The organism is Pseudomonas sp. ok266 (assembly GCF_900110195.1).
GTDB classification, from domain to species: Bacteria; Pseudomonadota; Gammaproteobacteria; order Pseudomonadales; family Pseudomonadaceae; genus Aquipseudomonas; species Aquipseudomonas neuropathica.
On the sequence record NZ_FOCU01000002.1, the window covers coordinates 112,612 to 227,954 of the forward strand.

The following is a 115,343-nucleotide window of genomic DNA, read 5'->3' on the forward strand; positions in this document are numbered from 1 at the left end:
TCAGCGTGACTTCTTCAGGGTTGGCATGAGTGGCGTGGACCAGGCACCAGCGCTGATCGACTTCGGCATTTTCATACAGCCATTGCAGCGGACGCCGACCGCTCCAGCTCAGGCAGTCGTCGACTTCCTTCTGCTGTTCGGCGATGTGGATGTGCACCGGGCATTGCTTGTCGCTGGCGGCCAGTACTTCGCTGATCTGCTGCGGCGTTACCGCACGCAACGAGTGGAAGCACAGCCCCAGCGACTGCGCTTTTTGCTGCGCGAGTAACGGCTGTAAGCGCGATTGCAGGTTCAGGTAATTTTCAGTGCTGTTGATGAAGCGGCGTTGGCCGTCATTCGGCGTCTGACCGCCAAAACCAGAGTGGCTGTAGAGCACCGGCAACAGGGTCAGACCGATGCCGCTTTCACTCGCAGCCTGGCTGATGCGCAAGGCCAGTTCAGCCGGCTCGGCGTAAGGCTGACCATTGCTGTCGTGGTGCACGTAGTGAAATTCAGCGACGGAGGTATAACCGGCCTTGAGCATTTCGATGTACAGCTGACGGGCAATCACGCCGAGTTGATCCGGGCTGATTTTTCCGACGAGGCGATACATCAGATCGCGCCACGTCCAGAAACTGTCGTTCGGATTGCCGGCCACTTCAGCCAGACCCGCCATCGCCCGCTGGAAGGCGTGGGAGTGCAGATTCGGCATGCCCGGCAGCAGCGGGCCGCTCAGCCGTTCGGCGCCGTCTGCGGTGGAATCGGCCTGAATCTGGGTCAGCAGGCCATCGGCGCTGACCTCAAGACGTACATTGTTGGCCCATCCGTTAGGCAGCAGCGCGCGTTCGGCAAAGAAGGCGGACATGGTTCGGCACCCCATCGTGTGTTATTTGTATATACATATACAGACGTTTGCCTGCCCGGTAAACTCCGGCAAGCTAGCCACTTTCACCAATGAACAGGGATCAACCGTGCCGACTCCGCCTCCAGTCTCCCCGTTGGCCGCGAACATGGGCGACAGTCCGGCGCCCTTGTACGCCCGCGTCAAACAGATGATCACCCAGCAGATCGACAGCGGAAACTGGCCGCCGCACTACCGCGTGCCGTCCGAAAGCGAGCTGGTCAATCAACTCGGTTTCAGCCGCATGACCATCAACCGCGCCCTGCGCGAGATGACTGCCGATGGTCTGTTGGTGCGCATGCAAGGCGTCGGCACCTTTGTCGCCGAACCGAAGAGCCAGTCTGCGCTGTTCGAAGTGCACAACATCGCCGACGAAATCGCCTCCCGTGGCCATCGCCACACCTGCCAGGTCATCACTCTTGAAGAAGAGGCTGCTGGTTCCGAGCGCGCGCTGGCGCTGGACATGCGTGAAGGGCAGAAGGTGTTCCACTCGCTGATCGTGCATTACGAAAATGATATTCCGGTGCAAATCGAAGACCGTTTCGTCAACGCACTGGTCGCGCCGGAATACCTCAAGCAGGATTTCACTCTGCAGACGCCTTACGCGTATCTCAATCAGGTGGCACCGCTGACTGAGGGCGAGCACGTGGTTGAAGCGATTCTGGCCGAGCCCTCCGAGTGCAAGTTGCTGCAGATTGAAAAAGGCGAGCCGTGTTTGCTGATTCGTCGCCGCACGTGGTCGGGGCGCCAGCCGGTTACCGCTGCTCGACTGATTCACCCAGGTTCCCGTCATCGTCTGGAAGGACGCTTTCATAAATGACTCAAGTGAAGGTTTTACGCGCCGAAGGCTACCCGCGCATGCCGTGGAAAAACGGTGGCGGCAGCACTGAAGAAATCACCCGTGACGCGGGTGCCGGCCTGGACGGTTTTGGCTGGCGCCTGTCGATTGCCGACATTGCTGAGTCGGGCGGTTTTTCGACGTTCGCCGGTTACCAGCGGGTGATTACCGTGTTGCAGGGTGACGGCATGACCTTGTGCGTTGACGGCGACGATACGCGGCCGCTGTTACCGCTCGACCCGTTTGCTTTCAGTGGTGAGAGCCAGGTGTCGTGCACGCTGTTAGGCGGTGCGATTCGCGATTTCAACCTGATCTATGCACCGCAGCGTTACAGCGCGCGGTTGCAGTGGCTGGATGGCGAGCAGCGATTCTTCAGCTCGGCGGGGACGGTATTGGTGTTCAGTGTCAGTGAGCTGTTGCAAGTGCACGTCGGTGACAGTGTTTCGCAGCTCGGTCGCCATGATTGCCTGCAACTGGACGGTAACAATGGTTTGGTTGAAGTGTCCGTTGATGCGGGTTGCTGTGTCATTGAGCTGACTGCGCGCTGATTGAAAAATATTAAAAGATCGCAGCCTTCGGCAGCTCCCACAATGGGATTGATGTACGCCCTGTAGGAGCTGCCGAAGGCTGCGATCTTTTGCTTTTGGGGTGTTCCCAACCCACGCACCAACTTGTTACCGAACGCCCCAGCGTGGCGCAAAACCACGCTCACGTAACAAAGTCCCGTCGCCCTGAATCATCCCCACGAAAAATTTCATCCACGCCCGAACCCTTGATTCAGGCGCCCTCCAGCCGTGCCCAGGATTTTTCTTGAACACCCCTCCAACAAGTTGGCCGCTTGATTGCATATGCTTGTATGTACAAGTAAAGACGTATGCGTATGAGTCGCTCGAGACTCTCCGCAGCGTCCACTGATTCGCTTGTCGCGCAGCGAAGCGCACAGGCTGCTTGCCCACTGCCAGGGTTGGTTTGAATTGATCGCTGAGGAGTCTTTTTCGTGACTGACAATAAGCCTACAAAGTTTCGTAACGTCGAGATCCGCGCTGCCCGCGGTAATAAGCTGACCGCCAAGAGCTGGCTGACTGAAGCGCCGCTGCGCATGCTGATGAACAACCTTGACCCGGAAGTCGCCGAGAACCCGAAAGAGCTGGTGGTTTACGGTGGTATCGGTCGCGCCGCGCGTAACTGGGAGTGCTACGACAAAATCGTCGAGAGCCTGACCAACCTGAATGACGACGAGACCCTGCTGGTGCAATCCGGCAAGCCGGTCGGCGTGTTCAAGACCCACAGCAACGCCCCGCGTGTACTCATCGCCAACTCCAACCTCGTCCCGCACTGGGCGAGCTGGGAACACTTCAATGAGCTCGACGCCAAAGGCCTGGCCATGTACGGCCAGATGACCGCGGGCAGCTGGATCTACATCGGCAGCCAGGGCATCGTTCAAGGCACCTACGAAACCTTCGTCGAAGCGGGTCGCCAGCACTACAACGACAACCTCACCGGCAAGTGGGTGTTGACCGCTGGCCTCGGTGGCATGGGCGGCGCGCAGCCGCTGGCGGCAACCCTGGCCGGCGCTTGCTCGCTGAACATCGAATGCCAACAAGTCAGCATCGATTTCCGCCTGAAAAGCCGTTACGTCGACGAGCAAGCCAAAGACCTCGACGACGCCCTGGCACGCATCGACAAGTACACCAAAGAAGGCAAAGCGATCTCCATCGCGCTGCTGGGTAACGCCGCCGAAATCCTCCCGGAACTGGTCAAGCGCGGCGTACGCCCGGACATGGTCACCGACCAGACCAGCGCCCACGACCCGCTCAACGGTTACCTGCCGGCGGGCTGGACCTGGGACGAATACCGCGCCCGCGCCAAGACCGAACCGGCCGCTGTGATCAAAGCCGCCAAGCAGTCGATGGCGGTGCACGTCAAAGCGATGCTGGAATTCCAGAAACAAGGCATCCCGACCTTCGACTACGGCAACAACATCCGTCAGATGGCGCAGGAAGAAGGCGTCGAAAACGCCTTCGACTTTCCGGGTTTCGTACCGGCCTACATCCGTCCGCTGTTCTGCCGTGGCATCGGCCCGTTCCGTTGGGCGGCGCTGTCGGGCGATCCACAAGACATCTACAAAACCGACGCCAAGGTCAAAGAGCTGATCCCCGACGACGCGCACCTGCACAACTGGCTGGACATGGCCCGCGAGCGCATCAGCTTCCAGGGTCTGCCGGCCCGTATCTGCTGGGTCGGCCTGGGCCTGCGCGCCAAGCTCGGTCTGGCCTTCAACGAGATGGTCCGCAGCGGCGAATTGTCGGCACCGATCGTGATCGGTCGCGATCACCTCGACTCTGGCTCGGTCGCCAGCCCGAACCGTGAAACCGAATCGATGCAGGATGGTTCCGACGCCGTGTCCGACTGGCCACTGCTCAACGCTCTGCTGAATACCGCGAGCGGCGCGACCTGGGTTTCCCTGCACCACGGCGGCGGCGTCGGCATGGGCTTCTCGCAGCACTCGGGCATGGTGATTGTTTGCGATGGTACGGACGAAGCGGCCGAGCGTATTGCGCGCGTACTGCACAACGACCCGGCCACCGGTGTCATGCGTCACGCCGATGCCGGTTACCAGATCGCCATCGACTGCGCCAAGGAACAGGGGCTGAACCTGCCGATGATTACTGGCGGCAAGTAACACGTTTTGGCTTTATGTGGGAGCGAGCTTGCTCGCGAAAGCAATCTGTCAGCCAGCACAGATGTTGACTGTGCTGGCCTATTCGCGAGCAAGCTCGCTCCCACAGAAAAGCAGCACTACCGAAGCTCAGTGAACTATTAAAACAATCCACAGAGGTTGAATCATGGCTGTTAACACCGATCGTGCAGGCAACAAACCGTTGATCGAGAGGCGTTCGATCGACTACATCCCGGAAGCGGAAAGACACGGTCGTCTGTTTAGCCAGTTCACCCTGTGGATGGGGGCGAATCTGCAAATCACCGCGATTGTCACCGGGGCCTTGGCCGTGGTGCTGGGCGGTGATGTGTTCTGGTCGTTGATCGGTCTGTTGATCGGCCAACTGCTCGGCGGCGGGGTGATGGCGTTGCACGCTGCGCAAGGGCCGAAACTGGGTCTGCCACAGATGATTTCCAGCCGCGTGCAGTTTGGCGTTTACGGCGCGGCAATCCCGATCGTGCTGGTGTGCCTGATGTACCTGGGTTTCACCGCGACGGGCACCGTGCTTTCCGGTCAAGCGTTGGGCCAGTTGTTTAACGTCAGTGACAGCGTCGGCATCCTGATTTTTGCCAGCGTCATCGTGCTGGTGACGGTGCTCGGTTATCGGGTGATCCACTGGATCGGCCGTGTTGCCAGCGTGATTGGCGTGATCGCTTTCGTCTTCCTGTTCTGGCGCCTGATGAGCCAGACCGACGTCGGCGCACTTCTGCAAATTCGTCATTTCAGCTGGAGCAGCTTCCTCCTCGCGGTGTCGCTCGCGGCCTCCTGGCAGATCGCTTTCGGCCCCTACGTGGCTGACTATTCCCGTTACCTGCCGAGCAACACCTCGGCGGTAAAAACCTTCTTCGCCGCCGGTGCTGGTTCAGTGGTCGGCGCGCAAGTGGCGATGATCCTCGGCGTGTTCGCTGCGGCTTCGGCCAACGGCCAGTTCGCCGGTCATGAAGTTGCTTACATCGTCGGTCTGGGCGGCACCGGTGCCACCGCCGCGCTGCTGTACTTCAGCATCGCGTTCGGCAAGGTGACCATCTCGACGCTGAACTCCTACGGCAGCTTCATGTGCATCGCGACCATCATCAGTGGTTTCAAAGGCCACCTGACCGTTACGCGCATGCAGCGTCTGGTGTTTGTGCTGGTGATTGTCGGCGCAGCGACCCTGATTGCGCTGCTTGGTCAGCACTCGTTCCTCGGTGCGTTCAAGTCTTTCATCCTGTTCCTGCTCGCGTTCTTCACACCGTGGAGCGCGATCAACCTGGTGGATTACTACTGCATCACCCGCGAGCGCTATGACGTGCCGGCGCTGGCCAATCCGAACGGTCGCTACGGGCGCTGGAACCTGCTCGGCATCAGCGTCTATGTGTTCGGCGTGCTGGTGCAGTTGCCGTTCATCTCTACCAAGTTCTACACCGGCCCGCTGGTGGCGGCCCTCGGTGATGTGGACATTTCCTGGATCATCGGTCTGGTGCTGCCGGCTGCCGTCTACTACGTGTGTGCAAAAAAATGGCACAGCGCGGTACCTGATCAACTGATTCTGCCGGTCGAGCAGAACAGCGTTGTACCACCTGAAAAAAGTGGGGCCGGGCGCGCTGCGGCGCAGGCCTGATTGGACGTGGACAGGGCTGGATGCCTCTTGACTGCCGTAAGCCAATTCATGATTAGGAGCGTCGAAACAATGAAATCGAACAAGACCCTGCTCACCACACTGCTGTCCATGGGCCTGCTGGCCAGTGCCGGTGCGACCCAAGCCGCTGGCTGGTGCGAATCGGGCAAACCGGTGAAGTTCGCCGGCCTGAACTGGGAAAGCGGCATGCTGCTGACCGACGTGCTGCAAGTGGTGCTGGAAAAAGGTTACGACTGCAAGACCGACAGCCTGCCGGGCAACTCCATCACCATGGAGAACGCCTTGAGCAGCAACGATATTCAAGTGTTCGCCGAAGAGTGGGTCGGCCGCAGCGAGGTCTGGAACAAGGCCGAGAAGGCCGGCAAGGTCGTCGGTGTCGGTGCGCCGATCGTCGGCGCCGTGGAAGGTTGGTATGTGCCGCGATACGTGATCGAAGGCGACGCCAAACGCAAGCTGGAAGCCAAAGCCCCAGACCTGAAAAACATCGCCGATCTGGGCAAATACGCCGCCGTGTTCAAGGACGCCGAAGAGCCATCCAAGGGCCGTTTCTATAACTGCCCGGCCGGTTGGACCTGCGAGCTGGACAACAGCGAAATGCTCAAAAGCTACGGTCTGGAAAGCAGCTACACCAACTTCCGTCCGGGCACCGGCCCGGCGCTCGATGCGGCGGTGCTGTCGAGCTACAAGCGCGGCGAGCCGATCCTGTTCTACTACTGGTCGCCAACCCCGCTGATGGGCCAGATCGACGCGGTGAAACTGGAAGAAAAACCCGGCGTCGACAAGACCGTAAGCATCAAGGTCGGTCTGTCGAAAACCTTCCACGACGAGGCCCCGGAACTGGTCGCCGTGCTGGAAAAGGTCAACCTGCCGATCGACCTGCTGAACCAGAACCTGGGCCGCATGGCCAAGGAACGTATCGAGTCGCCAAAACTGGCGAAAATCTTCCTCAAGGAACATCCTGAGGTCTGGCATGCGTGGGTCAGTGCAGACGCAGCCAAGAAAATCGACGCGGCGCTGTAGGTCGATACCTCCCGGTCAACCGTGAGGCTGGCCGGGAGATATGCCGTAATCGCTTGATTGAGATTTCTGATTGAGAGCCGCTTATGTTTCCCGAAAGCTTTACCTTTTCCATCGCCGACTGGGTCAACGGTTGGGTCGATTCGCTGGTCACCAACTACGGTGATGTGTTCCGCCACATTTCCGACACCCTGCTCTGGGCCATCGTCAACCTCGAAGGCCTGCTGCGTGCCGCGCCGTGGTGGTTGATGCTGGCCATCGTCGGTGTGGTTGCCTGGCACGCCACGCGCAAAGTCGTGACCACGGCAGTCATCGTCGGTCTGCTGTTCCTCGTCGGCGCCGTTGGCCTGTGGGACAAGCTTATGCAGACGCTGGCGCTGATGATGGTCGCGACGATCATTTCGGTGCTGATCGGCATCCCGCTGGGGATTCTCTCGGCGCGCAGCAATCGCCTGCGTTCGGTGCTGATGCCGCTGCTCGACATCATGCAGACCATGCCCAGCTTCGTGTATCTGATCCCGGTGCTGATGCTGTTCGGTCTGGGCAAGGTCCCGGCGATTTTCGCCACGGTAATCTACGCCGCGCCGCCGCTGATTCGCCTGACTGATCTGGGTATTCGCCAGGTCGACGGCGAAGTGATGGAAGCGATCAACGCCTTCGGCGCCAACCGCTGGCAGCAACTGTTCGGCGTGCAATTGCCGCTGGCCCTGCCAAGCATCATGGCCGGGATCAACCAGACCACCATGATGGCCCTGTCGATGGTGGTGATCGCCTCGATGATCGGTGCCCGGGGGCTTGGTGAAGATGTGCTGGTGGGAATTCAGACCCTCAATGTCGGGCGTGGCCTCGAAGCCGGTCTGGCGATCGTGATTCTCGCAGTGGTCATCGACCGCATTACTCAGGCGTACGGTCGGCCACGGCATGAGGTGAGCAAATGAGCAACGCAACCGTGAGCAAGATCGAAGTCAAAAACGTCTTCAAGATTTTCGGCAACCGCGCCAAGGACGCACTGGCGATGGTCGGCCAGGGCAAGACCAAGGATCAGGTGCTGAGCGAGACCGGTTGCGTGGTCGGCGTGAACGATCTGTCGCTGAGCATCGGCACCGGCGAGATCTTCGTGATCATGGGCCTGTCCGGCTCGGGCAAGTCGACGCTGGTGCGCCACTTCAACCGGCTGATCGACCCGACCAGCGGCGCGATCCTCGTCGACGGCGTGGACATCCTGCAATACGACATGGACGCCCTGCGCGAATTTCGCCGGCACAAGATCAGCATGGTGTTCCAGAGCTTCGGCCTGCTGCCGCACAAGAGCGTGCTCGACAACGTCGCCTACGGCCTGAAAGTGCGTGGCGAGAGCAAGCAAATGTGCTCGGAACGCGCGCTGCACTGGATCAACACCGTGGGCCTCAAAGGCTACGAAAACAAATATCCGCACCAGCTCTCTGGCGGCATGCGCCAGCGTGTCGGCCTGGCTCGAGCCTTGGCGGCGGACACCGACATCATCCTCATGGATGAGGCGTTCAGTGCGCTGGATCCACTGATCCGCGCGGAGATGCAGGACCAGTTGCTGGAACTGCAAAAGACCCTGCACAAGACCATCGTCTTCATCACTCACGACCTCGACGAAGCGGTGCGTATTGGTAACCGCATTGCGATTCTCAAGGATGGGAAGTTGATTCAGGTTGGTACGCCGAGAGAGATCCTGCATTCGCCGGCTGATGAGTACGTTGACCGGTTTGTGCAGCGGCGGGCGGCGGTGGTTTAACAGACTTGCGGTGAGGCTGCCGGCCCCTTCGCGAGCAAGCTCGCTCCCACAGGAGACTGCATTCCAATGTGGGAGCGAGCTTGCTCGCGAAAGGGCCGGCAGAGCTGCATCAATATTACGGTTGAGGTTTTAGATGTCCCAGGCTGAAAAAATCGTTATCACAGGCAGCCCCTTGCGTTGGCAGGACGTGGTCGCCGTCGCTCGTCACGGCGCTCAACTTGAGCTGTCCAGCGACACCTGGGCGCGCATCGAAAACGCCCAAGGCATCGTCCAGCGCATCGTCGCCAGCGGCGAGCGCGCCTATGGCGTCAACACCGGCCTGGGCGGTTTGTCCAACGTCTCGCTTAAAGACGAACAACTCAGTCAACTCTCGCGCAACACCCTGCTCAGTCACGCTTGCGGCGTCGGCCCGGTGCTCGCCGATGAGCAGACACGCGCGATCATCTGCGCGGCGATCCACAACTACAGCCACGGCAAATCCGGCATTCATCGCCGCGTCGTCGAAGCGCTGCTGGCGCTGCTCAATCACGGCATCACTCCGCAAGTACCGTCGCAAGGTTCGGTGGGTTATCTGACGCACATGGCGCACATCGGCATCGCGTTGCTCGGCGTCGGTCACGTCAGCTATCGCGGCCAGATCACCTCGGCGCAACAGGCATTGGCAGAAGAAGGCTTGAAACCGGTGCAACTGGGTGCAAAGGACGGTTTGTGCCTGGTCAACGGCACGCCGTGCATGACCGGCCTCAGTTGCCTGGCGATTGCCGATGCGACGCGGCTGCTGCAGTGGGCCGACGTCATCGGCGCCATGAGTTTCGAAGCCCAGCGCGGCCAGATCGATGCGTTCGATGCTGAGATCATCGCGCTGAAACCGCATCCGGGCATGCAGCAAGTGGGTATCAATCTGCGTGCGTTGCTTGATGGCAGCGAAGTGATCGCCTCGAGCAAAGGCATTCGCACTCAGGATGCGCTGAGCATTCGTTCGATTCCGCAGGTGCATGGCGCCGCGCGCGATCAATTGGAACATGCGATCAGACAGGTCGAAGCCGAGCTCAACGGCTGCACCGACAACCCGCTGTTGCTCGGCACACCGGACAATTTCCGGGTGATGTCGCAAGCCAACCCGCACGGTCAGTCGGTGGCAATGGCAGCCGATCTGCTGGCGATTGCCATGGCCGAAATCGGCTCGATTGCCGAGCGTCGCCTCGACCGTTTGGTGAACCCGCACGTCAGCGGTCTGCCGGCGTTTCTGGTGGCCAATCCGGGGGTGAACTCGGGGATGATGATCGTGCAATACGTCGCCGCATCGCTGTGTGCGGAAAACCGCCAATTGGCGCAACCGGCGGTACTCGATAACTACATCACTTCGGGCCTGCAGGAAGATCACTTGAGCATGGGCACCAACGCCGCGCTCAAGCTGCATCGCGCGCTGGAAAACTGCACGCAGATTCTCGCCATTGAGTACCTGCTGGCGGCGCAGGCGTTTGAATTCCTCAAGGAACAGCGCTTTGGCGTGGGCACCGATATCGCTTGGCGACTGCTACGCGAAAAAGTCCCGGCCTACGATCAGGATCGTTGGTTGGCGCCGGACATCGCTGCCGCTGCGAGCGTGTTGAAAACCCCGAATCTGCCGCACAACGTTTTACCGAATTTGCACTGACCAATACCCACGCCAGCGTGCCAAGGCGCGACTCCCCAAAAGGCGAGACGCGACGGACAACGGACATCTCCGGAGCGTCTGGCGAGTTAATAACAAACTCTCAAAAGGAGCACAAAATGACTGCGCTGAACCTGATTCCCGGCCAACTGAGCCTGGCCCAATTGCGTGACGTCTACCAGAACCCGGTCAAGCTGACTCTCGATAACAGCGCATCGCAGCAGATCGAAGCCAGCGTTGCCTGCGTCGAGCAGATCCTCGCCGAGAATCGCACCGCCTACGGCATCAACACCGGTTTCGGCCTGCTGGCCTCGACCCGCATTGCCAGCGAAGACCTCGAGAATCTGCAGCGCTCGCTGGTGTTGTCCCACGCTGCGGGTGTCGGTCAGCCGATCAGCGATGAGCTGGTGCGGCTGATCATGGTGCTCAAGGTCAACAGTCTCAGCCGTGGTTTCTCCGGCATTCGCCGAGTGGTGATCGATGCGCTGATCGCGCTGATCAACGCCGAGGTTTATCCGCACATTCCGTTGAAAGGTTCGGTAGGTGCTTCGGGCGATCTGGCGCCGTTGGCGCACATGTCGCTGGTGCTGCTCGGTGAGGGCAAGGCGCGCTATAAGGGCGAGTGGATGGAAGCCACCGAAGCGCTGAAAGTTGCTGGCCTGACCCCGCTGACACTGGCCGCGAAAGAAGGCCTGGCGCTGCTCAACGGCACTCAGGTCTCCACCGCGTTTGCGTTGCGTGGTCTGTTTGAAGGTGAAGATTTGTTCGCTGGTGCACTGGCGCTGGGCGGTCTGACGGTTGAAGCGGTATTGGGTTCGCGTTCGCCGTTCGATGCACGCATTCACGCGGCTCGTGGCCAGAAAGGTCAGATCGACGCTGCTGCCGCTTACCGCGATCTGCTCGGTGAACGCAGTGAAGTCTCCGACTCGCACCAGAACTGCGAAAAGGTTCAGGATCCGTATTCGTTGCGCTGCCAGCCGCAAGTCATGGGCGCTTGCCTGACGCAGTTCCGTCAGGCCGCAGAGGTTTTGGCTGTTGAAGCCAACGCCGTTTCCGACAACCCGTTGGTGTTTGCCGCTGAAGGCGACGTGATTTCCGGGGGCAACTTCCACGCCGAACCGGTGGCCATGGCCGCTGACAACATGGCGCTGGCTATCGCCGAAATCGGCTCGCTGAGCGAGCGTCGTATTTCGCTGATGATGGATAAACACATGTCGCAACTGCCGCCATTCCTCGTCGCCAATGGCGGGGTGAACTCCGGCTTCATGATTGCGCAGGTGACTGCAGCCGCACTGGCCAGTGAGAACAAGGCGCTGTCGCATCCACACTCGGTGGACAGTTTGCCGACCTCGGCTAACCAGGAAGACCATGTATCGATGGCCCCGGCGGCCGGCAAGCGTCTGTGGGAAATGGCTGAAAACACCCGTGGGATTCTCGCGGTGGAATGGCTGGCGGCGGTGCAGGGTCTGGATCTGCGTAACGGTCTGAAGACTTCGGCGAAGCTGGAACAAGCGCGGGCGATTTTGCGCAAGGAAGTGCCGTTTTATGAGAAGGATCGGTTCTTTGCGCCGGACATCAATGCGGCGACTGAACTGCTGGCTTCGCGGTGTTTGACTGGATTGGTTTCGGCGAAGCTTTTGCCTAGTTTGTAAACTTTCAGGGGGAGCTTTGTTGTTAGTGAAATCGATCCCCCTCACCCCAGCCCTCTCCCCCAAGGGGGAGAGGGGGAAGGGAGCCGATCTTCGTGGTTTGCAAAGCCTGAGTTCGGCTCAAGATTTTCAGGTCGATGTACCTCGACAGAACAACACGGTCAGTCCTGCTTCTTCCAGGCGAGAGCAGGGAGCCGATCTTCAAGTTTTTCAGTGCCTGAGTTCGGCACAGGATTTTCAGGTCGATGTAACTCGACAGAACAACCCGGTCAGTCCCCTCTCCCTCCGGGAGAGGGCTAGGGTGAGGGGCTTTTCAGGGCCACCCACCAAACCAGCCCCAACGGAGGCCAACAGTGAAAACCCTCTGGCAACACTGCCACGTCGCAACCATGGCGCAGGGCGTCTACTCGATCATCGAAGATGCGGCCATCGTGACGTCCGGTGCGCACATCGAGTGGATCGGCCCGCGCAATCAATTGCCGTCCGGCGAATACCCGGCGGTCAATGACCTGCAGGGCGCCTGGGTCACCCCCGGTCTGATCGACTGCCACACCCACACGGTGTTCGGTGGCAACCGCAGCGGTGAATTCGAAAAACGTCTGCAAGGGGTCAGCTACGCCGAGATCGCAGCGGCGGGCGGCGGCATCGCCAGCACCGTGCGCGCGACGCGCGAAGCCACTGAGGACGAGCTGTTCGCCAGCGCCGCGAAACGCCTGAACAGCCTGATGCGCGATGGCGTGACCACGGTCGAAATGAAATCCGGCTACGGCCTCGACCTGGCCAACGAGCGCAAGATCCTTCGCGTCATCCGCCGTTTACAGAAAGAGCTGCCGATCAGCGTGCGCAGCACCTGCCTCGCGGCCCACGCGTTGCCGCCGGAATACAAAGATCGCGCCGACGATTACATCGAGCTGATCTGCACAGAAATGCTGCCCGCGCTGGCTGCCGAAGGTCTGGTCGATGCCGTGGATGCTTTCTGTGAATACCTGGCGTTCTCGCCAGAACAGGTTGAGCGCGTCTTCATCGCCGCGCAAAACCTCGGTCTGCCAGTGAAATTGCACGCCGAACAACTGTCGTCGCTGCATGGCTCCAGCCTCGCCGCGCGCTATAAGGCGCTGTCCGCCGATCACCTGGAATTCATGGACGAAGCCGACGCCATCGCCATGGCCGAAGCCGACACCGTCGCGGTGCTGCTGCCGGGCGCATTCTACTTCCTGCGTGAAACCCAATTGCCGCCGATGGACGCCCTGCGCAAGCACAAGGTGAAGATCGCCATTGCCAGCGATCTCAACCCCGGCACCTCGCCGGCGCTGTCGCTGCGCCTGATGCTGAACATGGCCTGCACTTGTTTGCGCATGACCCCGGAAGAAGCCCTGGCCGGCGCGACCATTCACGCCGCACAAGCGCTGGGCATGGCCGACACCCACGGTTCGCTGGAAGTCGGCAAGGTCGCGGATTTCGTTGCCTGGCACATTGATCGTCCGGCGGATCTGGCTTATTGGCTGGGTGGCGATCTGGACAAACGCGTCGTCCGTCACGGCGTCGAATCAAGTCTGTAGGAGAGCGGTTGTGGATAAGGTTCTGAATTTCAAACAAGGTCGCGTGCCGCTGCTGATCAGCATGCCGCATGCCGGCGTGCGCCTGACCCCGGCGGTGGCGGCCGGGCTGATCCCGGACGCGAAAAGCCTGCCGGACACTGACTGGCATATCCCCCAGCTTTACGACTTTGCTGAAGAACTGGGCGCCAGCACCTTGGCCGCCGAGTATTCGCGTTTTGTGATTGACCTGAATCGTCCGTCCGACGACAAACCGCTGTACGCCGGTGCCACCACCGGTCTGTACCCTGCGACGCTGTTCGATGGCATCCCGTTGTTCCGCGAAGGGCACGAGCCGTCGAAAGAAGAGCGCGCAACTTACCTGGAACAGATCTGGACGCCGTACCACCGCACGCTTCAGGAAGAACTGGCGCGATTGAAAGCCGAATTCGGCTACGCGCTGCTGTTCGACGCGCACTCGATCCGCTCGATCATCCCGCACCTGTTCGACGGCAAACTACCGGACTTCAACCTCGGCACCTTCAACGGCGCCAGTTGTGATCCGCAATTGGCCACGCAACTTGAAGCGATCTGCGCGCGTCACGACCAATACAGCCACGTGCTCAACGGACGCTTCAAGGGTGGCCACATCACCCGTCATTACGGCAACCCGGCCGAGAACATCCACGCCGTGCAACTGGAGTTGTGCCAGAGCACCTACATGGAAGAGTTCGAACCGTTCCGCTATCGCGCCGATCTGGCCGAGCCGACGCAGGTGGTGCTCAAGGAGTTGCTGCAGGGCTATCTGGCGTGGGCAAAATCTCACTACGCCGCGTAACCCCTGTGGGAGCGAGCCTGCTCGCGAAGGCGTCCGTTCAGCCAACATCTACGTTGAATGACACACCGCATTCGCGAGCAGGCTCGCTCCCACAGGATGGCCGACAGCCTGCGAAGTTTACGGCTGACAAACGGTGACTGCTCTGGAGCATGCTCATTGACGTAAATCGGGTTTATGATGCCCAACGGCAGAATAATAGAAGTCCCCCCAGGGATGACCTCGACCCCTTACGGAGCGCGCAATGCAGACTTTGTTTCCGCAGATCAAACCTCACGCCCGGCACGATCTGGCTGTCGATGACACCCATACGCTGTACGTCGACGAAAGCGGTTCACCGGAGGGTTTGCCGGTTGTGTTCATCCATGGCGGCCCCGGCGCCGGTTGCGACGCGCAGAGCCGTCGCTATTTCGATCCGAACCTGTATCGCATTGTCACCTTCGACCAGCGCGGTTGCGGACGCTCCACGCCGCACGCCAGCCTGGAAAACAACACCACTTGGGATCTGGTCGCCGACCTTGAGCGCATCCGCAAACACCTGGGCATCGATAAATGGGTGCTGTTTGGCGGTTCGTGGGGTTCGACCCTGGCGCTGGCTTACGCACAAACCCACCCGGAACGTGTGCACGGTCTGATCCTGCGCGGGATCTTTCTCTGCCGCCCACAGGAAATCGAATGGTTCTATCAGGCGGGGGCCAGCCGTCTGTTCCCTGATTACTGGCAGGACTACATCGCGCCAATTCCGCTGGACGAGCGCGATGACCTGCTCAGTGCATTCCACAAGCGCCTGACCGGCAACGACCAGATCGCCCAGATGCACGCGGCCAAAGCCTGGTCGACCTGGGAAGGTCGTACTGCAACCCTGCGGCCGAACCCGTTGGTGGTCGATCGCTTCTCCGAACCGCAGCGTGCGCTGTCGATTGCGCGGATCGAGTGCCATTACTTCACCAACAATGCCTTCCTTGAGCCGAACCAGCTGATCCGCGACATGGGCAAGATCGCCCATTTGCCGGGTGTGATCATTCACGGCCGTTACGACGTGATTTGCCCGCTCGACAACGCCTGGGAATTGCACCAGGCCTGGCCGAACAGCGAACTGCAGGTGATCCGTGATGCCGGCCACGCGGCCTCTGAACCGGGCATCACCGATGCACTGGTACGCGCCGCGGGCAACATGGCTCGACGCCTGCTCGACCTGCCGCCTGAAGAAGCATGAAGGGGCTGTTACAGCGCGTACGCGGTGCGCGGGTTGAAGTCGCCGGTGAGGTGGTTGGCGCGGTAGATCACGGTTTGCTGGTGCTGGTGGCGGTCGAACCCGACGACACGCGTACCAGTGCCGACAAACTTCTGCATAAACTGCTTAACTATCGGGTATTCAGTGACGCGGAGGGCAAGATGAACTTGTCCCTCGCCGATGTCGGCGGTGGGTTGCTGCTGGTCTCGCAGTTCACCCTCGCGGCCGACACCAAAAGCGGGTTGCGCCCGAGCTTTTCGACGGCCGCGCCTCCGGCTTTGGGCGAGGAATTGTTCGACTATCTATTGAGCAGTGCGAAACAGGTGCATGGCACTGTGGCATCAGGTAGATTCGGCGCCGATATGCAGGTGCATTTGGTCAACGATGGCCCGGTTACCTTTTTGTTACAGACCTGAAAGCGCTTGAAACACCTTTTTAGGAAATTTCGACTGTTTTTAGGGTGTTTTCGCGATAAATACTTTGTTACCCCTGATGCGTTGTCATGCGGGCTACTAGATAATCGCGCGCACTGGGATCAGCGTTCGCTGATTCATTTTTGACTTAGGTAGAGACTTGTCTGGATCCGATTGGGGAATCATTTTGCCCCAGCGGAGTCGGAACAATGCTCGCCAACTTGGCAAGGGTGCTCTGGAAGGTCGGCTTTTCACTGCCGAAAGCCTCACAGGCACTTCATCTGGCCGTTGGTTTTTTGATCTGTTTTCGGCGAGGGTTGCTCGTGATTGTTAGTCCCTGTAATGCAGCAAAAATGTCTGCCAAACGCATGCGAAGTGCCCTGGTAGCGGGTTCGGCGCTCCTGTGCCTGCTCAGCGCCGGTCAGCTTTGGGCGTTCAATCTTGACGATGTATCGGCCAAGGCCAAAGAGCTGGCCGGGCAGAAGTTCGAAGCCCCGCGCAGCAACCTGCCGAACGAATTCCGCGACATGAAGTTCGCGGACTATCAGAAAATCCGCTTCCTCACCGAAAAGGCTGAGTGGGCTGATCAGAAGACCCCGTTCAAACTGTCCTTCTATCACCAGGGTATGCACTTCGATACACCGGTGAAAATCAACGAAATCACAGCGAACACCGTCGAAGAGATCAAATACGATCCGACCCGCTTTGATTTCGGCGACCTGAAATTCGATCCGAAAGCCACTGAACAACTGGGTTATGCCGGTTTCCGTGTGCTGTACCCGATCAACAAGGCCGACAAGCAAGACGAAATCATGACCATGCTCGGCGCGAGTTACTTCCGCGTTGTCGGCAAGGGCCACACCTACGGCCTCTCGGCCCGTGGCCTGGCGATTGATACCGCGCTGCCGTCGGGTGAAGAGTTCCCGCGCTTTCGCGAGTTCTGGATTCAACAGCCGAAGCCGGGCGATAAGCACCTGGTGATCTTCGCCCTGCTGGATTCGCCGCGCGCTACCGGTGCCTACCGTCTGATCCTGCGTCCGGGCAGCGACACCATTGTCGACGTCAAGGCGCAGATGTTCCTGCGTGACAAGGTCGGCAAACTGGGTATCGCACCGCTGACCAGCATGTTCCTTTTCGGTGCCAACCAGCCGTCGAAAGTCCTCAACTACCGTCGTGAACTGCACGACTCCAGCGGTCTGTCGATCCATGCCGGCAACGGCGAGTGGATCTGGCGTCCGTTGAACAACCCTAAACACCTGGCCGTGAGCAACTTCAGCGTCGAGAACCCGCGTGGTTTCGGTCTGCTGCAGCGTGGCCGCGACTTCAGTCACTACGAAGACCTCGACGATCGCTACGACAAGCGCCCAAGCGCCTGGATCGAGCCGAAGGGCGAGTGGGGCAAAGGCACCGTTGATCTGGTAGAAATTCCGACCGCCGACGAAACCAACGACAACATCGTTGCGTTCTGGAGCCCGGAAAAAATGCCGGAGCCGGGTCAGCCGCTGGACTTCGCCTACCGCATGCACTGGACCATGGACGAAGCGGCGATTCATGCGCCGGACAGCGCCTGGGTTTCGCAGACTCTGCGTTCGACCGGTGACGTCAAGCAATCGAACCTGATCCGTCAGCCGGATGGCAGCGTTGCCTACCTGGTCGACTTCGAAGGTCCGTCGCTGGCTGCACTGACTCCGGATGCTGACGTACGCAGTCAGGTCAGCGTCGGCGACAACGCCGAGCTGGTCGAGAACAGCGTGCGCTACAACCCGGAAACCAAGGGCTGGCGTTTGACCTTGCGCATGAAGATCAAGGACGCGAGCAAGTCGACCGAGATGCGTGCCGCCCTGGTTCAGCCAGTCGTGACTGCTGATCTGGCGAAATCGGTGCCGGCGTCCAACTCGTCCGTCGCCAAGGCCGACAAGGTTGCCGCCAAGCAACAAGAGAAACTCGACAAGGAAGCCAAGGCCGCCGAGGCCAAACAGGCCGACGCCAAGCCAGCTGCAGATGCCAAGGACAAGGCTAATAAAGACGCCAAGCAGCCAGCCGCTGCGGACGCGGCCCCAGCCACACCGGAATCGGCACCGACTGAAGAAGTCCTGACCGAGACCTGGAGCTATCAGTTGCCTGCCGATGAGTAACTCTCAAGTACAGCCAGAGACTCTGTCCGAGTATCTGGCGCATCTGCCGATGACCGACGAGCAGCGCGCGGAACTCGCGGGCTGCCAGTCGTTCAGCGAGCTGCATGAACGCCTGTCGTCTTCAACGTTCGACGCACCTGCCGAGGCCGCCCAGGCTTCGGTGGGCAAGCGCCTGATCCTCAGCACCGCCGAAGAGCTTGAAGACGCGGAGATGCTGGTGCTCGACGCCAGCGGTCGCGTCAGCATGAAGGCAACGCCGCCGATCCGTCGGACCAAGGTCGTGCCGGAGCCGTGGCGCACCAATATTCTGGTGCGTGGCTGGCGCCGTATGACCGGTCGCACCAATCCGCCGCAGCCGCCAAAGGACGAAAACGTCCTGCCGGCCGCGCGCTGGCGCACCGTCGGTTCGATCCGTCGCTACATTCTGTTGCTGCTGATGCTTGGCCAGACCATCGTCGCCGGCTGGTACATGAAAGGCATCATGCCGTACCAGGGCTGGTCGTTCGTCGACCTCGAAGAAGTCCTGCACCAGCCGCTGCTGCAAACCGCTACGCAAGTGCTGCCGTATGCGCTGCAAACCAGCATCCTGATTCTGTTCGGGATTCTGTTCTGCTGGGTATCGGCGGGTTTCTGGACCGCGTTGATGGGCTTCCTCGAGTTGCTCACCGGTCACGATAAATATCGTATCTCCGGCAAAAGCGCCGGTAACGAGCCGATTGCCAAAGACGCGCGTACCGCGCTGGTCATGCCGATCTGTAACGAAGACGTGCCGCGTGTGTTCGCCGGTTTGCGGGCGACGTTCGAGTCGGTCGCTGCCACCGGTGATCTGGACCGCTTCGACTTCTTCGTTCTCAGCGACAGTAACGACACCGACATCTGTGTCGCCGAGCAACAGGCCTGGCTGGATGTCTGCCGCGAAGCCAAAGGCTTCGGCAAGATCTTCTATCGCCGTCGTCGCCGTCGTGTGAAACGCAAGAGCGGCAACCTTGACGACTTCTGCCGTCGCTGGGGCGGTGACTATAAGTACATGGTCGTGCTCGACGCTGACTCGGTGATGAGCGGCGAGTGCCTGACCAGTCTGGTGCGCTTGATGGAAGCCACGCCGGACGCCGGGATCATCCAGACCGCGCCGCGTGCGTCGGGCATGGACACCCTGTATGCGCGCATGCAGCAGTTCGCCACCCGCGTTTACGGCCCGCTGTTTACCGCCGGTCTGCACTTCTGGCAGTTGGGTGAATCCCATTACTGGGGTCACAACGCGATCATCCGCATGAAGCCGTTTATCGACCACTGCGCCCTGGCGCCGTTGCCGGGTAAAGGTGCGTTCTCCGGTGCGATCCTGTCTCACGACTTTGTTGAGGCCGCGCTGATGCGCCGTGCCGGTTGGGGCGTGTGGATTGCCTACGACCTGCCGGGCAGCTACGAAGAACTGCCGCCAAACCTGCTCGACGAACTCAAGCGTGACCGTCGCTGGTGCCACGGTAACCTGATGAACTTCCGGCTGTTCCTGGTTAAAGGCATGCACCCGGTGCACCGTGCGGTGTTCCTGACGGGCGTAATGTCGTACCTGTCGGCGCCGTTGTGGTTCTTCTTTCTGGTGTTGTCGACCGCGCTGTTGGCGGTGAACACGCTGATGGAGCCGCAGTACTTCCTCGAACCGCGACAGCTCTATCCGCTGTGGCCACAATGGCACCCGGACAAGGCGATCGCGCTGTTCTCGACGACCATCGTTCTGCTGTTCCTGCCGAAACTGTTGAGCATCATTCTGATCTGGGCCAAGGGCGCGAAAGAGTTCGGCGGCAAGTTCAAGGTGACCTTGTCGATGCTGCTGGAGATGCTGTTCTCCATGCTGCTGGCGCCGGTGCGGATGATTTTCCACACCCGTTTCGTCCTCGCCGCGTTCCTCGGCTGGGCCGCGACCTGGAATTCGCCGCAACGTGACGACGACTCGACGCCTTGGAGCGAAGCGGTCAAACGCCACGGTCCGCAGACCCTGCTGGGTTTCTGCTGGGCGCTGCTGGTGATCTGGCTGAACCCGAGCTTTCTCTGGTGGCTGGTGCCGATCGTCGGTTCGCTGATGCTGTCGATCCCGGTGTCGGTGATCTCCAGCCGTGTCGGTCTGGGCCTGAAGTCTCGTGACGAGAGCCTGTTCCTCATCCCTGAGGAATACAATCCGCCGCAGGCGCTGCTGGCAACCGACCAGTACACCCACGAAAACCGTTACCACGCCCTCAACGACGGCTTCGTCCGCGCGGTGGTCGATCCTCAGCAGAACGCTTTGGCGTGCTCGCTGGCGACTTCCCGTCATGGTCAGGCCGAGCCGATCGAGTGGTTGCGTCAGGAGCGTGTGCGCCACGCGATCAAGGTTGGCCCAGCCGGGCTGAACAACCATGATCGTCTGCAACTGCTGAGCGATCCGGTTGCTTTGGCGCGTTTGCATGAGCAGGTCTGGGCCGAAGGTCATGCCGAGTGGCTGGATGCGTGGCGCGCTTCGGTGAAGGCCGATCCGCATGCGCCGTTGCTGCCGTTGCAACCGGTTAGCCTGCAGGCTCAGCCGGCCTGATGAAAAAACCCCGCTGATTCAGCGGGGTTTTTTTATGGCGCCGAAAAGCCCCTCACCCTAGCCCTCTCCCAGAGGGAGAGGGGGCCGACCGAGGTGTCTGGCGCTATCCGTCGACCTGAAGCATCGAGTCGATTATGGATTCGGCAAATCCGATTCAGGTCGGCGTACCTCTGAAGCATCCCCCGATCGGCCCCCTCTCCCTCGGGGAGAGGGCTGGGGTGAGGGGGGAGCTCTTGATTGTTAAACAAATCGTCCATTAAACCTTGTGCAAAAAAACGAGTGCGTTAGCATCCGTCCCCGAATTGGCGCACCCGGGCTTTTTTGCCCGTCACTGTTGGTTTTCGCGCCGCAAACGCAATGGTTTTGGGGACTTGAAGATGAAGAAGTATCTGTCGATGCTGCTGGTCGGCGTCACGGCACTGGTTGCAGTCAATGCGGCGCAGGCTGGCGCAATCGATGACGCGGTCAAGCGCGGCACGTTGAAAGTCGGCATGGATCCGACCTACATGCCGTTCGAAATGACCAACAAGCGCGGCGAAATCATCGGTTTCGAAGTCGACATCCTCAAAGCCATGTCCAAGGCCATGGGCGTCAAGCTGGAACTGGTTTCCACCGGTTACGACGGCATCATCCCGGCGCTGATGACCGACAAGTTCGACATGATCGGCAGCGGCATGACCCTGACTCAGGAACGCAACCTGCGCCTGAACTTTAGCGAACCGTTCATCGTTGTAGGCCAGACCCTGCTGATCCGCAAGGAGCTGGAAGGCACCATCAAGTCGTACAAAGACCTGAACAGCGCCGACTACCGCATCACCTCCAAGCTCGGCACCACCGGCGAAATGGTCGCCAAGAAGCTCATCTCCAAAGCCAAGTACCACGGCTACGACAACGAGCAGGAAGCCGTGCTCGACGTGGTCAACGGCAAGGCTGACGCCTTCATCTACGACGCGCCGTACAACGTCGTTGCGGTGACCAAGGTCGGCGCCGGCAAACTGGTGTTCCTCGACAAGCCATTCACCTACGAGCCTTTGGCCTTCGGTCTGAAGAAGGGCGATTACGACAGCCTCAACTTCATCAACAACTTCCTGCACCAGATCCACGAAGACGGCACCTACGATCGTATCCATGACAAGTGGTTCAAGAGCACCGAGTGGCTCAAGGACATGGAATAACGCCGGTCTGCCAGACCGCGTCGCCCCATTCGCGAGCAAGCTCGCTCCCACAGAGGAATGCATTCCAATGTGGGAGCGAGCTTGCTCGCGAAGGGGCCCTCCAGAGCAACACAAAATCCGGAACCTGCAATGAAACAGAAAAAAGCCCAATGGCCCTGGCACGTCCTCACCGTGCTGGTGCTGGTCGGCCTGGCCGGCGCGTTGTATTACGCGACGTCGCTGATGTCCTACGAATGGCGCTGGAACCGTGTGCCGCAGTACTTCGCCTATCAGGCCGAGGAAACCCAGCGTGCCACCGACATTTCCACCGTCACCGAACTGGTGCGCAAGGGCAGCAGCGCGCAAGTCACCCTGCGCAACGACGTCGGTGATGAGCAGCACCTGACCGTCGACGAGAACAGCCTGCAATTCGCTCAGGGCGACGATGTCGCCGAAGGCGACGTCGTGGGCGTGACTCGGCATTGGGCGGCAGGCCCGCTGTTGTGGGGGCTGTGGACGACGCTTTGGCTGTCAGTGGTTTCCGGTGTCCTGGGTTTGCTGATCGGTCTGGTCACCGGCCTCTGCCGGCTGTCGAACAACCCGACCCTGCGCGACCTCTCGACGATCTACGTCGAACTGGTGCGCGGTACGCCGTTGCTGGTGCAGATCTTCATTTTCTACTTCTTCATCGGCACGGTGATGAACCTGTCCCGCGAGTTCGCCGGGATCGCCGCGCTGTCGCTGTTCACTGGCGCCTACGTGGCGGAGATCATCCGCTCCGGCGTGCAATCGATTGCCCGTGGCCAGAACGAAGCAGCGCGTTCGCTCGGTCTGAGTGCCGGTCAATCGATGCGTCACGTGGTGTTGCCGCAAGCGCTGAAACGCGTGCTGCCGCCGCTGGCCGGGCAGTTCATCAGTCTGGTCAAGGACACCTCGCTGGTGTCGGTGATTGCCATCACCGAGCTGCTGAAAAGCGGCCGTGAAGTCATCACCACCTCGTTCTCGCCGTTTGAAATCCTGTTCTGCGTCGCCGGTCTGTACCTGTTGATCAACCTGCCGCTGTCGAAAATCGCCAGCCGACTTGAGCGGAGGCTCGCGCAAAGTGATTGAAGTCCGCGATCTGGTAAAAGTCTTCGACACCCGTGGGCAAGTGGTGCGCGCGGTGGATAACGTCAGCACCACGGTCGCCAAAGGCGAAGTGCTGGTGGTGATCGGCCCGTCGGGTTCCGGCAAGTCGACCTTCCTGCGCTGCCTCAATGGCCTGGAAGAATTCGATTCCGGCTCGGTGAGCATCGACGGCCTGCAACTGGCCGACCCGAAAACCGACGTCAACGCCTACCGCCGTGAAGTCGGCATGGTGTTCCAGCATTTCAACCTGTTCCCGCACATGACGGTGCTGGAAAACCTCTGTCTGGCGCAGAAAGTCGTGCGCAAGCGCGGCAAGCAAGAGCGCGAAGCCAAGGCGATGGAGTTGCTGCAAAAGGTCGGGATTGCGCAGAAGGCCAACGAATTTCCGTCACGCCTGTCCGGTGGTCAGCAACAGCGCGTGGCGATTGCCCGGGCGCTGGCGATGGAGCCGAAGGTCATGCTGTTCGATGAGCCGACCTCGGCGCTCGACCCGGAAATGGTCGGCGAGGTGCTGGACGTGATGAAGAACCTGGCCGTGGAAGGCATGACCATGGTCTGCGTGACCCACGAAATGGGCTTTGCCCGGGAAGTGGCGGATCGGGTGTTGTTTTTCGATCACGGCAAGTTGCTGGAAGATGCCGCGCCGGCGGAGTTCTTCGATGCACCGAAGGATCCGCGCGCGCAGGCCTTCTTGCGTCAGGTTCTGTAATTTCAGCGCCTGTCAGTAAGCCTTCGCGAGCAAGCTTGCTCCCACAGTGAATGGGTCGAATACAACCTTTGTGATCGACACAAATCCTGTGGGAGCGAGCTTGCTCGCGAAGGCATCACCTCGATTCTGAATGAATCGAGGTTTTCGGATCACCTCAAACCTTGAACCGCCCCACCAGCATCTGCAGATGCGTCCCCAACCGCGCCAGCTCAACGCTGGACGCCGCCGTCTCTTCACTCGCCGCCGATGTCTGATCCGACACGTCCCGCACATTCAGCACGCTACGGTTGATCTCTTCCGCCACCGCGCTCTGCTGCTCGGCCGCTGCCGCAATCTGCTGGTTCATCGCCTGAATCGCCGACACGGTACGGGTGATGCTTTCCAGCGAACCACCGGCACGGCGGGTCAGCTCAACGCTGCTGTCGGTCAGGGTGCGGCTGTTGTCCATGATCGTTGCCACTTGCTGGGTGCCGTTTTGCAGGCCGACGATAAGTTCTTCGATTTCTTCGGTGGATTTTTGCGTGCGCTGGGCGAGGCTGCGCACCTCGTCGGCAACTACCGCGAAACCACGTCCGGCTTCACCGGCACGCGCGGCTTCGATGGCGGCGTTGAGGGCCAGCAGGTTGGTTTGTTGCGCTACCGACTTGATCACGTCGAGGACGCTGCCGATCTTGTCGCTTTCGCGCTTCAGTTCACCCATGGCTTCGGTCGAGTGACCGACTTCAGCGGCCAGCCGCTCGATCTGCGCGATCGCTTCGCCCACCACTTTGTCGCCTTCGCGAGCCTGTTGGTCGGCTGCCACGGCGGCCTCGGAAGCTTCTTCGGCGTTACGCGCGACTTCCTGCACGGTGGCGGCCATTTCGTTCATGGCCGTGGCGACCTGGTCGGTCTCGATTTTCTGATTGTTGACCCCGGCGCTGGTCTGCTCGGTCACCGCCGAGAGTTCTTCAGCGGCGCTGGCGATCTGGGTGACGCCATCGCTGATCCCGCCGACCAGTTCACGCAGGCCTTGGGTCATGCTCTGCATCGAGCGCTGCAATTGGCCGAGTTCGTCGCGACGCTGGGAAACCAGGTTGTGGGTCAGGTCGCCGGCAGCCACGCGCTCGGCGACTTTCAGGGTCTGGTTCAGCGGGATGATGATCTGCCGGGTGATTGCCCAGGCGGCAAGCAAGCCGAAAGCCACGGCGAGCAAGGTGGCGATGATCAGCATGTTTTTGGCGTGGGCGGCATCGGTGTCACGAACGATGGTCTGCGATTCAGTGAGTTTCTTGCTGACGTCGATAAGGATGTCGCCCTGCGTCGACATGCGCGCGGCGGCCTTGGCATTGTTGACCTGCGAGTCGCGGAACTGCGCAACTGCTGCGCGATAGGCTTTGATCGAGGCGGTAGCCTGTTGCAGGTTGGCGATGTGCTGCTCCGGCAATTTCGCCGGCAGGCTGTCGAGGTTTTTCAGGGCGTTGTCGATGGCGTCGAGCGCTGGTTGCTCGGCTTCGGCCTTGCCGCTGTAGGTGTAGCCGCGCACTTGGTAGCGGGCTTGCTGCAGCAGTTTGCTCAGCTCGATCACGCTGTTGAATTGCGCGACGCTGTCACCCGCCAGCATGGATTTTTCCACTTCGGCGACTTTCGCCACGGCATTGTCGGCACTGGCGCCGAGCTTGCTGCGGGCGTCTTCGCGCTGCACGGTGGCTTGGGTCATGTCGGCAAAAGCGCGTTTGTATTCGGCAACGGCGGCCAGTTGTTGATCGACCATCGCCGCGTCGGACGGCTGTTCAATCAGGCTGCGCGCGGTTTGCAGGCCGCTGTCGAGTTTGCCGAGCAGGTCGTTGACCACGCCCGGACCTTGTTCGCCACGGCGCGCTTCGTAGTCCAGACGCGCGAGGCGCAGGTCCTTGGTCAGTTCGTTGAGACTGGAGATAAAACCGAGCTTGTCACCGCGGCTGATAATACCGCTCATGCCAGTCCAGCCGGTAAAGGTGATCAACAGTGTCAGCAACAGCACCAGGCCGAAACCGATTCCCAGCTTGCGTTTGACGCTGACGTTTCCAAGACTCTCGGCTAACCAACGGTACATGCGACGACTCCCCGACCACTAATTGGACTTATGGAGAGGTTATCGGCCGGGTGATGGCAATCTGTAACACCATTTATCCGATGCGCAGAATCAGAAGAGCCGGGCGAGCAGGGCGGTGACGGCGGTTTCGACGCGCAGGATGCGCTCGCCCAGTTGCACCGGTTGCAGACCGGACTTGGCCAGCAGGTCGATTTCGTAAGGAATCCAGCCACCTTCGGGGCCGATGGCCAACGTCACCGGTTCGCTCAAGGCGCGTGGGCACGGCGGATAGTTGCCGGGGTGGCCGACCAGACCGAGGGTACCGTCGGTGATCGCCGGCAACCGGTCTTCCACGAAAGGCTTGAAGCGCTTTTCGATGATGATTTCCGGCAGCACGGTGTCGCGGGCCTGTTCGAGGCCGAGGATCAGTTGCTCTCGAATCGCTTCAGGTTCCAGAAACGGCGTCTGCCAAAAACTCTTCTCGACCCGATAGCTGTTGACCAGGATCACCTTCGGCACGCCCATGGTCGCCACGGTCTGAAACACCCGACGGAGCATCTTCGGGCGTGGCAGAGCGAGTACCAAGGTCAGCGGCAGCTTGGCTGGTGGTGGCTGATCGAGGCTGACGCGCAGCTCGGCTTCACCTGCTTCGAGGCGCAGCAGCTCAGCCGAACCCATCAGCCCGTTGATACGGCCAACGCGCAGGCTGTCACCGACTTCCGAGCGGTGGACTTCCTGCATGTGGGTCAAGCGGCGATCACGCAGCACCACGCGGTCGGCCGCAATGAAATCGGCCTCTTCGAGCAACAGCAGGTTCATGCCTGGGTCGCTGGCGGCTGGTCGTTGTGGTCGTCGGCCGGGTTCTCTTCCGGACGTTCGCGCTTGCTGATCAAACCACCGAACAGAATGCCGATTTCAAACAACATCCACATCGGCACGGCCAGCAGAGTCTGCGAGAAGATATCCGGCGGCGTCAGGATCATGCCGACCACGAAGCAGCCGATGATCACGTAAGGGCGGATTTTCTTCAGGTATTTGACGTCGACCACGCCGATCCACACCAGCAGCACCACAGCCACCGGGATCTCGAACGCCACGCCGAAGGCGAAGAACAGCGTCATGACGAAATCGAGGTAACTGGCGATGTCGGTCATCATTTCCACGCCGGCCGGGGTGGCGGCAGCGAAGAACTTGAAGATCAGCGGGAACACGAAGTAATAGGCGAACGCCATGCCGGTGTAGAACAGCAGAATGCTGGAGACCAGCAGCGGCACCGCAATGCGCTTCTCGTGTTTGTACAGGCCCGGCGCGATAAAGCCCCAGATCTGATGCAGGATCACCGGGATCGCGAGGAACAGCGAAACCATCATCGTCAGCTTCAGCGGCGTCAGGAACGGCGACGACACGTCGGTGGCGATCATCGTCGCGCCGACCGGCAGGTACTGGCGCAGCGGGGTCGAGACAAAGGTATAGATCTGCTGGGTGAACGCAAACAGCCCGGCGAAGATGATGAAGATCGCCGCCACACAACGCAGCAGGCGGGTGCGCAACTCGGTGAGGTGCGAAACCAGCGGCATGTGCTGGTCGTTTTCGGGGAGATCGCTCATGGGGCTCGCGGCGGCAATGTTGGGTCGTGAGGCGCTGGTGTGATCGGCGCGGCGGTTGGGGACACGTGTTCAACCGAAGTTTCTGCGGCCACCGGTTCTGTCGGCGCTACAACGGCAGTAGGTGCAGGTGCAGGTGCAGGTGTCGGTGCTGGCGCAACGGGTGCAGCTGGCGCATGAATCGTCTGCTGCCCGACATGTTCAACTTCAACCGGCGCCGGCTCTTGCTGGACCGGATTGAAAATCTTCCGCGCTTCCTGCTCCAGCGACAGAATGTGCTCGTTGTGCAGTTGCCGACGGATCTCGTCGGCACCGATTTCACGTTCAACTTCCTGTTTGATCGCGTTGAAGCTGCGCTTCAGCCGTCCGACCCACAGGCCAGCGGTGCGCGCAGCGCCCGGCAGACGCTCGGGGCCCAGCACCAGCAGGGCGACGAGGCCGACGAGCAGCAGTTCAGAGAAGCTGATACCAAACATTAGTCAGTGCTCACACGTCTTTGCGGATCGGCTCTTCGACTTTTTGCGCCTGCACGTCGATGGTGTGCGGCGGGTTGGCCTGAGCGGTGGCCTGCGGCTGCACCGGTGGCACCGGTTGCGCAGGCGTCACGGTTGGATCGGCAGCCGGTTTTTCATCGTCGTTCATGGCTTTGCGGAAGCCCTTGATCGACTCGCCAACGTCGGTGCCGAGGTTTTTCAGTTTCTTGGTGCCGAACACCAGCACCACGACAACCAGAATGACGATCCAGTGTTTCCAGTCAAAAATGCCCATGTTGCTGTTCCTCTCTAAAAATTGTTCAGGCGGACGGACGCGAGGCTTTCTCGACGTGTCCGGACAGGCCGAAGCGGCGATCCAGTTCATCCAGCACGGCCTGCGGATGCTGCCCCAGTTGGGCGAGCATGACCATGCTGTGGAACCACAGGTCAGCGGTCTCGTAGATCACGTCGCTGCAGTCGCCGCTGATGGCGGCATCCTTGGCGGCAATAATGGTTTCGACCGACTCTTCGCCGACTTTCTCCAGAATCTTGTTCAAACCCTTGTGATACAGACTAGCTACATAGGAGCTATCGGCGGCTGCGCCTTTGCGCTCTTCAAGTACCTGAGCGAGGCGGGTCAGGGTGTCACTCATGTTTGTGTCCTGCGGAATAAATGGCGTGCGGGTCTTTCAGAACCGGGTCGACGGTTTTCCAGTCGCCGTTTTCGAAGACACGGTAAAAGCAGCTTTGACGGCCGGTATGGCAAGCGATGTCGCCGATCTGTTCAACCATCAGGATGATCACGTCGGCGTCACAGTCCAGACGCATCTCATGCAAGGTCTGTACATGGCCGGACTCTTCGCCCTTGCGCCACAGCTTGCCACGGGAACGTGACCAGTAGATTGCACGGTTTTCCGCAGCGGTCAGTTCGAGCGCTTCGCGGTTCATCCAGGCCATCATCAGCACGCGTCCGGTCTTGTGATCCTGGGCAATCGCCGGCACCAGGCCATCAGCGTCCCATTTGATCTCGTCCAGCCAGTTTTTCATCTTCGACTCCGACAGCGAACCCCACACTTCAATAGTCGGGTTCAGGCATTGAAACAGTGTGCCAGCCGATCACGAAACTGGCTATCGGCGAACGACCAGATACAAGCCGACTGCCACCATGATCCCAGCCGGCCAATGCCCCAATTCGTGCAGCGGGCCACCGAGGGCGAGGATCACCCCGCCGGCCAGATGCGCGCAACCGAGCAGGCGCAGGAACCAGTCGTCCTTGCGTTTGTGCCACGGTGGCGGCGGGTCGTAGGCGTGCGGCTGCGACATGCGTTCGAGCAGATCACGGGCCATATTCGCCAGGTGCGGCAGTTGTTCGAACTGGCTCTGCACGTTGCCCAGCAAGGCTTTCGGGCTGACGCGCTCGCGCATCCAGCGTTCGAGGAACGGCTGCGCGGTGTTCCACAGATCCAGATCCGGGTACAGCTGACGGCCGAGGCCTTCAATGTTCAGCAGGGTCTTTTGCAGCAGCACCAGTTGCGGCTGCACTTCCATGTTGAAGCGCCGTGCGGTCTGGAACAGGCGCATCAGCACCTGGCCAAATGAAATATCTTTTAACGGTTTTTCGAAGATCGGTTCGCACACAGTGCGGATCGCCGCTTCGAATTCGTTGAGTTTGGTTTCCGCCGGCACCCAGCCCGAATCGATGTGCAGTTGCGCCACACGGCGGTAGTCACGCTTGAAGAAGGCGAACAGGTTGCGCGCCAGATAATCCTGGTCTTCCGGGGTCAGGCTGCCGACGATGCCGCAATCGATCGCGATGTACTGCGGACTCCAAGGATTGACGGTGCTGACGAAGATGTTGCCCGGGTGCATGTCGGCGTGAAAGAAACTGTCGCGGAAAACTTGGGTGAAGAAAATCTCCACACCGCGTTCGGCAAGCATTTTCATGTCGGTGCGCTGGTCGGCGAGGGTCGCCAGATCGGTGACCTGGATGCCGTAGATGCGCTCCATCACCAGCACTTTCGGCCGGCACCAGTCCCAATAGACTTGCGGCACGTAGAGCAGCGGCGAACCTTCGAAGTTACGCTTCAACTGGCTGGCGTTGGCCGCCTCGCGCAGCAGATCGAGTTCGTCGTAGATGGTTTTTTCGTAGTCCTGGACCACGTCGACCGGGTGCAGCAGACGCGCGTCGGCCGAGAGTTTTTCGGCAGCACGGGCGAGGATGAACAGCCACGCCAGATCCTGCGCAATGATCGGCTTCAGGCCCGGGCGGATCACTTTGACCACGACTTCTTCGCCGGTTTTCAACTGCGCGGCATGCACCTGCGCCACCGAGGCCGAGGCCAGCGGTTCGACGTCGAAACGGCTGAACACGTCGCTGATCTTCTTGCCGAGCTGTTCTTCGATCAGCTTGATCGACAGCTGCGAGTCGAACGGCGGCACGCGGTCCTGCAACAGCATCAGCTCATCGGCGATGTCTTCCGGCAGCAGGTCGCGGCGGGTCGAAAGAATCTGCCCGAACTTGATGAAAATCGGCCCGAGATCCTGCAACGCCAAGCGCAGACGCGCGCCCCGGCTCAGGTCCAGCGGCTTGCGCGGGAACCAGCGCCACGGCAGCACGTAGCGCAGCGCCAGGAGAAACCAGGGCAGCGGCAGATCGAACAGCAGGTCATCGAGGCGGTAGCGGATCACGACGCGCTGGATGCGCAACAGACGGCGGACGGCAAGCAGCTTCATGCGTTATCGCTTGGGTCGAGGGATCGGGAAAGGCGCTCGAAACGCGCCTCGAGACGTTCCAGATCAAGTTTGATCCGGTCCAGTTCGCTGAATCGCGCTTCGGCTTCGCGCTGCCCGACGAGGGTGCGCGATTCTTCGGCGAGGTATTCGGCGAGGTTCTGGTTGAGGCTGGCAAATCCTTGTTGATACCAGCGTGCGCGGCTGCGCAGATGGCCACCGACCAGTTGCGTGGCGACCGGGCCGAGCCAGCGCGAGAGTTCGTACTCCCAGTCCAGCTCCAGGTCTTGCAGCACACCGGCCAGCTCCAGCAGCACGCCACTGTCGCCATCGAGTTCGACTTCCGGGGCGTGCAGCACCGCGGTCTTGTCTTTGCTCACGGCCAGTTTGATCAGGCTCGAGGCCGGCGCACGCAGGGTGCAGTCGACGCCGGTTTCCCAGTGCGAGGCCAGCATCAAACCTTCGTCGCTCGGCAGGATGAACAGTTGCAGCGCCGGGCTGCGGCAGTCGACGGCAATCACCTTGCCGGTCAAATGCGCCAGCCGCGGCAGCGCCGTGCTGTCGAGACGCAGCACCCGGTTGAGGCCGAGTTCAACGCTGGCGAGCAGCCCGGTGAGCAACATCAGGGCTTGATGCCACGGTGCAGGGCGACGATGCCTGCGGTCATGTTGTGATAGGTCACGCGGTCGAAACCGGCGTCGACCATCATCGACTTCAGGGTTTCCTGATTCGGATGCATGCGGATCGATTCGGCCAGGTAGCGATAGCTTTCCGAGTCGTTGGTGATCAGCTTGCCCATCAGCGGCATGAAGGCGAACGAATAAGCGTCGTAGGCTTTCGACATCAGCGCGTTGGTCGGTTTGGAGAATTCCAGCACCAGCAGACGACCGCCGGGCTTGAGCACACGCAGCATCGAGCGCAGGGCGTCTTCTTTATGCGTCACGTTGCGCAGGCCGAAGGCGATGGTCACGCAGTCGAAGTGGTTGTCCGGGAACGGCAGTTTTTCCGCGTCCGCCTGAACGAATTCGACGTTGCCGGCGACACCCAGATCGAGCAGGCGGTCACGGCCGACCTTGAGCATCGATTCGTTGATGTCGGCCAATACCACCTGACCGGTCGGGCCGACCAGGTGCGAGAACTTTTTGGTCAGGTCACCGGTACCGCCGGCGATATCCAGCACGCGGTTACCGCTGCGTACGCCCGACAGTTCGATCGCGAAACGCTTCCACAGGCGGTGCATGCCGCCCGACAGAAGGTCGTTCATCAAGTCGTATTTCGCGGCTACCGAGTGGAAAACTTCAGCGACTTTTTCCGCTTTCTGGCTTTCCGGAACGTTTTTGAAGCCGAAGTGAGTGGTGGGTTCGGCATCGCTGCCTTTGCGCTGATCAGTCATATCGCTGTCACCAAAAGAGAATGCGCGACATTCTAATCCCCAAGCCATGCTTTGTCTTGGAATGGCTAAAGGTAAGATGGGCAACCTTCGGGACGATTTGCCGCAGCGGCGGTCAAGATTTACCGACACATCTTTTTAAATCAGGAGTCATGCAATGGCCAAAATCACTGTTGAGCGTGCCCACAACCTGGGTAAGGAAGCCGCCCGCGAGAAGGCCGACAAGCTGGCGCAAAAACTCTCCGATCAATATGGCCTGGAGCCGCAATGGTCCGGCGATACCCTGAACCTCAAGCGCTCGGGCGTGAAAGGCGCGGTGCATGTGGCGGACGATTCGATCAAGGTCGATGTGGAGTTGGGCATCATGATGTCGGCCATGAGCGGCATGATCAAAGCCGAGATCGAGAAGGCCCTCGATAAAGCGTTGGTCTGAAATACGGTCCCCTGTAGGAGTGAGCCTGCTCGCGATAGCGGTCTGTCAGTCACCAGAAATTTGATTGAAAGACCGCTATCGCGAGCAGGCTCACTCCTACATTTTTTTGCGCTGCACCCGAGCTTTTATGTCAGTTGTTAGGGTGCCGTTTCTAATTTATCTCCTTACTTTGTGCCTGAGCCCGACACTTTCGCGGGCAGTTCCTCAAACCTTCTGCGCGTGAGGTGCACCATGGCCAAAGTCATTTTGAAGAAAAAAATCGACGCTTCGACTTCTGCTCTGAGCGACGTCAAATCCTATGCCCGCAAGATCTGGCTGGCAGGCCTGGGTGCCTACGCCAAGGTCGGCCAAGAGGGCAGCGACTACTTTCAAGAGCTGATCAAGGCTGGTCAAACTGTTGAAAAGAAAGGCAAAAAAGCCGTCACCGAAAAACTCGAAGCGGCCAACGCCGAGATCGATGAAGCCAAGAGCGAAGTCAGCTCGTTCAAAGGTCGTGTCGAAGTTCAGCTCGACAAGGTCGAGAAGGCGTTCGACTCCCGTGTAGCAAGCGCCTTGAATCGTATCGGCATTCCGTCTAAACATGACGTTGAGACACTCTCTGCTAAGCTCGATGAGCTGACGGCATTGCTCGAACGCGTCGCGCGTAAATCTTAAGGAGAACGGGATGGCTGGTAAAAAGAACACCGATAAAGAAGGCAGCTCGTGGATCGGGAAAGTCGAAGACTACTCCCGCAAAATCTGGCTGGCTGGTTTAGGCGTGTACTCGAAGATCGACACTGACGGCAGCAAGCTCTTCGATACATTGGTCAAAGACGGCGAGAAAGCCGAGAAGCTCACCAAATCCGCAGTCGGCAAAAAAGTCGACGCTGCCAAGGATTCCGCTTCTTCGGCCAAGTCGCGCATCAGCGGCGTGAAAGATCGCGCACTGGGCAAATGGGACGAGCTGGAAGGGGCTTTCGACAAGCGCCTGAACAGCGCAATTTCGCGCTTGGGTGTACCGAGCCGCAATGAGGTCAAAGCACTGCATAGCAAGGTGGAAACCTTGACCAAGCAGATCGAAAAACTCACCGGTCTGAAAACCCAACCGGTGGCGGCGAAAACCGCTGCGGCAAAACCGGCCGCGAAAACGGCTGCGGCCAAACCAGCAGCCAAGTCGGCTGCCAAGCCACTGGCCAAAGCGGCAGCTAAACCTGCTGCTAAAGCCGCGGCCAAGCCAGCAGCGAAAACCGCCGCCGCCAAGCCCGCAGCCAAAGCCGCAGCCAAACCGGTTGCCGCCAAAGCCGCTGCCAAGCCGGCAGCTAAACCTGCGGCCAAAACTGCAGCGAAACCCGCCGCCAAGCCAGCAGCGAAAACTGCTGCCGCCAAACCGGCTGCCAAGCCTGCAGCGAAACCTGCTGCGAAACCTGCTGCGGCGAAAAAACCGGCAGTGAAAAAACCGGCCGCGCCGAAAGCCGCTGCGCCGAAACCGGCCGCACCTGCTGCAGCCAAACCTGCCGCTCCGGCAGCTCCGGTGAGTGCGTCGAATTCCGCCGCAGCACCGATTCCGGCGGCCACCCCGACTGCTGCATCGACCCCGTCGACGCCAACCAGTCAGTCCTGATTTTTCAGGGCAAAACAAAACGCCCGGCCTGTGAAGGTCGGGCGTTTTTGTTTGTGCATTTCAAGGCCGCCCCTCACCCCAGCCCTCTCCCAGAGGGAGAGGGCGCCGAACGAGGTGTCTTGCGTCGTACGTCGACCTGAACGATCGAGTCGATTATGGATTCAACAAAACCCTTTCAGGTCGGTGTAGCTCATCAGCATCCCCCAATCAGTCCCCTCTCCCTCCGGGCGGTCCGACGTTTCGGGAGGGCTAGGGTGAGGGGCTTTTGATTTCAGTCGTGATCTTCAAGGTATTGCAGAGCCATCCTTTCGGTCGCGACTTTCACCGGCGGCAGCAAATGCGGCGCCACCAGCATCATGATCTGGTACACAACCAACCTGACCTCACCCTCACGATCCAGAATCCGCTGATAATCCAGCGAAAACAGCAACGTCATGGTGATCTGCTCCACCAGTTGCCCCAACGCCTGCGTATCACTGACCAACTGTCCCGAAGCCTTCAACCGCGCGAGCAACGACGCCAGTGTGCGCTTCAGTGCATTGAGCAAATGGCGAATGCCCTTGGCCAGCTTCGGCAAGCGCCCGGCCAGGTTCGACAGGTCCTGGAACAGGAAGCGGTACTGCGCCAGCCGCTCGACGATCAAATGCAAAAACAGCCAGTAATCTTCCGGCGCCAGTTCCACATCCGAGGGCGGATCGAGCAGTGGCGCCAGTTCACTCTGGAAGCGTTCGAACAAGCCGAGAATCAGCGGTTCCTTGCCATGGAAGTGGTAGTAGAGATTGCCCGGGCTGATCCCCATTTCGTTCGCCACCTCCATGGTGGAGACGTTCGGCTCGCCCTTTTCGTTGAACAGTTGCAAAGCACATTCGAGAATCCGGTCGCGGGTTTTCATCCAGTCTTCTTAGAAAAGTTCGGTTAAGCGTCAGCGCACACGCACGTAAGTACCGGGCGCTGCCTCCATCGGTGGATAGTTCGGGTTGCCGAGGGTAAACGTGGTTTCGTGCTGGGCGCCGGAGCGCTGTTGAATCCACTCCAGCCACTGCGGCCACCAACTGCCATCGACGTGTTTACCATCGTAGTACCAGGCACGCGGGTCGCTGCTCATCTTGCCGTTCTCGATATAGGCAGCTTTCGGGTTGCTCGGCGGGTTGAGAATGCTCTGCACGTGGCCGCTGTTGGACAGCACGAAACGCCGTTCGCCACCGAGCAGCAGGGTTGAGCGATACACCGCATCCCACGGCGTGATGTGGTCGTTCATGCCGGCGACGCTGAAGCTGTCCACGGTGACTTTCTGCAGGTCGATCGGCGTGCCGCACACTTCCAGCCCGCCCGGATGGGTCAGTGGGTTGTGCTTGAAGAAGTCCAGCAAGTCGCCGTGAAACGCGGCGGGCAAGCGCGTGTTGTCGTTGTTCCAATAGAGGATGTCGAAGGCCGGCGGCTCTTTGCCCAGCAGGTAATTGTTGACGAAGTAGCTCCAGATCAAATCGTTGGGGCGCATCCAGGCGAAGACCTTGGCCATGTCGCGCCCGTCGAGCACGCCTTTCTGGTACGAGCGGCGTTTGGCGGCTTCGAGAGTTTGTTCATCAGCGAAGAGGGTGGCCGGAGTTTCGATCTGGCTGTCGAGCAGGCTGACCAGGTAGGTCGCACTGGAGACGCGGCGCAGTTGCCGCTTGGCCTGCAAATGCCCTTGCAGGGCGGCGATGGTCAGGCCGCCAGCGCAGGCGCCCATCAAGTTGACCTCGCGGGCACCGGTGATCGCCCGGCAGATGTTCATCGCCTCTTCCACCGCCTCGACATACGTCGACAGGCCCCATTCACGATGGCGTACATCCGGGTTGCGCCAACTGATCATGAAGGTTTGCAGGCCGTTTTTCAGTGCGTACTGGACGAAGCTGTTGTGTGGGCTGAGGTCGAAAATGTAGTACTTGTTGATTTGCGGCGGCACCACCAGCAGCGGCTTGGCGTACTGCTTTTCGCTCATCGGTCGATACTGGATCAGCTCAAGCAAATCGTTGCGAAACACCACCGAGCCGGTGGTGGTGGCCACGGTCTTGCCGACCTCGAAAGCCTGTTTGGTCACCTGACGTGGCAGGCCGTCGTTGTGCAGCAAGTCATCGAACAAATGACTGAGGCCGCGTACCAGACTGTGCCCACCGGAGTTGAACAGCTCCTTGACCGCCAGCGGGTTGAGCAAGGTGTTCGACGGCGCCACAGCGTCGTTGAGCAGGGTGAAGGCGAAATGCGCGCGGGCGCGATCGTCATCGCTCATGTTGCTTTCATCGATCCAGCTTTTGACCTGTTTTTGCCAGGCCAGATAGGCCTGCAGGCTGCGCCGGTAGAACGGATTGAGGCTCCACGCCGGGTCAGCGAAACGGCTGTCGTTCGGATTGGTCGGGTGCAGGGTTTCGCCGAGCAGCACGCGGCCCAATTGACCGCCGAGTTTCAACGCGTGCTTCGCACTGTGGATCGGGTTACGCAGGCCATGGGCTGCCACACTGCGCAAGGTCGAGATCAGGTCCCGGCCACGCAGGCCGGTGATCGCACTTTGTGCGTTGATGAACACGGCGGGGCTGGGCACTACGCCCGTCGCTGGTTTGTCGCGCATGACTCAACACTCCTTCGTCTTCAGGCCAAAAACAAACTCACCGAACCAGAACACCATAGACGCTGTTACGGGTTGCTGCCTGCGCGGCGTCCTGCCGCGCACTCTTTACTAAAGGCCTGCATAAAGCCTGCCGCCGGGGTTAGCCGCCGAGCGGTGTCGGATGCGGGTGCATCACCGCCCGCTGACGTTCCTCCTGGAGGAATTTCATGATGATCGGCGCCACAGCTTCGGCGCGGGTAATCAGGAACAGGTGGCCGTCGTCGATGATGTGCAGTTGCGCGTTGGGAATGCGCCAGGCGAGCATGCGCATGTTGATCAGCGGGATCAGCGGATCGTCGTCGCCGGCCAGCACCAGCGTCGGCTGATGGATCTTGTGCAGCCAGTGAATGCTGGTCCAGCCGAGGCCGGCGAACAGTTGCCAGTAATAACCGAGCTTGCCCGCCGAACGCACTTTCGCCGCGTGGCTGGCCGCCAGCGTCGGGTCGCGACGGAACGAGCCACCATAGATCAGCGGGGCGATACGGATCACGTGGGACGGCTGAATGTAGCGCCGCGGACTGGCCATCATCCACAGCACTTTTGGCTTGCCCGGCACCATTACTGCGCCGGCCGCGGTCGCCGCCAGCACCAACTTCTTGCAGCGCTCGGGGTAGTCGTAGGCGAACTGCTGCGCGAGTGCGCCGCCCCACGACACGCCGATGACGTTGACCTGCCCGTAGTCGAGATAATCGAGCATGCGCGACGTCAGCTTGGCCAGACCGGGAAAACGATATGGCCGGTTCGGCGTCGAGGAGCCGCCGACACCGGGCACGTCAAAGGCGATCACTTCCAGATCCGGGTCCAGCGCCGCGACAAACGGAAATACCAGCTCCAGGTTGGCGCCAATGCCGTTGAAAATCAGCAAGGGCGTCAAGTGAGGCTTGCCGGGGCGCACCGCCGTGCGGAGGGTTTGACCATCCAGATCGACGGTACGGAATATGAACGGTTGCGGCATGCGTCAGGCCCTGTGGATGGAGTCTGTTTCTCAAATTTATAACTGTGGGAGCGAGCTTGCTCGCGAATGCGATCAATCATTCAGCATTGATGGTGACTGACACGACGCTACCGCGAGCAAGCTCGCTCCCACAGGTTTTACCGCTCATGTACATAAGTGCCCGGCGAGGCTTCACCCGCCGGATACGCCTTGTTGCCCAGTTTCAGCGGGGCCTTTTTCAGGTTGCCCGAGCGCTCGGCCTGCCACGCCTGCCAGTACAGCCACCAGGAATCGGTGTGCTTGGTCGAGTTCTCTTGCCACTCATCGGCATTGGCGGCCATCTCCTCGCCGGTCATGTAGCGCGATTTCGGGTTGCCCGGCGGGTTCAGAATGCTCTGGATATGCCCGCTGCTCGACAACACGAACTCGACCTTGCCGCCAAACAGCTGCGCCGACTTGTAGCAGGACTTCCACGGGGTGATGTGGTCGTTGGTGCCGGCCAGCGAGAAGATATCGGCGGTGACCTGCTTGAGGTCGATCGGCGTGCCGCACACTTCCAGTGCATTCGGGCGAATCAGTGGGTTGTTTTTGAACATCTCGATCAGGTCACCGTGGAACGCGGCGGGCAACCGGGTGGTGTCGTTGTTCCAGAACAGGATGTCGAACACCGGCGGCTCGTTGCCGAGCAGGTAGTTGTTGACCCAGTAGTTCCAGATCAGATCATTGGGGCGCATCCAGGCGAAGACCTTGGCCATGTCTTTGCCTTCAAGCACGCCGGCCTGATACGAGTGGCGCTTGGCGGTCTCCAGGGTCTGCTCGTCGACGAACAGGGCGACGTCGCTGTCCAGCGTCGTGTCGAGCACGCTGACCAGCAGCGTCAGGGCATTGACCTTCTTCTCGCCGATCGCCGCGTAGTGGCCGAGCAGGGCGGTGCAGGTGATGCCGCCGGAGCAGGCGCCGAGCATGTTCACGTCTTTGCTGCCGGTGATCGCGGTGACCACATCGACCGCTTCTTTCAGCGCATCGATATATGTCGACAGGCCCCACTCACGCTGGGCCTTGGTCGGGTTGCGCCAGCTGACGATGAACGTCTGCACGTTATTGCGCAGGCAAAAGCGCGCCAGACTCTTGTCCGGGCTCAAATCGAATACGTAGAACTTGTTGATCTGCGGTGGCACCACCAGCAATGGGCGCTCGTGGACTTGCTCGGTGATCGGCTTGTACTGGATCAGTTCCAGCACGTCGTTGCGAAACACCACCGCACCTTCGGTCACGCCGAGGCTTTTGCCGACTTCGAACGCGCCCATGTTGACCTGACTCGGCATGCCGCCGTTGTGCACCAGATCCTTGGCCAGATGCGAGAGGCCGTCGAGCAGGCTTTTGCCGCCGGTTTCGAAGAAACGTTTGACTGCTGCGGGGTTGGCCGCCGTGTTGGTCGGGGCCATGGCCTCAGTCATCAGGTTGATGACGAAGTGGCCGCGGGCGATGTCTTTGGGTGAGAGGCTGCTGTCATCGATCCAGGCATGAAGTTCCTTGCGCCACGCCAGGTAAGTTTGCAGATAACGTTTGTAGAGCGGGTTCTGGCTCCACGCAGGATCAGCGAAGCGACGGTCATCGCCTGCCGGTTGCAGTTCGGATTTGCCGAACAGCACGTTCTTCAGTTCGAGGCCGAAATGGGTGACGTGCCTGACGCTATGGATCGGTTGTTTGATGGCCTGTTTCAGCACCATACGAGCAGAGGCCAGCAGATCCTTTCCGCGTAGCCCAACGACGGGATTAAGCCCCAGGGTGTTTTCCGAGGCTTGGTACTTCAGGTCATCGTTATTCTTGTTACTCATCTACGACGCTCCATTGTCCTGAGACGAGTACCCGGTTTTCTGCTGTGCAGTTCCACAGCCAATGCCAGGTACTACTGCTCGGGTGACCGTTAATTCTGCATAGCTGCTTTACAGTCGTAGAGCACTGCAGGGAACTTGCCAGCTCCATTGGTTACCCGAGTTTAATTTTTTTCGCAAGCAGGCCGATCCTCGGCCACACAGCAGAGCATTCAAACAGATGAATTTAGAAAATGCCCACTAATGAGCGCAAGGCTCGGACTAGAGCATCAGCTTGACGATCGACTCGCTCGGGTCGCGGGTTTTTCCGGCGGCTTTGAGCTCGGCCAGATAATCGGCCCAGAGTGCGTCATAACGTCGCCCCAGCTCGTAGAGATAATCCCAGGTGAACAAGCCACTGTCGTGACCGTCGTCGAAGGTCAGTTTCAGTGCGTAATGACCGGCCGGTTCCAGCTTGCTCAGACCGACGTTGATCTTGCCAAATTGCAGGATCGGTTTGCCGTGGCCCTGGACCTCGGCGGAGGGGGAGTGCACGCGCAGGAATTCGGCGGGCAGGGTGTATTCCTCGCCGGACGCGTAGGTGAGCGTCAGGGTCTTCGAGGCTTTGTGCAGTTTGATGTCGGTGGGGATTTGAGTCATGGGCTGGCGTCCGAAGTGTGGGCGACCCTTGAGCAAATGTGGGAGCGAGCTTGCTCGCGAAAGCGGTGTGTCAGACAACATTGATGTCGACTGACACGGCCTCTTCGCGAGCAAGCTCGCTCCCACAGGGTCCGCTACCGCTGTAAGTATGGCTTACAGGATATAACGGGACAGGTCTTCGTTCTGCGCCAATTCGCCGAGGTGGCTGTTGACGTATTCGGCGTCGATCAGAATCGGCTTCTCATCGTGGGTGCTGGCCAGATCGCCGGCACTGAACGAAACCTCTTCGAGCAGACGCTCAAGCAGCGTGTGCAAGCGACGGGCACCGATGTTCTCGGTTTTCTCGTTGACCTGCCAGGCGATCTCCGCCAGACGCTTGATGCCTTCCGGCTGGAATTGGATGTTCAGGCCTTCGGTTTTCAGCAGCGCGCAATATTGCTCGGTCAGCGAGGCATGCGGTTCGCTGAGGATGCGTTCGAAGTCCGACGGGCTCAGGGCCTTGAGTTCAACGCGGATCGGCAGGCGACCTTGCAACTCAGGCACCAGATCGCTCGGCTTGCTCAGGTGGAACGCACCGGAGGCGATAAACAGGATGTGGTCGGTTTTGACCATGCCCAGTTTGGTGTTGACGGTGCAGCCTTCGATCAACGGCAGCAGGTCGCGCTGTACGCCTTCACGGGACACATCAGCGCCACCGACGTTACCGCGCTTGGCGACTTTGTCGATTTCGTCGATGAACACGATGCCGTGCTGTTCAACGGCTTCCAGCGCCTTAGCCTTCAGCTCTTCTTCGTTAACCAGACGCCCGGCTTCTTCGTCGCGCACCAGCTTCAGCGCTTCTTTGACCTTGAGCTTGCGCGCTTTCTTTTTGCCCTTGCCCATGTTGGCGAACAGCGACTGCAACTGGTTGGTCATCTCTTCCATGCCAGGCGGCGTGGCGATCTCGATGCCGGCCACTTCGGCGACTTCGATTTCGATTTCCTTGTCATCCAGCTGACCTTCGCGCAGGCGCTTGCGGAACAGCTGACGGGTGTTGGAATCGGAGCTCGGCGCTTCTTCATTGCTGAAGCCCATGCGGGCCGGCGGCAGCAGTGCGTCGAGGATACGATCCTCGGCAGCGTCTTCGGCGCGGTGGCGCACGCGGGTCATTTCCTGCTCACGGAGCATCTTGATCGCGGCGTCGGCCAGATCACGGATGATCGATTCGACGTCACGACCGACGTAGCCGACTTCGGTGAACTTGGTCGCTTCGACCTTGATGAACGGTGCGTTGGCCAGTTTCGCCAGACGACGGGCGATCTCGGTTTTACCGACACCGGTCGGACCGATCATCAGGATGTTCTTCGGGGTCACTTCAACGCGCAGCTCTTCAGGCAGCTGCATGCGGCGCCAGCGGTTGCGCAGGGCAATCGCGACGGCGCGCTTGGCATCGTCCTGGCCGATGATATGGCGGTTGAGTTCGTGGACGATTTCGCGGGGAGTCATGGACATAATAATTGACGGTCCTCAAGCAGAAAAAAGCCGTGGCACAGGGCCGCGTCAGGCTTATTCAGCGAGATCCTGCTCCTCAATGGTCTGAGTGTGGTTGGTGAATACACAGATGTCGCCGGCGATACCGAGAGCGGTTTCGACGATTTCACGGGCCGACAGATCGGTCTTTTTCAGCAGGGCGCTGGCCGCGGCTTGCGCGTAGCCGCCGCCGGAACCCATGGCGATCAGGCCATCTTCGGGCTCGACCACATCACCGTTGCCGGTAATGATCAGCGAGGCGTCCTTGTTGGCGACCGCGAGCATGGCTTCGAGGCGGCTCAGGGAGCGGTCGGTGCGCCATTCTTTGGCGAGTTCGACAGCGGCGCGCACCAGGTGGCCCTGATGTTTTTCAAGTTGGCCTTCGAAACGTTCGAAGAGGGTAAAGGCGTCGGCGGTGGCACCGGCAAAACCGGCGATGACCTGGCCGTGGTACAGGCGACGAACTTTTTTCGCGTTGCCTTTCATCACGGTATTGCCGAGAGAAACCTGGCCGTCGCCGCCCATGACGACTTTGCCGTGACGGCGGACTGAAACGATGGTGGTCAAGGGAAGAGTCTCCACACAGCGGGGCGAAAGTGCCTTATGCCCATTCATATGGGGGTGCTGGAGAGGATTTCAACCGGGGAGGATGCGGAGGGACGAACGGCGGGGACTGATCAGGGATATGTGGTGTTGCAAACATTGCCTTCGCGAGCAGGCTCGCTCCCACAGGGACTGCGTTATTCCTGTGGGAGCGAGCTTGCTCGCGAAGAACGATGACGCGGTGGTTTGGCGAATCAGCGGCTCTGGCGTTGTTGTAACAACAGGTTGCTGAAGCCGGCGCCAGCCAGTTGTTTCTGTGCAGTAGTTAGTTGCTCACGGTTGCTGAACGGCCCGACCAATACGCGATACCAGGTTTCATCCTTCACCGTGCCGGACTCAACCGCCACCGCCTGACCGAGCAGAATGATCTGCGCGCGGACCTTGTCGGCATCGGTTTCCTTGCGGAACGATCCGGCCTGCAAGAAGAACTTGGTTACCGGCGCCGCTTTGCTCACTGGTGGCGCTGGCGGTGGGGTGATCCCGGCCAGCGCGGCCTGCGCGCGTGCGGTGTCGATCTTCGCTGCTTCCGCCGGAGTAACTGGCGTGGTCGGGATGGCCGGCACTTGTGGCGTCGGCAACGTCTTCTCCGGCACGGCGTCTGGCGGCACGATCACTTCCGATTCCGGCAGCAGGGTGTAGAAGTCGTACTTCGGCTTCACCGGTTGCGTCGGGCTCGGCGGGGTCTTGTTGGCCTCGGCGATCTTCGATGCTTTCTGCTGTTGTGCCTGTTCGACTTTCTCGCGCTTGACCGTGTCGCTGCCCTTGCCCGGCTCCAGCTTCATCAGAAACACGATGAACGCGCCGACCGTGAGGCCGATGGCCATCCACAGCCAACCCGGAATCGGTTGCTTCGCAGGAGCTTGGTAACGGCTGGCGCCACGCTTGGGTGCAGGTTTTTTCTTGGCAGCCAACTTACATACGCTCCAGAGTTTCCAGACCCAACAGCTCCAGGCCTTGCTTGAGGGTGCGACCGGTCAGCGCGGCCAGACGCAGACGGCTCTGCATCTGGGCCGGGGTTTCGGCGGCGAGGATCGGGCAGTTCTCGTAGAAGCTGGAGAACAGACCGGCAACGTCGTACAGATAAGTGCAGAGAATGTGCGGCGTGCCTTTGTCGGACACGTTGTTCAGCACTTCACCGAACTGCGCCAGTTTCGCCGCCAGCTCAAGTTCGTGCTCGGCTTCGAGAACGATCTGACCGTCGACTTCGCTGAAATCCTTGCCCAGCTTGCGGAACACACCGGCCACGCGGGTGTAAGCGTAAAGCAGGTACGGCGCGGTGTTGCCTTCGAAATTCAGCATCAGGTCGAAGTTGAAGCTGTAGTCGCTGGTGCGGTGCTTCGACAGGTCGGCGTATTTCACCGCGCCGATGCCGACGACTTTGGCGATGTTGCGCAGCTCGTCTTCGGCCAGTTGCGGGTTCTTCTCTTTCACCAGGTTGTAGGCGCGTTCCTGCGCTTCGGTGAGCAGGTCGATCAGCTTCACGGTGCCGCCGTCACGGGTCTTGAACGGACGGCCATCGGCGCCGTTCATGGTGCCGAAGCCCATGTGCTCCATTTCCATCGGATGGGTGACGAAACCGGCCTTGCGCGCCACAGCGAACACTTGCTGGAAGTGCAGGGCCTGACGCTGGTCGACGAAATACAGTGCGCGGTCGGCTTTCAGCTTGCCACTGCGGTAGCGCACGGCGGCGAGGTCAGTGGTGGCGTACAGGTAACCGCCGTCAGCCTTGACGATGATTACCGGCAGCGGATCGCCGTCAGCATTCTTGAATTCGTCGAGGAACACGCACTGGGCGCCGTTGCTCTCGACCAGCATGCCAGCGGCTTTCAAGTCGTTGACCACGTTGATCAGGTCGTCGTTGTAGGCGCTTTCACCCATCACGTCGGCCATGGTCAGCTTGACGTTGAGCAGTTCGTAGATCTTCTGGCAGTGCGACAGCGAGATGTCCTTGAACCGGGTCCACAGCGCCAGGCACTCGGCATCGCCGGCCTGCAACTTGACCACCAGGCCACGGGCGCGGTCGGCGAATTCTGCGGATTCGTCGAAACGCTGCTTGGCGGCGCGGTAGAAGTTTTCCAGGTCCGACAGCTCATCGCTGGTGATCGGGTTTTCCTGCAGATACGCCATCAGCATGCCGAACTGGGTGCCCCAGTCGCCGACGTGGTTCTGACGGATCACTTCGTCGCCGAGGAATTCAAGAACACGGGCTACGCCGTCACCGATGATGGTCGAGCGCAAGTGGCCGACGTGCATCTCTTTGGCCAGATTCGGTGCCGACAGGTCGACCACGGTGCGCTGCGCCGGGCCAGCCTTGCGCACGCCAATGTGAGCATCAGCCAGTGCGGCATCGAGGCGGTTGGCCAAGGCCTGGGTGTTCTGGAAGAAATTGATGAAGCCCGGGCCGGCGATTTCGGCCTTGGTGACGTTCTCGTCGGCAGGCAGTGCGGCAATGATTTTTTCCGCCAGATCGCGCGGCTTCATGCCCGCAGGCTTGGCCAGCATCATGGCGATGTTGCTGGCGAAGTCGCCGTGGGTCTTGTCACGGGCGTTCTCCACCTGGATCGCCGGCGACAGGCCTTCAGGCAACACACCTTCGTTGACGAGTTGGGTGAGGGCTTGTTGGATCAGCTGGCGAATGGTGTCTTTCATGGTCTTCTCTTTCGACCGCAAGCGCGGCGGGCGCATCGATGCGCGGGTGGAAAAACTGGGCATTATCCGTTGCGAAGACGGGCTTGCCAACCTTAGCAGGCAGCTTATAGATATGTGGTGACATTCAGATCAAAAGATCGCCGCCTGCGGCGGCTCCTACAAGGGGATAGGCGTTTTCCTGCAAGAGTTGCCGCAGGCGGCGATCTTTTGATCTTCAATACAAATCGACGGGATCGACATCCAGCGACCAGCGCACCGCGCGCCCGCTTGGCATCTGCTCCAGCACCAGCAACCAACTGGCCAGCAACCGATGCAGCGGCGCCCGTGCTGTCGCCTGCAACAGCAGCTGCGCGCGATAACGCCCGGCGCGGCGTTCCATCGGTGCTGGCACTGGCCCGAGCAATTCGATCCCGCTCAGGTTCTGCTCTGCCAGCAAACGCTCGGCTTCGCTACACGCCTCATCGAGAAAACCTTCCGCTTGCCCGGGCTTGTGCGCTTCAGCACGCAACAGCGCCAGATGCGCAAACGGCGGCAACCCGGCGGCGCGGCGCTCGCTCAAGGCCTGTTCGGCAAAGGCGAAATAGCCCTGTTCGGTGAGTTGCACCAATAAAGGATGGTCAGCGAGGTGTGTCTGGATAATCACCTTGCCCGGTTCCTCCGCTCGCCCGGCACGACCTGCGACCTGCACGATCAACTGCGCCATGCGCTCGCTGGCGCGGAAGTCGCCGGAGAACAGACCGCCGTCAGCATCCAGAATCGACACCAGCGTCACCCTTGGAAAATGGTGACCCTTGGCCAACATCTGCGTGCCGACCAGAATGCACGGCTGGCCCTTCTGAATCGTCGCGAACAGTTGATTCATCGCGTCCTTGCGCGAGGTACTGTCGCGGTCGACGCGCAGTACCGGGTAGTCAGGGAATAGAATCGCCAGCCGTTCCTCGGCGCGCTCAGTACCCGCGCCGACCGGTCGCAGATCGACCTTGTTGCACTTCGGACATTGGCGCGGCGTGCGCTCGACGTAGCCACAGTGGTGGCAGCGCAGTTCGCCGTAACGCTGGTGCACGGTCATCCGCGCATCGCAGCGCGAACACTCGGACATCCAGCCGCAGTCGTGGCAGAGCAACGTCGGTGCGAAACCGCGACGGTTGAGGAACACCAGCACCTGTTGGCCATTGGCGAGGGTCTGGCCGATGGCTTGTTGCATCGGCCCGGAAATACCGCTGTCCAGTGGACGGCTTTTCACATCCAGCCGCAGGAAGCGTGGCTGCTTGGCACCGCCAGCACGTTCATTCAGGCGTAGGAGGCCGTAACGGCCGGTGTAGGCGTTGTGCAGGCTTTCCAGTGATGGCGTCGCGGAACCGAGGACGATCGGGATGTTTTCCTGCCGTGCACGCACCAGCGCCAGATCACGGGCGTGGTAGCGCAAACCTTCCTGCTGTTTATAAGAGCCGTCGTGCTCTTCATCGATGATGATCAGCCCCGGGTTTTTCATCGGCGTGAACAGCGCCGAGCGGGTGCCGATAATAATGTCGGCCTCGCCATCACGTGCGGCGAGCCAGGCTTCGAGGCGCTCGCGATCATTGACCGCCGAGTGCAGCAGGGCGATGCGCGCATTGAAGCGCTGCTCGAAGCGCGCCAGGGTCTGCGGGCCGAGGTTGATCTCCGGGATCAGCACCAGCGCCTGTTTGCCGGCTTCGAGGGTTTCGCGGATCAGTTGCAAATAGACTTCGGTCTTGCCACTGCCGGTGACCCCGGCCAGCAGGAACGCGTGATAACTGTCGAAGCCGGCGCGGATCGCCTCGTAGGCGGCGCGCTGTTCGGCGTTCAGCGGCAATTCCGGCTGCGCCAGCCAATGCTCATGGCGCACGCCGGGTGCATGCCGGCGGATTTCCACTTGCACCAGATTTTTCGCCAGCAGCAGATCAAGGCTGTCCTTGCTCAGCATCAGTTTGCTCAGCAACTGATGGGCGACGCCGTGCGGATGCTGAGCCAGAGTGGCCAATGCCTCACGCTGGCGCGGGGCGCGGGCGATGCGCGGATCATCAAGGCTGGCGCCGGGGACGATCGACCAGAAACGTTCCTGTCGCGCCTCTGCCAGCTCGCCTTGGCGAAGCAGGACTGGCAGCGCCCAGCTCAGGGTGTCGCCGAGGCTGTGCTGATAATACTGCGACGTCCACAGGCACAGCTTGAACAGCGCCGGTGGCAGTGGCGCTGTGGCGTCGAGCAGGGCCAGCGCTGGTTTCAGTTTCTCCACCGGCACTTCGCTGGTGTCCGTGACCTCGACCAGAATCCCGATCATCTCGCGTCGACCGAACGGCACTCGCAGGCGCATGCCCGGCTGCAATTGCTCACGCAGCACGCCGGCCGGCGCTCGATAGTCGAACAGGCGGCGCAAGGGTGAAGGCAGGGCTAGGCGCAGAATGGCGTCGGGCACGCGGGGGGATCTCTATAAACGCAAAATAAGGGACGAGTGCAGATCAATTGTGGGAGCGAGCTTGCTCGCGAAGGCGGTGTATCAGGCGCTTAAGGATTGACTGACACAACGCATTCGCGAGCAGGCTCGCTCCCACTGGGAATCGCGTATTGGGCCGGGAGCCTAGCAGACGGTCGGTCTCGGTGACAGCTTGCGTGTTTGAAAAGGTCTGGTAGAATCCGCGGCCTAATTACGTGCGGTATTCAACAATAGTGTTGGGTGGCGGCACGCTAGCTGAGGAAGACACCATGAAAGCTGATATCCACCCGAATTACCCAGTCATCGCTGTTACCTGCAGCTGTGGCAACAAGTTCGAAACCCGTTCGACTTTCGGCAAAGCTCTGCCAATCGACGTTTGCAACGAATGCCACCCGTTCTACACCGGTAAGCAGAAGACTCTGGACACTGGCGGCCGCGTTCAGCGCTTCGCAGACCGTTTCGGTGCTTTCGGCAAGAAACCTGCTGCTGCAGAGTAAGGTTGAAGGGCCCGGTGGGCTTTTCCTCGTTGCTGAAAAAGGCGTCCCTCGCGGGCGCCTTTTTTGTGTCTGCGATTTGGCTATCCGGCGCGCAGGCCTTCTGTCCGGCGCCTGCGGGACTGGCCAGCGTCACCGTGCAGCGCGTGGTCGATGGCGACACGCTGCGCCTGAGCGACGGTCGCAGCGTACGCATGATCGGCCTCAACACGCCTGAGCTGGGCAGGCAGGGCCGCAGCGACGAACCCTTCGCCGTGGCGGCACGCAAACGCCTGCAAGCGCTGGTCGATGCCAGCGGCGGACGTGTCGGTTTGCGCCCCGGCAAGCAAGCCAAAGACCATTACGGGCGTACGCTCGCGCATATTTACAGCACCAGCGGCGCCAATCTCGAAGCGCAAATGCTCGCCGATGGCCTCGGTTTCCAGGTCGCGGTTGCGCCGAATGTTGATCTTGTTGCCTGTCAGCAAGCCGCCGAACGTAGTGCGCGAAAGGCCGGGCTGGGCCTCTGGCGGCAATCACCTGTACTGAAAGCGGAGCAGATCCAGCGCTCGGGTTTCGCCGTGATCAGTGGGCGTGTGAGCAAGGTTCAGCGCAATCGAGGCGGAATCTGGATCGAGTTGCAGGACTCGCTTGTATTGCGCGTTGCACCCAATCTGGTCGGACAATTTGACAATGCCCGGTTGCAGGCATTGAAAGGCAAGCAGATCGAGGCTCGCGGCTGGATCGTTGATCGTTCCCGGCGCGGTGGATTGCAATCCGGCCAGTCGCGCTGGCTGCTTCCGTTGACGGATCCTTCGATGTTGCAAACGCTGCGCTGAAGAAAAATTGTAGACATTTTTTCTATCGATTGTGAACAGTCCAGCCCTTGTGCGCCGTGGCTCTTGGCCCAAAGTCGTAGGGCAGGGCGCTTGACAGGGGTGACCGCTCAGTCTTGTGGGGACTTTGCGAGGCGCGTATCCTCGCTGACCAGTCTGTCCAACAGTAAAAAGCGGAATGCCAAAATGTCTGATCTGAAAACTGCCGCTCTCGAATATCATGCCAATCCTCGTCCAGGGAAGCTGAGTGTCGAGCTCACCAAGGCCACTGCTACCGCTCGCGACTTGTCGCTGGCCTACAGCCCCGGCGTAGCTGAACCAGTGCGTGAGATCGCTCGCGATCCTGAACTGGCCTACAAATACACCGGCAAGGGCAACCTGGTTGCAGTCATTTCCGATGGCACCGCGATTCTCGGTCTGGGCAACCTCGGCCCATTGGCCTCCAAGCCAGTGATGGAAGGTAAAGGCGTACTGTTCAAGCGCTTCGCCGGCATCGACGTTTTCGACATCGAAGTCGACTCCGAAAGCCCGCAAGCCTTCATCGATACCGTAAAACGCATCTCCATCACTTTCGGCGGTATCAACCTGGAAGACATCAAGGCGCCAGAGTGCTTTGAGATCGAACGTGCTCTGATCGAGCAGTGCGACATTCCGGTCTTCCACGATGACCAGCACGGCACCGCGATCGTGACCGCTGCGGGCATGATCAACGCCCTGGAAATCGCTGGCAAAACCCTGCCAGAAGCGAAAATCGTCTGCCTGGGCGCCGGCGCTGCTGCCATCTCCTGCATGAAATTGCTGGTGAGCATGGGCGCACGTATCGAAAACATCTTCATGGTTGACCGTACCGGTGTGATCCACTCCGGCCGTGACGACCTGAACCAGTACAAAGCGGTATTCGCTCACGCCACCGAGAAGCGCAGCCTGGCTGACGCACTGGCAGGCGCTGACGTGTTCGTCGGTCTGTCCGGCCCGAACCTGCTGAGCGCAGAAGGCCTGCTGTCGATGGCGGCCAACCCGATCGTGTTCGCCTGTTCGAACCCGGATCCGGAAATCTCCCCGGAGCTGGCGCACGCTACCCGTAGCGACGTGATCATGGCCACCGGCCGTTCGGACTACCCGAACCAGGTCAACAACGTGCTGGGCTTCCCGTTCATCTTCCGTGGTGCTCTGGACGTTCGCGCCAAGCGCATCAACGAAGAAATGAAAGTGGCTGCCGCCAACGCCCTGCGTGAACTGGCCAAGCTGCCTGTCCCTCAGGACGTGTGCGATGCCTACGGTGGTGCGCCGCTGGAATTCGGCCGTGAGTACATCATTCCGAAGCCAATGGACAAGCGTCTGATCACCTTGATCTCCGACGCTGTGGCCAAGGCCGCGATCGAGACCGGTGTGGCGACCCTGCCGTATCCGAAGAACTACCCGCTGAAAAGCGTGGATGACGTGTTCAACGGCTAAGCCGTTGTAGCGCTTCAAACGAAAGCCCCGGCTCGTGAGAGTCGGGGCTTTTTATTGCCTGAAGATCAAGAACCCCCTCACCCTAGCCCTCTCCCAGGGGGAGAGGGGACTGATTGGGGGATGTTCGGGAGTTACGCCGACTTGAACGTATTGTTTTGAATCCATAATCGACACAGCTCTCTCAGGTCGATGTAGAGCGCTAGACAACTCGGTCAGTCCCCTCTCCCTTTGGGAGAGGGCTAGGGTGAGGGGCTCTAGATCTTCAGCCATAAAAAAGCCCCGCACATCTCACGAAGGCGGGGCTTTTTGCTGCTTCAGGATCAGAACAGATCGATCGGCGCCTGCTCATCCGCTGGCAGCGGGCTGCCCGGTACGGCGCCATTACCCAGTTCATTCACCGACGGCGGCGTGTCTTCAGACTTGAACAGCTCGAAATACGCGCCTGGCGTGCTCGGCGTCGCCGCTCGGCCACTGACCGGATCCACGCGCAGACTCAGCAAGCCTTCTGGCTCAGGCTGCACGTGCGGCGGCTTGTCCTTCAGCGCAGCCGACATGTAGTTCATCCAGATCGGCAGCGCCACAGTACCGCCGAACTCGCGACGACCGAGGCTTTCCGGCTGGTCGAAACCGGTCCACACGGTGGTCACGTAATCGGCGTTGTAACCAGAGAACCACGCGTCTTTCGATTCGTTGGTGGTACCGGTTTTACCGGCGATATCGCTGCGGCCCATGGCCAACGCGCGACGGCCGGTGCCGAGCTTGATCACGTCCTGCAACATGCTGTTGAGGATGTAGGTGGTGCGGCCATCGACAATTCGCTCGGCCACTGCCGGTGTTTGCGGCACGGCCGCGCTGCCCGGCACTTCGCCCGCAACCAGTGTGGCGTTGACCGTAAACGAATCGGTGTGCGGCGCCGCGATACCGTCCGTCGCCGAACCGCCCTGAGGCACGGTTGGCGGGTTGGCGACGAACAGCGTGTCGCCATTACGGCTTTCGATCTTGTCGATGATGTACGGGGTGATCTTGTAACCGCCGTTGGCGAACGTACTCCAACCGGTCGCAATTTCCATCGGCGTCAGCGTTGCAGTACCCAGCGCCAGCGACAGGTTGGGCGGCAGATCCTGCTTGTTGAAGCCGAAACGGGTGATGTAGTCGATGGTCTTGCCTACGCCCATCGCCTGCAGCAAGCGGATCGACACCAGGTTACGCGACTTGTACAGCGCCTCACGCAGGCGGATCGGGCCGAGGAAGGTGTTGGTGTCGTTCTTCGGGCGCCAGACCTTGTCCAGATATTCGTCGACAAACACGATCGGCGCATCGTTGACCAGCGTGGCAGCGGTGTAGCCGCTATCCAGCGCGGCGCTGTAGACGAACGGCTTGAAGCTCGAGCCCGGCTGACGCTTGGCCTGCATCGCGCGGTTGTAGTTGCTCTGTTCGAAGGCGAAACCGCCGACCAGCGAGCGAATCGCGCCGTTCTGCGGATCCAGCGACACCAGCGCACCTTGCGCCTGCGGGATCTGGCTGAACTTCAGTGAATTGTCTTTCTGACGCTGCACGCGAACCAGATCACCGACCGCCGCGACATCCGACGGCTGGCGCGGATTGGCACCCATGCTGTTGGTGTTGAGGAACGGTCGTGCCCATTTCATGGTGTCCCAGGCGACGTGCTCTTCGCCGGTACGGGTCAGCACTTGCAGGCCGTTCTTGTCGACCTGGGTGACGATGGCCGGCTCCAGGCTACTGATGGTGCGCTGCTTGGTCAGTTCGCTTGCCCAGGCCTCACGGGTCTTGCCCGGCAGACGCGATTCGGGGCCACGGTAGCCGTGACGCTGGTCGTAGGTCATCAAACCTTCGTGCAGCGCGGTGTTGGCCATTTCCTGCAGGTTGCTCGGCACCGTGGTGGTGACGCGGAAACCTTCGGTGTAAGCGTCGCTGCCATAACGGCCGACCATCTCGGCACGGGCCATTTCAGCGATATACGGTGCATTCACTTCCGGGGTCGGCACGTGATAGCTGGCGTTCAGCGGTTCGTTGATCGCAGCGGTGTAGTCCGCTTCGCTGATCTTGCCAAGCTTGTACATGCGCCCGAGGATCCAGTCGCGGCGTTCTTTGCTGCGCGCCGGGTTGGCCAGGGGGTTGAAACGCGACGGGGCTTTCGGCAGGCCGGCGATCATCGCCATCTGCGCCAGGCTGACATCACGGATCGACTTGCCGTAATACACCTGCGCCGCCGCTTCGATGCCATAGGCGCGGTTGCCCAGATAGATCTTGTTCACGTACAGCTCAAGGATTTCATCCTTGGTCAGCTGCCGCTCGATCTGCAGGGCCAGAAGAATTTCGGTGGTTTTGCGCGAGAAGCTGCGTTCGCTGGTCAGGAAGAAGTTCTTCGCTACCTGCATGGTGATGGTGCTGCCGCCGGACTGAATGTGTCCGCTTTTGACCAGTTGGGTCGCGGCGCGCATCAGGCTGCTCGGATCGACGCCATAGTGGTTGGCGAAATTGTCGTCTTCAGCACTTAGTAACGCATTAATGAAATTGGGGGGAATGTCGGCGAAACGGATCGGTGTGCGGCGCATTTCGCCAAATTCGGCGATCAACTTGTTGTCGCTGGAGTAGACCCGCAGCGGAATCTGCAACTGAATGCTTCGCAGAGCCTCCACAGACGGCAAACCCGGACTAAGGTAAAGAAACGCGCCGCTGAGACCTAAAAGCAGTCCGCAGAAAACGGCGACGATGGACCAACCGAAAAATTTCAGCAGACGAATCAAGGCTTTTGGACATCCAGTGCAAAGAATGAATTTGGCGACGGGGCTCCGGCTACACACAGAACCATCCGCGCTTGCAGTAAAAAGCGGAAAAAAACGCTGGGCATTATAAGCACTTTTCTGCTGGGGGCGTCATTTGCGCTTCTGTCAAGACGGGGTGAAGGAACGCAATGCGTATTACAGAGTCCGTAACTCACGGAAAGTCATAGGGAATTGGTAGTGCTGGGACTCTTCAATAAAAAGGCCAATACGTTACTGGGGATCGACATCAGTTCCACGTCAGTGAAGCTGCTGGAACTGAGCCGTCAGGGTGATCGCTACCGGGTCGAGGCGTATGCGGTAGAGCCATTGCCAGTCAACGCCGTGGTCGAAAAGAACATCGCCGAACTTGAAGGCGTCGGTCAGGCCCTGAGCCGTTTACTGGTCAAGGCGCGCACCGGGCTCAAGAGCGTGGCAGTCGCAGTGGCCGGTTCCGCCGTGATCACCAAGATCATCGAGATGGACGCCGGGCTGTCCGACGACGAGCTGGAAAACCAGCTCAAGATCGAGGCCGATCAGTATATTCCCTACCCGCTGGACGAAGTCGCCATCGATTTCGAAGTCCAGGGCGTGTCACCGCGCAACCCTGAGCGGGTCAACGTGTTGCTCGCTGCCTGTCGCAAGGAAAACGTCGAAGTCCGCGAAGCGGCGCTGGCTCTGGCCGGGCTGACCGCGCGGGTAGTCGACGTCGAAGCCTATGCGCTGGAGCGCTCGTTCGGCTTGCTGGCCACGCAACTGGCGGCGTCTCAGGAGCGTCTGACTGTCGCGGTGGTCGACATCGGCGCGACCATGACCACGCTCAGCGTCCTGCACAATGGCAAGATCATCTATACCCGCGAGCAATTGTTCGGCGGCCGGCAACTGACCGAGGAAATCCAGCGCCGCTATGGCCTGACCCTCGAACAAGCGGGGCTGGCGAAAAAACAGGGTGGCCTGCCCGATGATTACATCAGCGAGGTCTTGCAACCGTTTCGCGAGGCGCTGGTGCAGCAAGTGTCGCGCTCGCTGCAGTTCTTCTTCGCCTCCGGGCAATACAACGCGGTCGATCACATTCTGCTGGCCGGCGGCACGGCTTCAGTGCCCGGGCTGGATCGGTTGATCGAGCAGCGCCTGAGCACACCGACACAAGTAGCCAACCCGTTTGCCAACATGGCCTTGAGCAGCAAAGTCAACGCCGGGGCTTTGGCCAGCGACGCGCCGGCGCTGATGATCGCCTGCGGGCTCGCGCTCAGGAGTTTCGACTGATGGCGCGGATCAACCTCCTACCCTGGCGCGAGGAACGTCGCGAAGAGCGGCGCAAGCGCTTTCTGCTGGCCTTGATCGGCGTGTTGGCCGGCTCGATCGGTGCGGTGCTCATCGCCGATCAGATCATCAGTGCGGCGATTGAGCAGCAAGTGGCGCGCAATGATTACATCGGCAAGCAGATTGCTGTGGTCGACGAACGGATCAAACAGATCAGCGATCTCAAGGCGCGTCGTCAGCAACTGGTCGAGCGCATGCGCATCATCCAGGACTTGCAGGGCAACCGGCAGATCAGTGGGCGAATCTTCGATCAACTGGCGCGCACGCTGCCGGACGGTGTGTATTTCACCGACGTGAAGATGGTTGGCAAAACCCTGTCGATCAGCGGTGCAGCCGAATCGAACAACCGGGTCTCCGAGTTGATGCGCAATCTGGATGCTTCCGACTGGTTCGACGCGCCCAGTCTCAACGAGGTGAAGGCGACGACGGCGGGCCAGGTGGATCAGGCCAACACGTTTGAGTTGACCGTACGGCAGACCCAGCCCCGCACCGTGGAGGACGAGCAATGAAGCCGTCCGAATGGCTGGAAAGTCTGCGCGACATCGATTTCAACGACCTCGATACCAGCAACATCGGCTCATGGCCGGCAGCAGTGAAAGCCATCGCCGGGGCGCTGTTGATGGTGTTGGTCCTGGCGCTCGGTTATAACTTTTTCATCAGTGACCTGGAAAACCAACTCGAAACCAAGCGCGAGGAAGAAGCCACGCTCAAGGAGCAGTTCGCCAGCAAGGCACGTCTTTCGGCCAACCTTGAGTTGTACACCCAACAAATGAAGGCGATGGAAAACACCTTTGGCGTGCTGTTGCGCCAATTGCCCAGTGACACCGAAGTGCCGGGCCTGCTCGAAGACATCACCCGCACCGGGCTGGGCAGCGGCCTGGAGTTCGAAGAGATCAAACTTCTGCCGGAGGTCACCCAGCAGTTTTACATCGAGCTGCCGATCCAGATCACCGTCACCGGTGCCTATCACGACCTTGCGACCTTCGTCAGTGGCGTGGCCGGGCTGCCACGCATTGTCACCTTGCACGATTTCGAACTCGCGCCTGCCGATAAAGAGGGCGGGCCGAAGCTGCGCATGAGCATCCTTGCCAAGACCTACCGGTATAACGACAAGGGGCTGCAGAAATGAGCCCGACTCGTTACATCGCGTTGTCGATGACGCTGCTCGCGTTGAGCGGTTGTGGTGGCAGCAATGACTTCAGCGATCTTGATGCCTACCTGAATGAAGTACGCCTGCGCCCGGCAGGCAAGATTGAACCAACCCCGACATTCCGGTCTTACCCAACATTCACTTACAGCGCGGCCAACCTGCGCAGTCCGTTCTCGCGCCAGGTGCGGGTCGATCTGGCCGGGCAGAAACATGGCTCACGCAACGTCAAGCCCGATCCCAATCGGGTCAAGCAGTACCTCGAAGGTTTCAACATCGAGCAGTTCGAGATGGTCGGCACGATCTCCAATGTTTCCGGCTCCTTTGCGCTGTTGCGCGGGGCGGGCGGGGTGCATCGGCTGAAAGTCGGCGATTACCTGGGGCGCAATGACGGCCGCATCGTCGCTATCAGCGCCACCCAGGTCGATGTCGTCGAAATCGTCCCCGACGGCGAAGGCGCCTGGCTGGAGCGTCCGCGCACCATTCCTTTGAAAGAGCACTCATAGTGGAAGTCGAACAATGAACAGGATTTTCTCCACCCTCGGTTTTTCGCTATGGATAGCGCTGATGTCGCCGATGGTACTCGCGGTCAATCTGAAGATGCTGGACGTGGCGGCGTTGCCGGGTGATCGCGTCGAGCTGAAGTTGTCGTTCGACGGCCCGCCGCCACAACCCAAGGGCTACACCACCGAATCGCCGGCGCGGATTGCCCTGGACCTGCCCGGTGTCGCCAGTCAGTTGGCCAGCAAGAACCTCGATCTGGGCAGTGGCAATGCGCGCACCGCCACTGTGGTTGAGGCCAAGGAGCGCACGCGGCTGATTGTCAGCCTGACGCAACTGGCGCCTTACACCACGCGGGTTGAGGGCAATAACCTGTTCGTGGTGGTCGGTCAGGGCGCACCGGCCACCGCGCTGCGTCCTGCTGCCGCTGCACCTCGTGCTACCGCTAAAGCTGCTGCGCCCGCCAAGGCATTTGTGCCGAAAAGCCGGGCGATTCGCGGTGTGGACTTCCAGCGTGGTACGGCGGGGGAAGGCAATGTGGTCATCGACCTGTCCGACCCGACCATCGCCCCGGATATCCAGGAGCATGACGGCAAGATCATCCTCACCTTCGCGCGCACGCAGTTGCCGGACAAGTTGCGGGTACGCCTCGACGTCAAGGATTTCGCCACCCCGGTGCAGTTCGTCAATGCCGGAGTAACCGCTGATCGCACAGTCATTACCGTTGAACCCAGTGGCACCTACGAGTACTCCACCTTCCAGACCGACAACAAACTGACCGTCAGCATCCGCCCGATGACCGTCGATGACCTGCAAAAACGCAACGCTGACCGTCAGGCGTACGTCGGCGAAAAGCTCTCGCTGAACTTCCAGGACATTGATGTGCGCTCGGTGCTGCAACTGATCGCCGACTTCACCAACCTCAATCTGGTTGCCAGCGACACGGTGCAGGGTGGCATCACCTTGCGCCTGCAAAATGTGCCGTGGGATCAGGCCCTGGATCTGGTGTTGAAAACCAAGGGCCTGGATAAGCGCAAGATCGGCAATGTGCTGCTGGTGGCGCCGGCCGATGAAATCGCTGCCCGCGAGCGTCAGGAACTGGAGTCGCAGAAGCAGATCGCCGAACTGGCGCCGTTGCGCCGCGAGCTGCTACAGGTGAACTACGCCAAAGCCGCGGACATCGCCAAGCTGTTCCAGTCGGTGACCAGTGCCGAGGCGAAAATCGACGAGCGCGGTTCGATTACCGTCGACGAGCGCACCAACAACATCATTGCCTACCAGACTCAGGATCGCCTCGACGAACTGCGGCGGATCGTGGCGCAACTGGATATTCCGGTGCGTCAGGTGATGATCGAAGCGCGGATTGTCGAGGCCAACGTTGATTACGACAAAAGTCTGGGCGTGCGCTGGGGCGGTTCGATCCAGAACAAGGGCAACTGGAACACCTCGGGCGTGAGCAACGGCACATCGTCGACCATCGGTACGCCGGGCAGCACCAGCACCAACTCGCCGTTCGTCGACATGGGCACGGTGGGCAATACCTCAGGGATCGGCATCGCCTTCATCACCGACAACGTGCTCCTCGATCTCGAGCTGACCGCGATGGAGAAGACCGGCAACGGCGAAATCGTCTCGCAGCCGAAGGTGGTCACCTCCGACAAGGAAACCGCAAAAATCCTCAAAGGCACCGAGATTCCGTATCAGGAAGCCAGTTCCAGCGGCGCGACGTCGGTGTCGTTCAAGGAGGCCTCGCTGTCGCTGGAAGTCACCCCGCAGATCACCCCGGACAACCGCATCATCATGGAGGTCAAGGTCACCAAGGACGAACCGGATTACCTGAACAAAGTGCAGGATGTGCCGCCGATCAAGAAAAACGAGGTCAACGCCAAGGTGCTGGTCAATGACGGCGAAACCATCGTGATTGGCGGTGTTTTCTCAAATACTCAAAGCAAGGTCGTAGATAAGGTGCCATTTCTTGGCGATGTGCCGTATCTTGGCCGCCTTTTCCGGCGTGATGTGGTATCGGAGAAAAAATCCGAGCTGCTGGTATTTCTCACACCACGTATCATGAATAACCAGGCGATTGCTGTGAGTCGTTGATTCTGTGCGAAATTTGATTCTTGTAGGACCGATGGGTGCTGGCAAAAGCACCATCGGCCGGTTACTGGCCAAAGAGCTGCGCCTGCCGTTCAAAGATTCCGACAAGGAAATTGAATTGCGCACGGGCGCCAATATCCCGTGGATCTTCGACAAGGAAGGCGAACCCGGCTTTCGTGACCGTGAGCAGGCGATGATCGCCGAGCTTTGCGCGTTCGATGGCGTGGTGTTGGCGACCGGCGGTGGCGCAGTCATGCGCGATGCCAATCGCAAGGCCCTGCATGAGGGTGGGCGAGTGGTGTATCTGCACGCCTCTGTGGAGCAGCAGGTCGGCCGCACGTCGCGCGATCGCAACCGGCCGTTGCTGCGTACTGCCAATCCGGAAAAAACCCTGCGTGACCTGCTGGCGATCCGCGATCCGCTTTATCGGGAAATTGCCGATCTGGTGGTGGAAACCGACGAGCGGCCGCCACGTATGGTGGTGCTCGACATTCTCGATCGTCTGGCGCAGCTTCCTCCCCGTTAAAGCAGCGCTCGAAATGCGCTATCCTCGGCGTCCTGTCACAGTCCGCCGAGGTTGTGGCGGATGGCGTGCAAGCGGCGTCATACCCGCTATAGGCCGCAGATAACCAATAATTCAGGGCAGGACGCCTGCTTCCATCTTCACTGTGGGGACACATGCAGACACTCAAGGTCGATCTAGGCGAGCGCAGCTACCCGATTCATATTGGCGAAGGTTTGTTGGATCAGCCCGAGCTGCTGGCTCCGCATATCCATGGGCGGCAGGTGGCAATCATCTCCAACGAGACCGTTGCGCCGCTCTATCTTGAACGTCTGACCCGCAGCCTGGCGCAGTTCTCGGTGATCTCCGTGGTGTTGCCGGACGGCGAAGCCTTCAAGAACTGGGAAACCTTGCAACTGATCTTCGACGGTCTGCTGACTGCCCGTCATGACCGCCGCACCACCGTGATCGCCCTCGGCGGCGGTGTGATCGGCGACATGGCCGGTTTTGCCGCAGCCTGTTACCAGCGCGGCGTCGACTTCATCCAGATTCCGACGACATTGCTGTCCCAGGTCGATTCTTCGGTGGGCGGCAAGACCGGTATCAACCATCCACTAGGCAAGAACATGGTCGGCGCGTTCTACCAGCCGAACGTGGTGCTGATCGATACGGCGTCCCTGAAAACCCTGCCAGAGCGCGAGCTGTCTGCCGGTCTGGCCGAAGTCATCAAGTATGGGCTGATCTGCGACGAGCCATTCCTGACCTGGCTCGAAGAAAACGTCGATGCCCTGCGTGCGCTGGACCAGAAAGCCCTGACTTACGCGATCGAGCGCTCTTGCGCGGCCAAGGCTGCGGTGGTTGGCGCCGATGAGAAAGAAACCGGCGTACGTGCCACGCTCAACCTCGGCCACACTTTCGGCCACGCCATCGAGACCCACATGGGCTATGGTGTCTGGTTGCACGGGGAAGCGGTCGCGGCTGGCACCGTGATGGCGCTGGAGATGTCCGCGCGTCTGGGCTGGATCAGTGACGAGGAGCGTGATCGCGGTATTCGTCTGTTCCAGCGCGCCGGCTTGCCAGTGGTGCCGCCGACTGAAATGACCGAAGCCGATTTTCTTCAACACATGGCAATCGACAAAAAAGTGATCGACGGTCGTCTGCGCCTGGTGCTGCTGCGCCGGATGGGCGAAGCGGTAGTGACCGACGATTATCCGAAAGAGGTTCTACAGGCCACGCTGGGAGCGGATTACCGCGCCCTGGCTCAGCTTAAAGGTTGAAAAGATTCCAATGACTAGTTTGCATGCCGACGAGGCGTTCCTCGGCCATTTCCAGTTAAGTCACGACCCGTTCGCGCCACGCGTGCCGGGCTTCAAGTTCTTCCCGGCTCAGCGCAAACCGGTGCTGGGTCAACTGCATCATCTGGCGCGTTACAGCCAGTTGCTGCTGGTGGTCACCGGCCCGCAAGGCAGTGGCAAGACCTTGCTGCGTCAGGCGCTGGTCGCCAGCACCAACAAGCAGTCGGTGCAGAGTGTGGTGGTTTCCGCCCGTGGCGCCGGTGATGCTGCCGGTGTGTTGCGCCAGGTGGCGCAGGCGCTGAACGTCGCTCAGGCCGAAGTTGGCGCGATTCTCGATCAAGTGGTGCAACTCGCACTGACCGGCCAGGAAGTCTATCTGTTGGTGGACGACGCTGAGCAACTCGACGAGTCCGCTCTCGAAGCGCTGATGGCGCTGGGTGCCGGCGCACCGGAAGGTCGCCCGCATGTGTTCCTGTTCGGTGAGTCGTCGCTGATCGCTCAGCTTGAGGCGTTGCACCTTGAGGAAGAGCGTTTCCACGTCATCGAGCTGCAGCCGTACACCGAAGAAGAGACCCGCGAATATCTCGACCAACGGCTCGAAGGTGCCGGCCGGGGTGTCGAACTTTTCACCGCGGATCAGATCTCTGATATTCACGAAAGTGCCGAGGGTTGGCCGGGCAACATCAACCAGGTCGCTCGCGATGCTCTGATCGAAGTCATGATTGCCAGCCGCTCTGCGGTCAAGCGTCCAAGTATGGGGTTCAACATGCCGAAGAAACACGTATTGGCGATTTCCGCCGTCGTTGTGGTCGCGGTCGCCGCCGCCTGGTTGATGCCGGGTCGCAATAAGGCGCCAACCACCGGCGCTCCTGCCAATGAACAGGCACAGTTGCCATTGGGGCAGGGTGCCAATGGCGGCGCACCGAACGTCGAGTTCGCCGGCAATACGCAACCGATGCCGTTGCCGCTGGTCGGTAACTCGCAACCGGTCATGCGCGGCCCGTTGGCCGAGGCGGCTGGCGGTATTACCGAAGGCGACGATGGCGTGCCGCTGGAAGGTTCCAGTGCGACTCCGCCGACCGTGACCACTTCCGCGCCACCGGCGGGCGTTCCTGCCGGTCCCGCGCCGACACCGGTTCCGTTGCCGGCCGCCAAACCGACTCCTGCTCCTACTCAGGTTGCCACCGCCAAGCCTGCTCCGGCCGCGCCAGTCGCCAAACCGGCCCCAGCGCCGGCCAAGCCAGTCGCCGCTGCAAAACCGGCCGAGAAGCCGGTGACCGTTGCCAAAGCCGCCGGTGGCAGCTGGTATGCCGGTCAGCCGACCGGCAACTACGTGGTGCAGATCCTCGGCACCAGCTCTGAAGCGGCAGCGCAAAACTTCGTCAAAGAGCAGGGCGGTGAGTACCGTTATTTCAAGAAAGTCCTCAACGGCAAACCGCTTTACGTGATCACCTACGGCAACTTCGCCAATCGTGATGCAGCCGTTTCTGCCATCAAGGCCTTGCCAGCGAAGGTTCAGGCTGGTAAACCTTGGCCTCGCACTGTCGCCAGCGTCCAACAGGAACTGGCAACAACTCGCTGAAGATTCGGCGGCCTTACCCAGGCCGCCTCTCCAAGCACCTCAAAATTTCTACGAGTGCGCGCCGCCTTCTCAGGTCGCGTGCCTTGTGGTGTCTGCGTCACAGTAGTCTTTGAGTCGTTGCGGTCAAAATTAAAAAAGTTTTGACTAGCACAGCAGATCGCTTTAAACCTTTCACAAATGCGACATGAATTTGCGACATTTCGTCGTCAAATTTGTGAGCCTCTGTGTCGCTGTGTACAATGACCACCCTTTTGCCCCCGCGAAGCCGGCGTACGTTCGGCGCAGGATGCAAGTGGTTGAATTGAAAAGAAATTTGCCTCGAAAAGAGGCAGCCTGGTGAGAAAGTGTCTATGAAAGCAGGTCTGTACCAACCAGATGAATTCAAGGATAACTGCGGTTTCGGCCTGATAGCCCATATGCAGGGCGAGCCCAGTCATACCCTTTTGCAAACGGCCATCGAGGCCCTGACCTGCATGACCCACCGCGGTGGGATTAATGCCGACGGCAAGACCGGTGACGGTTGCGGTCTGCTGATTCAAAAACCTGATGCGTTCCTGCGCGCCATTGCCCAGGAAACCTTCAGCGTCGAGCTGCCCAAGCAATACGCGGTGGGCATGGTCTTCTTCAACCAGGATCCGGCCAAAGCCGAAGCCGCTCGCGAGAACATGAACCGCGAGATCCTCGCTGAAGGCCTGCAACTGATCGGCTGGCGCAAAGTGCCGATCGACACCAGCGTCCTCGGCCGCCTGGCCCTTGAGCGTCTGCCGCAAATCGAGCAGGTGTACATCGGCGGCGAAGGCCTGAGTGATCAGGACATGGCCGTGAAGCTGTTCAGTGCGCGTCGTCGTTCGTCGGTGGCCAACGCCGTCGACTCCGACCACTACATCTGCAGCTTTTCGCACAAGACCATCATCTATAAAGGCCTGATGATGCCGGCCGATCTGGCCGCGTTCTATCCAGACCTGAGCGACGAGCGCCTGCAAACCGCGATCTGCGTGTTCCACCAGCGCTTCTCCACCAACACCCTGCCGAAATGGCCGCTGGCCCAGCCATTCCGCTTCCTCGCCCACAACGGCGAGATCAACACCATCACCGGTAACCGTAACTGGGCACAGGCCCGTCGGACCAAGTTCACCAACGATCTGATGGATCTGGAAGAACTCGGCCCGCTGGTCAACCGTGTCGGTTCCGACTCCTCGAGCATGGACAACATGCTCGAGCTGATGGTCACCGGTGGCATCGACCTGTTCCGTGGTGTGCGGATGATCATTCCGCCAGCGTGGCAGAACGTTGAAACCATGGACCCGGATCTGCGTGCGTTCTACGAGTACAACTCGATGCACATGGAACCGTGGGACGGCCCGGCCGGCGTGGTCATGACCGACGGTCGCTACGCGGTGTGCCTGCTCGACCGTAACGGTCTGCGTCCGGCACGCTGGGTCACCACCACCAACGGTTTCATCACCCTCGCCTCGGAAATCGGCGTGTGGGACTACAAACCGGAAGACGTGATTGCCAAAGGCCGTGTCGGCCCAGGTCAGATCTTCGCCGTGGACACCGAAACCGGGCAGATCCTCGACACCGATGCGATCGACAACCGTCTGAAATCCCGTCATCCGTACAAGCAATGGCTGCGCAAGAATGCCCTGCGCATCCAGGCGACCATGGAAGACAACGACCACGGTTCGGCGTTTTACGACGTTGATCAGCTCAAGCAATACATGAAGATGTATCAGGTCACGTTCGAAGAGCGCGATCAGGTTCTGCGTCCGCTCGGCGAGCAAGGCTACGAAGCCGTTGGCTCGATGGGCGATGACACGCCGATGGCCGTGCTCTCGCAGCGTGTGCGCACGCCGTACGACTATTTCCGCCAGCAGTTCGCGCAGGTCACCAACCCGCCGATCGATCCGCTGCGTGAAGCGATCGTGATGTCGCTGGAAATCTGCCTCGGTGCCGAGCGCAACATTTTCCAGGAGTCGCCGGAACACGCTTCGCGCGTGATCCTCAGCTCGCCGGTGATCTCGCCGGCCAAGTGGCGCTCGCTGATGAACCTCGACCGCCCGGGTTTCGAGCGGCAGATCATCGACCTCAACTACGACGAAAGCGTTGGCCTCGAAGCGGCGATCCGCAACGTTGCCGATCAGGCTGAGGAAGCCGTGCGCGCCGGGCGGACTCAGATCGTTCTGAGCGACCGCCATATTGCCCCGGGCAAACTGCCAATCCACGCATCCTTGGCGACCGGTGCCGTACACCACCGCCTGACCGAAAAAGGCCTGCGCTGCGATTCCAACATCCTCGTTGAAACCGCAACCGCGCGCGATCCGCATCACTTTGCGGTGCTGATCGGCTTCGGCGCCTCGGCGGTCTATCCGTTCCTGGCCTATGAAGTGCTGGGCGACCTGATCCGCACCGGTGAAGTGCTGGGCGACCTCTATGAGGTGTTCAAGAACTACCGCAAAGGCATCACCAAAGGTCTGCTGAAAATTCTGTCGAAGATGGGCATTTCGACCATCGCTTCGTACCGTGGTGCGCAGCTGTTCGAAGCCATCGGTCTGTCCGAAGAAGTGTGCGACCTGAGCTTCCGTGGCGTGCCGAGCCGCATCAAGGGTGCGCGTTTCGTCGACATCGAAGCCGAACAGAAAGCGCTCGCCAGCGAAGCCTGGAGTCCGCGCAAGCCGATCCAGCAGGGCGGTCTGCTGAAGTTCGTCCACGGTGGCGAATACCACGCGTACAACCCGGACGTGGTCAACACCCTGCAAGCTGCCGTGCAGCAGGGCGACTACGCCAAGTTCAAGGAATACACCTCGCTGGTGGACAACCGTCCGGTGTCGATGATCCGCGACCTGTTCAAGGTCAAGACCCTCGACAAGCCGCTGGACATCAGTGAAATCGAACCACTGGAATCGGTGCTCAAGCGCTTCGACTCCGCCGGTATCTCGCTGGGCGCCTTGTCGCCGGAAGCTCACGAAGCCCTGGCCGAAGCCATGAACCGCCTCGGTGCGCGTTCCAACTCCGGCGAAGGTGGTGAAGATCCGGCGCGTTACGGCACCATCAAGAGCTCGAAAATCAAGCAAGTCGCGACTGGCCGTTTCGGGGTAACCCCGGAATACCTGGTCAACGCTGAAGTGCTGCAGATCAAGGTCGCGCAAGGCGCCAAGCCGGGTGAGGGCGGGCAACTGCCGGGCGGTAAAGTGAACGGGCTGATCGCCAAACTGCGTTATGCAGTGCCGGGCGTGACCTTGATTTCGCCGCCGCCGCACCACGACATCTATTCGATCGAAGACTTGTCGCAGCTGATTTTTGACCTGAAGCAGGTCAACCCAAAAGCACTGGTTTCGGTCAAATTGGTAGCCGAAGCAGGCGTCGGCACCATCGCCGCCGGTGTGGCCAAGGCCTATGCGGACTTGATCACCATCTCCGGCTACGACGGTGGCACCGGTGCTTCGCCGCTGACTTCGATCAAATACGCCGGCGCACCGTGGGAACTCGGCCTCGCTGAAACCCACCAGACCCTGCGCGGTAATGACCTGCGCGGCAAGGTCCGGGTGCAGACCGACGGCGGCCTGAAAACCGGCCTCGACGTGATCAAGGCAGCGATTCTCGGCGCCGAAAGCTTCGGCTTCGGTACTGCGCCGATGATCGCGCTGGGCTGCAAATACCTGCGTATCTGCCACCTGAACAACTGCGCCACCGGCGTCGCGACGCAGAACGAGAAGCTGCGCAAGGATCACTACATCGGTACCGTCGATATGGTGGTGAATTTCTTCACCTACGTCGCCGAAGAAACCCGTGAGTGGCTGGCCAAGCTCGGCGTGCGCTCCCTCGAAGAGCTGATCGGTCGTACCGATCTGCTGGAAGTCCTCGAAGGCCAGACCGCCAAGCAAAACCACCTGGACCTGACGCCGCTGTTGGGCAGCGATCACATCCCGGCAGACAAACCGCAGTTCTGCGGTGTTGAGCGCAACCCGCCGTTCGACCAAGGTTTGCTGGCCGAGAAAATGGTCGAGATGGCTTCGTCGGCGATCAACGACATGAGCGGCGCCGAGTTCGATCTGGACATCTGCAACTGCGACCGTTCGATCGGCGCGCGGATCTCCGGCGAAATCGCCCGCAAGCATGGCAACCAAGGGATGGCGAAAGCGCCGATCACCTTCCGCTTCAAGGGCACGGCGGGTCAGAGCTTCGGCGTGTGGAACGCTGGCGGTCTGAACATGTACCTCGAAGGCGACGCCAACGACTACGTCGGCAAAGGCATGACCGGTGGCAAGCTGACCATCGTGCCGCCGAAGGGCAGCGTTTACAAAACTCAGGAAAGCGCCATCATCGGCAACACCTGCCTGTATGGCGCCACGGGCGGCAAGCTGTTCGCCGCCGGCACCGCAGGCGAGCGTTTCGCCGTGCGTAACTCCGGTGCCCACACGGTTGTGGAAGGCACTGGCGATCACTGCTGTGAGTACATGACCGGTGGTTTCGTCTGCGTTCTGGGCAAGACCGGTTACAACTTTGGCTCTGGCATGACCGGTGGTTTCGCCTACGTGCTCGATCAGGACAACACCTTCGTTGACCGGGTCAACCACGAACTGGTGGAAATCCAGCGGATCAGCGGCGAGGCGATGGAAGCCTATCGCAGCCACCTGCAAAACGTGCTGAACGAGTACGTCGCGGAAACCGACAGCGAGTGGGGTCGTGAACTCGCTGAAAACCTCGATGACTACCTGCGCCGTTTCTGGCTGGTCAAGCCTAAGGCTGCCAACCTGAAGTCGTTGCTTTCCAGCACTCGTGCCAACCCGCAGTGATATGCGCCTGAAGAGTTTGATGAGGTTTTAACAATGGCTGAACGTCTGAATAACGACTTCCAGTTCATCGATGTCGGGCGCAAAGATCCGAAGAAGAAACTGTTGCGTCAACGCAAGAAAGAGTTCGTCGAAATCTACGAACCGTTCAAACCCCAGCAGTCGGCCGATCAGGCCCACCGCTGCCTGGGTTGCGGCAACCCGTATTGCGAATGGAAGTGCCCGGTGCACAACTTCATTCCCAACTGGCTGAAGCTGGTGGCCGAAGGCAACATTCTTCAGGCCGCCGAGCTGTCGCACCAGACCAACACCCTGCCGGAAGTCTGCGGCCGGGTGTGTCCGCAGGATCGTCTGTGCGAGGGTGCCTGCACCCTTAACGACGGTTTCGGCGCGGTGACCATCGGTTCGGTCGAGAAGTACATCACCGACACCGCGTTCGCCATGGGCTGGCGCCCGGACATGTCCAAGGTCAAACCGACCGGCAAACGTGTCGCCATCATCGGCGCGGGCCCGGCGGGTCTGGGTTGTGCCGACGTGCTGGTACGCGGCGGCGTGACCCCGGTGGTGTTCGACAAGAACCCGGAAATCGGCGGTCTGCTGACCTTCGGCATCCCCGAGTTCAAGCTGGAAAAGACCGTGCTGAGCAATCGTCGCGAAGTCTTCACCGGCATGGGCATCGAGTTCCGTCTGAATACCGAAGTCGGCAAAGACGTGACCATGGAACAACTGCTCGCCGAATACGATGCGGTGTTCATGGGCATGGGCACCTACACCTACATGAAGGGCGGTTTTGCCGGTGAGGATCTGCCGGGCGTTTATGACGCGCTGGACTTCCTGATCGCTAACGTCAATCGCAACCTGGGCTTTGAAAAGTCGCCGGAAGATTTCGTCGACATGAAAGGCAAGAAGGTTGTGGTACTCGGCGGCGGCGACACGGCGATGGACTGCAACCGCACGTCGATCCGTCAGGGTGCCAAGTCGGTGACCTGTGCCTATCGTCGTGACGAAGCGAACATGCCCGGCTCGCGCAAAGAGGTGAAGAACGCCAAGGAAGAAGGCGTGAAATTCCTCTACAACCGCCAGCCGATCGCTATCGTCGGTGAGGACAAGGTCGAAGGCGTGAAAGTGGTCGAGACCCGTCTCGGCGAACCGGACGCCCGTGGCCGTCGCAGCCCTGAGCCGATCCCGGGTTCCGAAGAGATCATCCCGGCTGACGCTGTGGTTATCGCTTTCGGCTTCCGCCCGAGCCCGGCGCCGTGGTTCGAACAGTTCGAAATCCAGACCGACAGCCAGGGCCGCGTTGTTGCGCCTGAACAAGGTCAGTACAAGCACCAGACCAGCAACCCGAAAATCTTCGCCGGTGGCGACATGGTGCGCGGCTCCGACCTGGTGGTGACGGCGATCTTCGAAGGCCGCAATGCTGCCGAAGGGATCCTCGATTACCTGGGCGTCTGATCCCGGCTCCTGAGCCAAAGCAACACCCCTGTGGGAGCGAGCTTGCTCGCGAAAGCGGTCTGTCAGCCAACTGTAATGTTGGATGTGCCGGCCCTTTCGCGAGCAGGCTCGCTCCCACAGTTGTTTCTCGGTGTTGCTGATAACGCGTTTCCAGCGCAATAAATTGACCCGATAGACAAAAGGCTGACCTGCATCCGTGCCTTTTGCGTCGCGCTCTGAGAAAATGCCCGCACTTTTTTTCCGGATGCCGACATGACTGCCCTGAAGAACGACCGTTTCCTCCGCGCCCTGCTCAAGCAACCCGTTGACGTCACCCCGGTGTGGATGATGCGTCAGGCCGGTCGCTACCTGCCTGAGTACCGCGCCAGCCGCGCCCAGGCCGGTGATTTCATGAGCCTGTGCATGAATCCGGAATTCGCCTGCGAAGTCACCATGCAACCGCTCGACCGCTATCCACAACTGGACGCGGCGATCCTGTTTTCCGACATCCTCACCATCCCTGATGCCATGGGTCAGGGCCTGTACTTCGAGACCGGTGAAGGTCCGCGCTTCAAGAAAGTCGTCAGCAGCCTGGCTGACATCGAGGCCCTGCCGATCCCTGATCCGCACAAAGACCTCGGCTATGTGATGGACGCGGTCAGCACCATTCGTCGCGAACTCAACGGTCGCGTGCCGCTGATCGGTTTCTCCGGCAGCCCGTGGACCCTGGCGACCTATATGGTCGAAGGCGGCTCGTCAAAAGACTTCCGCAAGACCAAAGCCATGCTCTACGACAATCCACAAGCCATGCACCTGCTGCTGGATAAACTGGCGCAATCGGTGACCGCGTACCTCAACGGCCAGATCATGGCTGGCGCGCAAGCGGTGCAGATTTTCGACACCTGGGGCGGCAACCTGTCGGCGGCGGCGTATCAGGAGTTCTCGCTGGCCTACATGAAGAAAATCGTCAGCGGCCTGATCCGCGAACACGACGGTCGCAAGGTGCCGGTGATCCTCTTCACCAAAAACGGCGGCCTGTGGCTGGAAAGCATCGCCGAGGCTGGTGCCGACGCACTGGGCCTGGACTGGACCTGCGACATCGGCAACGCCCGCGCCCGTGTTGGTGACAAGGTTGCACTGCAAGGCAACATGGATCCAACCGTGCTCTACGCCAAACCGGAAGCGATCCGCACTGAAGTCGGACGCATTCTGGCCAGCTATGGCAAGGGCAGTGGCCATGTGTTCAACCTCGGTCACGGCATCACGCCTGAGGTTGATCCGGAACATGCCGGTGCGTTCCTGCGGGCGGTGCATGAGCTGTCGGCGCAGTATCACGAGTGATCGCCACACCATAAAAAACGCCCGGCTAAATGCCGGGCGTTTTTGTTTCCACGATTCAACGTTGTACGCAGATCAATTGTAGGAGTGAGCCTGCTCGCGATAGCGGTGGATCAGCAAACTTTGCATCAACTGACAAAACGCCTTCGCGAGCAGGCTCGCTCTCACATGGGTTTTGTCTCAGGCCTTAACACCCTGCAACGGCGGCAACTTCGCCAGCTTCAACGCCACCAGCAGCGCAATCAGCAACAGCGCCCCAATAAACAGGCCTATGCCATTCCAGCCGCCGAGATGCCAGAACACCCCGCCCGCCGTGCCTGCAATGCTCGATCCTGCGTAATAGCTGAACAGGTACAACGACGAGGCCTGCCCCTTTGCCTTCGTCGCGCGTCGACCGATCCAGCTACTAGCCACCGAGTGCGCACCAAAGAAACCAAAGGTGAAAATCAACATGCCAACGATCACCAGCAACAGTGGCGTAAACATCGTCAAGGCAAGGCCGGCAAACATCAGCGCAATGGTCGCCCACAGCACTTTGCGTCGCCCCAGTTTGTCTGCCAGCGAGCCAATCTTCGCCGAGCTGTAGATCCCCGACAGATACACCACCGACAGCAAGCCCACGAACACCTGATCGAGGTTGTACGGTGCGGCCAGCAAGCGATAGCCGATGTAGTTGAACAGCGTGACGAACGCGCCCATCAGCACGAACGCCTCAAGAAACAGCAGCGGCAGACCGGCATCGCGAAAGTGCATGGTGAAGCCGTCGAGCAGGCTGCGCGGGTGCAGCGAGCGTGAACGGAAGTTGCGCGACTCCGGAAGGATCTTCCAGAACACCGCTGCGGCAATCATCGCCAGACCGCCGATCACCAGCATCGCCGTGTGCCAGCTGACAAAGTCGATCAGTACTCCGGTGATCAAGCGCCCGCTCATCCCGCCAATCGCGTTGCCGCCGATGTACAACCCCATCGCCAGGCCGATGTGCTGTGGATGAATCTCTTCGCTCAGATAAGTCATTGCCACCGCCGCCAGCCCGCTCAGTGATAGCCCGATCAGCGCACGCATGATCAGCACGCCTTCCCAGCTCGGCATCATCGCGCTGGCCATAGTGCACAGCGCTGCTGCGAACAGCGCAGTCACCATCACCGGTTTGCGCCCGACCCGATCGGAAATCGGCCCGGTGATCAGCAGGCCGATGGCGAGCATGCCGGTGGCCACCGAGAGGATCAGGCTGCTCTGCGCGGCGTTGATTCCGTATTCTTGGGACAACAGCGGCATCATTGGCTGCACGCAATACAGCAGGGCAAACGTCGCAAAACCGCCGCTGAACAGCGCCAGCACCGTGCGCATGAACATCGGCGTGCCTTTTTCGATGTAGATCTCTTGCAGCTCGGCGACGACATCGTCCGCAGCGGCGGGCGGGACTTCATGGGCAAGGGGCGCGACAGCAGTTTTCACTTCAGACCTCGGAGGGCACGGCCAGGCAGGCAATGAAAAAATCATATAGCTGGCTAATGTTTCTATCCAATATATTGTTCGACCTGTTTGATAGCTTTAACGACCTAATGAGGTTTCCATGGAATTGCGTCATCTGCGCTACTTCATCGCCGTTGCCGAAGAGCTGCATTTTGGCCGTGCCGCACAAGTGCTGGGGATTTCTCAGCCACCACTGAGCCAGCAGATTCAGGCGCTGGAGCAAGAGGTTGGCGCGCGGCTGTTCGAACGGACTAATCGTCGGGTCGAGCTGAGTGAGGCCGGGCGATTGTTTCTGGAGGAGGCGCGGTTGGTGCTGGCGCAGGTTGATAAAGCGGCGGATGTTGCCCGACGTGCGCAACTCGGTGAGCTGGGTGAGTTGAAGATTGGCTTCACCTCGTCGGCACCGTTCAACTCGACCATTCCCCAGGCGATTTTTTCCTTTCGCCAGCGTTTTCCGGCGGTGCACCTCAATCTGCGGGAGATGAGCAGCACGCAAGTCGCCGAGGGTTTGGTGGATGAGTCGATAGAGGTTGGCATCATGCGCCCGCTGGGGTTGCCGGATTCGCTGAGTGTGGTCGAGTTGATGCGTGAGCCGCTGGTCGCCGTGCTCGGCTCCAAGCATCCGTTGGCGCAAGGCAGTGAAGAAGGACTGTTCCTCTCGGCGCTGGCGCTGGAGCCGTTCGTGTTCTTTCCGCGCAGTTACGGCAGCGGGCTGTATGCGCAATTGCTGAGCCTGGCGCGTGATGCCGGGTTCAGCCCGCATTTCGCCCAAGAGGCGGGGGAAGCGATGACCATCATCGGTCTGGTCGCAGCGGGGTTGGGGGTTTCGGTGCTGCCGGCGTCCTATCAGCGGATGCGCATCGACGGCGTGGTCTACCGACCGTTGCTCGATCCGGAAGCGGTGTCGGCGGTGTGGCTGGTGCAGCGCAAGGATCAGAAGTCGCCAATGGCCAAGGCTTTCGTAGATTTGCTCACGCGCAAGGTCGAACCTTCAAAGGCGTGATTGCTGCGCAATCAAATCGCGAGCAGGCTCACTCCCACAGGGGAACGCATTCCAAGGTGGGAGCGAGCCTGCTCGCGAAGACGTCCGCTCAATCAACACAATGTTCATGGCAACCGCACCAAATCCCCCTTCAACGCCACCCGCGTGACAAAAATCCCCGCCCGACACTCGTACGTATTCAAATCCTTGCGCACATGCTGGTCGTAGTAACTGACGATATTGACCACTGCATTCGCCCCGACCCGCTTGGCATCGGCCTGCAGCTTGATCAGATTCGACTGCAACACCCACTCGCAGGAGTTGTGGTCGCTCTTGTTGAACCCATTGGTCTTCAAATCACTGACCACCCCCCGGCGCAGTAACTGCTGAGTGCCCTGCGGCCCGTTGCCGAGCAAATAGAACTTCACACTGCCATCCAGCCGTCCGGCGCGAATCGCGTCCGACAGCACGGTTTCGAAGGGCATGTACATCAGGTTGGTGGCTTGGCTGGCGCTGGGCAGTAGCGCGAGAAGCGCAGCGGCGATCAGGGCTTTCACTTGCATGGTCATCTCCTTGACGGTGAAAGAGAACCGCGAGTGCAGGGCTGATAGGCTCGCCGTTCCATCAGGCGCGGTGCGACGGCCTGTCCGGACGAGTGTAGAGCTGAAATGAGCAGGGCGCCGAATGGTGCCCTTGTGGCGAGAAAATTTATCTTCGCTTGATCGCGGATTTGAGGTGATTGCGATCTGGACTACACAAGGTCAGTGCATTCCCTACGAAAACTTCAGAAGTGAGTGCCTTGTGTGAATAACCTAAGGACGTTAATTTTCTTAACGCCAGAAATCATCAAGAAAAAACATGATCGAAAAATTCACGAACTGGGACTCAATCGATTATTTGAAAACTGAAGAGGACTTGGTGACCTATCTTGAGATTTGCCTGGATGAAGCAGGGGGAGATCTTCGGTTCATCGCCAAAGTGCATGGGACGATTGCCCGTGCCCGCCTCAGGATGTTGGGCAACGCCCCAAAATGTTCCCGCAAGGGGCTTGTGAGACTCTGAGGATTCTGGGTGACCAGCTATCGCAGAGCCAGACAGGTAATCGGCGATGACAAGCCAACCTGTTTGTAAAAGGGCGCCGAATGGCGCCCTTTGTCGTTTCTACAATCCCATCAATCCACGTGCGCCAAATCCCCGCGCAGCGCCACGCTCGACACCACCAGCCCGGCACGGCACTGGAATTTCTCAGTGTCCTTGTACAGATCACGCTGGTCGACGCTGGCGATGTTGATCACCGCATTGGCGTCAGCTTTTTTCGCAGCGTTCTGCAGGGTGGCCAAGGCCGATTGCAGGGCCCAGAAGCAGGCGTCTTCGTCGGACTTGTTCGAGCCGTTGGTCTTGCGGCTGCTGCTCACGGTGTCGAGTTTGCGCACTTGCTTGGGCAGGGTTTCGCCAGCCAGGTAGAACTTCACGCTGCCGTCGAGCAGGCCGGCGTCGGTGGCGCGTTTGACGCCTTCGCGGAAGCTCAGGTAAGTCGGCTCGTCGGCGCCCTGTTTGATGATGCCCAAGCTGTTGACGGCTTCGATGTCCGGGTTGATCGACAGCTCTTTGAGCACGTTGTCGCGCAGGCGATTGACCCAGCGGTTGTAGTTGCCGTGGATCTTGCCGTCCTTGGCATCGAGGCCGTAGCTGCTGCGGTAGTCGATTTCGAACGAAGTCGGGGTGAACGGAATATCGACTTCGGCGTGATGGCGACCGCGTACGGTGATCGCCGCTTTGATCATGCCCGGACGTACCGATTGCACGACCCACTGGCGATCGTTCAGCGCAGTGACTATGGCGCGGCTCATCTGTTGCTGGGTGAAGCCGAGGTTGGGCGAGAACTCTTCCTTGGCGTTGTAAACCGGTTTGCTGGTGCAACCGCCGAGCACAAAAGCCAGTGCCAACAGAGCGGCGATGCGGTGAAACTGAGTCATTCCCTTCACTCCAAACGTGGTGCGGTCAGTGCCAGCGGCGGAAAATCAACGAGGTGTTGACGCCACCAAAAGCGAAATTGTTGTTCATCACGTAGTCGTGATGCATCTGGCGGAATTCGCCGCGCAGGTAATCGAGTTTGCCGCAGTGCGGATCGACCTCGTCGAGGTTGAACGTGTGCACGTACAGGTCGCGGTTCATCATCTCGATGCTGAACCACGACTCCAGCGCGCCGCAGGCGCCGAGGGTGTGGCCGAGGAAACTCTTCTGCGAGCTGATCGGCATGCGTTCACCGAACAAACTGCTGGTTGCCAGTGTTTCGGCAATGTCGCCCTGTTCTGTAGCGGTACCGTGGCCATTTACATAACCGATGGCCTCCGGCGTCAGGCCGGCGTCTTCCAGCGCCAGTTCCATGGCACGGCGCATGGTCACTTGTTCCGGGCGTGTGGTGTGCTGGCCGTCGGCGTTGCTGCCGAAACCGACGATCTCGGCGTGGATATGCGCACCGCGCGCCAGAGCATGTTCCAGCTCTTCAAGCACCAGCATGCCGCCGCCTTCACCGATCACCAAGCCATCGCGGCCCTTGTCGTACGGGCGTGGACTGGTCTGCGGCGCATCGTTTTTCAGGCTGGTGGCGTAGAGCGCGTCGAAGACCATGGCTTCGGTCGGGCACAACTCTTCGGCGCCACCGGCGAGCATCAACGGCAGGCGGCCGAACTTGATCGCCTCGTAGGCGTAACCGATGCCCTGGCTGCCGCTGGTGCAGGCGCTGGACGTCGGGATCAGCCGCCCGGTGAGACCAAAGAAGATGCTGATGTTGGCGGCGGTGGTGTGCGGCATCATCCGCACGTAGGAGTTGGCGTTGAGGCCTTCGGCGACAGAGTTGAGCAGCATGTTGCCGAACGCTTTGATCTCGTCGGTGCTGCCGGTGGACGAACCGCAAGCCACGCCCATTCTGCCGTCCTTGATCGATTCGTCACCGAGCAAACCGGCGTCAGCCAGGGCTTTTTCTGCTGCGCCGACCGCCAGCCGCGACACCCGGCCCATGCTGCGCAGTTGCTTGCGCGTCCAGTGCGCAGGCACTGCAAAGTCATCGATCGGCCCGGCCAGGCGCGTGTTGAGTTCGCTGAAACGATCCCACTCGTCCATCCGGCGGATGCCGCTGCGATTGGCCGCAAAGTTGCCGGCGATGGTCTGCCAGTCGCTGCCCAGCGAGGTGATGCCGGCCATGCCGGTGACGACGACGCGCTTCATCAGCACAAGCCTCCGTTGACCGCCAGCACCTGGCGGGTGATGTACGAGGCTTCCGCCGACATCAGGAAATTCACCGCACTGGCCACCTCTTCCGGGGTGCCCATGCGTTGCGCGGGGATCATCTTCATCAACTCTTCCACCGGCACGTTTTCATCCAGCATCGCCGTGTCGATCAGGCCCGGTGCGACGCAGTTAACGGTGATTTTGCGCTTGCCCAGCTCGATCGCCAACGCCTTTGCCGCGCCAATCACGCCGGCCTTGGAGGCGCTGTAGTTGACCTGGCCACGGTTGCCGATCAGCCCCGACACCGAGGTGATGCAGACAATGCGACCAGCGGCACGGCGGCGGATCATAGGCATCATCACCGGGTGCAGGACGTTGTAGAAACCGTCGAGGTTGGTGCGCAGAACCACATCCCAATCGTCATCGCTCAGCGCCGGAAACGCGCCGTCGCGAGTCAGGCCAGCATTGAGCACCACACCGTAATAGGCGCCGTGGCTTTCGACGTCGGCTTCCAGAATGGTTTTGCAGGTTTCCCGGTCGGCAACGTCGAATTGCAGGATGCGCGCCTTGCGCCCCAAGGCTTCGATTTCAGCCTGAACGCTTCGCGCCTCAGTCACGCCGCTGCGGCAATGCAGGACTATATCGTGCCCGGCCTGCGCCAGACGCAGGGCAATGGCGCGGCCGATGCCACGGCTGGAGCCGGTGACCAGTACGGATTCAGTCATCGTTCGACTCCTGTGTCTGTTGCAGATATTGATTGACCTGAGGCGGACGGAACACGTTCAGGCGTGCGCTGGCGTGAATGCCCGCGCCGTTGATATGGCATTCGAAGACGCCCATGCCGTTTTCATCTTCCAGCGAACGCAGACCATGGATGGTCAGTTCGCTGCCGGCGGGAAACGCTTCGACGTTGCACTCGAACTTGCGCGTACCGAGCAGAAAGCCCAGCTCCACCGGATTGCCTTTCTGCCGCGCGTGGCAACCGGCAAATGCGGCGACGCTCTGCGCCATCAGTTCGATGCCGACCCAGGCCGGCAGGCTGCCGTCGGGCAGGTTGAACAGGCCATCAGGTTGGACCGTGAGACGGGTGTAGATCTGCTCATCGTCAAAACTTGTGATGCTGTCGATCAGAATCATGTCGCCCGCATGGGGCAGCAGTTCGGCGAGCGGCCAGGGGATCATGGGGCGTCTCCGATAATCAGGCTGACGTTGTTGCCGCCGAAGGCAAACGAGTTGCTCATCAGGTAGCGGGGTGCAATGGACGTCAGGCGCTCGCTCGCGGTCACCCACTTCAGCGGTGGCAGCGCAGGATCGGGCTGAGCGTCCCAGACGTGTGGCGGCAAGGCGTGGTCGGGGTTGTCGGTGCTCAGGCTCAACCAGCAAAACGCTGCTTCCAGCGCACCGGCCGCGCCAAGGGTGTGGCCGGTCATCGGCTTGGTCGATGAACAAGCCACGCCTGCGGGGAACAGCGCGGCAACCGCCAGGCTTTCCATTGCGTCGTTGTGTTGGGTAGCGGTGCCGTGCAGGTTCAGGTAGTTGATCTGCGCTGCTTGTAGATGAGCGCGGCTCAAGGCTTTCTGCATCGCTTGCAGGGCGCCGCGCCCGGTCGGTTCAGGGGCAGAAATATGATGGGCGTCGGAGCTGGCGCCGGCGCCGAGCAAGGCAATGGCTGGGCCTTTGCCCTGTTGTTTGCTCATGACAAACAGCACCGCCGCTTCGCCGATATTGATGCCGCTGCGGTTGGCCGAGAACGGATTGCAGCGCTCGTCGGACATCGCTTCAAGTGACGAGAAACCGTTGAGGGTCAGTTTGCACAGGCTGTCGACGCCGCCACACAGCACCGCGTCGCACAGGCCCAGATCGAGCAAACGCTGAGCGCTCATCAAGGCACGGGCGCTGGAAGTGCAAGCGGTGGAAATCACATAGGCCGGGCCGCTCAGTTGCAGCCAGTCGGCGAGGAAGTTGGCCGGGGCGCCGAGTTCCTGTTGACGATAATCGTATTCCGCCGGGAACTGCTGCTCGCGGATGTAGTGCGCCAGACCTCGGCTGGCCTCGTCGATGCCCGAAGTGCTGGTGCCGAGGACCACTCCGATGCGCTCACGGCCGAAGGTCTGGATCGCTTGATCGATGTCATCGCGAATCTGCAACGCCGCTTCCAGCAGCAGCTGATTGTTGCGGCTGCGCTGATCGGCGAGTTCTGCCGGGATCGGCGCCAGTTCGCCTTGGACGGCCGCGACGGGCAACTCACGCTCCGCCACCCAGCCGGACTCGCGGCGCATGCCCGAGCAGTCGCCGGCGAACAGGTTGCGCGCGACGACTTGTTTGTCGCGGCCCAGCGCGCAGATCACGCCGAGGGCATTCAGGTAAGCGGTCATGGCGTCGGTTCACCCAACGGAGAAACGCGGTAGTGCGGGCCTTGAGGCAGGTTCAATTCGAAGCTCAACGGTTGTGAATAACGGATATCCCAGCGCGCCGGCAGGGCGCGTTGCTGGCCCTGTTGCAGTGCGGCGGGGTAATTGCGCAGCAGCTCGCCGGACGGGGTCAGGGCGAACAACAGCGCGGCAAACAGCTCTCGGGCTTCTGGGTTCGGTGGCAGCAGCCCATCGGCCTGCCAGTGGCCGTCGATCAGTTGCTGCCGCGCTTGGGGAATGCCCAGCGGGTCCATCATCGACCAGCGGATACCCGGGCCTTCGCGCTGGATCACCAGCAGCCAGTCCTGGCGTTGTTCGGCTTGTTGGCGTTCGATGTGCAGTTGCAGAGGCAGCGGGAGTGTTGGATTGCCCGCAGGCAACGGCGCCTGGCTGGCGCAGGCGCTCAACAGAAGCATCACGCCGACCACAAAAAATCGCCACACCGCGGACACTGTGGGAGCGAGCCTGCTCGCGAAGGCGCCGGCACATTCAACAAAGAGGTTGGCTGACCCACCGCTTTCGCGAGCAGGCTCGCTCCCACAGGTTATGTGTCGCATCAACGATCACCTTCAAGCGGTTTACGCGCGACAACGTTGACCAACGTCTCTTCTCGCTCACCAAACGGCTTCGGCTTGCGCAACCCGAACCGTTCCAGCAAGCCAAAATCTTTCGACCGGCTCCACCACAAATACGGGTAGGAAACATTGCCCTCGCCAAATTCGAAACCCTGCCCGCGAATCATCTGCAGATACTGCGCCGCACTCTTTTGCACGTGCATCGGATGACGGAACAGCCAGCGGATCACCCACGTATCAATGTAAGCCTCGGTGGACTCGGCGAACAGCAGATAGCCACCCGGTTTCAGCACTCGATAAAACTCGGCGAGGGCTTTTTCCTGCTCGACCAGATGATGGAAAGTCTGATGACAGAACAGCAGATCAACACTGGCGTCCGCCACATTGAGCGTCGCGCAGTCACTGCCGATCAGTTCCACCTCCAGATCCAGACGCGCCGCTTCTGCGCCGCTCAATTCAAGGCTGTGCGGGTCGGCATCAACGCCGATCAGGCGCTGTGGCGCAAAGGTCTGGCGCAGATGAGCGAACGACTTGCCCTGTCCGCAACCAGCATCCAGCAGCACCGGGCTTTCCGGCAGAGCGTCACTAAACAAACCACGCAAATCATTGATCGCCACGCGCAAGACGTGGTGCTGCCAGGTGTGGCTGCGCAGGAACCAGAAACCGAAGCGGGTTTCCTCGACGTAGCTGTCGCTCAAGTAGTTCATGTGGCGTCCTTTGCACAGAGTTCGGAAATCATCTTCAAGCGGCGACGCGCTTCGCTGACGAACGGGTTGCGCTCATCCCAGGCGTAGCCGGCGAGGATCGAACAGATCATCCGACGGATTTCCGCCTGGCTGTCTTCATAAAAAATCACGTCCTGAAAGGTGCCGGCGTACCAGCCCTCGACGTAGCAGCGAAAGGTGTCGACGCCGCGCTTGAGTGGCTCGGCAAATTCGCCTTGCCAGTCGACCGTTTCACCTTGCAACTGACGGTGCAGCACCGCTGCGGCCATGCTCGCCGAGCGCATGGCGATGGTCACGCCGGAGGAGAACACCGGGTCGAGAAATTCTGCCGCGTTGCCGAGCAAGGCAAAGCCCGGCCCGTGCAGGGTTTTCACGTTGGCGGCGTAACCGCCGAGCGTGCGTGCAGGGGTGTCCCACACAGCATTGTTCAGAACGCCGGCGAGGCTCGGGGTTTCGGCGATGAAGCTGCGCAGACAGGCATCCAGATCGCTGTCGCGACCCTTGAAATGTTCCTCGGCGGCGACCACGCCCACCGAGCAGCGTCCGTTACTGAACGGGATCGTCCAGAACCAGACATCGCGATGCTCTGGATGGGTGGTGACGAGGATTTTCTCGCGGTCGAACGCCGGGTTGTCGATGTGATCTTCGACGTGGGTGAACACCGCTTGGCGCACCGGGAAGTTCGACGGCGCTTCCAGATCCAGCAGTCGCGACAGCACACGACCGTAGCCGCTGGCATCAAGGACGAAATCCGCTTCGACGCGATAGTCGCCGCCGTCCTCGCGACGTACATTCAGCTGCGGTTTCGTCCGCTCGAAATCGACGCTGACGATGGCGTCACCGTAGCGGATTTCCGCGCCTTGCAGCGCCGCCTGATCAGCCAGCAGTTTGTCAAAATCGGCGCGCTGCACCTGAAACGTGGTCGGTTTGCCGCCGGTAAAGGTGTCACCGAAATCGAAGGCGCTGTAACGCTCGCCCCAGGCGAATGCGGCGCCGGTCTTGCGCTGGAATCCGGCGGCATTGACGGCGTCGAGCATGCCGGCTTCTTCGACGAAATCCAGACAATGGCTGAGCAGGCTTTCACCGATCGAAAAGCGCGGAAAGTGCTGGCGCTCGATCACCAGTACATCGTGGCCCTTGCGCTTGAGCAGCGCGGCGGCGATGGCGCCGGACGGACCGGCGCCGATGATCACGACCTGACGGGATTCCATTTCAACGATTGGCACGTGAGCTCCGGGGCAAAGGATGTTGCAGATTCAATGGCGCGCGATGCAGGCCGATCAGGGCCGGTAGCAGCGTCGCGATCAGGCCCATCAGCATCAGCGCGAAGTACAGCGCCGGGGTGATGAGCTGTTGTTGCAAGAGCAGATTGAGAAAGACGATTTCGCTCAGGCCGCGAATATTCAGCAGCACACTTTCGCGCCAGCGGCTGGCGCCTTCGAACGAGGCGCCGGCCCAGCCGAGGCCGAGCCAGTTGCCGAGCAGTTTACTGGCAATCGGCAACAGCAGCAGCGCCGCCCATTGCAGCGGACCAAGGCTGGAGAGCGCACTGTGCACGTCGATCTGGACGATGCCGAACGTCAGAATCAGCGGGATCGCCAGCCACGTCTGCAAACGGCTCATCCAGCGCGCCGGCAATGGCAGTACCAGCGGCACTTTCAGCGCGGCCATGCATAGCAGGTAGCCGATGCCGAAGATCAGCGCGTTGAGTTTGTAGTGCTCGGCCATCACCAACAGCGCAAAGAAGCCGAGGCTGTAGGTCAGCGGTCGACGCGCACGCAACAGATGCAACAGCAACGGCACCAGGGCGAGAGCCAGCGGCAGCAGCAGACTGCTCAGATGCAGACTGCCCTGGGCGAGGCCGAACAGCGTCCAGCAGGTCAGATCGATGAGGATCGCGGTCTGCACCAACCGGCGAGTGGCGGTGGGCGGATAATCGATGTGGCGCAGATACAGGTACAGCACCGGGATCGCGGTGATCGCGAACACCAGACCGATGGCCAGCGAGTTGAGCCACGGTTGCGTCGGCAGCAGCCAATAGGCAGCGGCCAGGCCACAGGCAAACGGCACGAGGAAACTCGGCACGGCGATTTTCACGCTCTGGCGATCGAGTTTCAGATCGATCACATCACTGAGGATATGCCCGAGCAGTAGGGCAAAACTCAGGCTGTAGAGGTTTTTCAGCCAGTCAGGCGCAATCAGTTGCGCGCCGCTGAGCTGCCAGCCCGGCTCGATCCAGAAGTACATCAGCAGCGGCAAGCCGAAGCTCGCCAGCAGCAATTGGCTGACGATCGGGATCAGGCCGAAGTGGCGCCCGATGCGCGTGGCCACAGCGAACAACGCCAGAGCCAGCAGCCAGAAAGCGGCGACCATCATGCCGCTGGCTCCGCGACGGCTGCCGTGTGTTCGTGGCGCCCGGCCCACGGTGCGAGCATGAAACTGAACGCCAGACCGAGGCTCACCGACAGCCCGAAGTTGCTCACCGCCGGGGTGCTGGAAACCGCCAGCAAACCGAACGACAGCCATGTCGTCACAGCCGCGAGCAAGGTACCGAGCAGGCTCACCGCCGCACCGCCGACCTGTTCGCGCATGAGAATCGCGTAGTCGACGCTGATCGCTGTGACCAGCAGCAGGCCGAACAGGCTGAACAGGGTCAGCGGCTGACCGAGCCAGCCGAGACTGGCGAGGCTGCACAACGCGGCGAGCAACGGCAGGGCAACGATGCGCAACGCACCGCCGAGACCGAACGGCAGCATCAGCACCAGCACGATCAACGCGCAGGAAGCGAGTTTCAGTTCAGCGGCGCTGATCTGCGTCGCGGCGAATACCTCGTTCAACTCACCGAGGCGATCGACCAGCGTCACCCCCGGCAAATCCAGCGCCTGCACGCGCAACAGTGCCGGGTTGTTCAGGCCTTGCAGGCTGGTCATTGCCGCTACGCCGTCTTCGCTGGGGCCGAGCCAGAGCGTGCGATAAGGTTCGCCGAGCGGGCCGGCCAGAGCCGCGTCGATGTCTTCGGCGGGCACGGTCTGCAATTGCTGTAGTTCGGTTTGCAGCGCGGCGAGCGGCACGCCGAGGTCGAGCAGTGGCTGCCAGTATTGCGGCAGTTTGTTCAGCGCCTGACGTACCTGTTCTTGCTGGTTCGGCGGGCTGAGCAGTTGATCGAGGGCCAGATAGCCTTGCAGCTTGTCGAGGTTGACCAGTTGCTGCAGACGCTCGCTCAGCGCGGCCTGACGCTCGAGCAATTGCTGCTGATTGTCGGCGCGCACGAGGAAAAACTGGCTGGTCGGCTGATAGCCGGTGATGCGCGCGATGGTCTGCGCTTCGTCGGTCAGCTGTTGCGGTGCGCCGACCCATTGGCGAATGTCATTCTTGCTTTGCAGTTGTACTAGACCGCCTACGCAGAAGGCGATCAGCAGCGCCAGCAACACCGGCGTGCGCACGTGCTCGAGCAGTTTTTCACGCAGCGCAACCATGCGCTCGGCCAGCTGCAGCGGCCATTGCGCGGGGCGCAGTTCGACGTTTTTCAGCAACGCCGGCAACAGGCACACCGCCGACAAATAGGCACCGAGCAAGCCAGCGGCGGAGAACACCGCGATTTGCGTCAGCGCCGGGAACGGCGTCCACGCCAGTGCCAGATAACCGATGGCGCTGGTGATCAGGCTCAGGGTCAGCCCGGACAGCGTCAAACGCAACGCCGGCCAACTGCGCCAAGGCTTCAGGCTCCAGCTCTTCGACAAATAGTGCAGTGGGTAATCCACGGCCACGCCGATCAGGCTGGAGCCGAGCACCAGCGTCATCACGTGCATATGGCCGAACAGCGCCACACACGCCACCGCGCCGAACAACATGCCGACCAGCACCGGCACGAACGCCAGCAACACGCGCCAGCGGCGGAAAGCGAGCAACAGCAGCAAGAGAATGCCGACCGTCGCACCACCACCGACCCAGATCATTTCGCGCGTGGCTTGCTGCTGACCATTGGCCGCGTAGAGCAAGCCGCTGGCTGCCAGCAATTGCACGTCGGATTTCGCCGCCTGCTCGCGGCTGGCTTGCAGCAATGCCGCGACTTGCAGCGGCAGGTCCATGTCGAAAGCATTGCCGGTGGTGCGTGCACGCAGCAGCACCCAGCTCTTGCCGTCCGCATCGGCAATCAACGCGCCGCTGCCGATGTCCAGTTGCACCGAACCGTGCTGCGGCTGGCTGTTCTGAATGCGCCCGGTCAGGCCCAGCCAGTCATCCTGACTCGGCACCAGACTGAAACCGCTGAACGGATCGAACAGGGCCTGCACGCGTTGTTGAATGAATGCGTCGGGGTGTTCGATCAGCAGTTGCCGGTCATCCGCCGAGAGCATCGCCAGTCGTCCTTGCAGCAGTTGTGCGCGCAGCGCTGGCAGGTCTGCTTGCAGATTCCACTGCACTTTCTCGAACAGACCGCTGGCCTGCCATTGCTCGCCCAGCGTCTGCGCCATGGCCACCGCTTGCGGGCGGTCGGCGTGGCCGACCAGCACCAGCATTTCGCGGTTGAGCGGTTCCTGCATGCGCTGCTCGGCGCGCTGTTCGAGGGCGTCGGGGTGGGTGCCGGGCACCAGTTCCATCAGGTTCGCCGACAATGGCGCACCGTCACGCCACTGCCAACCGGCCAGAGCGACGACCGCCAGCAGCAGAATCAGAAACAGCCAGGGCAGCCTGCGTTCACTCGGCAAAGTCATGTTGCTCCGCGTCGTTCAACGGTTGCCCGGCGGTGCTGTCCTGCATGCGCAGCACGGTGCTGTCGCCCTGGGTTTCCAGCAGTTCGATGGTTTGCACCAGCGTGCCGCCGTCGATATTGATCTGGTTGAACACTTGCTTGAGCAGCAGCGAGCGCGGGGTCAGCGTGAGTTTCCACTGCTGTGCATCGCCGCTCAGGGCCAGTTCGAAATCGCGTTGCAGGCCACTGCTGTCGCCTTGCAGCACGGCGAGGAACAAGCGGTTCTGCTCGGCCCCGGCGCTCTTGTTCGGCAGCAGTTGCCAGCCGTTGCCGTCACGCCGGGCGATGCCCTTGGCGGTGATGCGGTAGTCCTGGTGCAGCGGGGTCTTCAGCAGCCAGAGCAGGCCGTGGTTTTTCGCCAGAACAAAACTGCCCTTGCTGATCAGCGGCTGCGGTAATGCACGCAGGTGTTTTTCCTGAATGAACTGACCGTGGATCACGTCCGGTTTTGCCAGTTGCTCGCTCAGTTGTTGCAGGTCGAAGGCGTTGGCCAGAGAGGACATCACCAGCAGCGCCAGTACACTCAAGCCTTTAACAAAAACATTCATCGCAGCATCCTTTCCACGGCATCGGTGAAGACCTTCGGTGAAGCCAGTTGCATCTCGCGGCTGCTCACTTCGACGGCAACCTGCACCGAGCAGGCGCGAGTCAGGCGTTCGCCGCTGTGCAGGTCGGTGATCAGGTAATTGATCTTCAGACGGTTTTCCCATTCGACCAGACTGGCGCGCACATTCAGGCGCTGACCGAACACCGCGCCACGCACGTAGCGCAGTTGCAGGTCGATGATCGGCCAGGCATAACCGGCCTCGACCATGTGCGTGTAGTTGTGGCCGATCTTGTCGAGCAGCGCGCAACGCGCCACTTCGAGGTATTTGACGTAATGGCCGTGCCAGACGACGTGCATGGTGTCGACGTCGAAAAACGGTACGAGGATTTCCGTGTCGGCGTGAAGCACTCCGGCGCTACGCATGCAGCCTCCAGTGTTGAGCGGCGATGCGTTGCAGGCACAGACGCAGCTCGCCTTCCAGGGCGCGGTCTTCGATCACCGGCGGGAAATCCTTGGCCAGTTCTACGTGCATCGCCGCCAGCGATGGCGGCAACGGTCGCGCGTCTTCGGCCTGAGCGCGCAGCCACACGCCTTGGTTGGCGGCGAGCAGGGTGGCGGCGGCGACTTGTTCGGTCAGCTCCAGCACACGGATCGCATCGCGGGCGGCGATGGTGCCCATGCTGACTTTGTCCTGGTTGTGGCACTCGGTGGAACGCGAGAACACGCTGGCCGGCATGGTGTTTTTCAATGCTTCGGCGGTCCAGGCGCTGGTGCCGATCTGCACGGCTTTGAAGCCATGATTGATCATGGCGCGATCCGCCGGAGCACCGGAGAGGTTGCTCGGCAGACCGTGGTTGTAACGCTCATCCACCAGCAAGGCGAGTTGCCGATCGAGCAGATCGGCGACGTTGGCCACCAGGTTTTTCAGGCTGTCCATGGCGAACGCGATGTGGCCGCCGTAGAAGTGCCCGCCGTGCAAAACGCGCTCGGCTTCGGCGTCGATGATCGGGTTGTCGTTGGCGCTGTTCAGTTCGGTTTCGATGAATGAACGCAGCCAGTTCAGGCTATCGGCCAATACGCCGAGCACGTGCGGGGCGCAGCGCAGCGAGTAGCGATCCTGCAGGCGATGCAGCGGCGCGGTCGGCGCGTCGATCGCCAGATCCTTGCGCAGCCACGCGGCGACCTGCATTTGCCCTGGATGTGGTTTGGCGGCGAACAGACGTTCGTCGAAGTGCTCCGGATTGCCTTGCAGCGCGACCACATTGAGCGCGGTGATGCGCGTGGCCAGTTGCAACAGATAGTCGGCACGGGCGAAAGCGAGGCAGGCGAGACCGGTCATTACGGCGGTGCCGTTCATCAGCGCCAGCGCTTCTTTCGGGCGCAGTACCAGCGGTGTCCAGCCGAGTTCACGATGCACATCGGCAGACTGGCGACGTTCGCTACGGAACATTACTTCACGTTCACCGGACAGCGTTGCGGCGACGTAGGACAGCGGCGTCAGATCACCGCTGGCGCCGACCGAGCCTTCTTCAGGGATCAGCGGCAGGATGTCGTATTCGAGGAACGCGTGCAGACGCTCCAGCAATTCCACGCGCACCCCGGAGACGCCGTGACACAACGACTGCAAACGCGCCGCCAACACCGCGCGGGTGGCTTGCGCGTCGAGCAGGTTACCCAGCCCGCAACCGTGGAAGGTGTAGAGGTGACGCGGCAGCGCCTCTACGTGATGCAGCGGCACCGCGACCACGCAGGAGTCGCCGTAACCGGTGGTCACGCCGTAGATCACGCCTTCCTTGTCCAGCAGCGAATCGAGGAACCGCGCGCCCTTGGCGATGCGCTCGCGATAGTCGGCGTCGCTCTGCAACTGCACGGGCGCCTGACGGTTGGCCAAGGCCAGCACGTCTTCGATGCGCAAAGGGCGTTCGCCGAAGGTTACCGGCTCATGGGTTGGCGTCGTCATCGGTCTTCCAGAAAGGGTAAAAGTTGAACCATTGTTGCGGCGCTTCGAGGCAATAGTGACTCAGGCGCTGCGCATAGCGGGTGGCCCACTGATGAATGACCTGCTCGCGCTCGCTGCGCTTCCACACCACGGCGTCGGCGAAGGGCTCGAGAGTCAGGCGATAGTGACCGTCCGGTTGCTTGAGGCACATCAGCAGATTGACCGGGCATTTGAGCAGGCCGGCGAGCAGCCACGGGCCTTGCGGGAACGGCGCCGGATGGCCGAGAAAGTCCACGGTTACGCTGCGCCCGCCATGCAGGGGGACGCGGTCGCCGGCAATCGCCAGCCACTCACCGCGCTCCAGGCGTTCGTGCAGTTGCAGCATGATCACCGGGTCCAGTTCGCTGACTTGAATCAGGCGCAGATTGGTCGCCCCAGCCTCACCCAGCAAACGGTTGAATTGTTCGGCGTGCTTGGTGTGCACCAGCACGTTCATGGTGACCTTTTCGCCGATTTCCGCCAGTGCGCGACAGACTTCCAGATTGCCCAGGTGCGCGCCGACCAGCAGTTGTCCGCGACTGCCGCGCAGCTGATTGCGCAGCAGGGCCGGGTCGATGATTTCGATCTGTTCGATGCGCAACTTGCCATTCCACACATCGAGCTTGTCGAGCATCGAATCGGCGAACGCCATGAACTGACCGAACACCCGCCAATGAGTGGGGTGTAAATCTTCGCGCTGACTCCACGCCGCCAAACGCTGCTGATATTGCCAGGCGCTGCGCCGTGCGGTGCGGCCGAAGAGGAAAAAGTACAGGACGATGCCGTACAGCAACGGACTGAGCAGGCGTCGGCCCAGGACCTTGGCGGCGAACGCGGTGAATTTCATCAACAGAAAGCTGCCGCGTTCTTCGCGGTCGGCCCAGTGCTGCTTGTCGGCTTCACCGCTCATGCGCGCCACCGCCGCCAGAGGATCACCGGGAAGCGCAGCAACATGCCGAGAAACAGCCGCGTGTGCATGCTGGAAATCAGTGCGTTGTCATGGAACAGACGGAAGTGCGACACACCGTCCAGCGGATAATGCACGCTGGTTTGCAGCCAGCGCATCGGCTGATTGCGCCACGACAGGCGCACGAGAATGTCCGAGTCGAAATCCATGCGCTTGCCGACTTTCGCCGAATCAATCACCGCCAGCGTCGGGGCCAGCGGATAGACGCGGAAACCACACATTGAATCGCGGATCTGCAGCGACAGCGTGTTGATCCAGACCATCACGTGGGTCAGGTAGCGCGCGTACAAACGACCTTTCGGCACGCTTTCGTCGAACAGCGGATAACCGCAGATCATCGCCTCGGGATGAGCGCGGGACTCGGCGACAAAACGCTCCACATCGTGCAAGTCGTGCTGGCCGTCGGCATCGACCTGCAGCGCATGGCTGAAACCCAATAACGAGGCTTCGCGCAAACCGGTCATCACCGCGCCGCCCTTGCCCTGATTCGCGGTCAGGCGTACCAGATGCACGTTGTCGCGCTCGGCCAGTGCGTCGAGCACTTTCGCGCAGGACGGGCTGCTGGCGTCGTCCACCAGAATGCACGGCAGTCCTTGCGCGAGCAGAGCCTCGACCACGGTGCCGATCGCAGTTTCATGGTTATAAACCGGGATCACGGCACAAGGATTATGCATACGTTTTCTCCACTGGAAGACCGCGATCCTTGTAGGAGTGAGCCTGCTCGCGATTGAGTGCGCAGCACTCACCAAGGTCAACCATGCTCTACACCCAAAAGAATCCGCCCACTGGAACAGGTCGCCGTGTCATTGCGATAAGCGAAATACAATTTGCCGCGCTCCGGATCAAAGCGCAGGTGCAGCTGAATTTCATCCCCAGGCCGCACCAATTGCTGGAACTTCAGCACTTCCATCCCGGCAAACGGACCGGTCAGATTGAGCAGTTGGCGACCGAGGTTCAGTGCCCATTCCACCTGCACCACGCCAGGCAATACCGGGGCTTTAGGGAAGTGGCCGCTGAAATAGGCCAGGTCCGGGGGCACGCTCAGTTGCAGGCTCCACTCGCCAGTGGTCTCGACCTGTTCCAGCACTTCGGGCGCTTTCGCTCGCGGGGCCATCAGCAGCGCTTCGATATCGGCCTGCGGCAGTTTGCCTTGGCTGTTCAACGGTAATTGCCGCACCAGCCGCCAACGTCGCGGTAAAGCCAGGGCTTCACAGTGTTGGCGCAAATGGTGGCGCAGGGTTTCGGTCAGGCTGCGGCGACCGTGCTCACGCAAGGCAAACAGGCCGGCCTCGCTGAGCACCAGTAGAGCACCGAGAGAGGCGCGATTTTCCTGGACCACGCCCAAGCGCGCTTCGGCGACCCAGTCGTGGTCAACCAAGGCTTGCTCAAGCATGGGCAGCGAGATGCGTTTTTCTTCGAGTTTGACGATCCGGTCCAGCCGTCCGAGCAGTTCGAAGCGGCCATCGATGCCGATGCGCGCGGCGTCAGCGGTGTGCTCGACGTGCCCGGCAGGCAAGTAAGGTGAGGCGATCAGCAGGGCGCCGTCGCTGTCCTGGCTCAGTTGGACACCGGCGAACGGTTGCCACAGTAGTTGGCCCTGACGCCAGGCAATGCCGCCGGTTTCCGAGCTGCCGAGGATTTCCGTCGGCCATTGCTGCAAGCGTTGCTGCAGACTTTGCGCAGCTTCGACCGGCAACGCACCGCCGGAGGAAAACACCCGGCGCACGGCGCTCAGGGCCGGCCAGTCGAGGTTGTCGCCCATGCGTTTGAGCAACGCCGGGCTGGCCACCCACGCAAAGGCTGGATATTTGCGGCTGGCACGCTGCAAGTCTTCGGGGAACGCCAGTTGCTTGCGCACAAACGGGCGCCCGGCACACAGCGGCCACAGCACGCGAAACAGCAAACCGTAAATATGCTGGGTGGCGACGCTGCCGATGATGCAGGCCTCACCGAGATCCGCGCCCCACAACTGTTCCAGTGCTTCGACCTCGTTGGCCAGTTGGCGCAGGGTTTTGTCGATGCGCTTGGGCTCGCCGCTGGAGCCGGACGTGCACAGGCTCAGACGGCACTGGTCGAGGTCCAGTGCGGCGCCGGCTAGCGGCGGCTGCTGAACGTCGCTCAGTTGCGCGTCATCGGCTTGATCCGTCAGCCACAGATCGACCTCAGCCGACCAGCGCTGGCGGGTTTGCGCTTGCAGGTCCGAGGGCAGCAGAACACTCACGCCTGCACGCCATGCACCCAGCAAGGCGATGGCCAGTTCGGCAGCATCTTCCAGGTGCACAGCCAGGCGCTTCACGCCCTGAGCTTGCAGGCCGGCGGCAACGCTCAGGGCCTGTTCGCACAGCTGCGCGTGATCGAGGGCCGGTGCGTGGCTGATCACCCGCGCCGGCACAGGCTTGAGCAACAACTGCTCAAGTTTTATCCAGTTCATGTACGGCCTCTTACCCGTTGTCGTATCAGCCATTCAATGGCAAACATCAGGCCGATCAATCCATAGGAGATCAGGCCGGTGTACAACATCCACCAATTCAGCGGCGCCCACAGGGTCAGCAGGGCGGCGCATAAACCGTTGCAGAAGAAAAACACGCTCCAGGCCACGGTGACCTTGCGTGTATAGCGGATCGCGATGTCCGGCAGCTCTGGCTCACGCAAGCGCGCCAGGCGCTCGACCATCGGCGGGCCGTATTTCAGGCTCAGGCTGAACAGCACTAGCATGAAGCCGCTGATCAGCACCGGGTACCAACGCAGCAACAGCGGACTGTCGAACAGCGCCAGCAGCAGGCAAAAGGCGATCGCCACACAGGCCATCCACAGGCTGCCGGGTTTGCGCTCGCCAGTCAGTGCCCGCGCCAGCCAAAGGCTGCCCAGCAGCAGACCGAACTGCCACGGGGCAAAATGCTCCATGCCGAAATACACCGCAAAGGGGTACAGCAGACCGGCCAGCAGCAGGCCCAGGCCGATCAATCGGCTCATGCGGCCGGTTGAACCAGACGGTAGACCGCCTCGACCACGTCGCCGACGGTGCGCACCGATTTGAATTCTTCGGCGGCGATTTTCTTGCCGGTCTGGCGTTTGATGTGATCGATCAGATCGACCGCGTCGATGCTGTCGATTTCCAGATCCTGATACAGGTTGGAGTCCAGGCTCACACGGGCCGGATCCAGTTCGAACAGCTCGACCAAGGCATCGCGCAGGGTGTTGAAAATATCGTCACGAGTTTGCATGGTCCGGTCTCAAGCTGCCTGTTTTGCCGTGACGAACGCCGCAAGGCTGGCCACGTTGGTGAAATGGTTACGGGTGTCTTTGGCGTCGGCGTCGATCTTGATGCCGTATTTTTTCTGGATGGCCAGACCCAGTTCCAGCGCGTCGACGGAATCCAGGCCCAGGCCTTCGCCGAACAGTGTTTGCTCGTCTTCGATGTCGTCGACGCTGATGTCTTCGAGGCCGAGGGCGTCGATGATCAGCAGTTTGATGTCACGCACCAGGCTAGGGGTGTTCAGATCGCTCATCTTCGGCGAGCTCCTTAATGAAATATGAGTGCAAATAATCGTTGAGCTTGCGCGAGGCTTGCGGTGCAGGGCCTTGCGCGGCGAAGGCTTGTGGGTCTATATCGGCCCCGACGCGAAAACTGAAGTGCACACGGCGGCTGGGGATCCGGTACCACGGTTCGGCTTTGGTCAATGTGGTCGGGCTGACCTTGATAATCACTGGCGTAAGGATTTTCGCACCGCGCAGGGCAATCGCCGCAGCGCCCCGATGAAAGGCCGGCGCCTGGCCCGGCTGGGTGCGCGTGCCTTCGGGAAAGATGATCAGGGTCTGGCCGTTTTGCAGGGATTGGGCGGCGGCATCGAGCATGTCCATGCTGCCGTCATTACTGATGTATTCGGTGCGGCGCAACGGGCCACGGGTGAAGGGGTTTTCCCACAGGCTTTTCTTCACCACGCAATTGGCCTGGCGCACCAGACCGATGAGGAACACCACGTCGATCAGCGACGGGTGATTGGCGATGATCATCTGTCCGGGTCGACCGAGACGTTCGGCGCCCTGAATGTCATAGGTCAGCACACCGGTGCGGGCCATGAACCGGACGAAAAACCAGAACAGCCGGCTGACGGTCTGCCGCGCGCGTTGGCGATGCACAACGGCGTCACCGGGCAGGCAAGCCAATAGCGGAAACACCAGCAAACGCAGGCACAGCCCGCCTAGCCCGAACAGGGTAAAGCTTGCGGCGGTGGCCAGCAGGCGCCAGTAATAGGCATCGCGGTTTTTTTCGGTCACGGGTTGCGTTGCCAGGTCCATACACGATTTTTCCAGGCATGTTGGCAATGGGTTTGCTGGCCGAGCAGGTTTTGCAACAGATTGAGCGCGTGGGGCCAGTGCGCTTTTGACCGTGTTTCTGTGACGCTGTTCAGGGTCAGCCGCCAGTCGGTACCGGGGGTGAGCAAAAGACCGAGCGCGTAGGGAAACGGCACATCGTCGATCCACGCTGAATAGGCTTCGGGTGGTTGTTCTTCGGTGATCACCAGCAACACCGCCGGGGCGCCTTCATTGAGCAGCGCCGCCGCTTCGAGCATGCCGTGCTCAAGGCCGTCGCCGGCCGCGGCGAGGGCGGTCATTTCGCTGGTTTCGCCACGCATGATCGACCACAGACCGATGATCGCGTTGTGCACGGACAGGCTGAACTGGGTCGGCGACAGCGGCTGTTCGGTCGCCAGATCACTGAGGATGTCGTAAGTCCGTGGGGTTTCACCGTGGCGCGAGACGAACACCAGCGGCAGGCTGTCCCGCCCGTCGGCCAGGGGCCAGCCAACGCTGAACGCCATGCGTGCCAGACGACTGAGGCGGCGGCGCTGCATGGCCGGCAAAAACGACACATCGGGCGCGGCATCACTGCGCTGGAGTACGACCGGTTGTCGGCTCCAGGCCTGCCAGGCGTCCACGCTGTCGAGGCCAGGGGCCCACGCGCGCCATTGGGCGATGTTGAAGTTGATCACGGACATTCATCCCGCCCCTGCGGGCTTTTGTTGACGCGTTTGGTCGCCAAAACCGCAGCAGGCTTGACGTGGCGCTTGGCGCCGGGTGGCGCGCATTATCCCGGTGCGACGAGTGTGTAGCAAATGCTGGTTACATTTTGCGCAACGAAATGTACCGAGTGGTTCGCAAGAAAACTGTCACTTGGCCATTATCCAGATTGTCAGCGGCTTGTCTGTCGGGGATCGCGGCGATCAATGGCGGTAATTGCACTATCTGTCCGCGGATATTTGCACCTGACTCTGTAGTCCATGTCCATGAAGGTAGCGAAGCGAGGTCACGCGCATCTACACTCGGTCATTCTTTGATACACGGAGGTTTTGTCATGCGGCGCGTGGTGTTCAATCAGAAAGGTGGGGTAGGCAAGTCCAGCATTGCCTGCAATCTGGCGGCGGTCAGCGCCAGTGAGGGTTATCGCACGCTGTTGGTCGATCTCGATGCCCAGGCCAACTCCACTCAGTATCTGACCGGGCTCACCGGCGACGACATTCCGATGGGTATTGCCGACTTCTTCAAGCAGACCCTGTCTTCCGGGCCGTTCTCGAAGAAGAATCAGGCGGACATCTACGAAACCCCGTTCGACAACCTGCACATCATCACCGCGACGGCCGAGTTGGCCGATTTGCAGCCCAAGCTTGAGGCCAAACACAAGATCAACAAGCTGCGTAAGTTGCTTGATGAGCTGTCCGAGGATTACGACCGGATTTACCTTGATACGCCGCCGGCGCTGAATTTTTATGCGGTATCGGCGTTGATTGCCGCCGATCGCGTGCTGATCCCTTTCGATTGCGACAGCTTTTCCCGTCAGGCGCTGTACGGGCTGATCGCGGAGATCGAGGAGTTGAAGGACGACCACAACGAAGGCCTGGAAGTCGAAGGCATTGTGGTCAACCAGTTCCAGGCCCGGGCGAGCCTGCCACAGCAGATCCTCGATGAGCTGATTGCCGAAGGTCTACCGGTGCTGCCGGTGTACCTGACCAGTTCGGTGCGCATGCGCGAATCGCATCAGGCCAGCATGCCGCTGATCCACCTCGATCCCCGCCACAAGCTGACCCAGCAATTCGTCGAACTGCACAACTTGCTCGAAGATCACTGATCCCTTGAGCTATCCATGAACACCTGTGGGAGCGAGCTTGCTCGCGAATGCGTCAGTTCAGTAGACATCTTCGTTAACTGATCCACCGCTTTCGCGAGCAAGCTCGCTCCCACAGGAGGGGTGGGGTGTGTCAGATCCCTTGGCTACGCAGCCACGCCATCAACTGCGGCAACGGCAACGCACCACTCTGCCGCGCCACTTCCTTGCCGTTCTTGAACAGAATCAGACTCGGAATCGAGCGAATCCCCAACTGCGCCGACAACTGCTGATTGGCCTCGCTATCAAGCTTGGCCAAGCGGCACTTGCCGGCCAGCTGCGCCGCCGCCTGCTCGAACACCGGCGCAAACGACTTGCACGGCCCACACCATTGCGCCCAGACATCCACCAGCAACGGCAGATCACCCTTGATCTGGCTGGCGTAATCGCCTTGCTTGAGTTCGAAGGGTTTGTTCAGCAGCACGGCGGATTTGCAGCGTCCGCACTTGGGTTGATCCGCAAGGCGCTCGGCAGGGATGCGGTTGAGGCCTTTGCAGGAGGGGCAGGGGATGAGGAGTGGGTCAGTCATATTCGGCTCGTTGGCGTTCAGCGTTTCGTACGACTTATCTGGAGCCGTACGAACTGTTTATCAAGATGAGGCGCTGGCACTCAGGAAGAACAACTGATCTCCAAATGCTTGCCCCACTCCGGTGGCCGCTCGGCATAAGCCTCCATCCCCGGCTGCTCTTCAAACGGTTTGCTCAGCACCGCATGCAGCCGGCGTACCTCCGAGTAATCCCCTTGCTCTGCCGCATCGATGGCCTTTTGCGCCAGATAGTTGCGCAGGATGTACAGCGGATTGACCGCGTGCATGCGGGTGCGGCGCTGTTCCTGATCGGCGTCGCCATCGCGGGCAACGCGGGCGATGTAGCGTTCGCCCCAGGCGTCAAAGCCCTTGATGTCGACGAAATCGTCGCGCAAACGGGCGACGGCTTCTACGGCGGACTCTTCACCGAGTCGGCGGAAAAACAGCGTGTAATCAACGCCGCTGTTCTGCATCAGTTGCAGCAGATTTTCCAGCAGTGTTTGGTCGTCATCTTCAGCTGTGGTGAAGCCTAAACGGCGGCGCATCAGGTCGAGGTAATGCGCCTGAAACAGCGGCAAGTACAGGCCGAGGGTTTCGCGCAGGGCTTCGACGCTGATGAACGGCGTCAGTGCCTGCGCCAGCGCGCTGAGGTTCCACTGGCCAACCGGCACCTGATTGCTGAACGAGTAGCGCCCTTGATCATCCGAGTGATTGCAGATGAAGTTGGCGTCGAAATCGTCGAGAAAAGCGAACGGGCCGAAGTCGAAGGTGATGCCGAGGATCGACATGTTGTCGGTGTTCATCACGCCGTGGCAGAAGCCATAGGCCTGCCACTTGGCGATCAGTTCGGCGTTGCGCTCGACGATCTCGCGGAACATCGCCAGATATGGTTCCGGCTGTTCCAGGCACTCAGGGAAATGCATCGCCAGAACGTGTTCGCCAAGCTGCTTCTGCTGCTCGGGGCGCTTGGTGTAATAGAAGTATTCGAAGTGGCCGAAGCGGATATGGCTCGGCGCCAGACGCAGCACCATCGCTGCGCGTTCCTGCTTTTCGCGCCATACCGGGGTGTCGGAGCCGATCACGCAAGCCGCGCGCGATGAAGGAATGTTCAACGCGTACAACGCTTCGGAAGCAAGGAATTCGCGGATCGACGAACGCAGCACCGCACGGCCATCACCCATGCGCGAAAACGGCGTCTGCCCGGCGCCCTTGAGGTGCAAGTCCCAATGCTCGCCGGCAGTGTTGTAGACCTCGCCGAGCAGCAAGCCCCGACCGTCACCCAGTTGCGGCGTGTAGCCACCGAACTGATGCCCGGAGTAAACCATCGCCCGTGGTTCGGCATCGGCCCACAGCTTGTGGCCACCAAACAGTTCGGCAAATTCGTTGGTTTCGGCGGTCGCCGGGTTGAGATCCAGCAAGGCCAGCGCCGCCGGGCTGGCGACGACCAGACGCGGATTATCGATCGGCTCGGGCAGCACGTGGGTGGAGAACGCGTCGCCCAGGCGGGCGAAGCGATTGTCGAAGGTCAGTTCGTCGAGGGCTTTCAAGGGCCGGCTCCAGCAGAATGTCCGAGCATTCTGCTGGGAATAGACCGGTTAGTCGAGTTTGGCCGGCGGTGGCTCTTGCAGCGGTTTCTGATCGTCGGCGACCGGCACGATGGTTTTCGTTTCCGGCTCGATCGGCACCATCTTGTATTCCTGGCCCTGAAGGTTCTTCAGGTACACCTCCATCTGGCGGAACGAGATGTTGATGTGCTGCTTCTTGAACTCGCGGTTGATGAAGCGGTTGACCTCATCAAGCACCGGGTTGCGGTCACCGAGGTCGCGTACGTGCATGCGCAACTCGTGGTCGAGGGTGCTTTCGCCGAAGTTGAGGAAGTACACGTGCGGCTCAGGCTCTTTGAGTACACGCGGGTTTTCGCGGGCAGCCTTGAGCAGCAGCTCTTTGACCAGATCCAGATCGGAGCCGTAGTCGACGCCAAGTTTCAGCGTCACGCGGGTGATGGTGTCGGTCAGCGACCAGTTGATCAGTTGCCCGGTAATGAACGTCTTGTTCGGGACAATGATGTCCTTGCGGTCGAAGTCGGTGATGGTCGTGGCGCGGATGCGGATCTTGCTCACCGTGCCCGACAGGTTGCCGATGGTGATGGTGTCACCGATCCGCACCGGGCGTTCGAAAAGAATCATGATGCCGGAGATGAAGTTCGCAAAGATCTCCTGCATACCGAAACCGAGGCCGACCGACAGCGCCGCCACCAGCCATTGCAACTTGTCCCAGCTCACGCCGAGGGTCGACAGGGTCGAGACGAAGCCGACACCGGCGATCACATACGACAGCAACGTCGTGGTTGCGTAGGCACTGCCCTGAGCCAGATTGAGCTTGGACAGCACGAATACTTCGAGCAGGCCGGGCAAGTTGCGCGCGAGGGCGAAAGTGATGCCGATGATGATCAGTGCACCAAGCATGTCGCCGATGCTGATTGGCACCATGCTCATGTTGGCGCCGGTGCCGCTGGTGTACTCGTAGAGGGTGATGTTGTCGAGGTACGAGAACACCGAAATCAGGTCCGACCAGACCCAGTACAGCGCGGCGATGAAACCGCCGAGCAGGGCCAGACGGATCAGGCGCAGGGATTGTTCGTTGACCTTTTCGATGTCTAGCGTCGGCTCTTCGATCACCGCTTCGCCATCGCCGGCTTCTTTCGCCGCCTGCCGTTTGGCCAGGGCACGCTGGTAGGCCAGACGTCGTGCGGCAACGCTCAGACCGCGCACGAAGGTGGCTTCGATCACCAGCCAGAACATCAGCAGGTACAGGGTGTTGATCAACCGGTCGCTGAGCTTCAGCGCGGTGTAGTAGTAGCCGAAGCACACCGCCACGAACAACGCGATCGGCAGCAGGGTGAACATCACGCCGACGGCTTTGCGGAACAGCGAAGTGTTCTCGTGGGCCGGGCTGCTGATCAGCAAGCGACTGAGCAGCCAGGCCATCAGGGCATAGCAGGTCAGCACCACCGGCATGCCGAGCACGTCGTCTGCCAGTGCTGCCGGTTGCAGTTCGGCCACGGCGACAATAGTTACCAGCGCCATGACCACCAGACCCAGACGACGGATCCAGCCCTGGAGGAATTCGACCTGCGGCTTCTCCCAGCGGAAGTGCAGTTCCGCCACGCCACCCGGCGCCAGAATCCGATAAGCGGTGTAGAACACCAGCCATGCCTGGCCCATTTGCAGCAGCGCCGCGCCCATGTTGGCGTTCTGCCCGCGAGCGTCGATCTGCAACGCCAGACCACACAAGGCCAGGCCCAACGCGACCGGCATCGCCAGCAGAATATTGATCAGAATCGCCTGCGGCGTGTGCCACTGGCTGTCACGCTTGAAGTGACCGATGTCCTGGTGAACCTTGTTCAGCCTGCCGTACAGACTTTTGCGCCGCCATAACAGTGCGCCGATCAACAGCGCCAGCGGGAGAAACAGCAACGGACGCTGGATCAGGCCGTCGGTCAGCTCACTGAGACTGGAGGCCCACGGCAGGGTGTCGACCTGACGTTTCAGGCGTTCCGGCACCGCGCGCATCCATTCCAGGTCCAGGGGCTTGTTGCTGGGGATCCAGAACATCTGCTCATCCAGCGTTGCGCGCAGGCTCTGTGCCGTGCTCAGCAGTTGTTTCTGGTTGAGCTGCAGGGTGATCGACTCGTTGAGCATGGCGCTCAGTTCGCGGTTCAACCGCTCCAGCAGATCGGCGCGGGTGTTGGCCAGGTCCAGCAGGTTTTTGCGCAATTGCGGCGTGACCTGCTCCGGCGGCTGCGTGGATAGCAGGTTGTCGACATAGGCGGCCGGATTGCTCAGTTGCTCACGCTGCTGGCTGACGTCGAATTGCCACAGGCGAATGTCGGCGATCTGATCCGCCAGATCGCGGTCGACTTTGAGACGTGGCAGGGCTTGTTTCTGTTTGTAGAGAATCTTCGACAGCAGCAGGCTGCCCTTGAGCACGCTGATCTGCTCGTCCAGCGCTGAATCGCTCTGGGTCAGGCTGTCGAGCTGTTGTTTAGTCTGCAGATTCTGCTGGGTGACTTCGTTGAGGCGGTCAGTGCTTTTGAGCAGGTAGTCGGAGAGCTTGAGATTCGCCGTGCTTTCGATGGCCAGCAGACTGCTGCTACCGGCCTTCTGCGCTTCGATCGACTGTTGGGTAACGGTTTCCTGCGACTGCGCCAGACGCTTCTGGTTGATCAGGGTTTGCAGTTCCTGGATCTCGCGGTCGAGGCGATCGGACTTCTCCGATAGCAAGTCATGCTGGGCATTGCCCAGATCCTGCAACTGGCTGTTGCCGGCCAGCTCCTGACGGCGCAGCGGGATCAGCGCATTCAGCGCCGCCAGTTCCGCGTTCAACTGGTCGCGCTGCTCGGCGGTGACGGTTTTACCCGCGTCCTTGCCGGATTTGAGGATGTTGTTGATCTGCTGGATGCGCGTCTGGCTGGCGGATATCTCCGCTTGCGCGCGTTCGGGACGCGTCTGCGCGGTGATGATCAGGCTGTTAGCGTCGGCGAGGGCTTTTTGCAGGTCACTTTGCTGAGTCGAGCGATCGGTGAGGATCTGCTCCAGTTGTTGGATCGACTCTTTGGGAAAACGCTGTGCCACCGGCACCACGGCCGTAGCCTTGAGGCGTGTCAGTTCGCGGGTGTTTTCAATCGTTTGCTTGGGCGCGGTGGCCAGCTGCTGCTTGAGATCGATCAGCTTCTGTTCGTAATCACGCTGGTTGTTCAGCTGATTGAGCGTGTTCTGCAGGACGGTCTGCAGGCTCTTTTTATCGGCATCCGGCAGTTTGCTGTCGGCGAGTTTGTCGAGGCTGGCCTGCACGGCGTCGCTGGACGGTGGTTCGGCGGCGTACAGCGGGCCGACAGTAAGACTCAGGCCCAGCAGGGCCGCGGCGAAAAAGGAGCGCAGGGTAGGCATAGAGACCGGTCAAGCAAGTGAGAGTGGACGCAGTTTAGAGGAAGAGCCCGGGGCCCGGGCGACTTCCTTCGGGGAATCTGACGCCCACTTTGCCGATCTTGTTCCCGTCCATGACCGCAACCGTCCAGTGAGTGTTGTTCCACTCCACCTGGTCGCCAACGATCGGTGCACCACCGACCTTGTGGGCAATGAACGCGCCCAGGGTCATGTCCGGATCGATGCCCTCGGCCGGCAGGCCATACAGCGCTGCAACCGCTTTAAGCTGGGCGTCTCCTTCGAGTACAAAATCGCCGAAGAAACGCAGATCGAGGCCGCGTTGCGGCGCCTGGCTGAACAGTTTTCCGAGGGCGCCGAGGTTGTGTTCATGGCCGATAACGCACAGTAAATCATCGACTTCCAGCACCGTACTACCCGACGGATGGAGCAGTTGCTGGCCACGAAACAGTGCCGCGATGCGCGTGCCTTCGGGCATTTTCAGCTCACGCAGGGGCGAGCCGATGCACCATTTCTCCGCGCCCAGCTTGTACACGAACAGCTCCCACTCGCTGGTGACGTGGACTTCCAGTGCGGCCCGGGAAATCGGCGCCGGCTCTGGCGGCACGGTCACCTTCAATAGCTTGGCGACCCACGGCAGGCTCGTACCTTGCACCAGCAGTGACACCAGCACGATGAAGAACGCAAGGTTGAAATACAGCTGCGCGTTCGGCAGCCCGGCCATCAGCGGGAACACCGCGAGAATGATCGGCACCGCGCCGCGCAGGCCAACCCAGGAAATAAAGGCTTTCTCGCGGCCATGGAACGCCTTGAACGGCAGCAGGCCGACCATCACCGACAGCGGCCGCGCAAACAGAATCATCCATAGCGCCAGACCCAGGGCGGGCAGGGCGATCGGCAGCAAATCGTGCGGCGTCACCAGCAGCCCCAGCACCAGGAACATGCCGATCTGCGCCAGCCAAGCCATGCCGTCGAGCATGTGCAGAATGCCGTGACGGCTGCGCACCGGGCGGTTGCCGATCACCAGACCGCACAGGTAAACGGCAAGGAAGCCGCTGCCATGCAGGGCGTTGGTCAGGGCGAATACCACCAGACCGCCAGCGATCACCAGAATCGGATACAGACCGGCAGCGAGGTTGATTCGATTGACCAGTTGCAGCATCAACCAGCCACCGCCCAGGCCGATCACGCCACCGATGCCGAACTCGCGGATCAGGTGGGTCAGCAGGCTCCAGTGCAAACCGGTCTGGCCGCTGGCGAGCATATCGATCAGAGTCACGGTGAGAAACACCGCCATCGGGTCGTTGCTGCCGGATTCGATTTCCAGACTGGCGGTCACCCGCTCGTTCAGGCCTTTGCCGCCGAGCAGCGAGAACACCGCTGCGGCGTCGGTCGAGCCAACGATGGCACCGATCAACAAGCCTTGAATCAGATTGAGATCGAACAGCCAGGCAGCGGCCATGCCGGTCAGCCCGGTAGTGATCAACACCCCGACCGTGGCCAGCGACAACGCCGGCCATAACGCCACGCGGAAACTCGACACCCGCGTGCGCAAACCGCCGTCGAGGAGGATCACCGCCAGGGCGAGGTTGCCGACCAGATAGGCCGTGGGGTAGTTATCGAAGATGATCCCGCCGCCATCAACCCCGGCGGCCATGCCGACCGCAAGAATAATGACCAGAATCGGAATGCCGAGGCGGGAAGAGAGTGAGCTGACGAGAATGCTTGCACCTACCAGCAACGCGCCGATCAAGAACAGGCTGTTGATGGTCGTCGCATTCAAAGGCAGTACTCCAGAAGCGTAAAGACGGGCACAAACTGACCATGCAGTCTGCGTGCCAGCGATTCTAACCTGTTGAAATGTGATGCTGTCAAAAAGGTTTTTACGCTGGGGGATTCGAGGTTTTGGTTCGGCTGGCGATTGCTGCCCTCACCCTAGCCCTCTCCCGGAGGGAGAGGGGACTGATCGCGGTGTTTGTGCAAGGTACATCGACCTGAAATATCGCGTCGAACTGAAATCTGAAAGGCCCCCGATCTGCTCCCTTTCCCCCTCTCCCTCTGGGAGAGGGCTGGGGTGAGGGGCTTTTGATCTTGATCTCAAAATTTACAGGCTGAACCGCCCAACCATGTTGTTCAGGTCCAGCGCCAACCGCGACAGCTCATTGCTCGCCGCACTCGTCTGATTCGCCCCAGTCGCCGATTGCACCGACAGATCACGAATATTCACCAGGTTGCGATCCACTTCCCGCGCCACCTGCGCCTGCTCTTCGGCGGCGCTGGCGATCACCAGGTTGCGCTCGTTGATTTCGACGATGGCGGTGTTGATGGTGTCCAGCGACATGCCGGCACCTCGAGCAATGTTCAGCGTCGACTCGGCACGCTCGGTGCTGTTACGCATCGAATCCACGGCGTGTTCGGTGCCGCTCTGAATGCTGCCGATCATCCGCTCGATTTCGCTGGTCGACTGCTGAGTACGGTGCGCCAGGGCACGCACTTCATCCGCCACCACGGCAAAACCACGCCCGGCTTCACCGGCACGCGCCGCTTCAATCGCCGCGTTCAGCGCCAGCAGGTTGGTCTGATCGGCCAGACCCCGGATCACATCCAGCACCTTGCCGATGTCACGGGACTCATTGGCCAGATCGCCGATCAGGCTGGCGGTGCTCTGTACATCGGCACTCATGCGTTCGATCGCGCTGACCGTTTCCTGGACCAGGTCACGACCGTCGCCAGCCGAAGTGGTGGCGTTCTTCGAGGCTTCGGAGGTGCTCACCGCATTGCGGGCGACTTCTTCTACGGCGCTGGTCATTTCGTTGACCGCAGTGGCCGCTTGTTCGATCTCGTTGTTCTGCTGAGTCAGGCCACGCGCGCTTTCGTCGGTGACGCTATTCAGCTCTTCAGCCGCTGAAGCCAACTGAGTGGCCGAGCCGGAAATGCGTTGCAGGGTGTCCCGCAGTTTCGATTGCATCTTCGCCATCGCTGCCAGCAGACGTCCTGCCTCGTCTTCACCGTCAACGTGGATCGGCTGGGTCAGGTTGCCTTCGGCGATGGTTTCCGCAGCGTCCAGTGCTTTGGAAATCGGCTTGGTGATGCTGACGGTCAGCAGCCAGGCGAAGAGCAGGGTCAAGCCGCTGGCGATCACCAGCAGGGTGACCACCAGATCGAACGACATCGAATACTGATCTTTGGCGCCTTGATCGGTCTCGGCGATTTGCTGGGTGTTGATCTCCAGCAAGCGCGCCAGGGCGGTGTTTACCGCTTCAGAGTTGCTCAGCAGATCGCTGTTGAGCATCTGCCGCAATTCGTCGATCTGGTTGTTGCGCGACAGGGTTTTCATGCGGTCTTCGAGCTGACGGTATTGCGCCAGCAGTTGTACGTACTGATCGTACGCCGTACGTTCGTCGGGGCTTGAAATCAGCGGCTCGTAGGCACGCTGCGCCTCGGTGATCTGGCGGTTGCGCATATCGAACAGCTCGATGGTTTTTTGCTGCACGTCCGGTTCGCGGTTGATCAGCAACCGATACGACAGCACTCGCAGACGCAGCGTCAGTTGAGTGAATTCATCAAGGGCCTTGATCGACGGCACGCTGGCCGTAGCGATGTCCTCGCCCGCTGAGCGGATTTTGCTCATCTGGTTCAGGGCGAAAACGCCCAGAATCAGCATCAGGCCGCCGATCAGGGCAAAGCCGGTAAACGCCCTTGGGGCGATATTCATATTGCGGAGGGACATGGGCGGATACCAAGAGAGGGCCGCATCCATGCGGGCTGAGACTGCGATATGGATGACTTATCGGTCATGCGACTAAAGTCTTGAGGCACTGTGCGTATTTGTCGCATAGGGGCCGGGGCGACGAAGTGCAGGAACCAGATCGGCAGATCACAGTCTTTAAAACTCGCGAGAACGGTCGGCCACCAGGAAAATCAAGGCTTTGCGCCGGTTTAACCCTGGCATCCGTGATGACTTTTCTTTATCGTACGCGCCCTTTGAAAAACGCTTGGAAGATCAAAATGTTGGAAGCATCCCTCAGCCAATTGGAACAGCTCGTCAGCGACCTGGTGCAACAGAACCAGACACTCGCGCAAACCAACCAGACCCTGTCCACGGAACTGGCCCAGGCCAAGGATGAAAACGAAAGCCTGCAACTGAACCTGATGGAGCAGGAAGAAAAGCACGGCGCCACCGCTGCACGCATTCAAGCCCTGGTTGATCGCGTCAACGCAGGTCCTGTCAGCGCATGAACCACCATACAGCAGGGGTAAAAGTCGTCTCCATTCTCGGGGAGGACTATTCGATCAAGGCACCGGCCGGGGAAGAACAGACCCTGCTGGACGCGGCCATGATGCTCAAGGCAGCGCTGGATGACACCAAGCGCAAATACCCGACACTGATCGGTGACCGCTTGCTGGTGCTGGCGGCGATGAATCTGTGCTCGCAGCAGATTGAAATGAAGAAGCAGCACAAAGAAGAACTCGACCGTTACCAAGAGCAAGTCAGCGCCACGGTCGACACCATCGCCAAGACCATCAATCAGGGTTGATGGAGGTGCGCACAACCAAAGAATAGATTGTCGACTGGGTTGTATACAATCGGCACGGCTGTTGCATTGTTTCGGCCACTTATTCTTTGGGGGTGCTCCATGCAGTTGTGGCGACGCAGTATTCAATGGCAGCTGATTCTCAGCATGGGCACCGCCCTGCTGGTCAGCATCCTGATCGTGGTTGGCATTTATACCCTGGTGGTCAACCGCCTCGCCCAGAGCTATCTGGTCGAACAAGCGCTGCCGTCGAGCATTGAAGCGACGCGCAACGATATCGAGCGCATCCTCGTGCAACCGCTGACGGCGGCCAAAGATATCGCCAGCAATACGATGGTCCGCGACTGGCTCTCCTCAGGCGAAGACAGCAGCAAAACGGCTGGCTTCGCGCAGTATCTGGAAGGCATCCGCGCCGAACACAAGGCTTTTACCGCTTTGATCATCGGCACCGAATCCAATCACTACATCACCGAAAAAGGTCTGGATCGCACCCTCAGCCGTTCAAAACCGGCTGACGCGTGGTTCTATTCCTTTCTCGACAGCAATCAGCCGCGCACCCTGAACATCGACAACGACGGGGCGACTGGAGAGTTGGCGCTGTTCATTGATTTGAAGGTGGAGCAGGCCGGTAAGGTAGTCGGTGTGGCCGGGCTCGGTTTGAGTATGAAAGAGCTGTCGGAGCTGATTCACAACTTCAGCTTTGGTGAGCGCGGCAAGGTCTATCTGGTGCGTTCCGACGGTTTGATCCAGGTGCATCCCGAGGCGCAGTTCAGCGGCAAACGCACGCTGACAGAGCAGATTGGCGCCTCCGCTGCTCAAGCCGTCATGGGTCAAAAAAATGCTGTGAGCAGCAGCTTCCAAAGGGAGGGTGAAGACTTCCTCGCCTTCAGCCTGCCTCTGCGTGATCTGGGCTGGACCCTGGTGGCCGAAGTGCCGCAATCGCAGATCTACGCCGAAGCCCGTAAAGCGATGTGGATGAGCGGCGGTATCGGTCTGGCCGTAGCGCTGGTGTGCCTCGCTTTGGTGGTGTGGCTGGCGCAAGGTTTGGTCCGGCCGATTCGCCAGGTAACAGCCGCGCTGGTAGCAATCGGTAGCGGTGGGGGAGATTTGACCCACCGGTTAGATTCCAGCCGCGCTGATGAGCTGGGCGATCTAGCCCGGGGCTTCAACTGTTTCCTTGATAGCCAGCGCGGGATGATCGGCGAGGTGCTGACCACCAGTGAACGTCTGCGCACGGCCGTGGGGCAAGTGGCGAAAGTGGTGGAGAACACCGCCGAACGTTCCGGCCGTCAGCAGGAAATGACTGACATGGTTGCCACCGCCGTTCACGAAATGGGCCTGACCGTGCAAGAAATTGCGCAGAACGCTGGTAACGCGGCACTCGCTTCGCAAACCGCGCGGGATGAAGCAATGCAGGCGCGGGAAGTGGTCGGCGGCTCGATCAAGCATATTGAAAGCATGTCGGATGAGATTGGCGTAGCGGCGGGTGCGGTCGGCGAGCTGGCGCATCAAGTGGCGTCGATTGATTCGGTGCTGGCGGTGATTCGCGGAGTTTCCGAGCAGACCAACCTGCTGGCACTTAATGCCGCCATCGAGGCGGCGCGCGCCGGTGATATGGGTCGCGGCTTTGCAGTTGTCGCCGATGAAGTGCGCACCTTGGCGCGCCGCACTCAGGCATCCACTGACGAAATCCAGCAAATGATCGGCAGCCTCAAGCAAGGCGCGGAAAACGCCGTGTCGTCTATGCGCACCGGTCAGGCGGCGACCGGTACCGGGGTTGAGTCGAGCCAGCGCACCGGGGCGTCGCTGACGGCGATTACCGGGCAGGTCGAGCGCATCAGTGACATGAACCATCAAGTGGCGACGGCGACCGAAGAGCAGTCGGCGGTGACGGAAGAGATCAATCGTAACGTGCAGGGGATTTCTGATTTGGCGCGGGCGACGGCTGGGGAGGTTCGGGCGTGTCGTGAGGATTGTCAGATGTTGCAGAGGTTGGCGGACGATCTGGCGCGGCAGATGGGTGGGTTCAAACTCAGCTGAGTGTTAAACCAGAAAAGCCCCTCACCCTAGCCCTCTCCCGGAGGGAGAGGGAACTGAATGTGGGATGCTTGAGAAGTACGCCGACCTGAAAGTGCTTTACCGAATCCATAATCGACACGGTTTTTCAGGTCGATGCGTAGACACCTCGGGTCGGCCCCCTCTCCCTCTGGGCGGTCCGACGTTTCGGGAGGGCTGGGGTGAGGGTTGCGCTTCAGAACCACGCATCCTGCATCGCCAGGCACGTATCATCCCGCGCCTCCAGCAACGCCAGTTCATGGTGGCAACCCGGCACTTCCCACGTCAGAAAATACCGCGCTGCCTGCAACTTGCCCTTATAGAAGTCGGCATCCGCTGCATTCCCTTTGGCCAGCCCTTCCTCGGCTCGAATCGCCTGCTCCAGCCAGCGCCAGCCAATCACCGTGTGGCCGAACACCTTCAGGTACAGCGCCGAATTCGCCAGACTGCTATTTACCTTGCCCTGTGCCAGGTCGGTCAACAAACCGATGGTTACCGTTTGCAGGCGCGCGACCAGCTTTTCCAGTGGTTCACGCAGGGCGGTCAGCGATTCATACGCCGTCGCGCGCTCAGCGGTGTTGGCGATCAGACGAATCAGTTGCTTGAGCCCCGCGCCACCGTTCTGCGCCAATTTACGCCCGAGCAAGTCCAGCGATTGAATGCCATGGGTGCCTTCGTGAATCGGGTTCAAACGGTTGTCGCGGTAATACTGCTCGACCGGGTATTCGCGGGTGTAACCGTGGCCTCCAAGAATCTGGATCGCCAGTTCGTTGGCCTTGAGGCAGAACTCCGATGGCCAGGACTTGACGATCGGCGTCAGCAGATCCAGCAATTCGTGGGCCTGTTTACGCTCGGCTTCGGACTCAAGCGTCGTGGTGTCATCGAACAGGCGCGCTGCATACAAGCCGAGGTCAAATGCACCTTCGACGTAGGACTTTTGCGTCAACAGCATGCGTCGTACATCGGCGTGCTGAATGATCGCCACCGGCGCCGTCGTCGGATCTTTGCTGTCCGGAACGCGACCCTGTGGCCGTTCGCGGGCGTACTCCAGCGAATACAGGTAACCGGCATAACCGAGCATCACCGCCCCCATACCGACGCCGATCCGCGCTTCGTTCATCATCTGGAACATGTAGCTCAGGCCCTGATGCGGCTTACCCACCAGATAACCGACACATTCACCGTTATCGCCGAAGTTCAGTGCTGTGGAGGTGGTGCCGCGCCAGCCCATCTTGTGGAACAGCCCGGCCAGCAGCACGTCATTGCGTGGGCCGAGGCTGCCGTCATCGTTGACCAGAAACTTCGGCACGATGAACAGCGAAATGCCTTTAACGCCCGCAGGTGCGTCCGGCAGTTTGGCCAGGACCATGTGCACGATGTTTTCCGAGAGCGGGTGATCGCCGCCGGAGATAAAGATTTTGTTGCCCTTCAGGCGATAAGTGCCGTCGGACGCCGGCTCGGCGCGTGTACGAATATCCGACAGCGATGAACCTGCATGCGGTTCGGTCAGCGCCATGGTGCCGAAGAAGCGGCCATCGATCATGGGCTGCAGGAAGCGTTGTTTCTGTTCCTCAGTGCCAAAACTCTCGATCAGGTTCGCCGCGCCCATGGTCAGGAACGGGTAGGACGTCGAAGCCGCGTTGGCCGACTGGAAATGCGCGAAGCAAGCTTGGGACAGCAGCGTCGGCAGTTGCATGCCGCCAGCATCGAAGCTGCGCGCAGCGTTGAGGAATCCGGCTTCAAGGAAGGCATCCACCGCCGGTTTCACTTCAGGAATCAGAATCGCCTGACCGTCTTCGTAGCGCGGCTCGTTCTCGTCGCCCTTGCGGTTGTGTGGCGCAAAGTACTTTTCGGCAATGTTGCGCGCGGTGCCGATGGCGGCGTCGAAGGTTTCGCGATTGTGCTCGGCAAAGCGCTCACGCCGGGTCAGGCCCTCGGCATCAAGGACTTCATACAGCTCGAAAGCCAGATTGCGGGAACTGAGCAGCGTCTCGGACATGGCGGCCTACCTGAAGTTGGGGTTGGGCCGAGTCTAGGCGTGCTGATAAAGGCTGAACAGGATGATTGATAAGCGTGATGTTGGAGCCGCGCGCCGACTTAACAAACACCACAAAACACTGTGGGAGCGAGCTTGCTCGCGAAGAGGCCGGCACATTCAACATTCACGTTGACTGGCAAACCGCTTTCGCGAGCAAGCTCGCTCCCACAGGGACTGTTGCTATGCCGGACACCCATGCAGGTGTCCGGTTTATCGGGTGTTAGCCGATAGTCATCAAGCTGGCATTACCCCCCGCCGCAGCGGTGTTAACGCTCAACGCCCGCTCAATCACCAGGCGCTCCAGCGCAATGTTGGTCTCGCCCTGGGACAAGCCCTGAACCCCAACGATCGCACCGGCACGCTTGGCAATCTGCTGGCAAACGCCGCGCAACTGGTCGGAATGGCCGTGATGCAGAACCGCATCAAACACCACCTCGTCTTTATTCCAGTCGGCAACCAGCTTGATCCGCGCCTGAATCTCCTTCGGCAGGCGTGCGAACAAGGCCTTGCTGATGTCGGACTCCGGCCATACCGCCGAACCGCCTACCGCAAGCACCGCCGCCAGTTGCGTCAGCAAATCACCTTCAACCTCGGCCAGGCACAACACGTGCTCACGCGGCAGGATGGCATAGCTGTTTTTCTCACCGGTCGGGCCGGCCAGCACGCGGGTGATGCCGCTCTGCGATTGCGCAGCGTACTGCACGCAAAGAGTGCTCAGGTCGGCAAACTTGTTGCTGTCGGCCCAGGCTTTCAGCGCGGTCAGCGGTTTGCTCATGGCGTCGCGCAGACGAACGTCCGGTGCCACGGCAGCATCACCGCGAGCGAAGGATTGTTCGATGGCATCAGTAGGGCGCGTCGACAGCAAGCGGTACAAGTACAGCGGGCCACCGGCTTTCGGACCGGTACCCGACAAGCCTTCGCCGCCGAATGGCTGCACGCCGACCACAGCGCCAACGATGTTGCGGTTGACGTAGACGTTACCGGCGTTGACGTTGTCGATCACCTTGGCGATGGTCTCGTCGATGCGCGTGTGTACGCCCAAAGTCAGGCCATAACCGGAAGCGTTGATCTGGCCGATCAGTTGATCGATCTCTTTGCGCTTGTAGCGAACCACGTGCAGCACCGGGCCGAAGATCTCGCGTTGCAGTTCGTCGAAGCTTTCCAGTTCGATCAGGGTCGGCATGACGAAGGTGCCGCGTTTGACTTCTTCGGTGTCGGCGATAGCGACCTGATACACGTTGCGACCTTTATCGCGCATGCCCTGGATGTGCTTGTCGATGCCCGCCTTGGCTTCGGCGTCGATCACCGGGCCGATGTCCACGGACAGGCGCTCTGGGTTGCCGAGACGGCTTTCCGCCATGGCACCTTTGAGCATCTCGATGACGCGATCGGCGGAATCTTCCTGCAGGCACAGTACGCGCAGCGCCGAGCAACGCTGACCGGCGCTGTCGAAGGCCGACGAAACTACGTCGATCACGACTTGTTCGGTCAGAGCCGAGGAGTCGACGATCATCGCGTTCTGGCCACCGGTTTCGGCGATCAGCGGAATCGGACGGCCCTGGTTGTCGAGGCGACCGGCAATGTTGCGTTGCAGCAGGCGCGCGACTTCGGTGGAACCGGTGAACATCACGCCTTTGACGCGCTCATCGCCGACCAGACCGGCGCCGACGGTTTCACCGCGACCCGGCAGCAGTTGCAGCACGCCTTCCGGGATGCCGGCCTCAAGCATCAGGCGAACAGCCTGAGCCGCCACCAGTGGGGTTTGTTCGGCCGGTTTGGCCAGTACCGGGTTACCGGCAGCCAGTGCAGCAGCGACCTGGCCGCTGAAGATTGCCAGCGGGAAGTTCCACGGGCTGATGCACACCACCGGACCCAGTGGGCGGTGGGCGTCATTACTGAAATCGTTGCGAGCCTGCACCGCGTAATAACGCAGGAAGTCGACCGCTTCGCGGACTTCGGCGATGGCGTTGGCGTAGGTCTTGCCGGCTTCACGAGCCAACAGGCCCATCAGTGGCTGAATCTCGCCTTCCATCAAGTCAGCGGCACGTTCCAGAATCGCCGCACGTTCGGCCGGCGGGGTAGCCTGCCAGATCGGTGCGGCGTTCAGTGCGCATTGGATGGCGTTGTCGACGTCTTCAACCGTGGCTTCTTGAACATGACCGACCACATCACGGTGATCAGCCGGGTTCAGAACCGCTGCCGGCGTTTCGTTGCTGGAAGCGCAACCGAGCATCGGCGCGGCTTTCCAGTCATTGTGCGCAGTGGCGAGCAAGGCGCAGGACAATGAGGCCAGACGATGTTCGTTGGCCATGTCGATGCCGCTGGAGTTGGCACGCTCGGCACCATACAGATCACGCGGCAGCGGAATGCGCGGGTGCGGCAGGCCGAAACCACCTTCCACGGTCGCCATCTGCTCGATCTGCGCCACCGGATCGGCCACCAGTTCCTGAATCGAAATCGACTGGTCGGCGATGCGGTTGACGAACGAGGTGTTCGCGCCGTTTTCCAGCAAGCGACGTACGAGGTACGCCAGAAGGGTTTCGTGAGTACCGACCGGAGCGTACACGCGGCACGGACGGTTCAGCTTGCCTTCGGAAACCTTGCCTACAACTTGTTCGTAGAGCGGTTCGCCCATGCCATGCAGGCATTGGAATTCGTACTGGCCCGGGTAATAGTTCTGACCGGCAATGTGATAAATGGCCGACAGGGTGTGGGCGTTGTGCGTGGCGAACTGCGGGTAGATGACTTCCGGCACCGACAGCAGTTTGCGTGCGCAAGCGATGTAGGAAACGTCGGTGTACACCTTGCGGGTGTAGACCGGATAGCCTTCCAGGCCTTCGACCTGGGCGCGCTTGATTTCGCTGTCCCAGTACGCGCCTTTTACCAGGCGGATCATCAGGCGATGACGGCTGCGACGGGCCAGATCGATCACGTAGTCGATCACGTACGGGCAACGCTTCTGGTAAGCCTGGATGACGAAACCGATGCCGTTCCAGCCGGTCAGTTGCGGCTCGAAGCACAGGCGCTCAAGCAGATCCAGCGACAGTTCGAGACGGTCGGCTTCTTCGGCATCGATGTTCAGGCCGATGTCGTATTGCTTGGCCAGCAGGGTCAGCGACAGCAGACGCGGGTACAGCTCGTCCATCACACGCTCGTACTGCGCACGGCTGTAACGCGGGTGCAGTGCCGACAACTTGATGGAGATGCCCGGGCCTTCATAAATCCCACGGCCGTGGGAGGCTTTGCCGATCGAGTGAATGGCTTGTTCGTACGACGCCAGGTACTTCTGCGCGTCGTGTTCGGTGAGGGCCGCTTCACCGAGCATGTCGTAGGAATAACGGAAGCCCTTGGCTTCGAACTTGCTCGCGTTGGCCAAGGCTTCGGCGATGGTTTCGCCGGTGACGAACTGCTCGCCCATCAGGCGCATGGCCATGTCGACGCCCTTGCGGATCATCGGCTCGCCGCTTTTGCCGATGATGCGGCTCAGCGAAGAGGTCAGGCCAGCTTCGTTGTGCGTAGACACCAGCTTGCCGGTCAGCAGCAGGCCCCAAGTGGCGGCGTTGACGAACAGCGACGGGCTGTTGCCCAAATGCGGGTGCCAGTTACCGGTGCTGATCTTGTCGCGGATCAGTGCATCGCGAGTGCCTTTGTCCGGGATACGCAGCAGCGCTTCGGCCAGACACATCAGCGCTACGCCTTCCTGGGACGACAGGGAAAATTCCTGCAGCAGACCTTGAACAATGCCTGCACGACCGCCGGCACTTTTCTGGTTACGCAGTTTTTCCGCGATGGAAGCGGCGAGTTTGTTGGTGGCTTCTGCCATCGGCGCTGGCAGGCGAGCCTGCTCGATCAGCATCGGCACCACTTCCGGCTCAGGGCGACGGTAAGCGGCAGTGATCGAAGCACGCAGTACGGATTGCGGCAGGATGCTTTCGGCGAATTCAAGGAAGCACTGGTGGGCGTGATCGGTGTGGACTTCGCCCGCCTCATCGGCGTCCTTGGCGGTCAAACCGTTCAGCTCGGTCAGGGTTGCACCACCCTCGAGTTTTTCCAGGTAATTGAAAATTGCCTGTTTGATCAGCCAGTGCGGCGTGCGATCAATCGAGGTTGCGGCGGCCTTCAGGCGTTCGCGGGTCGGGTCATCGAGTTTGACCCCAAGGGTGGTGGTAGCCATATTTTTATCCTCATGGTTGCCACAGTTGCGTGGCATCAGCTGGCGGCAAGATTAGCCGTGCGCCGAAAGAGGTGCAACCGGGTGCAACCCTTTTTTTGTCGGAATAATAGGCAACTCGTCAGGAATTATTTTCTGGTACGAAAGTGCTGCTCCTGCTTGGTGCTTTTGCTTCTAGCAAAGGGTTATGACTGCCACAAAAGGGAGCAAAAACGGGGTGATTGTCGATAAATCCGACTAGGTGCAACTAATTCTCACGAAACTGGTTGCACCTTATTTGATTTGTTGCATAGCATTCGCGCCCTAGGTGCAACCGGGAATAACCCGGTGTACCGGCTGATGGCTTTCCTGGGGAAACATCAGTCCTAAATGCGCGGGATCCCGGATCGTCTGCCAAACGTCGTCGTTTGCGTGCGGTTCACTACCGCCGCTACATAAAAACAAAGCCAGGGCGTAACTCAATGAGCGTAAGCAATCCAACCCTGATCACGTTCGTGATCTACATCGCAGCAATGGTGCTGATCGGCTTGATGGCCTATCGCTCCACCAACAACCTTTCTGACTATATCCTCGGCGGTCGAAGCCTCGGCAGCGTCGTCACCGCGCTGTCCGCCGGTGCTTCCGATATGAGCGGCTGGTTGTTGATGGGCCTGCCGGGCGCCATCTATATGTCCGGTCTGTCTGAAAGCTGGATCGCCATCGGTCTGGTCATCGGTGCCTACCTGAACTGGCTGTTCGTTGCCGGCCGTCTGCGCGTGCAGACCGAGCACAATGGCGACGCCCTGACCCTGCCGGACTACTTTGCCAGCCGTTTCGAAGACAAAAGCGGCCTGCTGCGGATCATCTCGGCGATCGTGATTCTGGTGTTCTTCACCATCTACTGCGCTTCCGGCATTGTGGCCGGTGCCCGTCTGTTCGAAAGCACCTTCGGCATGTCCTACGAGACCGCGCTGTGGGCCGGTGCCGCGGCGACAATTGCCTACACCTTTATCGGCGGTTTCCTGGCAGTGAGCTGGACCGACACCGTACAAGCCACTCTGATGATTTTCGCGCTGATCCTTACGCCAATCATCGTGCTGCTGGCCACCGGTGGTGTCGACACCACGTTCCTGGCCATCGAAGCGCAAGATCCAAGCAACTTCGACATGCTCAAAGGCACCACTTTCATCGGCATCATTTCTCTGATGGGCTGGGGTCTGGGCTACTTCGGCCAACCGCATATCCTCGCGCGTTTCATGGCGGCGGATTCGGTGAAATCGATCGCCAAGGCGCGTCGCATTTCCATGACCTGGATGATCCTGTGCCTGGGCGGCACCGTGGCGGTGGGCTTCTTCGGTATCGCGTATTTCTCGGCACACCCGGAAGTGGCCGGCCCCGTGACCGAGAACCCTGAGCGCGTGTTCATCGAACTGGCAAAGATCCTCTTCAATCCGTGGGTGGCCGGTGTCCTGCTGTCGGCGATTCTGGCTGCCGTCATGAGCACCCTGAGCTGCCAGTTACTGGTGTGCTCGAGCGCCCTGACTGAAGATTTCTATAAAGCCTTCCTGCGCAAATCCGCCTCCCAGGTTGAGCTGGTCTGGGTCGGCCGCGCCATGGTGCTGTTGGTGGCACTGATCGCGATCGCTCTGGCCGCCAACCCGGAAAACCGCGTACTGGGCCTGGTGTCCTACGCATGGGCCGGTTTCGGTGCTGCGTTCGGTCCGGTTGTGCTGATCTCGGTTATCTGGAAAGGCATGACTCGCGACGGCGCACTGGCCGGTATTCTGGTCGGCGCGATCACCGTGGTGGTCTGGAAGCATTTCGAACTGCTGGGTCTGTACGAAATCATCCCGGGCTTCATCTTCGCCAGCCTGGCCATCTACATCGTCAGCAAGATGGGCGAGCCGACCAGAGGCATGGTGCAGCGCTTCGACGCGGCGGAAAAAGATTTCCACCTGAACAAGTGATTGTTCTGAGCTGAGGCTCACCGGAAAACGGCCCGTTTCCTATAGGAGGCGGGCCGTTTTTTTGTGCCTGTAATTTCTCTGATTCACCGCGATCCCCTGTAGGAGTGAGCCTGCTCGCGATAGCGGTTCATCAGTAACGAAAATGTTGACTGTCACACTGCTATCGCGAGCAGGCTCACTCCTACAAGGTTCGGCGGTGGTTTTGGAGACTTGTCTGTAGTTGAAGGCGTCGCTTTTTGCAGGGTTTTTCGTCAATGAAAGTAGGGCAAATCTGATTTTCCCGTCACCCATTCATCACCCCTTGCCCCTCATGCAGAATCGCCCGCCCTTCATTCTGCAGAGAGACATCGGATGTTCGCGCCTGCCAATCAACCGCGTTTCACGTTGACCCTCGAAGGCGCCCAACATGACCTCAAGGTCCTTGAGTTCACGGGCAAGGAAGCCATCAGCCAACCCTTTCGTTTCGAGCTGGAACTGGTCAGTGAACGGCCGGACCTGGACCTCGAAAGCCTGCTGCACTGTCAGGCGTTTCTGAGCCTGGATGCTCAGGGTTCTGGTATTCACGGTCAGATTTATCAGGTCGGGCAGGGCGATTCCGGGAAACGTCTGACGCGTTATCACATCAGCCTGGTCCCGCGTCTGACCTACCTCGGCCAGCGGATCAATCAGCGGATCTTCCAGCATCTGACGGTGCCGCAAATTGTCGCGCGAGTGCTCAAGGATCATTCGATCCTGCGTGATGCTTTTGAATTTCGCCTCGGCAGCGATTACCCGGTGCGTGAGTATTGCGTGCAGTACGCCGAGAGTGACCTGGCCTTTATCCAGCGCCTGTGTGCCGAGGTCGGCATTCATTACCATTTCCAACACAGTCCCCACGGTCACCTGTTGGTTTTTGGCGATGACCAGACCGTGTTCCCGCGTCTGGGCGAGTCGACGGTTTATCTGCCGGGCAGTGGCATGTCCGCTGGCGCGCGGGCGATTCAGCGCTTTAACGTTCGCGTGGAAACCCGTACCAGCGTGGTCACCCGGCGCGACTACAACTTCGAAAAGCCGCGGCTGCAGTTGCAAAGCCGTATCGACGGCGAGCAGCGCCCGGTGCTGGAGGACTATCACTTCCCCGGTCAATTCAATGATCGGGAAACCGGCAAGCACCTGGCCCAGCGGGCACTTGAGCGACATGTCGCCGATTACCGTCAGGCTGAAGGCGTCAGCGACGAATCCGCATTGGTTTGCGGACATTTCCTGCAACTGACCGAGCATCCGCGCCACGACTGGAATGACCTCTGGTTGCTGACCGCCATCGAGCATCATGGCCGCCAGCCGCAGGTGCTGGAGGAATCGGTGACCAGCGATGGCGAGGGATTTCAGGGTTACCGTAATAGCTTTGTCGCCACACCGTGGGACGTGTTCTTCCGCCCGGCGCTGGGGCCGGAAAAACCACGCATGCTCGGCTATCAACCGGCGGTCGTGACCGGGCCGACAGACACGGAAATCCACTGCGACGAGTACGGCCGGGTCAAGGTGCAACTGGCCTGGGATCGCGACGGCGAATTGAACGAGCATTCCAGTTGCTGGCTGCGCGTTGCTACTAATTGGGCGCACGACCTTTACGGCAGTGTGCTGATTCCGCGAGTCGGCATGGAAGTGCTGGTCGGCTTCATCGATGCCGACGCCGACAAGCCTTTGGTCGTGGGCTGCCTGCCCAACGCCGCGACGCCGATTCCGCTGGACCTGCCGGCGGACAAGACTCGTAGCATTTTTCGTAGTCAGAGCAGCCCCGGCGGTGGCGGCTACAACGAACTGCGCATTGAGGATAAGAAAGGCGCTGAGGAAATCTACCTGCGCGCCCAACGCAACTGGACGCAGCATGTGTTGAACGATCAACAAGTGCAGGTCGATAACCAGCGCAGCATCGTCGTTACCGGCACCGCTCGGCATGAGTTGAAGGCTGATGAGCAGCGCATCACTCATGGTCAGCGCCAGACCGAAGTGAAGCAGGACGATCATCTGAGCGTGACCGGCGACCGTCATGTTCGCGTGAGTAATCAGTCGATCAGCGCCAGTGGGCAATTCCACGTCAGCGCCGGTCAGCAAGTGGTCATCGACGGCGGCGCGAGTGCGACGATTCAGGCGGGCGGGCAGTGGATCAACATCGGTCCCGGCGGGATTTTCAGCAGCGTGCCGATTGTTGTGGGCGGTGCGCCGATGGCGGCGATGAGTGCCGCGCCGGTTGTACCGGGATTGCCGGAGAAACTCGCCGCCGCGCCGGCTGCCATGCTCACCGCTGCACAAATCATGAGTTTTAAAGGTGATGCGCCATTCTGCGAAGAGTGTGAGCGTTGCAAGGATGGTCTCTGTGCAGCCTGATTTTCTTTTG

Annotated in this window: 97 protein-coding genes and 3 pseudogenes (2 of these 100 only partly in view); 46 read left to right on the plus strand and 54 right to left on the minus strand. The window is 60.4% G+C overall.

The window, feature by feature from the left end:
• Positions 1–844, minus strand: partial view of a formimidoylglutamate deiminase gene (locus tag BMY54_RS04100; protein WP_093430050.1) — the 5' portion only. The gene continues 521 nt to the left of window position 1, outside the view; 844 of the gene's 1,365 nt are visible here — the first part of the coding sequence; it begins with the start codon at positions 842–844; its stop codon lies beyond the left edge, outside the window.
• A 145-nt stretch (positions 845–989) separates the two neighbouring features.
• On the opposite strand from BMY54_RS04100, the gene hutC reads away from it, so the two are divergent.
• From hutC to BMY54_RS04190, 18 genes are all read left to right on the plus strand, one after another.
• Complete coding sequence (gene hutC / locus BMY54_RS04105) at positions 990–1,700, plus strand: histidine utilization repressor (protein ID WP_163013658.1); 711 nt, start codon at positions 990–992, stop codon at positions 1,698–1,700.
• Positions 1,697–2,266 carry a HutD/Ves family protein gene (locus BMY54_RS04110; RefSeq protein WP_093430051.1) on the plus strand — a complete coding sequence of 190 codons (570 nt, stop codon included), beginning with the start codon at positions 1,697–1,699 and terminating at the stop codon, positions 2,264–2,266. Before hutC ends, BMY54_RS04110 begins: the two co-directional genes overlap by 4 nt.
• Positions 2,267–2,715: 449 nt before the next feature.
• Entirely contained in the window at positions 2,716–4,401 is a 1,686-nt protein-coding gene (gene hutU / locus BMY54_RS04115; RefSeq protein WP_093430052.1) for a urocanate hydratase, read from the plus strand.
• Between the two features lie 163 nt (positions 4,402–4,564).
• Positions 4,565–6,037, plus strand: a complete 1,473-nt coding sequence (locus BMY54_RS04120) for a purine-cytosine permease family protein (protein WP_093430053.1) — start codon at positions 4,565–4,567, stop codon at positions 6,035–6,037.
• Positions 6,038–6,106: 69 nt separating this feature from the next.
• On the plus strand, positions 6,107–7,075 hold the full coding sequence (locus BMY54_RS04125) for an ABC transporter substrate-binding protein (protein ID WP_093430054.1): 969 nt from the start codon (positions 6,107–6,109) through the stop codon (positions 7,073–7,075).
• Between the two features lie 83 nt (positions 7,076–7,158).
• Entirely contained in the window at positions 7,159–8,010 is an 852-nt protein-coding gene (locus BMY54_RS04130) for an ABC transporter permease (RefSeq protein WP_007949591.1), read from the plus strand.
• A complete protein-coding gene (locus BMY54_RS04135) occupies positions 8,007–8,837 on the plus strand; it encodes a quaternary amine ABC transporter ATP-binding protein (protein WP_093430055.1) in 831 nt (276 codons plus the stop codon). Before BMY54_RS04130 ends, BMY54_RS04135 begins: the two co-directional genes overlap by 4 nt.
• A gap of 133 nt (positions 8,838–8,970) precedes the next feature.
• Positions 8,971–10,494, plus strand: coding sequence for a histidine ammonia-lyase (hutH, locus tag BMY54_RS04140; RefSeq protein WP_093430056.1), 1,524 nt, complete (start codon positions 8,971–8,973; stop codon positions 10,492–10,494).
• Between the two features lie 116 nt (positions 10,495–10,610).
• A complete protein-coding gene (gene hutH / locus BMY54_RS04145; protein WP_093430057.1) occupies positions 10,611–12,143 on the plus strand; it encodes a histidine ammonia-lyase in 1,533 nt (510 codons plus the stop codon).
• A 350-nt stretch (positions 12,144–12,493) separates the two neighbouring features.
• A complete protein-coding gene (gene hutI, locus BMY54_RS04150; RefSeq protein WP_093430058.1) occupies positions 12,494–13,699 on the plus strand; it encodes an imidazolonepropionase in 1,206 nt (401 codons plus the stop codon).
• Between the two features lie 10 nt (positions 13,700–13,709).
• Positions 13,710–14,513: an N-formylglutamate deformylase gene (hutG, locus tag BMY54_RS04155; protein WP_093430059.1), complete on the plus strand. Its 804-nt coding sequence runs from the start codon at positions 13,710–13,712 to the stop codon at positions 14,511–14,513.
• 241 nt (positions 14,514–14,754) lie between these two features.
• Complete coding sequence (gene pip / locus BMY54_RS04160) at positions 14,755–15,726, plus strand: prolyl aminopeptidase (RefSeq protein WP_008080611.1); 972 nt, start codon at positions 14,755–14,757, stop codon at positions 15,724–15,726.
• Positions 15,723–16,160: a D-aminoacyl-tRNA deacylase gene (gene dtd, locus BMY54_RS04165; protein WP_007909321.1), complete on the plus strand. Its 438-nt coding sequence runs from the start codon at positions 15,723–15,725 to the stop codon at positions 16,158–16,160. Before pip ends, dtd begins: the two co-directional genes overlap by 4 nt.
• A 350-nt stretch (positions 16,161–16,510) precedes the next feature.
• On the plus strand, positions 16,511–18,292 hold the full coding sequence (locus BMY54_RS04170; protein WP_175559550.1) for a glucan biosynthesis protein G: 1,782 nt from the start codon (positions 16,511–16,513) through the stop codon (positions 18,290–18,292).
• Positions 18,285–20,855 carry a glucans biosynthesis glucosyltransferase MdoH gene (gene mdoH / locus BMY54_RS04175; protein WP_093430060.1) on the plus strand — a complete coding sequence of 857 codons (2,571 nt, stop codon included), beginning with the start codon at positions 18,285–18,287 and terminating at the stop codon, positions 20,853–20,855. Before BMY54_RS04170 ends, mdoH begins: the two co-directional genes overlap by 8 nt.
• A 377-nt stretch (positions 20,856–21,232) precedes the next feature.
• Entirely contained in the window at positions 21,233–22,030 is a 798-nt protein-coding gene (locus tag BMY54_RS04180) for a transporter substrate-binding domain-containing protein (RefSeq protein ID WP_093430341.1), read from the plus strand.
• Positions 22,031–22,159: 129 nt separating this feature from the next.
• Complete coding sequence (locus BMY54_RS04185) at positions 22,160–23,119, plus strand: amino acid ABC transporter permease (protein WP_093430061.1); 960 nt, start codon at positions 22,160–22,162, stop codon at positions 23,117–23,119.
• Positions 23,112–23,846 carry an amino acid ABC transporter ATP-binding protein gene (locus BMY54_RS04190; protein WP_093430062.1) on the plus strand — a complete coding sequence of 245 codons (735 nt, stop codon included), beginning with the start codon at positions 23,112–23,114 and terminating at the stop codon, positions 23,844–23,846. Before BMY54_RS04185 ends, BMY54_RS04190 begins: the two co-directional genes overlap by 8 nt.
• Before the next feature lie 154 nt (positions 23,847–24,000).
• On the opposite strand, the gene BMY54_RS31190 is transcribed toward BMY54_RS04190, so the two are convergent.
• The 11 genes and pseudogenes from BMY54_RS31190 to ubiE form a co-directional block, all read right to left on the minus strand.
• Positions 24,001–24,873 carry a methyl-accepting chemotaxis protein gene (locus BMY54_RS31190; RefSeq protein WP_371748299.1) on the minus strand — a complete coding sequence of 291 codons (873 nt, stop codon included), beginning with the start codon at positions 24,871–24,873 and terminating at the stop codon, positions 24,001–24,003.
• Positions 24,856–25,917 (minus strand): annotated as a pseudogene (locus tag BMY54_RS31195) (methyl-accepting chemotaxis protein); the annotation flags it as partial. The gene BMY54_RS31190 and the pseudogene BMY54_RS31195, both read right to left, overlap by 18 nt.
• 90 nt (positions 25,918–26,007) lie before the next feature.
• Entirely contained in the window at positions 26,008–26,715 is a 708-nt protein-coding gene (locus tag BMY54_RS04200) for a 16S rRNA (uracil(1498)-N(3))-methyltransferase (RefSeq protein ID WP_093430064.1), read from the minus strand.
• Positions 26,712–27,503 (minus strand): twin-arginine translocase subunit TatC, encoded by a 792-nt coding sequence (gene tatC, locus BMY54_RS04205; protein WP_093430065.1) that lies wholly within the window; start codon positions 27,501–27,503, stop codon positions 26,712–26,714. Before tatC ends, BMY54_RS04200 begins: the two co-directional genes overlap by 4 nt.
• Positions 27,500–27,976 carry a Sec-independent protein translocase protein TatB gene (gene tatB / locus BMY54_RS04210; RefSeq protein ID WP_093430066.1) on the minus strand — a complete coding sequence of 159 codons (477 nt, stop codon included), beginning with the start codon at positions 27,974–27,976 and terminating at the stop codon, positions 27,500–27,502. The genes tatC and tatB overlap by 4 nt, the downstream gene beginning before the upstream one ends.
• Positions 27,977–27,986: 10 nt before the next feature.
• Positions 27,987–28,268 carry a twin-arginine translocase TatA/TatE family subunit gene (locus BMY54_RS04215; protein ID WP_003220847.1) on the minus strand — a complete coding sequence of 94 codons (282 nt, stop codon included), beginning with the start codon at positions 28,266–28,268 and terminating at the stop codon, positions 27,987–27,989.
• A gap of 25 nt (positions 28,269–28,293) precedes the next feature.
• The gene (locus BMY54_RS04220) at positions 28,294–28,626 is read right to left on the minus strand and encodes a phosphoribosyl-ATP diphosphatase (RefSeq protein ID WP_003220849.1); all 333 of its coding nucleotides are present in this window, start codon (positions 28,624–28,626) and stop codon (positions 28,294–28,296) included.
• Entirely contained in the window at positions 28,619–29,020 is a 402-nt protein-coding gene (gene hisI / locus BMY54_RS04225) for a phosphoribosyl-AMP cyclohydrolase (protein ID WP_007909357.1), read from the minus strand. Before hisI ends, BMY54_RS04220 begins: the two co-directional genes overlap by 8 nt.
• Positions 29,021–29,101: 81 nt before the next feature.
• The gene (ubiB, locus tag BMY54_RS04230; RefSeq protein ID WP_016984603.1) at positions 29,102–30,706 is read right to left on the minus strand and encodes a ubiquinone biosynthesis regulatory protein kinase UbiB; all 1,605 of its coding nucleotides are present in this window, start codon (positions 30,704–30,706) and stop codon (positions 29,102–29,104) included.
• Positions 30,703–31,326, minus strand: coding sequence for a ubiquinone biosynthesis accessory factor UbiJ (locus BMY54_RS04235; protein ID WP_007909360.1), 624 nt, complete (start codon positions 31,324–31,326; stop codon positions 30,703–30,705). The genes ubiB and BMY54_RS04235 overlap by 4 nt, the downstream gene beginning before the upstream one ends.
• Positions 31,326–32,096: a bifunctional demethylmenaquinone methyltransferase/2-methoxy-6-polyprenyl-1,4-benzoquinol methylase UbiE gene (gene ubiE / locus BMY54_RS04240; RefSeq protein WP_008080626.1), complete on the minus strand. Its 771-nt coding sequence runs from the start codon at positions 32,094–32,096 to the stop codon at positions 31,326–31,328. The genes BMY54_RS04235 and ubiE overlap by 1 nt, the downstream gene beginning before the upstream one ends.
• Positions 32,097–32,250: 154 nt before the next feature.
• Between ubiE and BMY54_RS04245 the strand changes: the two genes are divergently transcribed.
• The 3 genes from BMY54_RS04245 (at position 32,251) to BMY54_RS04255 (ending at position 34,126) form a co-directional block, all read left to right on the plus strand.
• Positions 32,251–32,526, plus strand: coding sequence for a polyhydroxyalkanoic acid system family protein (locus BMY54_RS04245; RefSeq protein ID WP_093430067.1), 276 nt, complete (start codon positions 32,251–32,253; stop codon positions 32,524–32,526).
• A gap of 231 nt (positions 32,527–32,757) precedes the next feature.
• Positions 32,758–33,180 carry a phasin family protein gene (locus tag BMY54_RS04250; protein ID WP_034152971.1) on the plus strand — a complete coding sequence of 141 codons (423 nt, stop codon included), beginning with the start codon at positions 32,758–32,760 and terminating at the stop codon, positions 33,178–33,180.
• Positions 33,181–33,190: 10 nt separating this feature from the next.
• Positions 33,191–34,126, plus strand: coding sequence for a phasin family protein (locus BMY54_RS04255; protein ID WP_093430068.1), 936 nt, complete (start codon positions 33,191–33,193; stop codon positions 34,124–34,126).
• 271 nt (positions 34,127–34,397) lie between these two features.
• Here the strand turns inward: BMY54_RS04255 and BMY54_RS04260 are convergent, their stop codons facing one another.
• The 9 genes from BMY54_RS04260 to argS all read right to left on the minus strand — a co-directional run bounded on the left by BMY54_RS04260 (position 34,398) and on the right by argS (position 44,939).
• Positions 34,398–35,018 carry a TetR/AcrR family transcriptional regulator gene (locus BMY54_RS04260; RefSeq protein ID WP_093430069.1) on the minus strand — a complete coding sequence of 207 codons (621 nt, stop codon included), beginning with the start codon at positions 35,016–35,018 and terminating at the stop codon, positions 34,398–34,400.
• 30 nt (positions 35,019–35,048) lie between these two features.
• Positions 35,049–36,731: a class II poly(R)-hydroxyalkanoic acid synthase gene (phaC, locus tag BMY54_RS04265; RefSeq protein WP_093430070.1), complete on the minus strand. Its 1,683-nt coding sequence runs from the start codon at positions 36,729–36,731 to the stop codon at positions 35,049–35,051.
• A 139-nt stretch (positions 36,732–36,870) separates the two neighbouring features.
• Positions 36,871–37,725 carry a poly(3-hydroxyalkanoate) depolymerase gene (gene phaZ / locus BMY54_RS04270; protein ID WP_034152967.1) on the minus strand — a complete coding sequence of 285 codons (855 nt, stop codon included), beginning with the start codon at positions 37,723–37,725 and terminating at the stop codon, positions 36,871–36,873.
• 137 nt (positions 37,726–37,862) lie between these two features.
• Complete coding sequence (gene phaC / locus BMY54_RS04275) at positions 37,863–39,542, minus strand: class II poly(R)-hydroxyalkanoic acid synthase (RefSeq protein WP_093430071.1); 1,680 nt, start codon at positions 39,540–39,542, stop codon at positions 37,863–37,865.
• 258 nt (positions 39,543–39,800) lie between these two features.
• Positions 39,801–40,178 carry a gamma-butyrobetaine hydroxylase family protein gene (locus BMY54_RS04280; RefSeq protein ID WP_093430072.1) on the minus strand — a complete coding sequence of 126 codons (378 nt, stop codon included), beginning with the start codon at positions 40,176–40,178 and terminating at the stop codon, positions 39,801–39,803.
• Between the two features lie 153 nt (positions 40,179–40,331).
• The gene (gene hslU / locus BMY54_RS04285) at positions 40,332–41,669 is read right to left on the minus strand and encodes an ATP-dependent protease ATPase subunit HslU (RefSeq protein ID WP_064388878.1); all 1,338 of its coding nucleotides are present in this window, start codon (positions 41,667–41,669) and stop codon (positions 40,332–40,334) included.
• A gap of 54 nt (positions 41,670–41,723) precedes the next feature.
• A complete protein-coding gene (gene hslV / locus BMY54_RS04290) occupies positions 41,724–42,254 on the minus strand; it encodes an ATP-dependent protease subunit HslV (protein ID WP_016984593.1) in 531 nt (176 codons plus the stop codon).
• A gap of 230 nt (positions 42,255–42,484) precedes the next feature.
• On the minus strand, positions 42,485–43,201 hold the full coding sequence (locus BMY54_RS04295) for an SPOR domain-containing protein (protein ID WP_007909385.1): 717 nt from the start codon (positions 43,199–43,201) through the stop codon (positions 42,485–42,487).
• Between the two features lies 1 nt (position 43,202).
• Positions 43,203–44,939 carry an arginine--tRNA ligase gene (argS, locus tag BMY54_RS04300; RefSeq protein WP_093430073.1) on the minus strand — a complete coding sequence of 579 codons (1,737 nt, stop codon included), beginning with the start codon at positions 44,937–44,939 and terminating at the stop codon, positions 43,203–43,205.
• Between argS and BMY54_RS30795 the strand changes: the two genes are divergently transcribed.
• The gene (locus BMY54_RS30795) at positions 44,938–45,060 is read left to right on the plus strand and encodes a hypothetical protein (protein ID WP_256573801.1); all 123 of its coding nucleotides are present in this window, start codon (positions 44,938–44,940) and stop codon (positions 45,058–45,060) included. The genes argS and BMY54_RS30795 overlap by 2 nt on opposite strands.
• A 93-nt stretch (positions 45,061–45,153) precedes the next feature.
• Here the strand turns inward: BMY54_RS30795 and BMY54_RS04305 are convergent, their stop codons facing one another.
• Complete coding sequence (locus BMY54_RS04305) at positions 45,154–47,373, minus strand: primosomal protein N' (RefSeq protein WP_093430074.1); 2,220 nt, start codon at positions 47,371–47,373, stop codon at positions 45,154–45,156.
• Between the two features lie 287 nt (positions 47,374–47,660).
• Between BMY54_RS04305 and rpmE the strand changes: the two genes are divergently transcribed.
• From rpmE to BMY54_RS04320, 3 genes are all read left to right on the plus strand, one after another.
• Positions 47,661–47,888 (plus strand): 50S ribosomal protein L31, encoded by a 228-nt coding sequence (gene rpmE / locus BMY54_RS04310; protein WP_016984589.1) that lies wholly within the window; start codon positions 47,661–47,663, stop codon positions 47,886–47,888.
• A gap of 14 nt (positions 47,889–47,902) precedes the next feature.
• Positions 47,903–48,703 (plus strand): thermonuclease family protein, encoded by an 801-nt coding sequence (locus BMY54_RS04315; RefSeq protein ID WP_093430343.1) that lies wholly within the window; start codon positions 47,903–47,905, stop codon positions 48,701–48,703.
• Between the two features lie 183 nt (positions 48,704–48,886).
• The gene (locus BMY54_RS04320) at positions 48,887–50,155 is read left to right on the plus strand and encodes a malic enzyme-like NAD(P)-binding protein (protein ID WP_090280412.1); all 1,269 of its coding nucleotides are present in this window, start codon (positions 48,887–48,889) and stop codon (positions 50,153–50,155) included.
• Between the two features lie 320 nt (positions 50,156–50,475).
• On the opposite strand, the gene BMY54_RS04325 is transcribed toward BMY54_RS04320, so the two are convergent.
• Positions 50,476–52,920 carry a penicillin-binding protein 1A gene (locus BMY54_RS04325; protein WP_371914429.1) on the minus strand — a complete coding sequence of 815 codons (2,445 nt, stop codon included), beginning with the start codon at positions 52,918–52,920 and terminating at the stop codon, positions 50,476–50,478.
• Between the two features lie 219 nt (positions 52,921–53,139).
• Between BMY54_RS04325 and BMY54_RS04330 the strand changes: the two genes are divergently transcribed.
• The 11 genes from BMY54_RS04330 to hemE all read left to right on the plus strand — a co-directional run bounded on the left by BMY54_RS04330 (position 53,140) and on the right by hemE (position 68,953).
• A complete protein-coding gene (locus BMY54_RS04330; protein ID WP_093430076.1) occupies positions 53,140–54,204 on the plus strand; it encodes a pilus assembly protein PilM in 1,065 nt (354 codons plus the stop codon).
• The gene (locus BMY54_RS04335; protein WP_093430077.1) at positions 54,204–54,770 is read left to right on the plus strand and encodes a PilN domain-containing protein; all 567 of its coding nucleotides are present in this window, start codon (positions 54,204–54,206) and stop codon (positions 54,768–54,770) included. The genes BMY54_RS04330 and BMY54_RS04335 overlap by 1 nt, the downstream gene beginning before the upstream one ends.
• Positions 54,767–55,390: a type 4a pilus biogenesis protein PilO gene (pilO, locus tag BMY54_RS04340; RefSeq protein ID WP_093430078.1), complete on the plus strand. Its 624-nt coding sequence runs from the start codon at positions 54,767–54,769 to the stop codon at positions 55,388–55,390. Before BMY54_RS04335 ends, pilO begins: the two co-directional genes overlap by 4 nt.
• Positions 55,387–55,914 (plus strand): pilus assembly protein PilP, encoded by a 528-nt coding sequence (locus BMY54_RS04345; RefSeq protein ID WP_093430079.1) that lies wholly within the window; start codon positions 55,387–55,389, stop codon positions 55,912–55,914. The genes pilO and BMY54_RS04345 overlap by 4 nt, the downstream gene beginning before the upstream one ends.
• Positions 55,915–55,927: 13 nt before the next feature.
• Positions 55,928–58,009: a type IV pilus secretin PilQ gene (gene pilQ / locus BMY54_RS04350; protein ID WP_093430080.1), complete on the plus strand. Its 2,082-nt coding sequence runs from the start codon at positions 55,928–55,930 to the stop codon at positions 58,007–58,009.
• 4 nt (positions 58,010–58,013) lie between these two features.
• Positions 58,014–58,532 (plus strand): shikimate kinase AroK, encoded by a 519-nt coding sequence (aroK, locus tag BMY54_RS04355; protein WP_011332081.1) that lies wholly within the window; start codon positions 58,014–58,016, stop codon positions 58,530–58,532.
• Between the two features lie 152 nt (positions 58,533–58,684).
• Positions 58,685–59,785 carry a 3-dehydroquinate synthase gene (gene aroB / locus BMY54_RS04360; RefSeq protein WP_093430081.1) on the plus strand — a complete coding sequence of 367 codons (1,101 nt, stop codon included), beginning with the start codon at positions 58,685–58,687 and terminating at the stop codon, positions 59,783–59,785.
• A gap of 10 nt (positions 59,786–59,795) precedes the next feature.
• On the plus strand, positions 59,796–61,385 hold the full coding sequence (locus BMY54_RS04365) for an AAA family ATPase (protein WP_093430082.1): 1,590 nt from the start codon (positions 59,796–59,798) through the stop codon (positions 61,383–61,385).
• 350 nt (positions 61,386–61,735) lie between these two features.
• Positions 61,736–66,181: a glutamate synthase large subunit gene (gene gltB / locus BMY54_RS04375; protein ID WP_093430083.1), complete on the plus strand. Its 4,446-nt coding sequence runs from the start codon at positions 61,736–61,738 to the stop codon at positions 66,179–66,181.
• A gap of 33 nt (positions 66,182–66,214) precedes the next feature.
• On the plus strand, positions 66,215–67,633 hold the full coding sequence (locus tag BMY54_RS04380) for an FAD-dependent oxidoreductase (protein WP_007909438.1): 1,419 nt from the start codon (positions 66,215–66,217) through the stop codon (positions 67,631–67,633).
• Between the two features lie 252 nt (positions 67,634–67,885).
• Positions 67,886–68,953: a uroporphyrinogen decarboxylase gene (hemE, locus tag BMY54_RS04385; RefSeq protein WP_093430084.1), complete on the plus strand. Its 1,068-nt coding sequence runs from the start codon at positions 67,886–67,888 to the stop codon at positions 68,951–68,953.
• A gap of 177 nt (positions 68,954–69,130) precedes the next feature.
• Here the strand turns inward: hemE and BMY54_RS04390 are convergent, their stop codons facing one another.
• On the minus strand, positions 69,131–70,405 hold the full coding sequence (locus tag BMY54_RS04390) for an MFS transporter (RefSeq protein WP_093430085.1): 1,275 nt from the start codon (positions 70,403–70,405) through the stop codon (positions 69,131–69,133).
• A gap of 118 nt (positions 70,406–70,523) precedes the next feature.
• Here BMY54_RS04390 and BMY54_RS04395 point away from each other — a divergent pair, with 118 nt between their 5' ends.
• Positions 70,524–71,426, plus strand: coding sequence for a LysR family transcriptional regulator (locus BMY54_RS04395; protein ID WP_016983863.1), 903 nt, complete (start codon positions 70,524–70,526; stop codon positions 71,424–71,426).
• A 104-nt stretch (positions 71,427–71,530) separates the two neighbouring features.
• Here BMY54_RS04395 and BMY54_RS04400 read toward each other — a convergent pair whose 3' ends face one another.
• Positions 71,531–71,968, minus strand: a complete 438-nt coding sequence (locus BMY54_RS04400) for an excinuclease (protein ID WP_093430086.1) — start codon at positions 71,966–71,968, stop codon at positions 71,531–71,533.
• Between the two features lie 295 nt (positions 71,969–72,263).
• Between BMY54_RS04400 and BMY54_RS04405 the strand changes: the two genes are divergently transcribed.
• Positions 72,264–72,467, plus strand: coding sequence for a helix-turn-helix domain-containing transcriptional regulator (locus BMY54_RS04405; RefSeq protein ID WP_093430087.1), 204 nt, complete (start codon positions 72,264–72,266; stop codon positions 72,465–72,467).
• 110 nt (positions 72,468–72,577) lie between these two features.
• On the opposite strand, the gene BMY54_RS04410 is transcribed toward BMY54_RS04405, so the two are convergent.
• From BMY54_RS04410 to BMY54_RS04510, 21 genes are all read right to left on the minus strand, one after another.
• Positions 72,578–73,381 (minus strand): hypothetical protein, encoded by an 804-nt coding sequence (locus BMY54_RS04410; protein WP_093430088.1) that lies wholly within the window; start codon positions 73,379–73,381, stop codon positions 72,578–72,580.
• Positions 73,382–73,406: 25 nt separating this feature from the next.
• A complete protein-coding gene (locus BMY54_RS04415) occupies positions 73,407–74,633 on the minus strand; it encodes a beta-ketoacyl-ACP synthase (protein WP_093430089.1) in 1,227 nt (408 codons plus the stop codon).
• Positions 74,633–75,361 carry a 3-oxoacyl-ACP reductase FabG gene (gene fabG / locus BMY54_RS04420; RefSeq protein ID WP_093430090.1) on the minus strand — a complete coding sequence of 243 codons (729 nt, stop codon included), beginning with the start codon at positions 75,359–75,361 and terminating at the stop codon, positions 74,633–74,635. The genes BMY54_RS04415 and fabG overlap by 1 nt, the downstream gene beginning before the upstream one ends.
• The gene (locus BMY54_RS04425; RefSeq protein ID WP_093430091.1) at positions 75,354–75,818 is read right to left on the minus strand and encodes a hotdog family protein; all 465 of its coding nucleotides are present in this window, start codon (positions 75,816–75,818) and stop codon (positions 75,354–75,356) included. Before BMY54_RS04425 ends, fabG begins: the two co-directional genes overlap by 8 nt.
• Positions 75,815–77,011: a beta-ketoacyl-[acyl-carrier-protein] synthase family protein gene (locus BMY54_RS04430; RefSeq protein ID WP_093430092.1), complete on the minus strand. Its 1,197-nt coding sequence runs from the start codon at positions 77,009–77,011 to the stop codon at positions 75,815–75,817. The genes BMY54_RS04425 and BMY54_RS04430 overlap by 4 nt, the downstream gene beginning before the upstream one ends.
• Positions 77,008–77,463: a hypothetical protein gene (locus tag BMY54_RS04435; protein WP_093430346.1), complete on the minus strand. Its 456-nt coding sequence runs from the start codon at positions 77,461–77,463 to the stop codon at positions 77,008–77,010. Before BMY54_RS04435 ends, BMY54_RS04430 begins: the two co-directional genes overlap by 4 nt.
• A 140-nt stretch (positions 77,464–77,603) precedes the next feature.
• On the minus strand, positions 77,604–78,329 hold the full coding sequence (locus BMY54_RS04440; protein ID WP_093430093.1) for a class I SAM-dependent methyltransferase: 726 nt from the start codon (positions 78,327–78,329) through the stop codon (positions 77,604–77,606).
• Entirely contained in the window at positions 78,326–79,573 is a 1,248-nt protein-coding gene (locus BMY54_RS04445) for an NAD(P)/FAD-dependent oxidoreductase (protein ID WP_093430094.1), read from the minus strand. Before BMY54_RS04445 ends, BMY54_RS04440 begins: the two co-directional genes overlap by 4 nt.
• Entirely contained in the window at positions 79,560–80,723 is a 1,164-nt protein-coding gene (locus tag BMY54_RS04450; RefSeq protein WP_093430095.1) for a cation:proton antiporter, read from the minus strand. The genes BMY54_RS04445 and BMY54_RS04450 overlap by 14 nt, the downstream gene beginning before the upstream one ends.
• Positions 80,720–83,059 carry an MMPL family transporter gene (locus tag BMY54_RS04455; protein WP_093430096.1) on the minus strand — a complete coding sequence of 780 codons (2,340 nt, stop codon included), beginning with the start codon at positions 83,057–83,059 and terminating at the stop codon, positions 80,720–80,722. The genes BMY54_RS04450 and BMY54_RS04455 overlap by 4 nt, the downstream gene beginning before the upstream one ends.
• Positions 83,043–83,645 carry an outer membrane lipoprotein carrier protein LolA gene (locus tag BMY54_RS04460; RefSeq protein ID WP_093430097.1) on the minus strand — a complete coding sequence of 201 codons (603 nt, stop codon included), beginning with the start codon at positions 83,643–83,645 and terminating at the stop codon, positions 83,043–83,045. Before BMY54_RS04460 ends, BMY54_RS04455 begins: the two co-directional genes overlap by 17 nt.
• Entirely contained in the window at positions 83,642–84,067 is a 426-nt protein-coding gene (locus BMY54_RS04465) for an acyl-CoA thioesterase (protein WP_093430098.1), read from the minus strand. The genes BMY54_RS04460 and BMY54_RS04465 overlap by 4 nt, the downstream gene beginning before the upstream one ends.
• Entirely contained in the window at positions 84,060–85,604 is a 1,545-nt protein-coding gene (hutH, locus tag BMY54_RS04470) for an HAL/PAL/TAL family ammonia-lyase (RefSeq protein ID WP_093430099.1), read from the minus strand. The genes BMY54_RS04465 and hutH (BMY54_RS04470) overlap by 8 nt, the downstream gene beginning before the upstream one ends.
• Positions 85,585–86,532 carry an LpxL/LpxP family acyltransferase gene (locus tag BMY54_RS04475; RefSeq protein ID WP_093430100.1) on the minus strand — a complete coding sequence of 316 codons (948 nt, stop codon included), beginning with the start codon at positions 86,530–86,532 and terminating at the stop codon, positions 85,585–85,587. The genes hutH (BMY54_RS04470) and BMY54_RS04475 overlap by 20 nt, the downstream gene beginning before the upstream one ends.
• On the minus strand, positions 86,529–87,263 hold the full coding sequence (locus tag BMY54_RS04480) for a glycosyltransferase family 2 protein (RefSeq protein ID WP_093430101.1): 735 nt from the start codon (positions 87,261–87,263) through the stop codon (positions 86,529–86,531). Before BMY54_RS04480 ends, BMY54_RS04475 begins: the two co-directional genes overlap by 4 nt.
• Before the next feature lie 77 nt (positions 87,264–87,340).
• On the minus strand, positions 87,341–89,020 hold the full coding sequence (locus BMY54_RS04485) for an acyl-CoA synthetase family protein (protein WP_093430102.1): 1,680 nt from the start codon (positions 89,018–89,020) through the stop codon (positions 87,341–87,343).
• On the minus strand, positions 89,017–89,562 hold the full coding sequence (locus BMY54_RS04490) for a COG4648 family protein (RefSeq protein ID WP_093430103.1): 546 nt from the start codon (positions 89,560–89,562) through the stop codon (positions 89,017–89,019). Before BMY54_RS04490 ends, BMY54_RS04485 begins: the two co-directional genes overlap by 4 nt.
• On the minus strand, positions 89,559–89,813 hold the full coding sequence (locus BMY54_RS04495; RefSeq protein ID WP_064388843.1) for an acyl carrier protein: 255 nt from the start codon (positions 89,811–89,813) through the stop codon (positions 89,559–89,561). Before BMY54_RS04495 ends, BMY54_RS04490 begins: the two co-directional genes overlap by 4 nt.
• Before the next feature lie 9 nt (positions 89,814–89,822).
• Entirely contained in the window at positions 89,823–90,098 is a 276-nt protein-coding gene (locus tag BMY54_RS04500; RefSeq protein WP_093430104.1) for a phosphopantetheine-binding protein, read from the minus strand.
• Entirely contained in the window at positions 90,076–90,888 is an 813-nt protein-coding gene (locus BMY54_RS04505) for a lysophospholipid acyltransferase family protein (RefSeq protein WP_093430105.1), read from the minus strand. The genes BMY54_RS04500 and BMY54_RS04505 overlap by 23 nt, the downstream gene beginning before the upstream one ends.
• Complete coding sequence (locus BMY54_RS04510) at positions 90,864–91,589, minus strand: beta-ketoacyl synthase chain length factor (RefSeq protein ID WP_093430106.1); 726 nt, start codon at positions 91,587–91,589, stop codon at positions 90,864–90,866. The genes BMY54_RS04505 and BMY54_RS04510 overlap by 25 nt, the downstream gene beginning before the upstream one ends.
• A gap of 356 nt (positions 91,590–91,945) precedes the next feature.
• Here BMY54_RS04510 and BMY54_RS04515 point away from each other — a divergent pair, with 356 nt between their 5' ends.
• A complete protein-coding gene (locus tag BMY54_RS04515; RefSeq protein WP_034152927.1) occupies positions 91,946–92,716 on the plus strand; it encodes a ParA family protein in 771 nt (256 codons plus the stop codon).
• A gap of 130 nt (positions 92,717–92,846) precedes the next feature.
• Here the strand turns inward: BMY54_RS04515 and trxC are convergent, their stop codons facing one another.
• From trxC to BMY54_RS31205, 6 genes and pseudogenes are all read right to left on the minus strand, one after another.
• Positions 92,847–93,281 carry a thioredoxin TrxC gene (gene trxC, locus BMY54_RS04520; RefSeq protein ID WP_093430107.1) on the minus strand — a complete coding sequence of 145 codons (435 nt, stop codon included), beginning with the start codon at positions 93,279–93,281 and terminating at the stop codon, positions 92,847–92,849.
• 80 nt (positions 93,282–93,361) lie between these two features.
• Positions 93,362–94,825, minus strand: coding sequence for a protein adenylyltransferase SelO (gene selO / locus BMY54_RS04525; RefSeq protein WP_093430108.1), 1,464 nt, complete (start codon positions 94,823–94,825; stop codon positions 93,362–93,364).
• Positions 94,826–94,873: 48 nt separating this feature from the next.
• Positions 94,874–98,227 (minus strand): mechanosensitive channel MscK, encoded by a 3,354-nt coding sequence (mscK, locus tag BMY54_RS04530; RefSeq protein ID WP_093430109.1) that lies wholly within the window; start codon positions 98,225–98,227, stop codon positions 94,874–94,876.
• Between the two features lie 34 nt (positions 98,228–98,261).
• Positions 98,262–100,004, minus strand: a complete 1,743-nt coding sequence (locus tag BMY54_RS04535) for a potassium/proton antiporter (protein WP_007909521.1) — start codon at positions 100,002–100,004, stop codon at positions 98,262–98,264.
• A gap of 321 nt (positions 100,005–100,325) precedes the next feature.
• A complete protein-coding gene (locus tag BMY54_RS31200; RefSeq protein ID WP_371042268.1) occupies positions 100,326–101,198 on the minus strand; it encodes a methyl-accepting chemotaxis protein in 873 nt (290 codons plus the stop codon).
• 30 nt (positions 101,199–101,228) lie between these two features.
• Positions 101,229–101,981: pseudogene (locus BMY54_RS31205) on the minus strand (MCP four helix bundle domain-containing protein); the annotation flags it as partial.
• Positions 101,982–102,229: 248 nt separating this feature from the next.
• Here BMY54_RS31205 and BMY54_RS04545 point away from each other — a divergent pair.
• The 4 genes and pseudogenes from BMY54_RS04545 (at position 102,230) to BMY54_RS31215 (ending at position 104,796) form a co-directional block, all read left to right on the plus strand.
• Positions 102,230–102,460, plus strand: coding sequence for a hypothetical protein (locus tag BMY54_RS04545; protein WP_007909525.1), 231 nt, complete (start codon positions 102,230–102,232; stop codon positions 102,458–102,460).
• The gene (locus BMY54_RS04550) at positions 102,457–102,759 is read left to right on the plus strand and encodes a cell division protein ZapA (protein ID WP_064117128.1); all 303 of its coding nucleotides are present in this window, start codon (positions 102,457–102,459) and stop codon (positions 102,757–102,759) included. The genes BMY54_RS04545 and BMY54_RS04550 overlap by 4 nt, the downstream gene beginning before the upstream one ends.
• Before the next feature lie 144 nt (positions 102,760–102,903).
• A pseudogene (locus BMY54_RS31210) lies at positions 102,904–103,914 on the plus strand (cache domain-containing protein); the annotation flags it as partial.
• 150 nt (positions 103,915–104,064) lie between these two features.
• The gene (locus BMY54_RS31215) at positions 104,065–104,796 is read left to right on the plus strand and encodes a methyl-accepting chemotaxis protein (protein ID WP_371042269.1); all 732 of its coding nucleotides are present in this window, start codon (positions 104,065–104,067) and stop codon (positions 104,794–104,796) included.
• A 211-nt stretch (positions 104,797–105,007) separates the two neighbouring features.
• On the opposite strand, the gene BMY54_RS04560 is transcribed toward BMY54_RS31215, so the two are convergent.
• Both BMY54_RS04560 and putA read right to left on the minus strand, forming a co-directional pair.
• Positions 105,008–106,810 (minus strand): acyl-CoA dehydrogenase, encoded by a 1,803-nt coding sequence (locus BMY54_RS04560; RefSeq protein WP_093430112.1) that lies wholly within the window; start codon positions 106,808–106,810, stop codon positions 105,008–105,010.
• Positions 106,811–107,069: 259 nt separating this feature from the next.
• A complete protein-coding gene (putA, locus tag BMY54_RS04565) occupies positions 107,070–111,023 on the minus strand; it encodes a trifunctional transcriptional regulator/proline dehydrogenase/L-glutamate gamma-semialdehyde dehydrogenase (RefSeq protein ID WP_093430113.1) in 3,954 nt (1,317 codons plus the stop codon).
• A gap of 458 nt (positions 111,024–111,481) precedes the next feature.
• Between putA and putP the strand changes: the two genes are divergently transcribed.
• From putP to BMY54_RS04580, 3 genes are all read left to right on the plus strand, one after another.
• Entirely contained in the window at positions 111,482–112,966 is a 1,485-nt protein-coding gene (putP, locus tag BMY54_RS04570) for a sodium/proline symporter PutP (protein ID WP_093430114.1), read from the plus strand.
• A 351-nt stretch (positions 112,967–113,317) separates the two neighbouring features.
• Positions 113,318–115,333: a type VI secretion system Vgr family protein gene (tssI, locus tag BMY54_RS04575; protein ID WP_093430115.1), complete on the plus strand. Its 2,016-nt coding sequence runs from the start codon at positions 113,318–113,320 to the stop codon at positions 115,331–115,333.
• A protein-coding gene (locus BMY54_RS04580) for a DUF4123 domain-containing protein (protein ID WP_093430116.1) crosses the window boundary here: on the plus strand, positions 115,323–115,343 show its start. Its footprint extends 693 nt past the window's final position; 21 of the gene's 714 nt are visible here — the first part of the coding sequence; the start codon lies at positions 115,323–115,325; its stop codon lies off the right edge, out of view. Before tssI ends, BMY54_RS04580 begins: the two co-directional genes overlap by 11 nt.

Excerpts from the sequence above, each read along its gene's own strand:
- hutC (WP_163013658.1), top strand. The coding sequence starts at position 990 with ATGGGCGACAGTCCGGCGCCCTTGTACGCCCGCGTCAAACAGATGATC.
- BMY54_RS04110 (WP_093430051.1), top strand. The coding sequence starts at position 1,697 with ATGACTCAAGTGAAGGTTTTACGCGCCGAAGGCTACCCGCGCATGCCG.
- BMY54_RS04120 (WP_093430053.1), top strand. The coding sequence starts at position 4,565 with ATGGCTGTTAACACCGATCGTGCAGGCAACAAACCGTTGATCGAGAGG.
- BMY54_RS04125 (WP_093430054.1), top strand. The coding sequence starts at position 6,107 with ATGAAATCGAACAAGACCCTGCTCACCACACTGCTGTCCATGGGCCTG.
- BMY54_RS04130 (WP_007949591.1), top strand. The coding sequence starts at position 7,159 with ATGTTTCCCGAAAGCTTTACCTTTTCCATCGCCGACTGGGTCAACGGT.
- BMY54_RS04135 (WP_093430055.1), top strand. The coding sequence starts at position 8,007 with ATGAGCAACGCAACCGTGAGCAAGATCGAAGTCAAAAACGTCTTCAAG.
- hutH (WP_093430056.1), top strand. The coding sequence starts at position 8,971 with ATGTCCCAGGCTGAAAAAATCGTTATCACAGGCAGCCCCTTGCGTTGG.
- hutH (WP_093430057.1), top strand. The coding sequence starts at position 10,611 with ATGACTGCGCTGAACCTGATTCCCGGCCAACTGAGCCTGGCCCAATTG.
- pip (WP_008080611.1), top strand. The coding sequence starts at position 14,755 with ATGCAGACTTTGTTTCCGCAGATCAAACCTCACGCCCGGCACGATCTG.
- dtd (WP_007909321.1), top strand. The coding sequence starts at position 15,723 with ATGAAGGGGCTGTTACAGCGCGTACGCGGTGCGCGGGTTGAAGTCGCC.
- BMY54_RS04170 (WP_175559550.1), top strand. The coding sequence starts at position 16,511 with ATGTCTGCCAAACGCATGCGAAGTGCCCTGGTAGCGGGTTCGGCGCTC.
- mdoH (WP_093430060.1), top strand. The coding sequence starts at position 18,285 with ATGAGTAACTCTCAAGTACAGCCAGAGACTCTGTCCGAGTATCTGGCG.
- BMY54_RS04180 (WP_093430341.1), top strand. The coding sequence starts at position 21,233 with ATGAAGAAGTATCTGTCGATGCTGCTGGTCGGCGTCACGGCACTGGTT.
- BMY54_RS04185 (WP_093430061.1), top strand. The coding sequence starts at position 22,160 with ATGAAACAGAAAAAAGCCCAATGGCCCTGGCACGTCCTCACCGTGCTG.
- BMY54_RS31190 (WP_371748299.1), bottom strand. The coding sequence starts at position 24,873 with ATGCAGAGCATGACCCAAGGCCTGCGTGAACTGGTCGGCGGGATCAGC.
- BMY54_RS04200 (WP_093430064.1), bottom strand. The coding sequence starts at position 26,715 with ATGAACCTGCTGTTGCTCGAAGAGGCCGATTTCATTGCGGCCGACCGC.
- tatC (WP_093430065.1), bottom strand. The coding sequence starts at position 27,503 with ATGAGCGATCTCCCCGAAAACGACCAGCACATGCCGCTGGTTTCGCAC.
- tatB (WP_093430066.1), bottom strand. The coding sequence starts at position 27,976 with ATGTTTGGTATCAGCTTCTCTGAACTGCTGCTCGTCGGCCTCGTCGCC.
- BMY54_RS04215 (WP_003220847.1), bottom strand. The coding sequence starts at position 28,268 with ATGGGCATTTTTGACTGGAAACACTGGATCGTCATTCTGGTTGTCGTG.
- BMY54_RS04220 (WP_003220849.1), bottom strand. The coding sequence starts at position 28,626 with ATGAGTGACACCCTGACCCGCCTCGCTCAGGTACTTGAAGAGCGCAAA.
- hisI (WP_007909357.1), bottom strand. The coding sequence starts at position 29,020 with ATGAAAAACTGGCTGGACGAGATCAAATGGGACGCTGATGGCCTGGTG.
- ubiB (WP_016984603.1), bottom strand. The coding sequence starts at position 30,706 with ATGAAGCTGCTTGCCGTCCGCCGTCTGTTGCGCATCCAGCGCGTCGTG.
- BMY54_RS04235 (WP_007909360.1), bottom strand. The coding sequence starts at position 31,326 with ATGTTGCTCACCGGGCTGCTCGCCAGCGTTGAACTCGGCCTCAACCGG.
- ubiE (WP_008080626.1), bottom strand. The coding sequence starts at position 32,096 with ATGACTGATCAGCGCAAAGGCAGCGATGCCGAACCCACCACTCACTTC.
- BMY54_RS04245 (WP_093430067.1), top strand. The coding sequence starts at position 32,251 with ATGGCCAAAATCACTGTTGAGCGTGCCCACAACCTGGGTAAGGAAGCC.
- BMY54_RS04250 (WP_034152971.1), top strand. The coding sequence starts at position 32,758 with ATGGCCAAAGTCATTTTGAAGAAAAAAATCGACGCTTCGACTTCTGCT.
- BMY54_RS04255 (WP_093430068.1), top strand. The coding sequence starts at position 33,191 with ATGGCTGGTAAAAAGAACACCGATAAAGAAGGCAGCTCGTGGATCGGG.
- BMY54_RS04260 (WP_093430069.1), bottom strand. The coding sequence starts at position 35,018 with ATGAAAACCCGCGACCGGATTCTCGAATGTGCTTTGCAACTGTTCAAC.
- phaC (WP_093430070.1), bottom strand. The coding sequence starts at position 36,731 with ATGCGCGACAAACCAGCGACGGGCGTAGTGCCCAGCCCCGCCGTGTTC.
- phaZ (WP_034152967.1), bottom strand. The coding sequence starts at position 37,725 with ATGCCGCAACCGTTCATATTCCGTACCGTCGATCTGGATGGTCAAACC.
- phaC (WP_093430071.1), bottom strand. The coding sequence starts at position 39,542 with ATGAGTAACAAGAATAACGATGACCTGAAGTACCAAGCCTCGGAAAAC.
- BMY54_RS04280 (WP_093430072.1), bottom strand. The coding sequence starts at position 40,178 with ATGACTCAAATCCCCACCGACATCAAACTGCACAAAGCCTCGAAGACC.
- hslU (WP_064388878.1), bottom strand. The coding sequence starts at position 41,669 with ATGTCCATGACTCCCCGCGAAATCGTCCACGAACTCAACCGCCATATC.
- BMY54_RS30795 (WP_256573801.1), top strand. The coding sequence starts at position 44,938 with ATGGTCTTCTCTTTCGACCGCAAGCGCGGCGGGCGCATCGATGCGCGG.
- argS (WP_093430073.1), bottom strand. The coding sequence starts at position 44,939 with ATGAAAGACACCATTCGCCAGCTGATCCAACAAGCCCTCACCCAACTC.
- rpmE (WP_016984589.1), top strand. The coding sequence starts at position 47,661 with ATGAAAGCTGATATCCACCCGAATTACCCAGTCATCGCTGTTACCTGC.
- BMY54_RS04320 (WP_090280412.1), top strand. The coding sequence starts at position 48,887 with ATGTCTGATCTGAAAACTGCCGCTCTCGAATATCATGCCAATCCTCGT.
- BMY54_RS04335 (WP_093430077.1), top strand. The coding sequence starts at position 54,204 with ATGGCGCGGATCAACCTCCTACCCTGGCGCGAGGAACGTCGCGAAGAG.
- pilO (WP_093430078.1), top strand. The coding sequence starts at position 54,767 with ATGAAGCCGTCCGAATGGCTGGAAAGTCTGCGCGACATCGATTTCAAC.
- BMY54_RS04345 (WP_093430079.1), top strand. The coding sequence starts at position 55,387 with ATGAGCCCGACTCGTTACATCGCGTTGTCGATGACGCTGCTCGCGTTG.
- pilQ (WP_093430080.1), top strand. The coding sequence starts at position 55,928 with ATGAACAGGATTTTCTCCACCCTCGGTTTTTCGCTATGGATAGCGCTG.
- aroB (WP_093430081.1), top strand. The coding sequence starts at position 58,685 with ATGCAGACACTCAAGGTCGATCTAGGCGAGCGCAGCTACCCGATTCAT.
- BMY54_RS04365 (WP_093430082.1), top strand. The coding sequence starts at position 59,796 with ATGACTAGTTTGCATGCCGACGAGGCGTTCCTCGGCCATTTCCAGTTA.
- gltB (WP_093430083.1), top strand. The coding sequence starts at position 61,736 with ATGAAAGCAGGTCTGTACCAACCAGATGAATTCAAGGATAACTGCGGT.
- BMY54_RS04380 (WP_007909438.1), top strand. The coding sequence starts at position 66,215 with ATGGCTGAACGTCTGAATAACGACTTCCAGTTCATCGATGTCGGGCGC.
- hemE (WP_093430084.1), top strand. The coding sequence starts at position 67,886 with ATGACTGCCCTGAAGAACGACCGTTTCCTCCGCGCCCTGCTCAAGCAA.
- BMY54_RS04395 (WP_016983863.1), top strand. The coding sequence starts at position 70,524 with ATGGAATTGCGTCATCTGCGCTACTTCATCGCCGTTGCCGAAGAGCTG.
- BMY54_RS04400 (WP_093430086.1), bottom strand. The coding sequence starts at position 71,968 with ATGCAAGTGAAAGCCCTGATCGCCGCTGCGCTTCTCGCGCTACTGCCC.
- BMY54_RS04405 (WP_093430087.1), top strand. The coding sequence starts at position 72,264 with ATGATCGAAAAATTCACGAACTGGGACTCAATCGATTATTTGAAAACT.
- BMY54_RS04410 (WP_093430088.1), bottom strand. The coding sequence starts at position 73,381 with ATGACTCAGTTTCACCGCATCGCCGCTCTGTTGGCACTGGCTTTTGTG.
- BMY54_RS04415 (WP_093430089.1), bottom strand. The coding sequence starts at position 74,633 with ATGAAGCGCGTCGTCGTCACCGGCATGGCCGGCATCACCTCGCTGGGC.
- fabG (WP_093430090.1), bottom strand. The coding sequence starts at position 75,361 with ATGACTGAATCCGTACTGGTCACCGGCTCCAGCCGTGGCATCGGCCGC.
- BMY54_RS04425 (WP_093430091.1), bottom strand. The coding sequence starts at position 75,818 with ATGATCCCCTGGCCGCTCGCCGAACTGCTGCCCCATGCGGGCGACATG.
- BMY54_RS04430 (WP_093430092.1), bottom strand. The coding sequence starts at position 77,011 with ATGACCGCTTACCTGAATGCCCTCGGCGTGATCTGCGCGCTGGGCCGC.
- BMY54_RS04435 (WP_093430346.1), bottom strand. The coding sequence starts at position 77,463 with ATGCTTCTGTTGAGCGCCTGCGCCAGCCAGGCGCCGTTGCCTGCGGGC.
- BMY54_RS04440 (WP_093430093.1), bottom strand. The coding sequence starts at position 78,329 with ATGAACTACTTGAGCGACAGCTACGTCGAGGAAACCCGCTTCGGTTTC.
- BMY54_RS04450 (WP_093430095.1), bottom strand. The coding sequence starts at position 80,723 with ATGATGGTCGCCGCTTTCTGGCTGCTGGCTCTGGCGTTGTTCGCTGTG.
- BMY54_RS04455 (WP_093430096.1), bottom strand. The coding sequence starts at position 83,059 with ATGACTTTGCCGAGTGAACGCAGGCTGCCCTGGCTGTTTCTGATTCTG.
- BMY54_RS04460 (WP_093430097.1), bottom strand. The coding sequence starts at position 83,645 with ATGAATGTTTTTGTTAAAGGCTTGAGTGTACTGGCGCTGCTGGTGATG.
- BMY54_RS04465 (WP_093430098.1), bottom strand. The coding sequence starts at position 84,067 with ATGCGTAGCGCCGGAGTGCTTCACGCCGACACGGAAATCCTCGTACCG.
- hutH (WP_093430099.1), bottom strand. The coding sequence starts at position 85,604 with ATGACGACGCCAACCCATGAGCCGGTAACCTTCGGCGAACGCCCTTTG.
- BMY54_RS04475 (WP_093430100.1), bottom strand. The coding sequence starts at position 86,532 with ATGAGCGGTGAAGCCGACAAGCAGCACTGGGCCGACCGCGAAGAACGC.
- BMY54_RS04480 (WP_093430101.1), bottom strand. The coding sequence starts at position 87,263 with ATGCATAATCCTTGTGCCGTGATCCCGGTTTATAACCATGAAACTGCG.
- BMY54_RS04485 (WP_093430102.1), bottom strand. The coding sequence starts at position 89,020 with ATGAACTGGATAAAACTTGAGCAGTTGTTGCTCAAGCCTGTGCCGGCG.
- BMY54_RS04490 (WP_093430103.1), bottom strand. The coding sequence starts at position 89,562 with ATGAGCCGATTGATCGGCCTGGGCCTGCTGCTGGCCGGTCTGCTGTAC.
- BMY54_RS04495 (WP_064388843.1), bottom strand. The coding sequence starts at position 89,813 with ATGCAAACTCGTGACGATATTTTCAACACCCTGCGCGATGCCTTGGTC.
- BMY54_RS04500 (WP_093430104.1), bottom strand. The coding sequence starts at position 90,098 with ATGAGCGATCTGAACACCCCTAGCCTGGTGCGTGACATCAAACTGCTG.
- BMY54_RS04505 (WP_093430105.1), bottom strand. The coding sequence starts at position 90,888 with ATGGACCTGGCAACGCAACCCGTGACCGAAAAAAACCGCGATGCCTAT.
- BMY54_RS04510 (WP_093430106.1), bottom strand. The coding sequence starts at position 91,589 with ATGTCCGTGATCAACTTCAACATCGCCCAATGGCGCGCGTGGGCCCCT.
- BMY54_RS04515 (WP_034152927.1), top strand. The coding sequence starts at position 91,946 with ATGCGGCGCGTGGTGTTCAATCAGAAAGGTGGGGTAGGCAAGTCCAGC.
- trxC (WP_093430107.1), bottom strand. The coding sequence starts at position 93,281 with ATGACTGACCCACTCCTCATCCCCTGCCCCTCCTGCAAAGGCCTCAAC.
- mscK (WP_093430109.1), bottom strand. The coding sequence starts at position 98,227 with ATGCCTACCCTGCGCTCCTTTTTCGCCGCGGCCCTGCTGGGCCTGAGT.
- BMY54_RS31200 (WP_371042268.1), bottom strand. The coding sequence starts at position 101,198 with ATGGCGAAGATGCAATCGAAACTGCGGGACACCCTGCAACGCATTTCC.
- BMY54_RS04545 (WP_007909525.1), top strand. The coding sequence starts at position 102,230 with ATGTTGGAAGCATCCCTCAGCCAATTGGAACAGCTCGTCAGCGACCTG.
- BMY54_RS04550 (WP_064117128.1), top strand. The coding sequence starts at position 102,457 with ATGAACCACCATACAGCAGGGGTAAAAGTCGTCTCCATTCTCGGGGAG.
- BMY54_RS31215 (WP_371042269.1), top strand. The coding sequence starts at position 104,065 with ATGGTTGCCACCGCCGTTCACGAAATGGGCCTGACCGTGCAAGAAATT.
- BMY54_RS04560 (WP_093430112.1), bottom strand. The coding sequence starts at position 106,810 with ATGTCCGAGACGCTGCTCAGTTCCCGCAATCTGGCTTTCGAGCTGTAT.
- putA (WP_093430113.1), bottom strand. The coding sequence starts at position 111,023 with ATGGCTACCACCACCCTTGGGGTCAAACTCGATGACCCGACCCGCGAA.
- putP (WP_093430114.1), top strand. The coding sequence starts at position 111,482 with ATGAGCGTAAGCAATCCAACCCTGATCACGTTCGTGATCTACATCGCA.
- tssI (WP_093430115.1), top strand. The coding sequence starts at position 113,318 with ATGTTCGCGCCTGCCAATCAACCGCGTTTCACGTTGACCCTCGAAGGC.